The sequence below is a fragment of the Proteus sp. FME41 genome, assembly GCF_014897315.1.
Classification (GTDB): domain Bacteria; phylum Pseudomonadota; class Gammaproteobacteria; order Enterobacterales; family Enterobacteriaceae; genus Proteus.
This window is the reverse complement of the sequence record NZ_JABUYL010000003.1, coordinates 173014-272351: the sequence shown is the minus strand read 5'-3', so window position 1 is coordinate 272351 and position 99338 is coordinate 173014. Positions and strand designations below refer to the sequence as shown.

Genomic DNA, 99338 nt, shown 5'->3' with positions numbered 1-99338 from the left:
TAAAATTTAGTGTATCGCAGAAGATCCCTTTAAATAGAGACAGAAATATCACCCATAGAGTGATTGTCAGATAATTAAAAAATCTTTATCAACAAAAAAAAGATCCCCTAGGGGATCTTTTTTATTGCTAAATTCGTTATTACCAGTTTTTATTGAAAATACGATCTAAGCTCCATTTACCCGGGCCTGTCACAACCAGTAATAAATATCCACCTGCAATTGTCATGTTTTTCATAAACATTAATTGGTTCATACCCTCAGCAAAATTGCTGTGGAATAGCAACGCGGTTAAGAGAGTAAAGACGCTGGTAAATATAGCCGTTGTACGGGTTAAGAAGCCAAATAAGATAGCTAATCCACCGCCTAATTCTAATAAAATAGTTAGTGGTAATAAGAAACCAGGGACACCCATTGCTTGCATATATTGCTGTGTACCTTCGTAACCACCAATTTTTCCGTAGCCTGCACTGATAAATAAAATCGGCATTAAAATACGGGCAATTAATAACGCAATGTCTTCAAATTTTTTCATGATATTTATTCCTAATCTAACTCTATTATCTGCAATGTATATTGATTTATATTTGTATTTTCGTTGGATAATTCTCTATTTTTAGAATTAACAACCACGGCTACGCTGTGAGATATACAATAGAGGGAAATTAAAAAAGAGGATATTAAGAAGAATTAACATTCTTAGACAAAAAAATTGATGATTAATCTGAGGTTTTTTTGAAGGACTTCTGTATTGCTCGAATTAAGCCAATCGCACCTATAGCGCGTTGCCCTAATCGTATGATTTTTTTAGGGTGCTTAATACTATAAAGAGAAATAAAACTGGCACCGACCAAAAGAGCTGGTTTTAAGGAAACTAAAATTCGCCATGCTTTATCATAAGGCTCGGTAACATCAAGCCAAATTTGTGTGCTTTGCCCTAAATCAGAACGCTGTTGCTGAATTTTATTCAACAACAGCTTTTTACGTCTTGCGAGAATTGCTTGCTTATTTTGTTTGTTCATCATGATATTGCTCCAAAAGACGTTTATCTAATTCCAATTGCTGACGAGTTTCGCCTAACAAGGTGGAATTTCGCGCTTTTCTTAATGTCATGATGGCACCAATAAGTGCACAGAAAAGTAAAATAGCTGTTGTGGTCGCTAAAGCATAAATCCGATATTCAGGGGGAATAGCCCAAAAAATCAGTATAAGCAAGCTCATTAAGCCAAATGCAGTGAGCAACAAAGTAACTCCCGCCATAAGGATAAGCTGGATCAGAGTGGTTTTTTCTTCTTCTAGCTCAATGGCGATTAGGCGTAGGCGTGTTTCTACCATGCCTAAAACAATGGCACCGATTTTACTAAGAGAATTCAGAACCCCGGAAGCGGGGCCCTGTGGTCTTTGAGTATCACTCATAATCGATTATCGCTTGGCGAGTAGAACACCAAGAACAACACCGACAGCTGCGCCAATACCGATACCTGTCCATGGGTTTTCACGAACGTAGTTATCCGCTTTTCCTGCCATTTCTTTGGTGTTATCGACGATTTCTCGGCCTGCATCACTTAGTCTTGCGCGAGAGCCTTTTAATGCGGACTCTGCCTTTTCACGTAGACTTTGAATTTCTTCTTTGGATTTATCTGCAGAGGAGTTCAGTACTTCTTCTAGAGTATCAGCAAGAGATTTTAATTCACCGCGCAGATCTTCATTTGAACGTTGATGAGACATAAGTAACTCCTTTAGTAGAGATAGAATGTGATACTTATAACAATAGACTAATTTTACTGCTTTATGAAATTAAATAGCGACTTAATAGTAAAAAAAAGAGATAAATCTTAATTTGGTTTTTGATTTCAAGAGTATTAGAAGAGATTAAATAATCTGTATTTTGACATAAAAAAGACCTGCTCAATAAGATGAAACAGGCCTTTGCTTTTTATCTTACAATATAATCAGAGTAAGATAATCTTGATGTTATTTGATAGGTATTAAGCTTTTCTTTTCTTTTGAATAACAACCCAGACACTACCTACTAATCCTATTACCAACAGACAGAGAGGTAATAGCATAAGGAAATTCATTAAGTGGTGTTCATATTGACGAAATAGTGGGCTGTTACCTAATAAATAACCTAATGAGGTTAATATGCCAACCCATAAAAGACCACTTAACCAATTGAAAATTTGAAAGCGCGTATTATTCAATCCAGCAAGGCCAGCAATGGTAGGTAATAATGTTCTGACAAAGGCTAAAAAGCGGCCGATAAGTAATGCGGCTAAACCATGGCGATGAAAAAGACCATGGGCACGTTGGTGGTAGTGTTCGGGTAAATGCGATAGCCAACTACGTACTAATTTTGTATTTCCGAGCCATCGCCCTTGAAGATATCCCAACCAACATCCTAGGCTCGCGCCTGCGGTTAAAATAAGTAAGGTTAATGGAAAATCCATTGTATCTTTAGCAATTAACACACCCACTAAAATTAATAAGCTATCTCCTGGTAAGAAAGCCGCGGGTAATACTCCGTTTTCTAGGAATAGTATGGTGAATAATAAAATGTAGATAATCCATATTAATGAAGGATTAGCTAAGGTTTCGTAATCTTGATGCCATAGCGCCAAGAAGAGCTCTCTTACGATTTCCATATAAAAGGCTTCCTAAAACTGAGTCATTTGGGGATAAATATAAAATCAATCAGTGTTGTAATCTATTTACCCGTTTTCCACTTCATAGGGTCTATTTTTCATTGTTTAAAACAGCAACACTCTAACAAAATCAGTAAAAACTAGACAGAAAATTTTTCAACTCCATGACGATATAACTTATTCATTGGTAGTGGATCTTTAAAAATAGACATCTAATCTCTTTTTGAGTTCAGAGTAGGTGATTTTTAAAAAGGAAACCTTAAGAAAGTCATTAATATGAAAGCGATATTAAGTACTATTTTGAGAATGAAAAGAGAAATTTTTAATTCTAATGAAGAAAAAATAAAACGTTATCTTATTTATATTACTCATCTTTTTTTGTTTATTATTTATTCGAAACACGAATGAGTATAGTAATCAATTGTTAGTGATAATGTTAATAAAAAAGTCTATCAACGGATTAAAATAACAAAAAAGAAGAGATATAAAATAAAGGGTATACAATACGACTAAGTATAACTTACTGATAATAATAATTTCTTCTTGTTCTTGCTGGTATGTTAAAAAGAACAAAATCCCATTATGATCACAGATATGTTATTTATTTGTTAACAATAACGGTTAATGCTGTATATTTTGCATAATCAGCTTTTCAGCACGATTCAATTCCTTATACTGGCATTGCAAACACTCAAAAATGCCTTTTTTAAATATTATTTTAAGTAATGGAATAGCTATGGATAAACAACAATCCAGAGTCTTCAGCCTGTTCTTTAAGGGAAGTCTCGTCAAACAAATACTCGTTGGTTTAGTGGCAGGGATCTTACTGGCTTGGTTAGCTCCAGATGCAGCCAAGATGATGAGCTTATTAGGTACTCTGTTTATTAGTGCGTTGAAGGCCGTTGCACCTATACTTGTATGGGTACTGGTTATGGCGTCGATTGCTAATCACCGGCAAGGGCAAAAATCAAATATTCGTCCCGTATTAATTTTATATCTGTTAGCAACCTTCTTTGCAGCATTAACCGCGGTTGCTGCAAGCTTTATGTTCCCATCTGTTTTGACGCTCGTGGTAAACGAATCACAATTATCGCCACCTGAAAATATCGCTGAAGTGCTTAAAGGGGTATTAATTAATGTGGTTGCGAATCCTGTTGATGCGCTTATCAATGGTAACTACATGGGGATTTTAGCATGGTCTATTGGGTTAGGTTTAGCATTACGCCATGCAAGTGATACCACGAAAGCGTTAACGCAAGATTTAGCTGATGCTGTAACAAACTTAGTACGTGTTGTTATTCGTTTAGCCCCTATCGGTATTTTCGGTTTAGTGTCATCCACAATTGCAACCACGGGTTTTGAGGTTTTGGCCGGTTATCTGCAAGTTCTTGTTGTATTGATTGGTTGTATGTTGTTTGTGGCTTTAGTCGTCAATCCACTGATTGTATTTTGGAAAATCCGCAGTAATCCATATCCATTAGTATGGGCATGTTTACGTGAAAGTGGTGTAACTGCCTTCTTTACACGTAGCTCAGCAGCCAATATTCCTGTCAATATGGCCATGTGTCGTCGTATGAATTTGGATGAGGATACGTATTCTGTTTCCATTCCATTAGGTGCGACCATCAATATGGGGGGGGCGGCAATCACCATTACTATTTTGACATTAGCGGCAGTAAATACACTGGGTATGCCTGTTGATGTGCCTACTGCATTATTATTGAGCCTTGTTGCTGCAATTTGTGCATGTGGTGCATCCGGTGTTGCGGGGGGATCTCTACTGTTAATTCCACTGGCCTGTAGCATGTTTGGTATTAGCAATGATATCGCGATGCAAGTGGTTGCCGTGGGTGTGATGATTGGTGTGTTACAAGATTCAGCAGAAACAGCATTGAACTCATCAACAGATGTTCTCTTTACCGCAACAGTCTGTATTGCTGAAGATAACCGTATTTCAGATAATCCATTAACTGAAAAAAATAATGGGTAAAAAGGGTAAGTAGTCAGACAGGAAGAGCAGTAAAAATAATAATCAATAATAAAAATAGAACCCCACATTTATGTGGGGTTTCTTTTTTCATAAAGTAAGTATCGCTAAATATCGAGGGCTAATTCAGTTCCTTGCCTAATCGCGCGTTTTGCATCTAATGCACTAGCACCTTTAGCACCGCCAATAAGATGCACTTTTTTATTGTCACTTTCTAAAGATGCCAGTAATGGGTGGTAAGAGAGTTGTCCTGTACACAATATAATGTTATCAGCAGGTATAAATTGTTGTTTGCCATCCTGCTCAATATAAAGCCCTTCAGAGGTGATTTTTTGATAATGGCAATGAGTTAAGAATTTAACACCTTTATTCTCTAGCGTTAAACGATGTATCCAGCCCGTTGTTTTTCCTAAGCTTAAGCCTATTTTTCCAGCTTTACGTTGAGTCATAACAATTTGTTTATTATCATCTTTTAAGTGATTTTTAGGTTTTATACCGCCACGATATGAAAGCGTTGGATCAATGCCCCATTCTTTGTTAAAAGCACAGGGGCTTAGGCTACTGCATTGGCCTTTTTGCGTAAGATAGAGACCAGTATCAAAGCCAATACCTCCGCTACCAATAATCACTACGTTTTTACCTACAGGTTGATGGTGCTTTAAAACATCCAAATAAGTTTTAACAATCGTATTATCTCGGCCTTCTATATCAGGAAGGTGCGGTGTTACACCACTGGCTAAAACAATCTCATCAAAGTGTTTAAGATGATGAGGAGTGGCTTCAGTATTATTTTTAACAATCACACCAGTGAGTTCTAACTGTCGTTTAAAGTAACGCAAGGTTTCCTTAAATTCTTCTTTTCCTGGAATTTGACTGGCAATATTGAGTTGCCCACCAATGACATCCTCTTTTTCAAAAAGTGTGACATGGTGACCACGTTTAGCCGCTGTTATAGCAAAAGATAATCCCGCAGGCCCCGCGCCAACAACTGCCAGTTTTTTAGGTTGTTGGGTTGGAATAGCCAGAAGTTCGGTTTCTCGACAAGCCAAAGGATTGACTAAGCAAGAGGCCGTTTGACCTGAAAAGATTTCATCAAGACACGCTTGGTTGCAGGCAATACAGGTGTTGATCTCATCTTCACGTCCTTGTTGTGCTTTAAGAATAAACTCAGGATCAGCAAGAAAAGGGCGTGCCATGGAAACCATGTCTGCACAGCCTTCTGCTAAAATAGCTTCTGCAGTTTGTGGTGTGTTAATGCGGTTTGATGTAATAAGAGGAATATTTACTTTGCCCATTAATTCGCGTGTTACATTTGCAAATTGGCCTCTTGGTACCATCGTCGCTATCGTTGGAATTCGAGCTTCATGCCAGCCAATCCCTGTATTGATTATTGTGGCGCCCGCTTTTTCAACCGCTTTGGCAAGATAAACAACCTCTGAGGCATCTGAACCATTTTTAATTAAATCCAGCATAGAAAGGCGATAAATAATAATAAACTGCTCACCAACGGCTTTTTTTATGCCTTCAAGAATACGTAAAGCGAAGCGACAACGATTTTCAATATTTCCGCCCCATTGGTCGTCTCGTTGGTTGGTGTGCTTTACTAAAAATTGATTAATCAAATAGCCTTCAGAACCCATAATTTCCACACCATCATAGCCTGCCTGCTGGGCTAATTGGGCACAATGAATATAGTCATCAATTGTTTGTTCGATTTGCTCATGACTCATTGCTTTTGGCATAAAGGGGGTAATAGGCGATTGAATGGCAGAAGGTGCGACTAAATGAGGTTGATAACTATAACGGCCTGTATGCAATATCTGTAATGCAATTTTTCCTCCTTGCTGATGAACTGCATCAGTAACAAGTTGATGTGTTGTAAGCTGGCTTTCATTCATCAGTGTTGCCGCATGGGGTAATAACACACCTTGTTTATTGGGTGATATACCACCAGTGACAATGAGTGCAACACCTGCGGCGGCTCTTTGTGCATAAAACTGCGCAAGTTTTGGGGCATCTTTAGGATCTTCTTCAAGCCCTGTATGCATCGAGCCCATCAAAATACGATTTTTAAGTACAGTAAACCCTAAATCAAGAGGGGAGAATAGATGAGAATAATGTGCCATCAAATACCCTTTTTAGACTGGTCAGATGAGATATCTATAGCATAACGAGAAGTCAGTGATTAAGAGGTTATTATGTTAATAAGTTGTGATCTTAATCATGGAAAAGGTGAATAGGGCGTTACGAAACGATAATAATCTAAGTAATCCCTTAATGAGAACAAATAATGATAATAAAAATTACACTCATTCATAATTATTCATCATATAATGGTGGCTACCTATTAATACGTATTTAAAACACACATCATTATTTTGAATTTGGAGACGTTATGATTAATAAATTTAATCAACTTGTTGACTGTTCTGACTTGGGTAAGCTGATACTGCGTGTTTCTCTTGGTATTTTAATGTTATTGCATGGGCTTCATAAAATGGAACCCGGTGGATTAGCGGGTATTCAAGGTATGTTGGCTAATTTTAACCTACCTGCGTTTATCGCTTATGGCACTGTAGTAGGAGAAGTAATAGCACCTATCCTGCTGATTATTGGTTTATTTACACGTGCTTCAGCATTTGTGTTAGCAGGCACCATGTTTGTTGCTGTATTGATGGTTCATTCTGGTGATTTATTTGCATTAAATCCGAAAACAGGGGGATGGGCGCCAGAAAGTGCAGGTTTTTATTTATTTGCGGCGATAGCAGTGATGTTTTTAGGTAGCGGCCGTTTTGCAGTTAAAAAAGATTAATAAATTTTATAATCAATATTTTTGAATTACTTCATTGCCACTTGATTAAAATTGATGAACAAACGCCCAGTTTACTCTTTTAAACTGGGCGTTTTATTTTCAACACGTTAATGAGCTACTTTTGATTTGGCGGTGTTAATTTAAATACTTTCTCATTTTCACCTAACCATTGGCGTGCCACTTGGTTGATATCATTTACACTTAATACTTTAATGATGGATGGATCAGTAAGTAAACGCTGATATTGTTTATCATCAGTTGCAACTTGCGCAAGTGCTTCAGTCCAATAGCTTGCACTGTCATTGACTTGTAAGTTCTCCGTTAGCCAAATATTTTTTGCTTCTTGTAACTCTTTTTCTGTAATACCTGATTGCTTAACATCGTTGACGACTTTACGTGCCAGAGTGATAAGCTCATCGGCACGTTCTGGTGACGCGGTGAAATTTAAACGACCGGTATAGTAGCTGGTAGGTACTTTAGTGATCATTTCAGAGAAACCGAGGGAATAAATTCCTCCAGCACGCTCACGTAGATTAAGTCTTAAGCGTTGGCTAATGACTGTATCCAGTAAGTTTAGTGCTAATACGTGTTGCTGTGACCATTGAGCGGGTGCTGCATATTGAATGCTTATCATACTTTTATCGCTACTTGCGATAGGGTATGTTTTGCTAAATGAGGTCAGTTTTGGATTAATGGCAGGATCGGCCCAGAATAGACGCTGTTCTGAACGTGTTGGAAGGCTTGCAATCCAGCGCTCTATAAGGGGTTTGACTTGGTTAAGATTGACTGGGCCACTGATAACCAATGTCATATCAGCGGGTTGTCCCAAAATCATTTGATTTGTTTGTTGTAATTGTTGAGCGGTAAATTGATTCCAAGCACCTTGAGAGGAAACCACGAGGCGTTCACCATTTTGGTAGCTTTCTTTATTGATATTATCTAAAAAAGTCCGCTCAACTGGGTTTTTTGAAATACCTAATGCCATGGCTTGCTTTTGTTGCTCTAATTTTTCACCATTAAACTGTGGAGACGTGATTTTTAAGTGCATCAGTGTTAGCAAGGTTTCGAGTTCATCAATCGGTGCTTCACCCCGAAAACCATGAAATAACAGTTCACTGTAAGGACGTAAACTTACTTGGTGTTGCTTGGTAAATAACGCTAATTCGCGTGCATTGTAATGACCATATCCACTTACCTCGGGTAATTTTAATGCCCATTGCACCATACCTAAGCTTTGATTCGTTTCAAGTGATGATCCTCCCGGAATACGTAGTGAAACTTGAATATTATCTTTAAGATAATTGTCATTTTTCACAATCACTTTTACGTTATTGCTCAGTGTCCACTCTTGTGTTTTTTCAATTGGAAGAGATTGGGTTGACACAATAGAGCCTGTAAGTTCAGGCTTGATATCTAACACAACAGCTTGCGTTTTAAGGTTAAATACACCTGGGTTTGACTGCCTAATTTCTTGCCAACGTTGTACCGCTTTGGCTGCATTAAACGAATTAATATCACTATCAGGGCCAACAACAGCAACTCTAGGCGAGGACTGTTTTAGATATTGAGCGAAATAAGCGGACAATGCTTCAGGGGTCACTTTATTGATTAATTGATAGCTTAAATTTAGCGCCTGTTTTTTCGTTTGAATTGGCATTTCCAATTCAATTGCAGTCGTGATTTGGTTTGCTAAATAATCATGCTCATAACGTTCTTCACCCGCGGCTTGTTGGCTTAGACGTTTTAGCATCGCATTACGCGCATTATCTAGCTCTTCTTGGGTTACCGGCACCGTCGCTAAACGTTGAACTTCTGTAAATAAAATATCTAATGCACCTTGGTAGTCATTACCTTTAGGATGCGCAATCATCAGTTGCTGTGAACGACGAGCATCTAGCATGGCACCTTGTGCATTGGCGCTAATAGAGGCCATTAAGCCATTATCAACAATAGTGGAGAAGCGTTGATTTAAAATCGAGAGCCATAATGAATCCATTAAGTCTTCATATTGGCCTTGGCGACTGTTTAAAGGTGCTGGCAAAGTCCGTTGTAAGGTGAATTGTAAAATACGTGAACCTTGCTCTTTGTCGAAAATTGTTTTAACCAGTAGATCGTTATGATCGATAAAATTGTGCCAAGATGGGTCATCAATTCCTTTGTTTTCGCTATTTTTAGCGTTAAACAGTTGTTTGATATCGGCAATAGCGTCGCCTTGATTAAAGTTACCTACCAGCACTAATGCCATTCTTTCTGGTTGATACCAAGTATCGTAATAGCGTTTTGCATCTTTGACATCGCCATGTTTTACGATTTCCAGATCACCAATAGGATCACGATCCAGATAACGGCTACCGTAATAACGTAATTCTTCTAGCTGACGATTAATACGAAAACCAATGCCTTGGCGTAAACGCCACTCTTCGACAATAACAGGGCGCTCTTTATCAAACTCAAGAGGGTCAAATGTCATTTCAAACGCCCAGTCTGATAGAATTTTTAACCCTGTTTTAATTTGGATTGGGTTCGCATTTGGTAATGACAATTTATAGGTGGTTGCATTTAGGCTAGTTGCCGCATTGACATGGCTACCTAATTTCATCCCTAAGCTTTCAAGTTGCTTAAAGCCGGTTGTACCGGGGAAATGGGTTGTCCCTTTAAATGCCATATGTTCAGTAAAGTGTGAAAAACCGAGCTGTTTTTCATCTTCTTGAACAGAACCACTTTTTACCAAAAGACGCATTTCAACACCCGTTTGTGAGCGTTGCAGTAAGTAGACGTCTAAACCATTATCGAGCGTAAAATGGCGAACATCAGAACGCAGTAATAGCGTACTTTTGTCATTTTGATTAGGAGTGCTTGCCGCACACCCTAAAAGTGAAAGACTGACTGAAATAATCAGTAATTTACGATACATATTCGGTAATTCCAGCAGGTTGAGAGGAGGACACGGTAGGGGCTTTGAGTGAAATCACATTATCTGCAATCACATGTGTAAAGCGCTGGTGGCTCACTAAGGCAATACCTGCAGTTGGCAGATGTTGTTTTAGTAACTGCAACATGTTTAAGGCATTTTGTTCATCAAGGGCAGAGGTGGTTTCATCTAATAAAATAAGTTCAGGTTGATTCAGTAATAATCGGGCAAAAATAAGGCGTTGTTGCTCACCGCCAGAGAGACGAGTTGTCCAATCCGTTTCAAGTAAAAGCTGATTTTTGATTTTGTCTAAGCCAACTAAGTGAAGCACTTTTTCGTACTCTTTAGCGGAAAATTGAGTTGGTTGGCAAGGATAAGCAAGCAAACTGTCTAAACGAGCAAAAGGCAGATACATACGCTGTGGGATCCAACTCGTATTTGGTGAGCGCTGAATTTCCCCTTTGAAATAAGGCCAATGCCCACTTAATGCTCTAAGCAGTGTTGATTTACCTAAACCTGAGCAGCCTTCAATAACGGTTAACTCACCTGCTTTTACAGAGAAGTTAATATCTTGAATTAATAGGCTGTCATCTTGCATAAACAGAGACAGATTGGCTTTTAATTTAGTTTGTTTGTCATTTAAATCTGCGACTTCTGGCTCATGATCGTGCTCTAACAGGACTACAAAATTATAAAGACGAGTCACCGTTGCTTGCCAAGCTGCAATTTCTTTATAAGAGAAAATAAACCAGCTTAATGCACCTGCAACACTAGAGAAGGCTTGTCTTAATTGCATTAATCCCCCTAGCATTAATTCGCCAGCAAGGAATTTAGGTAAGGCAAAAATAATCGGCGCCATTGCGGTGGCTTGTTGATAGCCGACAGTGAAGAATGCCAGATTTCTTTCATAACGAATAAGGCTATTCCAGTTACGAATAACGCCTAAAAAACGCCCCATTAATTCATTGCGATCACTCATTTCACCCCGTTGACCCGCAATGGCATCACCGTGTTGTTTACGTGTAATAAGCGCAGTACGGTAATCGGCCTCTTTACGCTGCTTATCCATATTAATTTTACGTAAAGGTGAACCAATAAACTGCGTAATAGTGATCCCGATAATGGTATAGATAATACAAGCCCAGAACATATACCCTGGAATTGTCCACTCGCTACCTCCTAATGTGAAAGAGATAGCGCCAGACAGTGACCAAAGAATGGTGGCAAAAGAGATAAGCGTAAGTAACGAGTGTAAGAATGTCACAGTTAAACGCATTGTTGATTCGATCAGTAAACGAATATCTTCTGCAATACGCTGATCCGGGTTATCAGGCTCTTGAGAAGTTAGTCTTAACATGTAGTGCTTACTGTTTTTTGATAACCAGCGATCAAGCACTTGTTCTGTCATACCTTCGCGCCAGCGAATAACCATTTTTTGACGTAAGAAATCGCCCATTACCACAACAGTAATTAATCCCGCAATGATAATGACAAATTGTTGAAGAAGCTTGTAGAGCGCTTGCCCATCAAGTTGTTGTAATGCGTTATAAAAACCGCCATTCCATTCATTCATTTTGACGTTAAACCAGACGGATGACAGGGTTAAGGTCAAAGAGACAATCAATAGAAACCAGCAGTAAAGGGCGGCACGCCGCCCCCAAAAAGGTGAAACTAAATAGAAAAATTGTTTTATTGTTTTCATTGCTTATTGGTCATATTTTTATTGTGTATCGACTTGGTTGCTCACATTAACTTCGTCAATTTATTAATAGTCGTAGCTAACTTGTAACCAGAACTGACGACCTGGTTCATACGACTTGTAATCTTTATCTTGATAAGTGAAGTAGTCAGTTACATTTTTAGTGTTAAGGACGTTATTCACTTCAACGGAGATACCTACGCCATAAGCAAATTCAGGTTTCCAACCCAGTTTGGTATCCCAAGAAAAACGACTACTGTAATTACGTTTTTTGTATTCAAATAATGGGCCGTAATCACTTGGTCTTGGTGCACCATTATTGGCTTTCTCTGCTTGTGAACGAGCACCATTCCATTGAAGGCGGTTATACCAAGTCAAATCCAAATCATCCCAAACACTGGTGAGTTCAGCGGTGACTTTTAATGGTGAGTTAAAATTGCCAGAAGGTAAGTCTTTGGCATTGATGATTTTTCCGTCATACCATACTTTGTCATAGTTCATTCCTTGTGTACTTGGGTCAAAGTTGGCATAACCAGTGTCTTTAGGGGTATTTGTTTTACTTTTTTGCCAGCTAATAGAAGCATTAAAAACATGATCGGCTTGGGCTAATTCCCAAGGCTGACTGTTTCTTACAGAAAGCGTTAAGGTGTCGTGAGTACTGCGTCCATTATTATTAAAATGGCGAATTCTTATTTTATCTTTGTCATTGGGGTATTTGGTATCACTACGAACTTCATCACGACCTTCACGATGAACATATTGTAAACGCCAAGTGGTTGATGCAATTTCTTGTTGCAAGCCGAGTGTGAGCTCATCGTTATAAGGTGTTTTCAGTGAATCAACACCTTCAAAGTCGGTGTGGTTTTCCCAATCGTTTGGATTATTGTTATCACAAGAGAAGTAGCAGTGCTGTAAGCCTGCATTTTGTGCACCATAAAGCGCATAAGTCAGCATAGAGCGACCATAGTAACGGTTTACGCCACCAATAATTAAGGTATTACCAGTGCCCCAAATATCATAAGTTCCACTTAAACGTGGAGAGATATTATTTTCTTGAACAAAATCATCACGATCTAAACGAATACCTGGACGTAATGTCAGGCGTTTATATTGAATATTATCATCAACATAAATCGCATAGTTGGTATATGAAGCATCATGTGTACCGGCTAAGAAACGGGTTGTTTGTTGTAATGAACCCATCCACTCATCACCCCATGTAGAGCCAGTATAGGTGTGGTTGTAATAGGTTTTGTCTCGAACATAAGAGCCTTTAGTACGGCTAATTTCAAACCCAGTTGTTGGCTGATGGCTGACTGAGCCCCATTCAACAGGGTTAAATCGCATAATACTTTTGGCGTTATAGGTTTCTTGTTTGCTCTTCAAATCACCTTGACCACCACTGCTTATCTGCTGTGGATTTTGCCAATCGGTGTAGTCTTTAATGGTAACGAAGTAGTCTTGATCATTAGAACGTTTATCTTCAAGGTTTTGATAACCTGCTGTTAATTCTAATGAACCAAGATCAAGTTGGTGCTTATAAAGTGCAGTAAAACTTAAGCCATTATGTTCATTGTCATAGCCGGAGTTATAGACCGAACCGGAGAATAAATAACTTTTGTATCTGGCGATATTTGTTGATAAATCAAAGGTTTGTTTTTCTGAAATATCCCAAGAGTATTTAATAAAATAGTTATCGGAGGTACGGGTTTGATCACGATAATGGGGTGTTTGCTCAATTTGTTCTAGTTCACCATTTGGATTAAGGATAATTCCACCCTCTGCACTAATCATCATCGGAATGGTTGATTCACGACGTGATGCAGAGAAAATTAGCCCCGTATTGTCAGTTAGACTCGTTTCAAACCAACCACCAAAGTTTTGTTTGTCATATTTTTTCTGAAAACGGGCGGGGTTACTAAAATCATTGTTAGCGGTATCAAAATTCAGTTTTGGATCAGTAAAAATATTATTCCAACTTGAGCGAGTGGTGCGGTAGTAAGCATTAGCATGAGTTTCACCTGACCAGCGACGACTTTGTACTTCAACGGTGCCTCCTGTAAAACCACCAAATTCAACAGGAATATTGTTATCGTAAACGGCGACGCTATCAATTAAACGGCTGTCAAGGTACATACCTTGTTCATCACTAGTAACACGTGTATTGGTTTCACCTAAATCTGATTTTGCTGGATCAAGATCATTGTTAAAACTGACACCATCAAGTTTATAAGCGTTTTGATAACTACTAGAACCATGAATAGAAATTCGTGAAGGTTTAATTTCACCCTGATTCATTGATGTGCTGTCATTATTGGAAAATTGAACAGCGGGGTTACTTTTTAGTAAGTCAGTGATGTTGCCATCACCCGTATTACGCTGTTTTATCTCTTCTGACGTAATGTATTGCGGTGCTGAAATAACATCGGTAGCTGGGTGATAAGTGCTACCTATGCCCGTGACTTTTACTTCAGGAATAACAATCGCGTTCGTGGTTGCAAGAGGACGAATAACAAATCCACTTCCTTGTGGAATAATTTCTAGGCCACTGCCAATTAAGACTTTTTGTAATGCTGTTTGGGTTTCAAATTGACCTGAAAGTGCGGGAGCACGTAGGTTTTTGACTGAATTTGCATCAAATAAAATTTGCACTTGCCCTTGTTTTGCAATAGTGCTCAATGAATCAGCCAAAGACTGTTCTGGTAAAGTTACGGAAACTGTAGATGCATAAGCGCAAGGTGCGGCAATAGTCGTACTTATTAGCAACGTTAGCAGAGACCTCTTAAGGGTCCCTTTTTTGTTATTCATTCTCATTTCACCAATCCCATTCACTAACTTAATAATTGTTGTTACTAGGGAAGAGGGTGGAATGAGAATTATCCTCACCTGTAAAAAAGAATATTTTTCATATTTATTTTTACTTGTTGATAATTAACGCATTATTTTTATCAGTAAAAACAACATTAACCGGCAATATAAGTGGAATTGCGGTAATAAAGTCTTTGGCGTCATTTATATTGGCCACGCCAGAGACTTTCATTTTGGCAATTTCAGGTGAGGTAATTTGAATATTGATATCCAGATAAGGTTTGAGTTTGGTTATCACTTCATTCAGTGGGCGTTCAAAGAAATGCAGTTGACCAAAACGCCAACTCCCTACGGAATCAATATTGACTGAAGAGATAATAAAACGATCATTTGTGAGTTTACTGGTGGCTTGAGAACCTGCATACAAATAAGCTGGAGGAGATTTTTCGGTTACTTTAACTTCAACAATCCCTTGATGTACAGCAACGTTAATTTGATTGTTATCATAACGACTCACTTCAAACTCAGTACCGACAACTTTGATTAACCGTGTATCAGCATGCACATAAAAAGGGCGATAAGGATTTGATTTTACCTTGAAATAAGCTTGCCCTTTATCCAACCATAAACGCCTTTCTTTTTGTATATAAGCGACTCTTACCTGCGTATTTCTATCTAAATAGACTTTAGAACCATCCGCTAAGGTCATTTCTTTGGGTAAGTCACTGGTTGCAAGCGTCATATTATCCATCAGTAATGCAGGTAAATGACTATAAGGGAGGTATAAAACGGTGAGTAAACAAAAAGTGGCAGTAGTATGAATAACAGGACGCCAAAGTGTGCGTTTTCTCTTTTCAATAGGGGGAATTGTTGGTCGTGATAATGAATCACAATGACGCCAAATACCGGCAATATCTTGATATGCTTGCCGGTTTATGTCGCTAGCTATCCAATCTTTAAACATTTGGCGTTGTTGCGGTGTCATCCTTTGGCTGTGTTGTCGAGTAAACCAAAGGGCGGCTTGCTCATCAATAGATTCATTGAGTAATTCATCATCAGACATCCTAAAAAGAGAGTCTGAGTCCTCATCTGTGTGAGGTTTATTTCCCGGTATGCTCTTTTCCGGCTTACTCGTCATTCGTGCATTTCTCCTGTCCTGCATCGACGTATCTTTTGCAATGTAATAATGCGGCGGCAATGTGCTTTTCCACCATGCTAATCGAGATCTCCATTTGTTCTGCAATTTCGCTTTGTGATAAACCATCAAAACGATAAAGAACAAAAGCCTCTCGACGGCGTGGTGGCAATGCAGCGATTGCGTCACTCAGTCTATCTAAACGTTGTTGATGTTCCAGAACATACCCTGGATCGAGCTCCGTGGTGTAATGCTGAGCTGCCTCATCGACTTCGTAATCATCCTGATAGATATCTTTTTGCTTTTGATTTTTTCTCCAATGGTCAATCAAAACGTGGTTCGCTATTTTAAACAGAAAAGCACGCTGTTCTTGCACAGGTGTTTGTTCTTTTCTATTTAGCCATAGTGTAAACACATCTTGAGACAAATCATCTGCATCATGGTAATTACCCGTACGTTTGTGGAAAAAACGCACAAGTTGTCCATAGGTTGATTGATAGGCACAACTAATTTTTTGTACCACTGATTTATCGCTAGCCATAATCTCTGGTGTCTAAAAAAGAGTGAAATAATAAGCTCTTACTGCTTCTCATACGTACAAGTCATGATAATTATCAAGCTAATTTTTTATTGTATTATTAATAATAAGCAATATCATTTGTGTTTGTATTATGCCTATAATTCATCAGAAAGAAAATCAGGGGCAAGAATTATGAGTAGTATATCGGCGACTTTTTCACGCCGTTGGTCATTTTCTATTGGTGGATTAACTGCCAGTATTTTATTTCATGCAACATTAGTCGTTGTCGCTATTGGCTGGATAACGTCTAAAGATGAGCGTTATGGTATTTTACCTCCCGCAATGACAATGGATCTTGGCATCTATCAATTAGCACAGGCTGAAACAAAAGAAGTCCCCGTTGGGCCTGAAAAAGTGATGTCCGTACCTGAACCGGCAGAGGCAGAGCCTGAACCTATCAAAGAAGTATTGGATTTGCCTAAAATGCCAGTAGTGGCACAGGGTACTTATGAGCGCATTCCAGAAAAACCGAAAGTAAAGCCAGTGGTTAAACCAAAGCCGGTTGCAGTAAAAGTTCCTGATGATCTTCCTGTCTCAGAAGCGCCATCAGATGTAACAAGCGCACCTGTTTCTGGCTCTAATACAAGCAGTAGTGCTCAGTTTAATAGTTTATCTTCCTCTTCTGTGAGTGGACAGATGGGATGGGAAAGCTTGATTCATAGTCATATTAATACGTATAAACGCTATCCTCGAACAGCATTGCGCTTTAAAGCAACGGGCGTGACACAAGTTTCTATTGTGTTAAATGCAAAAGGGGAATTATTAGATGCAAAAGTGGAAACCTCATCAGGTAATCGCATTCTTGATAGAGAAGCCTTAAATACCATTAAACGCGCCTCACCGTTTCCGGCACCTGAAAGCTATCGTTTAGTGAATGGGAATATTTCATTTACTGCGGCTTTAACGTTTGATTATAGCCAAGAAAGTTAATAAATATATTTATTAACGTTAAACTCATTAAATATAAAAAGGCAGAGAATAATCTCTGCCTTTTTGTTATCGAATAGAGTAAATAAATTCGATTATTTACTCATGCGTTTATATTTCATGCGGCGAGGCTGAATAGCGTCGTTACCTAATGTCCGTTTTTTGTATTCTTCATATTCGGTAAAGTTACCTTCGAAGAATTCCACTTTACCTTCATCTTGGTAATCGATGATATGGGTGGCAATACGGTCAAGGAACCAACGGTCATGGGAAATAACCATGGCACAACCAGGGAACTCTAACAGGGCATTTTCTAATGCACGTAAAGTTTCAATATCAAGGTCGTTGGTTGGTTCATCCAGTAGTAGCATGTTACCGCCAACTTGTAGCAGTTTAGCAAGGTGTAAACGACCACGCTCACCACCAGAAAGTTCACCAACACGCTTACCTTGATCAATACCTTTAAAGTTAAAGCGACCAACGTAAGCACGGCTTGGTATTTCAAAGTTACCAATACGCATAATATCTTGGCCGCCGGAGACTTCTTCCCAAACCGTTTTACTGTTATCCATGTTGTCGCGGAACTGATCAACAGACGCCAGCTTAACAGTATCACCTAATGTTAAGGTGCCTGAGTCGGGTTGTTCTTGACCTGAAATCATGCGAAATAGGGTTGATTTACCCGCACCATTCGGGCCGATAATGCCGACAATAGCGCCTTTAGGAATGGAGAAGCTTAAATCATCAATAAGAACACGATCACCATAAGATTTTGTTAGATTATTAATCTCTAACACTTTATCCCCTAAACGTGGTCCAGGTGGAATAAAGAGTTCGCTGGTTTCATTACGTTTTTGATAATCAACGTTGTTAAGTTCTTCAAAACGAGCAAGACGCGCCTTGCCTTTTGCTTGACGGCCTTTAGGATTTTGACGGATCCACTCAAGTTCTTTTTGGATTGATTTATGGCGAGCGGCTTCGGTTGCGGCTTCTTGTTCAAGGCGTGCATCTTTTTGTTCTAACCATGAAGAATAGTTACCTTCCCATGGAATACCTTCACCACGGTCAAGTTCTAAGATCCAACCCGCTACGTTATCAAGGAAGTAACGGTCATGGGTAATTGCCACAACGGTGCCTTCATAATCGTGTAAGAAGCGTTCTAACCAAGCCACAGATTCTGCATCTAAGTGGTTCGTTGGTTCATCTAATAACAACATATCTGGTTTTTCTAACAGAAGACGACAGATAGCGACACGGCGGCGCTCTCCTCCTGAAAGTTTCTCAATTTTTGCGTCCCATTCAGGTAAGCGCAGTGCTTCAGCCGCACGTTCTAATTGATTTTCAAGATTATGACCATCATACGATTGGATAATCGCTTCTAATTGGCCCTGTTCTTTTGCTAATTTATCGAAATCAGCATCAGGGTCAGCATAGGCAGCGTAAACTTCATCAAGGCGGTTTAATGCATTTTTCAGTTCGCTGACGGCTTCTTCAACGGCTTCACGCACAGTGTGTTCAGGATTTAATTTTGGTTCTTGTGATAAGTAACCAATTTTAATCCCTGGTTGTGGACGTGCTTCACCTTCGATATCGGTGTCGATACCTGCCATGATGCGAAGTAATGTTGATTTACCGGCACCATTAAGACCAAGTACACCAATTTTTGCGCCCGGAAAGAAGCTGAGTGAAATGTTTTTAAGGATATGTCGTTTTGGTGGGACAATTTTCCCGACACGCAACATACTATAAACGTATTGAGCCACTATAATTATCCTTTGATTATAAAAGAGATTTTATATGAGGTGCCGATTTTTGCGCTAAAAACAAATTTTTTGTGATCAAGCCGCGAATTTATGACACCTAAATGAACAATAGCAGAGCCAATGGCGGTGTTTTGCCAAAGACCCGAAAATGATGAAAGTCGCCAGTATACCCGATTTATAAAAGAAAACCTTAGTCAAAAGAGAGGATTTTATCTACCTTACGTACTTCCTCTAAAAGTAATGAAAATTTCTCTTAAAGAGGGAAACTTACATTGTTAATGATTATCATATTAGCTAATGTATTCAGTCTTTGGTGGTTCTATTTGAAGTGGGAGAAATGACGTGGTTAAGCAAAAATGGTCATTAGTAGTTGCAATAGGGGCTTTGTGTTTTTCAACATGGGCACAGGCAGACTCATTAAGCGAACAACGTGTTCGCTATCAAGAAATTAAGGCCGCATGGGATCTTAAAAAAATAGATGAAGTAGAAAAATTACTCCCTACATTACAAAACTACCCACTTTATCCTTATCTGGAATATCGTCAAATTACCGATAATCTGGATGTTATTGCCCCCGCAGTGGTTACCGAGTTTGTAAAAAAACACCCCACATTACCGCCCGCAAAAGCGCTCCCATCTCTGTTTGTGAATGAACTCGCTAAGCGTCAAGAATGGCAAAATTTACTGACTTTCAGCCCCAATCCCCCCAACCCTAAAGCGGCAAGATGTAATTATTATTATGCTAAATGGGCGACTGGTGATATTCAAACAGCATGGGTAGGGGCTAAAGAAGCATGGTTAAATGGCACATCTATGCCATCAAGTTGTGATCCACTTTTTGAGGAGTGGCAAAAAGCCAACCAGTTAACATCAGAATTGGTGTTAGAAAGAATTAATTTAGCAATTAAGAATGGAAATACAGGGCTTGCCGCTTATTTAGCAAGACGTCTTCCTGAGAATTATCAAACGATTAGTGATGCTTTGGTTGAATTACAAGATAATCCTAATTTAGTGGCGCGTTATGCAGCAACACTTACCCCCACTGATTTTACACGCTCAATCGTACAATCTGCATTTTCACGTTGGGCTAGAAAAGAGGCTGATGAGGCAAGGACGCAACTGGATAGTATTGCACATGCTCAAAAAATGACAGCGAGTGAGCGCCAATTAATGCAAGACAGCGTTGCATGGCAATATATGCCTTATGCCACGCCAGAACAGGTGAAATGGCGTGATAGTGTGATACAAGACACAGCATCAGATACATTGCGTGAGCGCCGTGTTCGCTTAGCATTAAGCCAAAACCAGCCTGCTGAATTGGCATTGTGGTTAGAAAGACTTTCACCAGAAAGTAAAAATAAAGAAGAGTGGCGTTATTGGCAAGCGATGGTGTTGCAATCTCAAGGCAAGAACAGTGAGGCACAAGCTATCTTGCAAGCGTTAACTCAAAGTCGTGGTTTTTATCCAATGGTTGCGGCTTCTAAGTTAGGCAAGCCTTATGTCATGGTGATAGATAAAGCACCAAGTGTTTCAGCGAGTATTCCTAACCAACCTGAAGTACAACGTGTTCGTGAATTGATGTATTGGCAAATGGATAATTTAGCGCGTTCGGAGTGGGCAAATTATGTGGCTTCACAACCTGCGCAAGTGCAATCTGAATTAGCACGTTATGCATTTGAACAAAAATGGGCTGATTTAGCAGTGCAAGCCACGATTACGGGCAAAATGTGGGATCACTTAGAAGAACGTTTTCCACTTGCTTGGAAAAGTGAGTTTGAGCAATACACAAAAGATAAAGCAATTGATCGCAATTATGCGATGGCCATTGCACGTCAAGAAAGTGCATGGAACCCACAAGCACGCTCTTCAGCAGGTGCAACGGGTTTAATGCAGGTGATGCCAAAAACGGCTGAATTTACGGTAAAACAAGCAGGTATCACAGGGTATGTCAGTAGTGCGCAGTTAACGGATCCTGTGAAGAATATTGAGATTGGTACGGCTTATCTTGATTCAGTATATCAACGTTTTAATCAAAACCGTATTTTGGCAAGTGCTGCGTATAATGCAGGCCCAGCGCGTGTTGATCGTTGGTTATCGGATGCCAATGGCCAATTAGATGCTATTGCGTTTGTTGAAAGTATTCCTTTTGCAGAAACTCGTGGTTATGTCAAAAATGTGCTCTCGTTTGCCGTTTTTTATAGTTATTTCGCAGGCGAACAGCAACCAGTATTAACCGAGAATGAATGGAATAGTCGTTATTAAGGGATAAAAAAGCGATTTGTTGTTAGAGCCTCTTTGTACATTGGCAAAATATGATATAGTTTGTACTAGTTAATGAGTGTGGCAAAAAGAGGTTCCAACGATGCAAGATCCTGCGTTATCACCTGAAGACAACGAGCACTGGCTAAGATTTGTTGAATTATTACAACATGCATTTGAGCAGGAAGTGCAATTTCCTGTTTTACAGCTTTTAATGACACCTGATGAGCGTAGCGCTTTAGCAACCCGAGTACGTATTGTACAAGAGTTAATGCGAGGAGAGTTAAGTCAGCGTGAGTTAAAAGAAGCATTAGGTGTTGGTATTGCCACCATAACAAGAGGCTCTAATAGCTTAAAAACAGCACCACATGAAGTGAAGTTATGGCTTGAGAAAGAGCTAATGACAAAAAAATAATGTCGTTAGAAACGCCATTGTAATAATGTGGATTGGAATAATAAAAAGCCATTTAATCAATTAATTAAATGGCTTTTTGCTTTCTTATTACTTTTTTATTTATCTAAAAAACACAGATCAGATTAATTATTAATCTTCTTTTTGATTGAGTTCTTTATAGATATCATGAGTCACTGGCACTAATGCCAAGACTAATGCTTGTTGATAAACAGAAGTACGGCTCAGCAGGCCATCAGTGAAGTAGCCAATCGCACCACCGCGCTGTTTAATATTGTCAATTTTGGTCAAAAATGCCATTTCATCACCAAGCTCTCTGCCTTCACGGATCCCTTTTAAGATCTGTTGGGGTAGCATAAGACTGGCTGAGCGTGATTCTCCACGGATTTGCCCATGTTCGACAACAATCCAAGCAAAGGTCATATCATCTTCAATACCGGCTTCAACCCCGACCCAAAAATCTGCTTCAGGGCGAACTTGACGTGCCGCCATGACGCGTTGACGTGCGCCAGTTCTCGTTTCTGTATTTCCGATAGGTTGCTGTGGAACACGGCTATCGACATTAATATCTTCAATATCAAAGGTATCTTTACCGAACACTTGCTCAAATGCGAGTTTTATCGCGTTGATTTTTGCTGGATTCGTAGTGGCTGCAATGACATGATACATAATGAATTAATCATCCTTTGAAAAATTAGAGCAGTATAACGGAAAAAATGTATGTTACAGGTCTATCTTGTTCGCCACGGTGAAACTGAATGGAACGTGGCGAGACGTATTCAAGGGCAATCTGATAGCCCACTGACAGCAAATGGTGTGCGTCAAGCACAGCAAGTTGCTGAGAAAGTAAAATCAGCAGGCATTACCCACATTATCTCAAGCGATCTTGGACGCACTCGTCAAACGGCAGAAATCATTGCACAAGCTTGTGGCTGTGAAGTGATAACTGACCCACGTTTACGTGAACTCAATATGGGCGTTCTTGAACAACGAGAGATCGCAACATTAAAGACACAAGAAGAGGCTTGGCGCAAGAGTTTGATTGATGGTACACCTGATGGGCGAATTCCCCAAGGAGAATCAATGGCAGAATTAGCAAGTCGTATGCAGGATGCGCTAAACCAATGTCTTGATTTACCCGAAAATAGTCGTCCACTCTTAGTCAGCCACGGTATTGCGCTAGGGTGTTTATTGAGCACAGTTCTTGGATTACCTGCTTATGCGGAACGACGTTTAAGATTACGTAATTGCTCTATTTCACGTGTTGATTATCAACATAGTCCTTGGTTGGCTAATGGTTGGGTAATTGAAACGGCAGGTGATGTTAGCCATCTGACTGATGCGGCATTAGATGAAGTTCAACGTTAAAAAATAAAGCTCTCTTTTCAATATGATGATAAAGAGAGCTTTTTATTATGCCGTTACATTTTCACGTTTTATTGGAATGTAATATTCAAAACGTTCGATGTGATCTTGTGGCTCAGTCACCATCTCATTGCTGTAACGTACATTTTTCAGATAATATTTTTCAACATCATGACCTTTACGGCGTGTTAATCCCATATTAGGTAAGCAAACACCATAAATTAGGAATAAAAACTCCTGCATTGCGCCTCTTTTTGCCTCACCTTCAAAATCAAAGCGAATATAATCACCTCCCGTTAAGGCGACTTCATGTGCTGCATCGTCATCGATAAACGTAGCATAATCAGGCTCAACGGCGGTGGTATAAAGCACACGTTGCTCATCTTCATGATCATCACTATGTTGCACATGATGTAAACCATAAACTTGGTGAGGTACTGCATTTATTTTGCTCATATAGTAACGCCAAAATGTTTGACGCATGTCAGAGCACGCTTCAGCCCACTGCTCAAGGGTATGGCTACAGGTTTGCTCAATACCAATTAGCTTTTTCTCAGGTAACTGCACAAATTCCCATTTTGGTAAATTTTGAGGATCTACCGTGATAGGGGGGCAGATCCCTACAGCACACCATTCATCTGTACGACGATAAAGTGCCGGTGTTCTATCAAATTGTTTTTTAAAGGCTCGGGTAAAGGTCTGTTGAGAATCAAAACGATATTGCAAAGCAATGTCTAAAATAGGGCGGCTCGTTAAACGTAATGCAACGGCAGCTCGGGATAGACGCCTTGAACGAATATAAGAACCAATCGCTTGTCCTGTAACTTCTTTAAACATGCGTTGTAGATGCCACTTGGAGTAACCTGCTTTGGTTGCGACATTATCGAGGGATAATGGCTTATCGAGGTTATTATCAAGCCAAGCGAGCAAATCACGTATGATGTTGGTTTGATCCATACATCTCCCTTAGTCATATTCGTTTATTTATTGCTGTAGATGGTAAATAGCTTGAATGTCTATAACAAGTTATATTGTTAGACAACCGTAAAATATAGTCTTTTTCATTGGCTAATGTACACAAATTCTTCTATCAGTTAGTAAAAGATTGATTTATTCTAGACTAAATTATTCTCTCATCTTTTCAATGGAACAAGGTAAATATGTTAAATTTCAAAAAGATGCTAGTAGTGGCTATCTTACTCCCTTTTTCTTTTATGGCAAAAGCGGAAGAAATTGGTTATGTCGATACTGTTTTTAAATTTTTTGGTGCTAACCATAAAATTGTGATTGAAGCGTTTGATGATCCTGAAGTTAAAAATGTCACGTGCTATTTAAGCCGTGCAAAAACAGGCGGAATTTCAGGAAGCTTAGGGCTTGCAGAGGATACCGCGGATGCGGCGATTTCTTGTCAACAAGTTGGGCCTATTGAGCTCAGTGAAAAGGTTATTAAAGGGAAAAATCGGGGAGATGTCGTTTTCCAAAAAAGAACCTCTTTAGTTTTTAAAAAGCTTCAAGTTGTACGCTTTTATGATAAAGAGCGTCATGCGTTGGTTTACCTCACCTATTCCGATAAAGTGATTGATGGTTCTCCAAAAAATGCAATTAGTGCAGTGCCTATTATGCCGTGGAAAGAGTGATTTCTATTTATTAAACAATTTAATGGTTAATAAAATTAATACAAAATAGGATTGAAAATTTTTTTAAAAAGTATTCATATTTTTTTTAGAAATAGTCGCTGAGATCAATTTTCACTTTTTGTTATTTTATTAATACTGTTTTATATAAAAGAAAAACCCCGAATTGCTATTCGGGGTTTTTTTATTGGTTAAGTGCTTGAGATAAAAATCAAATCACTCGTCTAAATCACCACAGAAGCGATAACCTTCACCATGAATAGTAGCAATGATTTCAGGTGTATCTGGTGTTGATTCAAAATGCTTACGAATACGACGGATAGTGACATCAACAGTACGGTCATGAGGTTTTAATTCACGGCCAGTCATTTTCTTGAGTAAATCCGCACGAGTTTGGATTTTACCTGGGTTCTCGCAGAAATGTAGCATCGCACGAAATTCACTGCGTGGTAACTTGTATTGTTCACCAGCAGGGCTGATCAGTGAGCGACTATTAATATCGAGCTCCCAACCATTGAATTTATAGCTTTCAACTAAACGACGTTCTTCTGTGCCATTAACTAAATTCATGGTACGCGACAGTAAGTTACGTGCACGAATCGTTAATTCACGAGGGTTAAATGGTTTAGTAATGTAATCATCAGCACCAATTTCGAGGCCTAAGATTTTATCAACTTCATTATCACGGCCTGTTAGGAACATTAATGCAACACTTGCCTGTTCACGTAATTCACGCGCTAGTAATAGCCCATTTTTACCAGGAAGGTTGATGTCCATAATGACCAGATTGATATCGTGATCAGATAGAACATTGTGCATTTCGTTGCCATCAGTGGCTTCGTGTACGATATACCCTTCAGCTTCGAATATGCTTTTCAGGGTATTACGAGTAACAACTTCGTCTTCAACAATCAGAATGTGCGGGGTTTGCATATTTGCTACCTAAAATTACCAAAAATAGAAAAAGGAAATCTGTGTTTAACTTCTGTGTGTGCACTTGTGTGGTTATTCATTTTTGTTATTAGCACGCAAAAACTAGACCCAGATTGAAATTCGATAAATAACCATCACGTTATTACAAAAAAATACGATTTTAATCAACAATGGAACGTTAAAATCAGAATGCAAAACGCCCATAGTCTATTAACAGCAATATAACACCAGTTGTATTAAATACCATCTAAAAAGCTAACTTTTGTTGACACATATCAAAATCAAGATAACAGCTTAACCTTGATTTCAATAGTTAACTATATAATTTGATTTATGTAATGTAAAAGAAAAATATATGTTAAATATAGTGGGGTTTATTTTTTTTACCAGTTTTGTTACACAAATTAAAGTAGAATAAAATACCTTATTCTTTATAAAAGTACAAATCCCCAAATAACCCTAAAATGGTAGCTTTATTTTCTTTGTTTATCCCTTTGTGATAGTAATATCTATACTACAATAGGGGTAAATATCGAATATATTTTATTTAAATCAAAAAATTTTTAATGTAAATAAAAGAAAAAATTTGACATCTCTCTCGCTTTGCTTTAACCAGTATAGGGTCAAACAAAATTTGAGACAGACAGGATAGTTATGCGTATTAACAGCCAAGCTAAAATGACAATTATTACCACGACCACCACCGAGATCTTATATCGCGGGGCGGGCTGGCGCATATAAAAAACGAAAATCGAAAAAGCCCGCATTGAGAAATGCGGGTTTTTTTTTGGGTAAAAAATCAGGAGAGCGGTATGCGAGTGTTAAAATTTGGAGGAACTTCAGTTGCTAATGCAGAGCGAGTGCTGAATGTTGCTGATATTGCTGAGAAAAAAAGAGAGCAGGGACAAGTTGCGCTTGTATTATCAGCACCCGCCAAGATAACTAACTACTTGGTGGCAATGATTGAAAAAACGGCAGAAGGCGAAGATCCTCTCACTCAAGTACGGGAAGCCGAACAAATCTTTGCTAACTTATTGCAAGGCTTAAGAGAAAAACAACCCGGTTTTGACTATGAACGCTTAAAAGATAAAGTTGAGCGTGAATTTGCTGAAATTAAACACATTCTTCATGGCATTTCTTTATTGGGTCAATGCCCTGATAGCATCAATGCAGCAATGATTTGTCGTGGAGAGAAGCTTTCTATTGCCATTATGGAATCCGTTTTACAGGCTCGTGGCTATAATGTCACCGTGATTGATCCTGTAAAAAGCTTACTTGCCCAAGGTCACTATTTAGAATCTACCGTTGATATTCCAGAATCAACCCGTCGCATATTAGCGCTCAATATTGCTAAAGACGATATGATTTTGATGGCCGGTTTTACCGCAGGTAATGAAAAAGATGAGCTTGTAGTATTAGGCCGTAACGGTTCAGACTATTCCGCGGCTGTGTTAGCAGCTTGTCTTCGTGCCAAATGTTGTGAAATTTGGACAGATGTTGACGGTGTTTATACGTGTGACCCTCGCTTAGTCCCTGATGCACGCTTATTAAAAGGAATGTCATACCAAGAGGCGATGGAGCTGTCTTACTTTGGAGCTAAAGTCCTCCATCCTCGTACCATTGCGCCTATTGCACAATTTCAAATACCTTGTTTGATTAAGAATACAGGTAATCCTGATGCGCCAGGTACATTAATTGGTGACGGTCAAAAAGATGACAGCACACCAGTTAAAGGGATCACTAACCTTAATAACATGGCAATGATCAACGTATCTGGCCCTGGCATGAAAGGCATGGTGGGAATGGCCGCTCGCGTATTCTCGGTGATGTCGAGAGCAGGTATCTCTGTTGTTCTTATTACGCAGTCTTCTTCTGAATACAGTATCAGTTTTTGTGTGCCTCAAAGAGAACTGGTTAGAGCACAAAGAGCGTTATCAGATGAATTTTATCTTGAATTAAAAGATGGTGTGCTTGACCCGTTAGATATTATGAATAATGTCGCTATCATTTCAGTTGTCGGTGATGGTATGCGGACTCTAAAAGGGATTTCGGCGCGTTTCTTCTCTGCATTAACTCGAGGCAATATCAATATTGTAGCTATTGCGCAGGGATCTTCTGAGCGCTCTATTTCAGCGGTTATCGCCAATGATTCAGCGACTAATGCGGTGCGTTTATGCCATCAAATGCTATTTAACACTAATCAAATTGTTGAAGTTTTTGTGATTGGTGTGGGGGGGGTGGGCAATGCATTAATTGAACAAATCCATCGCCAACAAACATGGTTGAAAAATAAGCACATTGATCTTCGTGTATGCGGTATTGCGAATTCAAAAGCCATGCTTACCGATATGCAAGGGATTGATTTAGATAATTGGCAGCACGCGTTAAAAGAGGCCAAAGAACCTTTCAGCTTTAGTCAACTTATTCGTTTAGAAAAAGAGTACCACTTCTTAAATCCAGTGATTGTTGATTGCACATCAAACGAAGAAATTGCGCAGCAATACGCAAACTTCTTACAAAATGGTTTTAATGTGGTTACACCAAACAAAAAAGCGAATACGCTGTCAATGGATTATTACTATCAAATCCGACAAGCTGCTGAGGCTTCACGTCGTAAATTCTTGTATGACACGAACGTAGGTGCAGGTTTACCGGTTATTGAAAACTTGCAGAATTTACTGAATGCTGGTGATGAGCTGGTTCAATTCAATGGTATTCTTTCGGGTTCATTATCTTACATATTTGGTCAGTTAGATGAAGGTAAAAGCTTGTCAGAAGCAACGCTTTTAGCGAAAGAAAAAGGTTTTACAGAACCTGATCCTCGTGATGATCTTTCTGGTATGGATGTTGCGCGTAAATTACTTATTTTAGCGCGTGAGGCGGGCTATCAATTAGAATTAGATGATATCGATGTAGAATCTGTGTTACCTGCTTCATTTGATAGTACAGGAGATGTGGCCAATTTCTTAAGTCGTTTACCTCAAGTTGATGTTGATTTTGATGCTAAAGTCGAAGACGCACAAAAAGCAGGTAAAGTATTGCGCTATGTAGGTGTTATCAATGAAGGTCGATGCCAAGTTAAAATGATGGCTGTTGATGCAAATGACCCTCTGTTTAAAGTAAAAAATGGTGAAAATGCTTTAGCCTTTTACACTCGCTACTACCAGCCTATCCCATTAGTCTTACGTGGATATGGTGCGGGTAATGATGTTACTGCTGCTGGGGTGTTTGCAGATGTATTACGGACCTTATCATGGAAATTGGGAGTTTAAGCGTGGTTAAAGTTTATGCACCGGCATCAATAGGTAACGTGAGTGTCGGATTTGATGTTCTTGGCGCCGCTGTTTCGCCTATTGATGGACAATTACTGGGAGATTGTGTCACGGTTGAAGCCGCTGATACATTTACACTTGAAAGCAAAGGCGCTTTTGTGAGCAAATTGCCTTCTGATCCTAAGCAAAATATTGTGTACCAATGTTGGCAATTGTTTTGCGAGAAATTAGGAACAGAACTTCCTGTGGCGATGGTGTTAGAAAAAAATATGCCCATTGGTTCTGGCCTAGGATCAAGCGCTTGTTCCGTGGTTGCTGCACTTGTTGCACTTAATGAGTTCGCTAAAAAACCCTTCAATGAAAGACAATTATTATTAATGATGGGGGAATTAGAAGGGCGTATTTCGGGGAGTGTGCATTTTGATAATGTAGCACCTTGCTATTTAGGCGGCCTACAACTCATTCTTGAGCAAAATGATATTATTTGCCAATCTGTACCTGCATTTGAAGACTGGTACTGGGTAATGGCTTATCCTGGAATTAAAGTCTCTACTGCACAAGCCAGAGCCATATTACCAAAAGAATATGCTAAGGCAGATATCATTAATCACGGTCGCTATTTATCAGGTTTTATTCATGCTTGTCATACTCAGCAACCTGAGCTTGCGGTGGGTTTAATGAAAGACGTGATAGCGGAGCCTTACCGCACTCAGTTGCTTCCAGGATTTGAGAAAGCCAGAGAAGCGTCGCAAATGAAAGGTGCATTAGCCTGTGGTATTTCAGGTTCAGGCCCTACACTTTTTACCATTACTGATTCATTAGAAATCGCTCAAGATATAGCCGAATGGTTAAAACAACATTATGTACAAAACAGTGAAGGTTTTGTGCATATCTGCCGTTTAGATACGCGTGGCGCAAGACAGATAGGGTAAGTCATGAAATTATATAATTTGAAAGATAATCAAGAGCAAGTCAGCTTTGCTCAAGCTGTAAAACAAGGTTTAGGCAAACAACAGGGCCTCTTTTTTCCACAGGATCTCCCGTCGTTTTCTAAAGCAGAAATTGATGAATTATTAGCGCTTGATTTTGCAACACGCAGTAGCCGTATTTTAACCGCATTTATTGGTGATGAAATTCCTGCTGATATATTAGCAAAGCGTATTAGTACCGCATTTGCATTCCCTGCACCCGTGACTCAAGTTGAAGATGATATCAGTTGTTTAGAGCTCTTTCATGGCCCAACACTGGCATTTAAAGACTTTGGCGGTCGCTTTATGGCACAAATGCTGTCAGAAGTTGCGGGCAACCAACCCGTTACTATTTTAACGGCAACATCAGGTGATACAGGCGCTGCTGTCGCTCATGCTTTCTATAAATTAGAAAATGTACAAGTGGTTATTCTTTACCCTGAAGGCAAAATTAGCCCGTTGCAGGAAAAACTGTTTTGTACATTAGGTGAAAATATTCACACCGTTGCAATTAAAGATGATTTTGATGCTTGCCAATCATTAGTAAAACAAGCTTTTGATGATGAGTTCTTAAAGAAAACAATGTACTTAAACTCAGCTAACTCCATCAATATCAGTCGTTTATTGGCGCAAATTTGTTATTACTTTGAAGCGGTTGCCCAAATTCCTGCTGAAAAACATGAACAACTCGTGATCTCTGTACCAAGTGGTAACTTTGGTGATTTAACTGCGGGTCTATTGGCGAAATCTTTAGGATTACCTGTTAAACGTTTTATTGCAGCAACAAACGTAAATGATACAGTTCCTCGCTATTTAGATAATGGTAAATGGGAACCTCACCGCACTGTTGCAACACTGTCTAATGCAATGGATGTTAGCCAACCCAATAACTGGCCACGTATTGAAGAGTTGTATCGTCGTAAAGGCTGGGATCTGTCTGATCTTGCTCATGGTGCTGTCAGCGATGAAATAACCGAAGACACAGTACGTGAACTTGCACAAAAAGGATATATTTCAGAACCACATGCTGCCATTGCATATCGTTTATTACGCGATGAGCTACAAGAAGGCGAATACGGTTTATTCTTAGGAACTGCGCATCCGGCGAAGTTTAAAGAGAGTGTAGAGCGTATTTTAGGTGGGGAATTACCTTTACCTAAAGAGCTCGCAGAGCGTGCGGATAAACCGTTGTTATCCCATTTCTTGCCTGCAGATTTTGCTCAAATGCGTGAATTCTTATTAGAACGTGCACCTAAATAGTTGATAAGATGTTGATTAGTTAAATAAAAAGGCTCAATATATTATTGAGCCTTTTTATTGATATTTAATTGTTTGTTTTAAAAGATAAATTTATTTAGTCATAGACTCAGTTCGTTTAAATACTAAGGTATTACCTTGCGATTCTGCTGAATTAAACTGGTAACCTTCAAGATCAAACTCTTTAAGTTGTGCTTTATCAGTCAGTTTTTCTTGAATAATAAAGCGACTCATTAAACCTCTCGCTTTTTTTGCGTAAAAGCTAATCACTTTATATTTGCCATTTTTTTCATCCAAGAAGATAGGTTTAATAATATCTGCATTCAGTTTTTTGGGGTTAACTGATTTAAAATATTCATCGGAAGCTAAATTAACCAAAATATGATCATCTTGTTCCTCAAGTGCTTTGTTTAACGCTTCTGTTATGGTATTTCCCCAAAATTGGTATAAATCACTGCCTTTTTTATTTTTTAGTTTTATGCCCATTTCAAGACGATAAGGCTGCATTAAATCAAGGGGGCGTAATACACCGTATAAACCTGAAAGCATCCGTAAATGCTGTTGAGCAAATTGAAAATCATCGTCTGAAAAATGTTCAGCTTGCATACCTGTATAAACATCGCCTTTAAATGCCAAAATAGCTTGGCGTGCATTCTCTGGTGTAAAATGAGGTTGCCATTCACCAAAACGTGCCGCATTTAATCCCGCGAGCTTATCACTTATTTTCATTAAACTTGCGATATCACTGGATGATAATTTTCGACACTCTTCAATAAGTTGTTGGGAATATTCTAGCAATTCAGGTTGAGTGAAATGCGTTGTTGCTAAAGGCGATTCAAAATCCAGTGTTTTAGCAGGTGAAATAGTGATTAGCATAATTCCCTCGATACGTTATTTTAATGTTGGTCAAATATAGCAAATTCTTTCGATAATAGGCTAAATTAGAGTAATAGGAAAAAACAATGGTTTTCTCTAGTTGACGTAAATATCGATAATTTAAACGATTCAGCTTGTGATTTTCTTCTGTTTTTTTCCGCTTTTGTTTTGCGAAAACGTTTGGCATTCAAATAATTGCTTTGTATGAATCTAAGCGTCTTGTAGTGTGAGCAGTCCATGTTATTATCAATAGATATCCGCAGGTGACTGCAAACAGATTTACCTAGTAGATGAGATAAACAAAATGACCAACAAATTGACTTCTTTGCGTAAACTGACAACAGTTGTTGCTGACACTGGCGACATCGCAGCAATGAAACTGTATCAGCCACAAGACGCAACTACCAACCCCTCTTTAATTTTAAATGCAGCTCAAATTCCTGAATATCGTAAATTAATTGATGAAGCGATTGAATGGGCTCGTTCACAAAGTGATTCTCGTGAACAACAAGTCGTTGATGCTTGTGACAAACTGGCCGTAAATATCGGTTTAGAAATTTTAAAACTGATCCCTGGCCGTATCTCAACAGAAGTTGATGCGCGTCTGTCTTATGACACTCAAGCATGTATCGAAAAAGCACGTCATTTAATGAAGCTTTATAACGATGCAGGTATCAGCAACGAGCGTATTCTTATTAAATTAGCTTCAACTTGGCAGGGTATTCGTGCTGCTGAGCAATTAGAAAAAGAAGGGATCAACTGTAACCTAACTTTACTGTTCTCTTTTGCTCAAGCGCGTGCATGTGCTGAAGCAGGTGTTTACCTGATTTCTCCATTTGTTGGTCGTATCATGGATTGGTATAAAGCCAATACAGATAAAAAAGAATTCACACCAGCAGAAGATCCAGGTGTTATTTCTGTTACTGAAATCTACAACTATTACAAACAACACGGTTATAACACTGTGGTTATGGGCGCAAGCTTCCGTAATATGGGTGAGATTTTAGAATTAGCCGGTTGTGATCGTTTAACTATCGCTCCAGCACTGTTAAAAGAATTATCAGAAACTGAAGGCGAAGTTGAACATAAATTATCTTACAAAGGCGAAGTGAAAGCACGTCCTGAGGCTATCACAGAAGCTCAGTTCTATTGGGATCACAATGCTGACCCAATGGCGGTAGATAAATTATCTGACGGTATTCGTAAATTTGCTGTCGATCAGGAAAAATTAGAGAAAATGATTGCGGATTTATTATAATTCGTCGTTAAATTCTTATAAAAATCTTAAATACCCATCTTATACAGGTGGGTATTTTCATTTTTTCCCTCTCAAAATAACATTTAAGCAAATTTTAAGATTAAATTGATTGGAATATATTATTTATCCAGTAATAATTATAAAAATATATTATTAAAATACTCTATTTATTATTGGTGAATTATGAAAAAGATTGTCTTGGCAACGGTACTTGCATCGTTATTTTTTAGTGGCGCTGCAATGGCAGAGAGTAAAACGGCTTTCTCTTTACCTGCAATTGAGAAAAGTGCTGAAGGTGGAAATTCAGCATCTCAATATCAGCTTGGGGTAAAATATGAGAATGGTGAAGGTGTTGAGCAAGATGCACAAAAAGCGCTGGAATGGTATACCAAAGCAGCAGAGCAAGGTCATGCTGAAGCACAATTAAATTTAGCACTGATGTATGACATGAGTGATGAAATTGATCGTGATGCAGAAAAAGCCGTTTATTGGTATAACAAATCAGCGCTTCAAGGCGTTTCTTTAGCGCAGTATAACCTTGCTGTCTCTTATGACGATGGCGACGGTGTAGAACAAGACCATGAAAAAGCCGTGTATTGGTACACCAAAGCCGGTGAGCAAGGTGATAGCGATGCACAATATAACCTCGGTATCTCTTATGACGAAGGTATTGGTGTCGCGCAAGATCATGAAAAAGCAGTTGTTTGGTATACAAAAGCAGCAGAACAAGGTCACTCTGATGCGCAATATAATCTCGCTGTCTCTTATGATGATGGTGAAGGTGTAGAGCGTAATGGAACTAAAGCCGTGTTCTGGTACACCAAAGCCGCCAACCAAGGTAATCGTGATGCACAAAATAACTTAGGTGTGATGTACGATGAAGGTGATGGTGTGGCGAAAGATGCACGTAAAGCCGTCGAGTGGTACAGAAAATCTGCTATTCAAGGTAATGGTCTGGCACAAAATAACCTTGCACTAAACTATTATTACGGTAAAGGCGTTAAACGTGACCTGAAAGAAGCCTATGCATGGTTCACTATTGCTGTTGAAAATGGCGATGGTGATGAAGCGATGTTAAAACGTACGGCTCGTGCATTAAATGCTGCACAATTAGCCGAAGCGAAAAAATTAGCCGCTTCTTATATGGTTAAATATATTGATGAGTAATATTAATTAATATTGTTCAAGATTAAAGAGAGGGAGCTTATGCTCCCTTTTTACTATTTTGTTTAAAGGAAATAAAAATAGATTGTTATCATTTTTTTATTATCTATTCTCAATAATCAAATATTAAATATCAGTAATATAGTGAGATTATTTTTAATTCTCTTGTGTTCTCATGGTAATATCTGCGCGCAAGTTAGATGGTTATTGATTAATTGAGGTTTGATATGAATGAATTACGTATAGGATTAGTATCTGTTTCTGATCGCGCATCAAGTGGGGTTTATGAAGATAAAGGTTTACCCGCTTTAGAGGCTTGGCTAAACGCTGCGCTAACTACACCTTTTCATATCGAATCACGTTTAATCCCTGATGAGCAATTAATGATTGAACAAACACTGTGTGAGCTTGTCGATGAAACAGGTTGCCACTTAGTGCTAACAACTGGGGGAACAGGCCCCGCTCGTCGTGATGTTACCCCTGATGCAACATTGGCTATTGCGGATAGAGAAATGCCTGGTTTTGGTGAACAGATGCGTCAAATTAGTCTGAAATTTGTTCCAACAGCGATTTTGTCTCGCCAAGTTGGCGTTATTCGTAACCAAGCCTTAATTTTAAATTTACCTGGTCAGCCGAAGGCAATTGCAGAAACACTGGAAGGCTTAAAAGACAGCGAAGGGAAAGTGATTGTGAGTGGTATTTTTGCCAGCGTTCCTTATTGCATTCAACTGTTAGATGGCCCTTATATTGAAACCAATGAAGATATTGTTGCGGCATTTAGACCTAAATCGGCTCGTCGTCCTCTTTCTGAGTAAACTATTTAAGAGGTTATTTTTGTTATTAATCAACAACATTGATTGAAAAAAAAGTTATTCAATAAGTGCGAAAAATAACCTCATTTCTGTTTGATCTCTTTTACCGTAATATTGAATAGATATTTTATTTCACTTTTTTATTTTTTATAAAAATAAAGTTTTTCAATGGGTTACGTGCCTATTTTAAGGCTAATCTTAAAAGTGTTTTTATTAGTAAGTAAAAATACATTTATTTGTTTTGTTAATTCATTGAATTTTAAGTGTTTTTTATTTTTTATTTTTAAGTGCACTCAAGTTTTTCGCATTTTTTGCATTTTTTTTCATTATTCCCCTTGATGAATGTATTTATGACCCCATCTTCTTTTCAACTGCAATTACCACTATTGAGTGGCGTTGATTTTATATCCGCTTTGAGATGATGTTGTTAAGTCTATTAATTTTTGACTTGAAAAATGAATATTCATCCTCATATAGATTGGTAGTCAAATTGATAAAGAATTCTCTTTGGAGGCGTTTAAATGGGTAAAATTATTGGTATTGACCTGGGTACAACTAACTCTTGTGTTGCTGTAATGGATGGCAAAACTGCCCGGGTTATTGAAAACAGTGAGGGCGATCGTACTACTCCTTCAATCGTTGCTTATGCACAAGATGGTGAGATTTTAGTTGGTCAGCCAGCAAAACGTCAGGCGGTGACTAACCCACAAAATACTTTATTTGCCATCAAACGTTTGATTGGTCGTCGTTTTGAAGAGGAAGAAGTTCAACGTGACGTTTCTATCATGCCTTATAAAATTGTTAAGGCTGATAATGGCGACGCTTGGATTGAAGCACGTAATGATAAAATGGCGCCACCACAAGTTTCTGCTGAAGTACTGAAAAAAATGAAAAAAACAGCAGAAGACTATTTAGGTGAAACAATTACAGAAGCAGTTATTACTGTGCCTGCTTACTTTAATGATGCGCAACGCCAAGCAACTAAAGATGCAGGCCGTATCGCAGGCTTAGAAGTTAAACGTATTATTAACGAACCAACTGCGGCAGCACTGGCTTACGGTTTAGACCGTGAAGTGGGTAACCGTACTATCGCCGTTTATGACTTAGGTGGTGGTACATTCGATATCTCTATCATCGAAATTGATGAAGTTGATGGCGAAAAAACATATGAAGTTTTATCAACAAATGGTGATACTCACTTAGGTGGTGAAGACTTCGATAGCCGTTTAATTAACTATTTAGTTGATGAATTTAAGAAAGAACAAGGCATTGACCTGCGTAATGATCCATTAGCAATGCAACGTCTGAAAGAAGCGGCTGAAAAAGCAAAAATTGAATTATCTTCAGCACAACAAACGGATGTTAACTTGCCTTATGTGACAGCTGATGCAACAGGCCCTAAACATTTAAATATCAAAGTAACTCGTGCAAAATTAGAATCGTTAGTTGAAGATTTAGTTAAGCGTTCAATGGAACCTGTTCGTGTTGCTTTAGAAGATGCCGGTCTGAAAGTTAGCGAAGTTAACGATGTTATTCTAGTTGGTGGTCAAACACGTATGCCAATGGTTCAAAAAACCGTTGCTGACTTCTTTGGTAAAGAACCACGTAAAGACGTTAACCCTGATGAAGCAGTTGCAATGGGTGCGGCTGTTCAAGGTGGTGTATTAGCGGGTGATGTTAAAGACGTTCTGTTACTTGACGTAACACCACTGTCTTTAGGTATTGAAACAATGGGCGGTGTTATGACTTCCCTGATTGCGAAAAATACCACAATCCCAACTAAACATAGCCAAGTGTTCTCTACCGCAGAAGATAACCAATCTGCAGTAACAATTCACGTATTACAAGGTGAGCGTAAACGTGCAAATGACAATAAATCACTGGGTCAGTTTAACTTAGACGGTATTCAATCAGCACCTCGTGGTATGCCACAAATCGAAGTAACTTTTGATATCGATGCTGATGGTATCTTGCATGTTTCTGCTAAAGATAAAAACAGCGGTCGTGAGCAAAATATCACGATTAAAGCGTCTTCTGGCTTAAATGAAGAAGAGATCCAAAAAATGGTACGTGATGCAGAAGCTAATGCAGAAGCGGACCGTAAGTTTGAAGAATTAGTGCAAACTCGTAACCAAGCAGACCAATTAGTTCACGGTACTCGTAAACAAATTGAAGAAGCCGGTGATAAATTACCAGCGAACGATAAAGAAGCTATCGAAAAAGCGGTAAGTGAGTTAGAAATTGCGTCTAAAGGCGAAGATAAAGACGCTATCGAAGCAAAAATTAAAGCATTAGTTGAAGCTTCTGAAAAACTGCTAGAGATCGCACAACAACAAGCACAAGCAGGTGCCGCAGGTAATGCTGCGGGCGCAGATGCCAGTGCGAAGAAAGATGACGATGTTGTTGATGCAGAATTTGAAGAAGTTGACGGCAAAGACAAAAAATAATGCCCTTAACGGGCCGCGGTAACTCACCTGTGAATAGTTACTGATACCGAGCACGGGCGTCGAGGAAACTCAACGCCCGTGTGCTTATGTCAAGGGTAATCAAGAATGGCAAAAAGAGATTTTTATGAAGTACTCGGTTTAAGCAAAACAGCCGACGAAAAAGAAATTAAACGCGCATATAAACGCTTAGCAATGAAATATCACCCAGACCGTAATCAGGGTGATAAAGAATCAGAAGCTAAGTTTAAAGAAATTAAAGAAGCTTACGAAATCTTAAATGATGCTCAAAAACGCGCGGCTTATGACCAGTATGGCCATGCTGCATTTGAGCAAGGTGGATTTGGTGGACAAGGTGGCGGCGGCGCTGACTTTGGTGATATCTTTGGTGATGTTTTTGGCGATATTTTTGGTGGTGGTCGTCGTCAACAGCGTGCAGCGCGCGGTTCTGACTTACAGTACAACATGGAATTAACGCTTGAGGAAGCTGTCCGTGGTGTGACGAAAGAAATTCGTATACCAACACTTGAAGCATGTGATAAATGCCACGGTAGTGGCGCTAAAGAAGGCACATCGGCAGAAACATGTTCTACCTGTCATGGTGCTGGTCAGGTTCATTTACGCCAAGGTTTCTTCACCGTACAACAAGCATGCCCAACGTGTCATGGTCGCGGTAAAGTGATTAAAGAGCCTTGCTCTAAATGTCATGGTGACGGTCGTGTCGAGCGTGCTAAAACCTTGTCTGTCAAAATCCCAGCCGGCGTTGATACGGGCGACCGTATTCGCTTAAGTGGTGAAGGTGAGGCGGGTGAACAGGGTGCACCTGCGGGCGATTTATATGTACAGGTACATGTTCGTCAACATCACATATTTGAGCGTGATGGCAATAATCTTTATTGTGAAGTACCAATTAACTTTGCTGTTGCTGCGTTAGGTGGGGAGATTGAAGTCCCAACACTGGATGGTCGTGTGAACCTTAAAATTCCAGCGGAAACACAAACGGGCAAAATGTTCCGCATGAAAGGCAAAGGTGTTAAATCAGTACGTAGTAGCAGTATTGGTGACTTAATGTGCCGCGTTGTGGTTGAAACGCCAGTTAAACTGAATGAGAAACAAAAAGAGTTAATGCAACAACTCGGTGAATCATTTGGTGGTAAAAGCGGTGAAAAAAATACGCCACGCTCGAAAAGCTTCTTAGATGGTGTAAAAAAATTCTTTGATGATTTAACCAAATAATTTTTTACTACTAGAGTCAAAAAGGTCTGATGATAAGTGTTGTCATCAGGGCTTTTTATTTGAAAGATATTTACTGTTATCCCATTTTAATCGCAATAATACCGGATAAAATGACGAAACACGCTAATAGTTGTTTACGGTTAAATTGCTCTTTTAGTAAATAAACAGATAAGACCATGGCAAATAGCACACTGGTTTCTCTGAGTGCTGCTACCAACACAATAGAAGCATGGCTCATCGCCCATATCACAATGCCGTAGCTCACCAATTGCATCACTCCGCCTAAAAGTGCGGGCTTCCAATAATCTTTTATTTTGGCTGTTAAATATTGGCGATAACGCAACAATGCCAACAAATACATTGTGATGCCATTTAAAAAGAATAACCACAAAATGTAAGCAAAAGGTGTTTCACCTACACGAGAGCCATTACCGTCAGATAAGGTATAACTTGCGGTAAATAATGCGGTCAGTAACGCAAAAAAGAGCGCATCTTTACGTAAATTAAATGCGGCTATTTTCCTGCTACGCGAAATAATAATAATCCCTAAAATGATCAATAAAATACCAATTAAGCCCGTCGCAGGTAGCGTTTCATGAAATAAAAAAAAGGCAAGAATGGCCGTCATTAATGGTGCACTACCTCGAGAAATCGGGTAGACCTGATTAAAATCAGCCAAGGTATAACAACGGCTTAAAGAGAGTGTATAACCAATATGAAATAGGACAGAAAGAATAAGCCATTTCCATGCACCAACCTCGGGAAATCCAACCCAAAATAAGGCGGGAATTGTTACAATACCTGAAAAGAAAGTGAGTAACGAGATCCCTAAAAATCGATCACTGCCTACTTTAACCAGTGCATTCCAACAGGCATGAAAGATAGCAGCAAATAATACGGCAATAAAAACAGTAATCGACATATTAATAGAAACCTTAATACTAGAATGGGTATTGTTTTAATATAACAATAACACAGTGGTTAAGTGGCAAAATATGTAGCGTTTTCTTTTTCTTTATAATCTTAACATCTTTGAAAGATAAAGAATAAAAACGATGTTATTTTTGATAATAAAAAATAGGTTACCTTGAAAAAATATCAATTGGAGTTGTTTGGAGGTTAAGGTGTCTATTTTTATTAATTAGTGATAATAATTTATATTAATCAAATGATTATGTTTCTTGTTTTTAATTATAAATTATTATTTTTTATAATAAACTAATATAGATTAGTTATTACTATTCTTCTTGTTTCTCTTGATATTTTCCATTTGGCTCGGATAAACCGATATATTATCCATAAATAATCTGTTTTTTACGAATCCATGATTAGCATATTATTAACAAAATTAGTGATTTTGAGGTTAATATTATGACGGCAATTATTAGACAATTTTTAAGATTAGAGGCATCAGGTGGTATTCTTCTGATTATTGCTGCAATTATCGCATTAATTATGGCGAATACACCTCTAAGTGCTTTGTATAATGAGTTTTTATCTATTCCTATCATGATCAAGTTTGGTGCATTTGAACTTGATAAGCCTCTTTTGCTTTGGGTTAATGATGCCTTGATGGCTATCTTTTTCTTAGTGGTAGGGTTAGAAGTTAAACGTGAATTAAAAGAAGGTTCCTTAGCTCAACGTGATAGAGCTATTTTCCCTGCCATTGCTGCTGTGGGGGGGATGTTAGCTCCAGCATTGATTTACTTGATGTTTAATCATGCTGATACAGTAGGGCAACAAGGTTGGGCAATTCCAGCAGCAACGGATATTGCGTTTGCATTGGGCGTCATGGCGTTATTAGGTAAGCGTGTTCCGGTTGAGTTAAAAGTGTTCTTATTGGCATTAGCAATTATTGATGATTTAGGCGTGATTGTGATTATTGCGCTCTTTTATTCAAAGAGCATTGCATTAATGCCATTAGCCCTAGCGGGTTTGATTATACTTGCGCTGTTTATTATGAATTGGCGCAAAGTGGGTAATACAGCAGCTTACTTAATCCTTGGTTTTATCTTATGGATCTGTATTTTAAAATCAGGTATTCATGCCACTATTGCAGGTGTCATTGTTGGATTTCTTATCCCATTAAGAGATAAAGAAGGAGCATCACCTTCTGAAGAGTTAGAGCATGTTTTATATCCTTGGGTTGCCTATTTAATACTGCCTTTATTTGCTTTTAGTAATGCAGGCGTGTCTTTAAATGGTGTGACGGTAGAGGGCATGTTATCAACATTACCTGTAGGGATCGCATTAGGGCTTTTCTTAGGTAAGCCGATTGGCATTTTCCTTTTTAGTTGGGTTTCGGTAAAACTAGGCATTGCAAAATTACCAGATGCGATTAATCTTAAACAAATCTTTGCTGTTTCTGTGCTTTGTGGTATCGGTTTTACTATGTCTATCTTTATCGCAGGATTGGCATTTGAAGGGGCGGGTGAGGCTTATAGTACCTACTCTAAGCTTGGTATTTTAATTGGTTCAACAGCGGCAGCAATTGTGGGATATTTCCTACTTCGCTCTGTTTTACCGAAATTAAAGAAGCAGTAAAATTAGAGAAAAACATAACGGAATTAAGTTTCTCGACACTATAAATACCGAGCTATATTTCTAAATCGACGGTGCAATACTCTGTATTGTGCCGTAGGTGTTTTTATGAGGATTGGAAGCAAGGAAAGCCAATCACACACTAATGCGTTATTACATAGCCTGTGCTTAGAACACAGAAGTTGAAAGGAAGAAACTATGCGGGTGTCACATCTCAATTTTAACCATCTTTATTATTTTTGGCATGTATGTAAAGAAGGATCTGTTGTAGGTGCAGCAGAAGCGCTGTATCTGACACCTCAGACAATTACAGGGCAAATTAAAGCATTAGAAGAAAGATTGGGTGGCAAACTGTTTAAACGCCAAGGCAGGGGTTTAGTCCCGTCAGAATTAGGGCAGCTTATTTTTCGCTATGCGGATAAAATGTTTATGCTTAGTCAAGAGATGCTCGATATCGTTAACTATAGTCGTGAATCGAACTTATTATTTGATGTAGGTGTTGCGGATGCATTATCAAAACAGTTGGTGAGCCGAGTGCTCGAAACTGCGGTTATTGATCACGAGCAAATTCACTTACGCTGTTTTGAATCAACGCATGAATTATTATTAGAGCAATTAAGTCAACATAAGCTCGACATGATTTTATCCGATTGCCCCGTGGATTCGTCTCAGCAAGAAGGCCTATTTTCTGTAAAACTCGGTGAATGTAATATGAGTTTTTTCTGTAGCCATCCTCTTCCTGAAAAACCATTTCCAGAATGTTTAGAAGAAAGAAAACTGTTAATTCCAGGGCGCCGTTCTATGTTAGGCCGCCATTTATTAACGTGGATACGTAATAAGAATCTTCAAGTAGAAATATTGGGTGAGTTTGATGATGCAGCACTAATGAAAGCATTTGGATTAAACCATAATGCTATTTTTGTGGCGCCGTCGCTGTATACCAATGAAACGTTTGCTAAGAGTAATATCGAAGAAATTGGCACTCTTGATTCTGTAAAAGAAGAGTACTACGTCATTTTTGCCGAGCGGATGATACAACACCCCGCTGTTCAGCGAGTTTGTAATACCGATTTTTCTGCCCTTTTTAATGACGACAAGAAAAGTGCGATAAATTAATCATTATTTTATGAGAAGCGTAGAAAACAAAAAACCGGCATAAGCCGGTTTTTTATAACACAAGAAAGCAATATTACATTGCTTTGATTTGTGCTTGCAGATTAGCTTTATGACGTGCAGCTTTATTCTTATGAATTAAGCCTTTAGTTGCCTGACGGTCAACAAGCGGTTGCATGTCATTAAATGCTTTTTGTGCTGCTTCTTTATCACCTGAAGCAACTGCTGCGTATACTTTTTTAATGAAAGTACGCATCATAGAACGACGGCTTGCGTTGTGCTGACGACGCTTTTCAGACTGAACCGCACGTTTCTTAGCTGATTTGATATTAGCCAAGTTCCAACTCCCAAATATATTCTAGCGAGGACAAATACAAAGGTGAAGGAATATGCCTTTTCAACCTAAGTTTGTCAATGGATTTATACAAAATTAGCGTCGTTGTACGCGACACTTGTTTCGTTGTGATGGCGCAAGATTTTATCAGTTAAGGCGGGTAGAATACAGTCTTTTGAGTGAAAAAATCGTCAAAATCGTGTATATGAGTAATAAATAATAGATTCTAATAGGATCTATGCTCTATTTTATGCGATTTTATAACCAAGAAGTGAGTGATCGTCTATTTTTGTTTGATGTGAGCAGTTAAATTTAAAAATAACAGAGAATCGACGTGTCGAGATATTACTCACCAATAAACATTGATATATTGGGTTACTCTCAAGCCTTTGACAAGGTATAATCCAATAATTTCCACGGTATTGAGCCAGTTATGGAGCTAATTCGCGGTATACAAAATATTAGGGCGCTACACCACGGTTGCGTACTAACGATTGGGAATTTTGATGGTGTCCATCGAGGCCATCAGGCATTATTAAAACACTTGAAGCAAGAAGCATCACAACGAGGATTACCCACAGTTGTGATGACATTTGAACCTCAACCACTTGAGTTCTTTTTGCCAGAAAAGGCACCAGCACGTCTGACTCGTTTACGAGACAAGATAAAATATTTAGCTGAATGTGGTATTGATTACCTTCTGTGTGTCAAATTTGATAAACAATTTGCAGCGCAAACGCCAGAAGAATTTGTTTCATCCCTGTTAGTCAAAAAATTGGGGGTGAAGTTTTTGGCGATTGGTGATGATTTCCGCTTTGGTAAAAATCGTGAAGGTGATTTTCACTTTTTACAACAAGCGGGGATTAGATATGAATTTGATGTCGCGAATACAGAAAGTTATTGCGATAAAGGATTACGTATCAGCAGTACCGCCGTACGTGAAGCGTTACTTAATGATGATTTAGCCCTCGCTGAATCACTATTAGGGCACCCTTATAGTGTCTGTGGGCGAGTCGTTCATGGTAATGAATTGGGTAGAACTATTGGCTTTCCGACAGCCAATATTCCTATGAAACGCTTAGTTGCTCCCGTTAAAGGCGTTTATGCCGTTGATGTCTATTTATCAGATAATCAATCACCTTTACCGGGTGTCGCAAATATCGGAAGTCGTCCTACTGTAAAAGGGAAGGGCGTACAATTAGAAGTTCATTTAATCGACGTTAATATGGATTTATATGGACGTTGTATTGATGTTGTGTTACGAAAGAAATTACGTAATGAACAGCGATTTGCATCATTGGATGCATTGAAGCAGCAAATCGCAGATGATGTGGCTACTGCTAGGGATTTTTTATCGCAGCGGTCGGAGTCATAAACTAGCGGAAACTTGGAACTGAGAATCGAATGAGTGACTATAAAAATACCCTGAACTTACCAGAAACAGGGTTCCCTATGCGCGGGGATTTAGCAAAGCGCGAGCCAGAGATGTTATCACGTTGGTACAAAGAAGGTTTGTATCAAGCTATTCGTCAGGCTAAAAGTGGTAAGAAAACATTTATTTTGCACGATGGCCCTCCATACGCCAACGGCAATATTCATATTGGTCACTCAGTAAACAAAATTCTCAAAGACATTATTATTAAGTCCAAAGGGCTGTCAGGTTTTGATTCTCCGTACATTCCAGGATGGGACTGTCACGGATTACCTATTGAACTAAAAGTTGAACAAATTGTAGGTAAGCCAGGAGAGAAAATCTCTGCAGCGCAATTCCGCGAGGAATGTCGTAAGTACGCTTACGAGCAAATTGAAGCACAGAAAAAAGATTTTATTCGTTTAGGCGTTCTTGGTGATTGGGAAAAACCGTATCTCACCATGGACTATAAAACGGAAGCGAATACTATCCGTGCATTAGCGCGTATTATTGCAAATGGGCACCTGTTAAAAGGGGCAAAACCTGTTCATTGGTGTACGGCTTGCGGTTCATCGCTGGCTGAAGCAGAAGTCGAATATTACGACAAAACATCACCTTCTATTGATGTCCGTTTCACTGCCATTGATCCAAGTGCTGTTGCAGCCAAATTCCAGACAACAACAGACAAACCTATCTCTTTAGTGATTTGGACAACCACACCATGGACGCTACCTGCTAACCGCGCTATCGCGTTAAATGCAGAATTTAATTATGCTTTAGTCTCTTTTAACGATGAATGCGTGATTTTAGCCGCTGATCTTGTTGAAGGTGTAATGAAGCGTATTGGCGTAACAGGTTGGGCTATATTAGGTGAATGTAAAGGTACAGACTTAGAACTGCTGCGCTTTAACCACCCATTTATGGGGTTTGATGTTCCAGCTATTTTAGGCGATCACGTTACTTTAGAAGCCGGTACAGGCGCGGTGCATACTGCACCTGGTCATGGTCCTGACGACTTTGTAGTGGGTCAAAAATACGGCTTAGAAGTTGCTAATCCAGTTGGGCCGAATGGTTGTTATTTAGCAGGTACTTACCCAACATTAGATGGCGTTTTTGTTTTTAAAGCGAATGACGTCATTGTTGAATTGCTAAAAGAAAAAGGCGCTCTGCTGCATCATGAAGCATTACAGCATAGCTATCCTTGCTGTTGGAGACATAAAACACCGGTTATCTTCCGTGCGACACCTCAATGGTTTATCGGCATGGATAAAAACGGGTTACGTCAGCAATCATTAAAAGAGATCAAAGGTGTTAAATGGATCCCTGATTGGGGTCAAGCACGTATTGAATCGATGGTTGAAAACCGTCCTGACTGGTGTATTTCGCGTCAACGTACTTGGGGTACACCAATGTCTCTGTTTGTTCATAAAGAGACACAAGAGCCACATCCACGTACTTTAGAGTTGATGGAAGAAGTAGCAAAACGTGTTGAAGTCAGTGGTATCCAAGCATGGTGGGATTTAGATATCCGCGATGTATTGGGTGATGAAGCTGATGATTACATGAAGACACCAGATACATTAGACGTATGGTTTGACTCAGGATCAACACACTCAACTGTGGTTGACGATCGCCCTGAATTCCATGGCAATTCAGCTGACATGTATTTAGAAGGCTCTGACCAACATCGTGGTTGGTTTATGTCTTCACTAATGATTTCAACAGCAATTAAAGGTAAAGCCCCTTACCGTGAAGTCTTAACACATGGTTTTACCGTTGATGGACAAGGCCGTAAAATGTCTAAATCCATCGGTAATACAGTGAGTCCACAAGATGTAATGGATAAACTGGGTGCTGATATCTTACGTTTATGGGTTGCATCAACTGATTACACGGGTGAAATTGCTGTTTCGGATGAAATCTTAAAACGCTCGGCTGATACTTATCGTCGTATTCGTAATACAGCTCGTTTCTTCTTGGCAAACTTAAATGGTTTTGATCCTGCAAAACATCAAGTTAAGCCAGAAGAGATGGTTACATTAGATCGCTGGGCAGTAGGCCGTGCACAAGCAGCCCAAGCCGATATCTTAAAACATTATGAAAACTATGATTTCCATAATGTTGTTCAACGTTTAATGCAGTTCTGCTCTGTCGAAATGGGATCTTTCTATTTAGATATCATTAAAGACAGACAATACACTGCGAAAAGCGACAGTGTGGCTCGCCGTAGTTGTCAAACAGCATTATTCCATATCAGTGAAGCATTAGTACGTTGGATGGCCCCAGTTATGTCATTCACTGCTGATGAAATCTGGAATGAATTACCTGGTGAACGTGCAAAATATGTCTTAACTGAAGAATGGTACACCGATTTATTTGGCTTAGCGGCATCAGAAACCTTGAATGATGACTATTGGGCTGAATTATTGGCTGTTCGTGGTGAAGTTAATAAGGTGTTAGAACAAGCACGTGCCGATAAACAACTGCGTGGTTCTTTAGAAGCAGCGGTAACACTGTATGCAGATAAAGCATTAGCAGATAAGTTAAATGCATTAGGTAACGAACTGCGTTTTGTTTTATTAACATCTCAGGCGAAAGTCGCTGATATTAATGATGCACCAGAAACCGCATTAGCCTCTGATATGGCGGGTTTAAAAATCGCCTTTAATAAAGCTGATGGTGAAAAATGTCCTCGTTGCTGGCATTACACAACGGATATTGGTCAAGTAGCGGAACACGCTGAATTATGCGGACGCTGTGTTACTAACGTAGCCGGTAACGGTGAAGAACGTAAGTTTGCTTAATTAATGAAGAAAACACTTTGCTCTACAGGTTTGCGCTGGTTGTGGCTAGCTATCGCTGTAGTGGTGTTGGATTTAGGCACTAAACAGTATTTCATGCAGACGTTCCGTCTGTATGAATCGGTTGCTGTAATGCCTTTTTTCAACTTCACTTATGCACATAACTATGGTGCTGCCTTTAGCTTTTTAGCAGATAAAGGGGGATGGCAACGCTGGTTTTTTGCACTGATTGCATTAGCGATCTGTATTACCTTATTGGTAATGATGTATAAAAATAAAGCAAGCGCCAAACTCAGTAATATTGCTTATGCGCTTATTATTGGCGGAGCATTGGGTAATCTTTCTGATCGTCTGATCCATGGGTTTGTTATCGATTTCCTTGATGTGTATGTTGGAGATTGGCATTGGCCTACATTTAATATTGCTGATATGGGTATTTGTATTGGTGCAGGACTTATTATTATTGAAAGTTTTTTTCCTGATAAAAATGTCAGCCCACAAGATACGAAAAAGCAAAAATAATCAGACAATAAGTTAACTAAAATAACCCCTGCCTTATGGCGGGGGTTACGCTTAATAGAAGGTATTAGTATGGTTATGCAGGTACTCAACACCAGCGCAGTGTTGCTGAATTTCACTTTAAAATTAGCCGATGGTTCTGTTGCTGAATCTACACAAGCGCATGGTAAACCCGCTCTTTTTCGTTTAGGTGATGAAAGTTTATCGCCAGCATTAGAAGCTGAGTTAATAGGATTAGCTGAAGGTGATAAAAAAACCTTTACGCTTGCGGGTGAACATATTTTTGGTAAATATAACCCTGATTTGATTCAATACTTTATGCCTTCTGATTTTGCAGAGTCTGGTGTACCTGAAGCGGGAACGATCATGTTGTTTACGGCAATGAATGGCAGTGAAATGCCGGGTATTGTGCGTGATGTAACTGAAGATTCTGTGACGGTTGATTTTAATCATCCATTAGCGTCAGAAGAAGTGACATTTGATATTGACGTTGTCACCATCGATCCTGAGGAGGAAACAACACATGCAAATATTGCTGGCTAACCCACGAGGCTTTTGTGCGGGTGTTGACCGGGCTATCAGCATTGTTGATCGCGCTTTGGAAATTTATGGGGCCCCTATTTATGTACGTCATGAAGTGGTTCATAACCGTTATGTAGTGAATGATTTACGTGAGCGTGGCGCTATTTTTATTGAAGAAATTTCAGAAGTGCCTGATAACGCGATTTTAATTTTTTCGGCTCATGGTGTTTCTCAAGCGATTCGTCAAGAGGCGCGTTCTCGTAATCTAACAATGCTCTATGATGCGACTTGCCCATTAGTGACTAAAGTCCATATGGAAGTGGCCAGAGCGAGCCGTAAAGGCAAAGAAGCGATTTTAATCGGTCATGCAGGGCATCCTGAAGTTGAAGGCACAATGGGACAATACAATAACCCTGAAGGGGGAATGTATTTAGTTGAGTCACCGGCAGATGTCTGGAAGTTAGATGTCAAAGATGAAGACAATCTTTGTTTTATGACGCAAACAACGCTTTCTGTTGATGATACATCTGAAGTCATTGACGCTTTAAATACACGTTTTCCCAAAATTATTGGGCCTCGTAAAGATGATATTTGCTATGCAACCACCAACCGTCAAGAAGCGGCAAGAGAGCTTGCAGAAAAAGCAGATGTCGTTTTTGTTGTAGGTTCAAAAAACTCGTCCAATTCAAATCGATTAGCAGAGCTTGCACAGCGTGCTGGGAAACCTTCTTATCTTATTGATAGTGATGAAGATATTAATGAAGCTTGGGTTGCTAATGTCAATGTCATCGGTGTAACAGCAGGAGCTTCTGCTCCAGATATTTTAGTGCAACAAGTATTAGCGCGTTTAAAAAGCTTTGGTGCAGATGAAGTGATTGAATTATCAGGGCGTGAAGAAAATATCGTATTTGAAGTGCCTAAAGAGTTACGCTTAGACTATAAAGTTATCGAATAACTTATTTAATATAATGAATTTTAAAAGCAGAGCTTAATTCTCTGCTTTTTTTGTGCTTAACGTAAAGTTAAATGAATAAGCATGCGGATCATCTCTTTTACTGATAATTATCTTAGTTTGGTGTGTTTTTCTTATCTTGTATGTTAAATGCTGGCATCAAGTGAGTGACACCGCTAATCTGTAAACAATAAATAGAGAGAATAAGTATTGTTAAGGAGAAATTCAGTTATGTCTGTAAAAGAACTTCGTCTTGCTGTTGTAGGTGCGGGTGGACGCATGGGACGCCAATTAATTCAGGCAATTTCTCAACAGGAAGGAACTGTTTTAGGGGCTGCTTTTGAGCGTACAAACTCTTCACTGATTGGTTCAGATGCAGGTGAGTTGGCAGGTATTGGGCACATTGGTGTTACAGTCACAGATAATTTGTTAGCCCAAGCAGATCAATTTGATGTGTTAATTGATTTTACTCGCCCTGAGGGTACGCTTTCCCATATTGAATTTTGTGTCGAACAGCAAAAAGGGATGATTATTGGTACAACAGGCTTTGATGATGAAGGTAAAAAAGCCATCGATACAGCTGCCAGCATGATCCCAATTGTATTTGCTGCTAACTTTAGTGTTGGTGTTAATCTTGTGCTTAAATTACTCGAAAAAGCCGCTAAAGTGATGGGATCTTATAGCGATATTGAAATTGTAGAAGCACACCATCGCCATAAAGTGGATGCACCATCAGGAACAGCTTTGGCAATGGGGGAATCTATTGCGGGTGCATTAGGTCGTGATCTTAAAGCATGCGCGGTTTACGAGCGAGTAGGGTACACCGGAGAACGTGATCCGCAAAGTATTGGTTTTGCCACTATTCGTGCGGGCGATATTGTCGGTGAGCACACTGCAATTTTTGCTGATATTGGTGAGCGTGTAGAGATAAGTCACAAGGCCTCTAGTCGAATGACATTTGCAAATGGCGCTGTAAAGGCGGCAACTTGGTTGAGTGATAAAAAAACAGGTCTTTATAATATGAAAGACGTGCTTTCATTAGAAGATTTGTAATTTAATAAATTTATAATTAATTGAAAACTCATTATTATTTTTATAATTTTGAGTTTTTTTTTGTTTTTATTATAATTTATTGTTGTTACTGTTATTTCTGTTTGTTATCTCTATTTTTTCTTCATTTTTACACCTCAAAACTCAATGCTCTCTCTGTTTTTTATATTTAAATGCCTTTTTTAAATTATCTTGGTAAGCAAACGGTTAAATTCGTAAGATTTATTATGTTAATTGTCACTTGGTTGATTAAATTGCTAATGATGGATGTTTTTTTAATTAAAAAGGTGTTTTTTATAGACATATCGCCATTGGATCTTTAGAATGCGCCCAATTTGCCAAAAATTTGCCCAATTTTATATTTTTGGCATTGATTTAGAGGCTTAAATCTGAATTAATATGCATGAAATGTGATTTATTATTCTCTGGAGGGCGTTTTGATTAAATCAGCTATATTGGTTCTAGAAGATGGGACCAAATTCCACGGCAAGTCGATTGGCGCAGAAGGCGCCGCTATCGGTGAAGTGGTTTTTAATACTTCAATGACCGGTTACCAAGAAATACTAACCGACCCGTCTTACTCCCAACAAATTGTTACTCTCACCTATCCCCATATTGGCAACACTGGCGTTAATCATTCAGACGAAGAATCAGAAACAATCCATGCTCAAGGCTTAATTATCCGTGATTTACCATTAGTGATGAGCAACTATCGTGCACAAGAAAGCTTATCCGATTATCTTAAACGCCATAATATCGTGGCGATTGCAGATATTGATACACGTAAGCTAACGCGTTTATTGAGAGAAAAAGGGGCTCAGAACGGTTGTATTATTACGGGGGATCACCTTGATTCTTCATTTGCACAAGAAAAAGCAAAAGCTTTTCCTGGCTTAAAAGGGATGGATTTAGCCAAAACAGTCACCGTCAAACAACCTTATCAATGGACTCAAGGAAGTTGGACGCTACAAAATGAATTGCCTAAAGCAAAATCAGCAGATGAATTGCCATTGCATATTGTGGCATATGATTTTGGTGTGAAACGTAATATTTTACGTATGCTGGTCGATAGAGGATGCAGAGTCACCGTTGTACCGGCACAAACGCCCGCACAAGATGTTTTAGCTCTTTCGCCTGATGGTATTTTTCTTTCAAATGGTCCAGGCGATCCAGAGCCCTGCGACTACGCCATTAACGCTATTCAAACATTCTTAACGACGGATATTCCTGTTTTTGGTATCTGTTTAGGGCATCAACTCTTAGCGTTAGCCAGTGGCGCCAAAACCATCAAAATGAAATTTGGGCATCATGGTGGTAATCATCCGGTTAAAGATTTAGATAAAGATACTGTGATGATCACAGCACAGAATCATGGGTTTGCTGTTGATGAAACATCACTTCCTACTAATTTACGTGTGACGCACAAATCTTTATTTGATGGTTCTTTACAAGGTATTCATCGTACAGATAAACCTGCATTCAGTTTCCAAGGCCACCCAGAAGCGAGCCCAGGACCACATGATGCCGCACCTCTTTTTGATCACTTTATCGAGCTTATCGCGCAATATCGTCAAAACCTGCAATCAATGACAACAAAATAAATCGGGAGCGAAGAAAATGGCTAAAAGAACAGATATCAAAACAATCCTGATTTTAGGTGCTGGGCCGATTGTTATCGGACAGGCGTGTGAATTTGACTATTCTGGCGCTCAAGCATGTAAAGCCCTTCGTGAAGAGGGATATCGTGTTGTTTTGGTGAATTCAAATCCTGCTACCATTATGACCGATCCTGAAATGGCAGATGCAACGTACATCGAGCCTATTCACTGGCAAGTTGTGAGAAAAATCATTGAAAAAGAGCGCCCTGATGCAGTGTTACCGACAATGGGCGGGCAAACAGCACTAAACTGTGCTTTAGAATTAGAACGCCAAGGTGTATTAGCGGAATTTGGTGTCACCATGATTGGTGCAACAGCTGATGCAATTGATAAAGCAGAAGATAGACAACGCTTTGATAAAGCGATGAAAAAAATTGGTTTAGACACTGCTCGCTCAGGTATTGCACATAATCTGGATGACGCTTTTGCGGTTGCGCAGCAAGTTGGTTTCCCTTGTATTATTCGTCCCTCATTCACGATGGGCGGAACCGGGGGGGGGATCGCCTATAATCGTGAAGAATTTGAAGAAATTTGTACTCGTGGCTTAGATTTATCACCCACTAATGAACTCTTAATTGATGAATCATTAATTGGCTGGAAAGAGTATGAAATGGAAGTCGTGCGCGATAAAAACGACAACTGCATTATCGTCTGCTCTATCGAAAACATTGATGCAATGGGAATTCACACGGGGGATTCCATTACTGTCGCGCCAGCACAAACACTCACCGACAAAGAATACCAAATTATGCGTAATGCCTCGATGGCAGTATTACGTGAGATAGGTGTTGAAACAGGCGGTTCTAATGTGCAGTTTGCCGTTGATCCTAAAACAGGGCGTTTAATCGTCATTGAAATGAATCCTCGTGTGTCACGCTCATCAGCTTTAGCATCAAAAGCTACGGGGTTTCCTATTGCAAAAGTGGCTGCAAAATTAGCAGTAGGTTATACCCTTGATGAACTGATGAATGATATTACTGGCGGGAGAACGCCAGCCTCTTTCGAACCATCTATTGATTATGTTGTGACAAAAATTCCTCGCTTTAACTTTGAAAAATTTGCAGGAACCAATGACAGATTAACAACGCAAATGAAATCTGTCGGTGAAGTGATGGCAATTGGTAGAACACAACAAGAGTCTATGCAAAAAGCATTACGTGGTCTCGAAGTTGGGGCAACGGGTTTTGATCCTAAAGTTGATTTAGACGACCCAGAAGCATTAACGAAAATTCGTCGTGAGCTAAAAGAAGCGGGCTCAGACCGTATTTGGTATATCGCGGATGCTTTCCGCGCAGGACTATCCATTGATGGTGTATTTAACCTCACCAACATTGACCGCTGGTTCTTAGTTCAAATTGAAGAAATTGTTCGTCTTGAAGAAAAAGTCAGTGAAGTCGGTATCAAAGGATTAAGTGCTGATTTCTTACGTCAATTAAAACGCAAAGGTTTTGCCGATGCGCGTTTAGCTAAAATACTTAACGTAAAAGAACATACTATTCGCCAATTACGTGAGCAATATCAACTACATCCTGTCTATAAGCGTGTTGATACGTGTGCGGCAGAATTCGCTACTGATACGGCTTATATGTACTCGACTTATGAAGAAGAGTGCGAGGCAAATCCACATCAAGATAAACCGAAAGTGATGATCTTGGGGGGTGGGCCAAACCGTATAGGTCAAGGGATTGAATTTGATTATTGCTGTGTTCATGCAGCGCTTGCATTACGTGAAGACGGTTACGAAACCATCATGGTGAACTGTAATCCTGAAACGGTTTCAACGGATTATGACACTTCTGACAGACTCTATTTTGAACCTGTCACATTAGAAGATGTGCTTGAAATCGTGCGTATCGAAAAACCGAAAGGGGTGATCGTGCAATATGGTGGGCAAACACCCTTAAAATTAGCGAGAGCGCTAGAAGCTGAAGGTGTGCCCGTCATTGGGACAACGCCAGATGCTATCGATAAAGCTGAAGATCGTGAACGTTTCCAAAAAGCGGTTGATAAATTAGGGCTTAAACAGCCTGAAAATGCCACGGTAACGGCTTTAGAAGAGGCGGTAGAAAAAGCGCAATTGATTGGTTATCCGCTGGTGGTTCGCCCTTCTTATGTACTTGGTGGGCGCGCAATGGAAATTGTTTATGATGAAGTTGATTTACGTCGTTATTTCCAAACCGCAGTCAGTGTGTCAAACGATGCCCCTGTCTTATTAGACCGTTTTCTTGATGATGCGATTGAAGTGGATATTGATGCAATCTGTGACGGTAAACAGGTCGTCATTGGTGGCATTATGGAGCATATCGAACAAGCAGGTGTTCACTCTGGTGACTCAGCTTGCTCATTGCCGGCTTATACCTTAAGCAAAGAAATTCAAGATGTGATGCGTAAACAAGTTCGTGAGCTTGCTTTTGAATTAGGTGTAAAAGGGTTGATGAATGCCCAATTTGCGGTGAAAGGTGATGATGTTTATCTTATTGAAGTCAATCCTCGAGCTGCTCGTACGGTGCCTTTTGTGTCAAAAGCCACAGGTGTGCCATTAGCCAAAGTTGCCGCGCGTGTCATGATTGGTCAAAGCCTTGAAGAACAAGGTGTGACAAAAGAAGTTATTCCCCCTTATTATTCGGTAAAAGAAGTGGTTTTACCTTTTAATAAATTCGCAGGCGTTGACCCGATTTTAGGGCCTGAAATGCGATCAACGGGTGAGGTGATGGGCGTTGGTGCAACCTTTGCACAAGCTTTTGCTAAGGCGATGCTCGGTAGTAGCTCTACCATGAAGAAAAAAGGTAGAGCCCTCCTTTCTGTGCGTGAAGGTGATAAAAAACGTGTTGTTGATTTAGCCACTAAACTGCTAAAAAATGGGTTTGAGTTAGATGCAACACACGGCACAGCCATTGTGCTAGGTGAAGCGGGAATAAATCCACGTTTAGTCAATAAAGTGCATGAAGGGCGACCGCATATTGAAGATAGAATTAAAAATGGTGAATATGACTATATCGTTAATACCACCTCTGGTCGTCAAGCCATTGAAGATTCTAAAATTATTCGTCGCAGTGCATTAAGATATAAAGTCCATTATGACACGACGTTAAATGGCGGATTTGCAACAACACTGTCATTAACGGCAGATCCGACGGCGAGTGTTATTTCAGTTCAAGAAATGCATGTAAAGATAAATAAATTTTAAGTTTATTTGTTCTTGTCATAATGATCCCGAATATGAGGAAACTTATGTTCGGGATTTTTTGTTTTTTTATCGCTATTTAAAAAAAGAAAATTTTACGGAAAAAAGAAAGCCCCAAATAAATTTATTTGGGGCGATTGCAAAACAAAGGGATGGGTGCGGATCTTTTTTTCAAGTAAGGAGTCAAGAAAATAAAATAAGTTAATTTCTTTGTTTTAGCGAATTTATTTTGTCTTTTCTTGGCGTTTGAGTCAATAGTGAATCATTTTACGCAATCAAGTAACGCGTTGTTTTAACTCGATTAAATTTTTAATTTACCACTGATAAGGTATAGGGGATAGAGAAATTTCTGTTACTATATTGGTGGGTGCTTGGATCATTTTGGTTCAAGCATTTTGCAAGAGCCAGAAAGAGAAAAGCCCCGAATTTTATTCTCATAAAATCCGGGGACAGACTCAAACCTGAACAACTTGATTCTGTCTCCTTTTCACAAAGGAGTCAATAAAATTGACTAAAATAACCTTATTTGGCATTACTGTTATTTGTGCGACTGTGATTTGTTTTACTGTGATTGTTAGCGAACGATTATGTTCGCTTAACATTAGTGATGGAAGCACTGTAGTTCAAGCTATTTTGATGTGCAATAAATAGTTTGGTGGGGGAGGTTTTCTCCCCCCAATTTTTCTTCAAGTTGTTAGATTTGTGGTACAAGCACCCTGTCTTTAAAATAGATTATTAAGTATAAATGATAATGATTGCTATTTCGTTGAATGTTTGACAATATAGCTGACAACATAGGTGATTATTTACTCTGCTGATATCTTTTTATTATGTCTCAACACTCTTCATTCTATTCATATATTGGTTATCAACCTAAGCATCAGCAGGTTGAAGAATATCGCTTTCAAGACCAAATTCTATTGCGCCAAGGTGTATTAGAAACCACAGAAGATCTGCAAATTGAAGAGACTTATCAAGCCGGCTTTAATTTAGTGGCTGTTCATAGTGGAAGTGTGATTAGTGAAAGTGTTAATGGGCAGAAAATAGAGATAGCGACACCGAGTATTTTTATTGCCAATAGTGTTGAACGCTATTCTTTATTGAATCAATTTAAATCTGGTGATCCCCTAAGATACACATTATTGCAATTATCATCTCAGTGGCTTGAGCAACAACATATTTTATTGCCCCCTATCCTGCAACAAAACCAATCACTCATGTTGCATCATCTGACTATGGATAACACTTTTTTGGCGTTAACCATGCAGTTATTCCAAAATCCGGTTCACGATTCTTTAAAACCACTTTACTACTCTGGTAAAGCCTGCGAATTTGCTTCATTAAGTTTGCAATATTTATGTCATGCTCAGGATCCGGTTAATCGGCCATTAAGTCAGCGTGAAAAAAACAGTTTAAAGCAAGCCAAAGAAATTTTAGTTGCTGAAATGGAAACTCCACCAAAGCTTGAAATATTAGCGACTCGTGTGGGATTAAATACACGAAAACTCACTCAAGGTTTCCGTCAATTATTTGGCAATTCTGTTTATGGTTGGCTACAAGAATATCGCTTACAAACCGCATATAACATGTTGCTAAATGAAGGGGAATCCATCTCAAGTGTTGCCTATTATGTTGGTTATACACCGGCTCATTTTTCCGTCGCATTTCGTAAACGTTTTGGTATATTGCCGGGAGATGTACGCAAAGGGCATTTTACACCTTGATTGATTTTATTAGGTTTATCGGTATATTTATTATCTTCTTCGCTTGATTTACCCTCTATTAAACACTTCATTAATTCTATTGTTTCTATCTTGCTTAATAAATAAGCAAAATGCGTCTAAATCGAAAGTAATAGTCACGCAATCTAACGTCTTGTTGCTAGAGGGGAAATGCCCTTTTCGCTATAGTGCCACAAGATGTTGTGGAGATTATTATGCATAATGAATTATGGGTGTTGTTGCGACCTTATCGCACTTTATTAATAAGTGCGCTGTTACTACAAGCTGTTGCTGGTTTTAGTTCTTTAGTACCTTGGCTGGCACTCTATCAACTTATTATTTCTTTCCCTTCAGCTAATACGTTTTGGTTAACCATTACGGTTATTGGTGGCGTTGTATGGCTTATTTCACAGACTCTTGCTTTTCATTTAACGCATTTAATGGATGCCAAATTAACTTATCAATTACGGTTAGCATTATCAGAAAAAATGCAAAAATTACCGTTGAATTGGTTCGTTAATCAAGGGAAAAATGGTATTAATCAATATGTTCAGCGCGATATCAAAGCATTACATCAATTAATTGCTCATGCACCCGCTGATATCGTGCAATTAATTATTGTGCCTGTTATTGCCATTATCGTGTTATCAACAGTAAATCTTTTTTTACTGGCTTTCTCTCTCATTCCTTTAATCATTGCTTACTTTTGTTTTAAACAAACACAATCATCTCGTTATCAAATGTATTGTGAACAACGTGATGAGGCAATGAAAACACTCTTTGAAGATTATCAACTTCTTGCTGAAAACCCACTTGTAGCACGTCAATTTCCGCATAAAGGTATTGTTGATAAAACAGAGAAAGCACTATTTAATTTTGTTTTTCATTTTCAAAATTGGGTTAAACGAGTCGGATTATTAGGATCGCTTACCCAGTTATTATTGAGTGCAACATTATTAACGGGATGGCTATTACTGGGTGCTACTGTTTTTGAACAAGCGTTACCATTGGCCGATTTATTACTGTTTATTTTATTATTAAGACGTATTGCAGAGCCTGTTATGGCGATGGGGCATGGCGGTGACGCTTTACGTGCAGCAAAAAAATCAGCGCAGCGGATACAGCAATTATTAAATCAGCCTGAAATGCAATATGGTGATTTATCGACAGAGACGATATCTCATGCTGTCGCGTTAACAGCACACTCTGTTCGCCTTTCATATGGTAATAAAGTGATCCTTAATAATATTAATTTTGAAATTAAAAAAGGAGAATTTATTGCCATTGTTGGGCCTTCTGGTGCGGGTAAAAGTTCTTTATTGCAACTGATTGCTCGTTTTATGGATGCAACATCAGGTGAGATCTTAATTGAGAATAAGTGCTTACAAGCATATTCACGTCATGCATTAAACCAAATCACCACTGTGGTGATGCAAAACAGCCAACCATTGCCTTATTCCATTAAAGATAACCTATTGTTATTTAATCCAGATTGTAGCGAAACCCAATTACAGTCTGCGATGGATGAAACACATTTTTCTGACGTAGTTGCTCACTTACCTCAAGGTTTATCTACGGTTATCAATGATGAAACGCCACTTTCGGGCGGTGAGGCTCAACGTTTGGCAATTGCTCGAGCCTTTATTGCCAACAGTCCCTTGTTATTGGCGGATGAGCCATCTTCAGCACTTGATCCTGACAATACACAATACATCTTTAATGCGTTGAAAAATAAAACAATGACGAGAATTATTGTCACGCATTCGCTCGCTTTAGCACAGCAAGCAAATAGAGTGATATTTATGGTTGGTGGGAAATTAGTTGCAATGGGAAATCATGATGATTTGCTACTTGAGTGTGAACATTATCGTGATTTTGTTCAGAACCAAGGAGAGCAAAATGAAGGCTAATCCCTTTGTTTCATTACTGTTATCTTTAAAATTTCCCCTTGCTTTTATGGTGATTAGCGCCATTTTAGAAGGGCTATGCGGGCTATTGTTATTGCCCATTATTATTTATTGGGGACAAGATGTTAGCCAATACTTATGGTTATTAGCTGGGTTAACACTCATTACGCTTATTTTTCAATATATCGCGACGTTAAAAGGTTTTCTTGCAGGCACAACAGTCATGAAAATCTTAGTTCAAGCATTAATTTATCACTTACCCCGTAGTTTAACGCCACCCCCTCAAGCGCAAACACTCTGCTCAGGTGCCGCAATGAGTGCGATGAGTATTCCAGCTCATTTACTTGCGCCTGCCATTAGTGTGATTGTCACACCCTTAACGGTGATTATTGGGCTTTTATTTTATAATTTAACCTTTGCTTTTATTTTTATCACGGCGGCACTATCGCTTGTTGTAGTGATGCGAATAAGTGCCAAAGGATTGTATAAACAAGAGGCAACACTTCAAACGGCAGAGAACGTTGCAGCAAAAACATTGGCTGATTTTGCACAGCATCAGGCGTTATTACGAAAAAGTGGACGGAATACGTTGTTCTCACAGCAACTGCAGCAAGATTTATTAGCACAACATCACCAACAAGTGCAGTTATTACAACGAAGTTTGCCCTATCATTTGATTTTTTCTCTTTGTATTCAGGTCATTTTTATTGCTGTTTTAGTTATTGGAGCCATGAATGTTGATGCGAATACTCTTTCCTTAACGCAGTGGCTGGCAGTCGTCGTTTTAATTGCTCGGTTTATTGAACCCTTGTTCCAACTTTCACATATTGATCAAGCATTAAGGCAAAGTAAACAATCAATTACTTCAATAAAAAATGCACTTGATACCCTCATATTACAAAGTCCAACACAAAGTGATACACCTAAAAGTGATGAAGTTTATTGTGAACAATTGGATGTAAACAAGGCGATAGGAACGCCGATCCTTTCTAATATTACGGTTCAATGTCCAGATAAAAAAATGACGGCAATAGTAGGCAGTTCTGGTGCAGGTAAAACAACATTATTACGTACTCTAGCCCGTTTAATTGATGCTGATAAAGGGGCTGTTTATTACGGTGATAAAAACGTTAACCAATTATCAGAAGATGTTTTAGCAGACACGAGGCAAATCGTTTTTCAACATAATCAATTAATTAGAGGCACCTTGCGTTGGTCGTTATTACAAAATGAGCAATCAACAGTCAGTGATAATGATATTCTGAAGTTGCTTAGCGCATTAAATTTACCTTTAACATTCATTGATTTAGATGAAGACATAGGCGATCAGGGCGATCGTTATTCTGGTGGGCAAAAACAGCGGCTATGTTTAGCGCGTTCATTATTAGCCAATCCCAAAATCTTATTTTTAGATGAGCCGACGGCGAGCCTTGATACAGTGAGTCGTGAAAAAGTGATATGTTATCTTGAAAAGCTCACCTCCACACGTGTAGTGATCACGCATGATCCTGATATTGCTAAGCGTGCTGATCACGTAATTGTGCTTGATAATGGTAACGTCATCGCTGAAGGTTCACCTAATACACTGCTATTGTCTTCAATATGGTTTTCGCATTTTTGTGGCAAATATTGAGTTTTTAAATCTTTATTGATTGCCAATCAATATCGATTGGCAATCGAAAGAGATAATCTGGCAATCTAAAATACTATAATCCCAAAGTTGATAGAGTGATAACCATTATCATTTGAATATTTTGGGATAGGTATGGCCTACATTTCGACTTTAGCTAAATTAGATAAAACAGAGAAATTATCACCTGTATTAAATCAACGTATACACAATAAACTGGCATTAACACAATGCGCTATTTTGTGTTCTACCGCTCTATTTTCACTGTCGGCTATCGCAAATACAGCAACAGAAAATAATAAAGAAGTCGATGTTTTGGTGGTGACGGAAAGTGCAGCACAACACCGCGATAACCTTGCTCCAGGCGTTAGTACATTAAGTAAAATGGCACTTAAGCCTAGAGAGATCCCTCAAACCGTTTCTGTGATAGACAGAGAGCAGATAGAAAAGCAGAACCTGACAACCTTAGATGATGTGATGACCCGTGTAAATGGTGTCACCAGTGCGCCTTTTGTTTTATTAACAACAGCTTATTATGCTCGTGGTTTTCAAATTAACTCTTTTGAGCTTGATGGTGTTCCCGCTTTAATGGGGAATATGGCTAGTTCGCCACAAGATATGGCGGTATATGAACGTGTTGAAATCTTAAAAGGTTCTAACGGATTAATGCATGGAATGGGAAATCCTGCGGCAACCGTCAATATGGTACGTAAACACGCACCTTTAGACGATCAATTAAAAGCAACATTTACGGCTGGAAGTTGGAACCGTTATCGCGGTGAAGTCGATGTGGGTGGACGTTTAAATCAAGAAGGGAGTGTACGTGGCCGAGTCGTAATGGCGTGGGAAGATAAAGATTTTTTCTATGATATTTCAGATCAAAAGACTCGCTTAATTTATGCCACAGTGGATGCGGACTTAACGGCTAACACACTATTACGTACAGGTATTCAATATCAAACAATAGACTCCATCACCAATATGGCTGGTGTGCCAATGGGAAAAGATGGTAGCGATTTACACCTTTCTCGTAAAACCTATTTAGATGCTGATTGGGATAAATTCAAATGGGATACCACTCGTTTATTTACCGGAATTGAACATCAAATTAATGATGATTGGTTATTTAAAGTGAATGCTGATTATCAATATGCCAAAGCGCGTCTGTTATATGCGGGGGCATGGGGAAATATCGATCCTGAAACGGGTGACGGTGCCATGCTGATGGGGGGAGCATATAAGTTTCATAACTATCAAACCAGTCTTGACACCAACGTCACAGGTAAACTTAATGGCTGGGGCTTACAGCATGATGTGATTGTGGGAATGAGCTACTCGAAAGCCAGTGAAGAACAGCATACTGGGCAATTTAAAGATCCTCTCAACGTATCCGTGAATATCTATCGCTGGGACCCACATAGTGTACCCAAACCACAGATAACGGGTTATTCCTCTTCGGGTGCAACAAAAACAGAACAAACAGGCCTTTATGGAATGAGTCGGATCAAGCTTATTGAGCCAGTTACATTAGTTGCAGGGGCGAGAGCGAGCTGGTGGGAGGTAACAAAGCCTCAAGATAAGTTTACTGAAAATGGAAAAATTACCCCTTATGGTGGTTTGATTTGGGACTTTGCACCTCAATGGTCGTGGTATGGCAGTTATTCCACGGTTTACCAACCACAAACAGGAAAAACCTGGGATGGTGAGATGTTAAAACCGGTAGAAGGTCAAACTGTTGAAAGTGGTATTAAAGGGGCGTTGATGAATGGCGGACTTAATGTATCCGCGGCAGTTTTCCGTATTGAGATGAAAAATAATCCTCAAGAAGATCCTGCACACCCTGGTGGTGGTTTTAATACCTATTTGATTAGTGGCGGGAAAGTCGTAAGCCAAGGTGTTGATATTGAAGGTACAGGCTATTTATCACCGTTTTGGGATCTCTCTGTCGGTTATACCTATACCGATACAGAATATAAAGAAGACACGGTTAATCAAGGCAATAGTTTTAACTCATTAGTGCCTCGCCATATGGTCAGAGCGTGGACAAATTATCAGTTACCTTGGGATGCACGTAAATGGAGTGTGGGTGGGGGTATTCAAGCGCAAAGTGAATATAGCAAAACTAATGGGGACATTACGTTACGCCAAGGGGGCTATGTGGTATTTAATTCGCGGTTAGGATATCAAATTAATGAAAACTGGTCTGCGGCATTAAATGTAAATAACGTCTTTGATAAACGTTATTACTCAAGCCTTTTCTCACCTCAATGGAATAACCGTTATGGCGAACCACGTAACGTTATGTTGAATATCAAGGCTGATTTCTAATGCAAAAAGCACTGCTGATCAGTTGTGCTGTTTTAGGCAGCGTAATAGGAAGTATTACGCTGTCATTACTGATAGCAACCTTTTATCCCAGTGTAGATCCACTTGATCGCCTATATGCAGCCGTTTTTTTACCTGTTTTATTTTTATGTGGAATACTCTGTTTTAGCTTGCTTTCTGTAAATGGAAAGCAGGTTTTTTGGCGAGCATGGAGCTGGTGGTCGTTACCGTTAATCTTGCTGGAGTTTACTTTATGAAAGCAACATTAAAACGCCAGTTTTCACTACTTCATCGCCAAACTGGAAGCTTATTCGGTATTTTATTATTTATTATTTTATTTACAGGCACATGGTCATTAGCACATGAAAATTTAAATTTATGGGCTCAATTTAAACCGTTAAATAGAGAATTATTGCCGTTAGATCAGTTATTAGTAAAAGGTGAATATCTTTTAGGTGAAAATGGTTTTAATAGTGTGAAATTAGCATCTATTGATCACCCTATTATTACTTTTTGCCAAGGAATGGGGGATTGTTCGCTACAATTAAATGCACAAACGGGTGAAGAAATTACAGTCAGAGAAATTATCTCTCCTATTGTTAATCTACATAAAAATCTATTTATGGGGTTCTCTGGTCGGTTATTTATTAGCTTATTTGGTTTTATTTTTGCGCTATTACTAATAACGGGCATTGTTATTCATCACCGTAAAATCTATCAACTCTTTCGACTCCGTTTTAATCAAGGGGGGAGGCTATTTTTCTTTGATTTACATAATGTGATTGGATTATGGAGTTATCCATGGCTTGTTATGTTTGCGTTAACGGGGGCATTATCAGGATTAGGGGCTTTCGGTACATTAATGCTGGCAAAATATGTTGAGCCAGAAGCACCAGCACAAGTCATGATGCAACTAATGGGGCAATCCACAAGCGTTTCATCTGAGTTAATTGCATCTTCTCCTCGTTCATTGTTAATTCAACTTTCTCAAGAAAAGCCAGAATTTATTCCTGAAATTATTAATTGGAAAAATAAAGGTCACGCTAAACAGCAAATGACAGTGAGTGGTATTCATTTATATTTACCCAGTACGGCAAATTTTGAACAACTCTCTTTTTCAGGTTTAAATAATCATTGGATAGCCGAAAAAAGTGCTGCATCTCAGCAATTTTGGACGCGTGCTTTTATTGCTGTCCAGCCTTTGCATTATGGGCAATATTCATGGTCGGGTTCAGCTAATTTTAGCTTAACAGCACTTCATTGTTTAATGGGAATGATGGCCTGTGTATTAACGTTTAGTGGATTAATTATTTGGGTTTTAAAAAAGCCCATCAATATCAATTCCCGTTTAGTGTTAGGAAGTTGCATGGGCTTAATTTTTGCCAGTACATGTTTAATTCCTTTCGCTATTTTCTCTGCGTTATCACCGATATTGCCTTTTTTTAGTATTTGGTTGATAACGCTTCTTTTTTATTCTTTTTATCCGCAAGTGATCCAACTTACTTTTCTTATTTTAACCATAAGTAGCGTGGTTTTATTTATCAGTGTCTTTAGTCACTTATTGATAACTCATGCTGCTTTGTGGTGGATAAGTTGTGCCCTACTGATAAGTGCCGTTTTCTATTTTTTGATGGGTTATTTTCTACTGAAAAGACAGTGATTGGAGTCTGTTATGCAAGAACTATTAAGACATCGTCAATTGGTTATCACGTTAGGTTTACTTTATTTAGCGCAAGGTATTCCGATGGGAATTGCGATGGATGCATTGCCTACATTATTACGCCAAGAAGGTTCAGCGTTAAGTGCAATCGCATTTATTCCATTAGTCGGATTGCCATGGGTATTAAAATTTTTATGGGCTCCTGTGGTTGATAATTATTGGTTTAGTGCATTGGGACGTCGCCGTAGTTGGATCATTCCCATGCAAATCATTGTGACACTTTGTTTATTATTATTAGCGTTCATTGGTATTTCTGTTGAAACAGCAAAATGGGGCGTTGCTTTATTAGCACTCGCGTCATTAGCCAGTGCTACACAGGATATCGCAACAGATGGTATGGCGGCAGAACACGCCAGTGGCACGTTATTATCAAAAATTAATGCTGTTCAAATTGCGGGCGTGATGGGAGGCTTTTTCTTAGGAGGGGCAGGCATGATGATCCTCAGTGATAAACTAGGTCAGCATACGGCATTACTCTTTTTTGCCTCGGTTCCTGCTGTTAGTTTATTTTTTATTACGTTATTTCGTCAAAAAGCCAAATATGATGAAGGTGAATATAGTGACTCTCCTAATGCAAGCCTATTAAAAACGGTGCGAAGAAAAGGGGCTGTAAGACTATTAACACTGACATTACTTTCAGCAGTCACGGCGGTTTCGGGGTTTGGTCTAGCTAAACTGTTTTTAACAGACAGTGGGTGGTCTTTAGCGGATGTCGGGAAAATGGGTATGATGGGCGGTATGGTGACCCTTTTCTTTGGTTGCGGTGGCGGTGCTTGGTTAATTAATAAGATTGGTGTATGGCGTGCTTTTTCTGCCGGATTACTGTGTGCTTTAGCGTCATCATTATTATGGCTTTCGCAATCAACTGGCACAATTAGCCTTTCGATCGTTGCAGTGTGTATTGTACTGGGATCGCTATCATCAGGGATCACTTCTGTGGCGATTATGACAGCCGGTATGCGTTTTGCCTCAACGGATAATCAAGCAGGTACCGATATGACTGCGGTACAAAGCATGCGCGATGTAGGGGAAATGGCGTGCGCAATGATGTTAGTGAGTTTAACTGCACTCATTGGATATAGCGGAGGCTTTGGGCTAGCCGCAGCGATTGCACTCTTTGCTTTATTGGTAACACTGGTAAACGTAAGATATCAAGAGCGATATAAATTAACGGAATAGAGTGACAGGAAGAAAATCATGCTTTTTTAGGATGGATCAGTGAATAAATAAAGAGCCCTTGATGGGCTCTTTTCACTATTTTATAAAGCGGATTATTGGTGAAGTATTTTTTCCACACTATTCGCGGATGGATTACGGTCTCCCTCCCCATTCCATTTCACGGGTTGGGTAAAGACTTTCTCTATACCATTTATCGTCATATGAGTTATTAGGTTCGCACCTCCTGAATGAGGAGCGCCTGTCATTGCTGCCCAGCACTGTTCCTTCATTGCATTGGTGTGGCTGGTTGTTGAATGTCGTGCATTCTCAATAGAAACCAACTCAATGGTACTATCATGATAATCTACAGAGCTTCGACTAGAATCTCCTGTAATATCGATTAAATTATGACTGACAGTGACAGGGAATAGAAACGGTTTATTGGCGTAACCCAATGTATAGATAGGTTCAGCAATAACGTGGATTGTCGGATCTGATATTGTTTCCTGACATCCTCCCTTTGTGGCGCCGTTATTCGTATTAATAAATATAATGCGTCCATCTAATCTAAAATCCATATATTCAGGAGTAATAGGTTTTATATTTATCGGATAATAAACAGCATATTGTCTACCTGTATTGGTATGAGAATCTTGATCAAAAAGATCAAATACAATGACTTTGATTTTAAGCTGAGTGCTTTTAAATAAATTTTTATCAATCGTAAATGCGGTTGTGATTGCTTGTCCACCGAGAAGCTTAGCTTGATTGTATTCAAAGATTTGGCTGGTTTTTTGATTACCATCCCACAATTCAAGGTTGACCTCATAATCAGTTACTGATGTATCAGGTGGTAACCAAGAAAATGTTAATTGATCGCCTTCATAAACAGGCGTCCAATATATTGATGTATTTGTATTAGGGATAACGTGTGCCGTTTTATTATTATCAACTCTCCGTGTTACCGAATTGATAGTGATGTGAGGGACTTTTCTTACCTCAACAGAATAAGTTCCTTTTGATTCATAGAAATAGTCATTTTCTTTTGATGTTAAAATGATGTCCGTTGTGCCTGGGGTAACTTTAACAATGGTTCCATTTTCTTTTATTGCCACAACATTAGGATTTGTTGCGGACCAGATACCTTGTGCTTCTTTAGGCAAAGGAGATGTTGGCTGTTGTACATCAATATTCTTATCAGTTTCAGAGTAAGTAATATTATGTGTTGCAAACGTAATTTGAAGTGTCCCTTTATCTTGTTCATAGTCAACCACTACAGCATCCGCTAAAAATTGATCGGTAGCATCACTTTTTATATGAATTTTAGTTTTACCTGGTTTGACTTCAGCAATAGTGCCCAGTGTATCAATCATCGCTATATGCTGATCATCACTGGCATAATATAAAGGAAGACTTTTTACGTCTGTATTACCAAAATTGACGTTAACGGTATGCGTTACCCCATCATTCCATACAGATTTAATCGTACTTAACGAAGTTAATTGTAAAATAGGCGCCGCTTTTTCAATGACTAAAGGATAGCTACTTTGAGCAGGTTGATATTGATCATTACCTGATGTTTGTAGTGTGATAATGACTGTGCCCGCTTTTTTCATCGAAATTTTACCGTTAAGCGTATCAATAGTGGCAATTGTCGGATCAGAACTAGACCACATCACGTTAATATTATTAGGCAACCCTTTGTAATTTAGGGAATTGATTAGCGTAGAGGTATAGGTTTCTTGCTGAATTTGCTTGTCAAAAATAATATCAGGTTTAGGGATCGTGACTTTAATAGTCAGTGGTTGTGCTATTGTTATTCCGTCTGCTTCAGCCGTTAAGATAATATCTGTTTTAACATTTGATGTTAGGTTAGTTTGATATTCCCCATTACCCAATGCGTTGAGTGGGTTATCACTGAAGTTAGGGGTACCACTGGTTGTTTTAATTGAAACTATTTTACCATCAACAGTATTACTGTATTTATCCATTAAATTTACAGTGAGTAGGGCGCTATCTTTATTATCACCACCGATTGATTGGCGATTGCTACTAAAAGTTGATTTATTGGCATCAATATCAGCAGGGGTTACGGTTACGTCTTGAATTTGCTTATGATTATTTAAATCAAGGTAAGCACTCATTTTCAATATACCCGCAACAGTGCTGGTGACTTTGGTTCTGGCGATACCATTAGTATCTGTATAGGTACTAAAGTCATAGTCATCAGCTAAACCTTGTAACTTCCATGACACAATAACGTTAGGCAATATATTGTCATTAGCATCCACAATGGTTGCTTGATAATTAACGCCCTTATCGCCCGCAATCATGGTTGTTCTATCCACATTAACCGATTTTACTTGCCAGGTAGTGGCATCTGCACGAAGTTGTAAGGTTTTTTGTTTTTTGAAATCAATACTATTAACTTTAACACTTAATTGCGCTGTGCCCGATTTAGTGCCCGTTGCTTCAATTTCATAATGCCCTGGAGAGACTTGTTTCGCTGAGCTAAACTGAATCGTTGGGTTATTGGCGATCCCTTCAACATGCTGATCAGGTAGAATATTACCGCCTTTATCTTTAATCGTTAACGTGAGCAAGGCTTTATCTGTACCATTTGCAATAATCGTTGCAGGTATTAAGTTGATTTCTGAACTATTTTCATCAACATTATCGGCAATAAAATTGACATCGGGAGCGGGATAACGACCTGAAATTAATACTGCATTCATTTTCGCTATACCCGCTGGATTTCGCGTTAAATCAATGTGGGCAATGCCTTTGTTATCAGTAAATGTTAATGGTTTGGCAAGTAAGCTATCCCTATCAGTCGTCCATGTCACACTGACACCACTATCAACAGGATTATTATTTTTATCACTGATATACGCGCTATAAGTGATGGTATCGCCTGCATGAGGGTGTGTATCACTAATCACAAATCTATCTACTTTTGCTGTCTGACTATTAGGCAAAACAGTGAGTAAAGCGGTTTGGGTTAGCGTGACGGGATCTACTTTGGCGCTGATGGTGGTTTGGCCTGCTTTTAATGCACTAATGTGAGCTTGATAAACCCCCCTTGAGATTTCATTAAATGCCGTTGTGGTTGCAGTTAAATCAGTACTGTAGTTAACGCTGATTTTGCGCTCTAACCCAGTTAATAAATTATCGTACTTATCTTTTAACGTTAATGTGATTTGAGAACGGCCTGTTTCAGAAATAATGGTGTTAGGGCTCAGTGATAGTTGAGATTTATCAGCAGAAATCACATCTGTATTAAAGGTAATGACATGGTCAGCATCGAGAGATTGTTGGCTATCTAACATCGCTGTTACTTGAGCTGAACCAGCTTGTGTACTGGTTAAGGTGATTTCTGCAATCCCATTTTTATTGGTTTTACTAATCGGTTGTGAGAGCTTGCCTAACGAGGTTATCCAACCCACCGCAATGCCTTCCATGCTGGGATTACCTTGTTTATCGACAATCTTCGCGCGAATAACGACTTTATCAGTACCATTTGCGGTGACATCAAAAGGAGCAATGACATTTACTGCATTAATAGTGGCATTTTGCTTATCAGCAATAAAACCAAGAGGTTGAGTTAAATCAAAGGTATTACCTGCATTAGCATATTGAGCACGAATAAGACTAATACCTTCTTGTTTACCATTAATGGTTGTTTGATAAATACCAGTATCGATCTCTTTGATAGCACTAAATTTGACGGTGGCGCCACCGGAGAGGGTAATAAATTTATCTTGTTTCGGAACTAGGTTACCAAATTTATCTTTTAGAGTGATTGTCCCTGTTGCGAATGAACTGCCGTTTGCCACGATAGATTGGGGTTCAATCGAAAATGTACTTTGTGATGCAGTAGCTTGACCAGCAATAAAGCGAAGATTTTGTATGCTACTTTGGTTATTTTCCAGTGTTGCTGTGACGGTTGTTGGTTGTGCCTCTGTCCCTTTTATCACAACTTGCACATTACCATTATCATCGGTTTTCACCATATTCTCACTCAACATATTATGGGTTGAATTCCAGAATACAGATTGTTTTATTAATGGATTATTTTCAGCATCCGTAACATGCGCCTTTAAGGTAATCGTATCGTTATTGTCTGCAACCGCTTCTATTTTGTTATTTACAGTGGTTAAGACAATATTGGCGCTATTAGGATCAGCCATTGCGGTTAGTGTCACTCGCGCTTTTTCTTTATTTGCAAGAGTAGCAATAATCTCTGTCGCACCTGCTTTTTTGGTTCGAATTTGATTGGTCGTCTGTCCTTGATTGTCGGTAATACTTTTTTGTTTATCGAGCGTGGTTGAGGCACCAGATAACCATTCAACCGTGACATTAGGTAATTTATTCCCAAATTTATCTTTTACCACAGCAGTGAGTATTGCTTGTTCTTTATCATCTGCAATTAATTCGGTTTTATTGGTGGTTAAGGTCATTAAACCTTGCTGGTTATTGGCAATAAAAGTAACGGGTAGTGCATCTAATGATTCATTACTGATACTTGCGGTGACAATAACATCAAAGGCTTGTGTGCTAGTTACGGTTGTCTGAGCAATACCTTGGCTATTGGTTGTGGAAATTTCATCAAGATTAACAATATTTTGATCACGATTAGTAGACCAAATTACTTTTGCATTCGGTAATACATTGTGATTTTTATCTTCAACGACAGCGGTAAACATCACCGCAGTTTTACCATCAGCAATATAAGGTGGCGCTGATGGGATCACTGAAATAATCTTACCGTTAGATAAATCAGCAATAAATTGCGTTGTTTTTTGAGCCGTTACTTTATTAACCCGCGCTATTACTGTGACGGTTCCCGATATTTTACTGGTCATCGTAGTTGATGCATTACCTTGATTATCGGTCAGTAACTCAATCTCTTTGAGCTGAGCCTGATTATCAGCAGATAAGTGAATTTTGGCATTGGGAACAGGATTGTTATTTTTATCAACAATATTTAAAGCAATTATCTTTTCATCCGATCCATTGGCAAATGAGCTGTTTGGATTAATCGTAAATGTATTAATTTTTGCCGAGTGAATATCAGACGTAAAATCAACATGAGTTGAATAGGTAATATTGTTAACACTTACCCCAATTTCACTTTTACCAATATGAGTATTGGTAATCGGTACTATAATTTTACCCTGTGGATCTGTCTTGCTTTGTCCAATAATCGTCGCACCATTATCAGCAGTAAAGAAAACAGGGTAGTTCGAAATTCGATTAGTATTAATATCTGTCACAATGACTTGGATTTTATTTTGGCTTTTGCCGTCAGCAGGAGCATTTTTTTTGATTACGGCTAATCCGCCTTTAGCAATAATGGCAGAATGCGTATCAGCAATAAACGTGACTTGTGCCTGATTAAAGGTGTTATCTCTGAACTTTGGCGTTAATGTCACTGTTTCAGGAGTACTTCCTGCAGTCATGGTGACTTGATATTTTCCTGCATCAATTCGATTAAAATTGGATACTCGACTGTTCCCGATAGGCGTATCAGATTGAACCTGTAATGACAGTTCTTTTATATCGATATCAACAGGAAGATTGTCGTTATCGAAAATAGATAAAGTCAGGTTTTGTGCAGAATGATTGTTTGCAGGCAGTTGTGTTGTTTTCGGCGTAAATTGACTGTTTTGTGTATTGATCGCGGATTGATCAACGATAATGTGACTTTGTACGGGATCAGAACGATGACCTTGTTTATCAATAGCGACAGCGCTTATTGTGTAGCTGTTTTTTTCAGTCGAACCTGAAATATGGCGGGGTAGGATTATCGAGTAGTTAAGATTATTATTATGGTTAATCTTACCACCGTTAGCAATTAAGCGACTTGCCGACCATTCTATCTGTTCAACGGGATATTTAGAGCGAACTTGTACGCCTAAATCTTTTTCTTCTTTTGCATAACCATTAATGGTAGGTGTTATAGAAAGAAAAACTAAGGTTTTCTTTTGATACTCTAAAACAATATCATTATTTCTATTTACAAAATCATAGCGATTTCCTGACATTAAACGTGTCGCTCGGACATTATCAGGGTTGAGTTGTGAAGAGAGTGATTCACCTAGACGATACTGAATATTTACATCAAATTTATTATCGTTATTATCATTTAAACCAAAGCGACGTTCGGCACCCAATGTCAGCAAAGGAACAGGGCTGTACGTTAATCCTGCAGTATAAGCGTGGGGATTTTCTTGACGATTATCTTTACCAAATAAGCCGACCTCTTTCCCATAATATTGCTCAAAAATAAGCTTAGCGCCTAATTGTGGATAAGCAGGCAGATAGCCTTCTGTTCTAATATCCCAACCATTAGCTGGACGTTCGTTATAATCCATTACATCATCCGAAGTACGCCAATTGGATAAACGGTGATAATGATTTATGCTTAATTTAAAATAATCTCGCCATACTTCCGCACCCACACCAAAACGGCTGTGATAGCGACTTAAATCGTAGTCATAAAAAGCATTAAGGCCTACCATAAATTTATCCGTAAAATACCGATAACCAATTCCTTGATTTAATTGGCTACGCGAATCTTTACGGTGATAACTGGTCTGAGTGAAAATTAAGTTCTTCTCTTGATCGTACAATGGAATAAGAAGATCAGCAGAACTTCCTTCTAACGTAAAGTGTTTATCAGTTGAAAGTGATACTCGGGCATGACCAAATTGATTGAGCCATTGTTCTATTTGTTGATTGGCCTTGCTTGAGACTCGGCTTATTGCATATTGTGTGGTATCAGTCTCTTTATTTAATAAAGATGAATTATCGACAATAATTTGAGCAAGTTCTTGTCCATTTGTTGATGGAATTGGATCATGTTGATTATGATTATTTAACCATTTTGTGGATGATAAAGAGGTATTAGGAATATTAAGTTTCATTCCTGTTTTTATCTTTAATTTACCGACTAAAGAGACATTATCAGGGTTTGCTTCGATAAGCTTAAAGAGTTTTATATTCAATTGTTCTGCAATAGATTCTGGTGTATCGCCTTCTTTAACCTGATAAATATTGTCTTTATAGAGTGTTTGATTTTCTTGGATATTTTCTTTTGCAAATACATTGGCAGGTATTGCTGCCGAGAGAGGAAATGCAAACTGAATAAAGATATTAAACCAAGCAACTGTCTTCGTAATAGAAGCGAGTTGAGGCGTTAGTCCACGTTTAGATTTTGTCATTTTTAAACTCACCGTAACAAATAATGATGAGATTCTCGTACTTATATATGTTTTCGATATCAGAAACTGAACTTGAATTAATAAATTTCTTAATATCTAAAAATGAATGTTCAAAAAGATAAAATAAATAGAAAAATAAACAGAAAAAAGAAGGATTATTTTAGTGATAAAATAACCAATAGAAAAACACCCCAAAGTTGGTGTCCACTTTTGGGGTGTAATTAAAATAATGCTACTGATTTTTTTGATATTGAATTAACAGTTAGATATCAACAAAAATATCAGGATCAGGGCCTAAGCGTTTTTTCTGATCAAGGGTTGTGATTTCAGCGACTTCTTCTTTTTCTAATTTAAAATCAAAAATATGGAAGTTTTCTTCAATGCGAGAAGGGGTAACTGATTTTGGAATAACGACTAAACCGCTATCTAAATGCCAACGTAACACAATTTGTGCAGGTGTTTTATGGTATTTTTCAGCCAGTTTTTGAATAAGAGTTTGGTCAAAAACGCCTTCACCACCTTGGGCTAATGGGCTCCAAGATTCGGTCACAATATTATGAGTTGTGTTCCATGCTCTTAGTGGTGCTTGTTGCAATAAAGGATGAATTTCAATCTGATTAATGACAGGCGTAACACCCGTTTCTGTAATGATACGTTCAAGATGTTCTTCTTTAAAATTACAGACGCCAATGCTTTTTACTAAACCCTCTTTTTGCAAAATAATCATTTGCTTCCATGCTTCAACATAAAGCTCGCGCGATGGTACTGGCCAATGCATTAAATAGAGATCGATATAATCAAGTTGTAAACGCTGGAGGCTTTCTAATACAGCACCACGAGCATGTGTTTGATCGTTGTTCCATAGTTTTGTGGTGATAAAGAGTTCATCACGAGGAACGGTGGTCTGTTTCAGCGCTTTACCAACCCCTTCTTCATTGTGGTAAATTGCTGCAGTATCAAAAAGACGATAGCCTGTATCAAGTGCGTGATGAATAGCGTTAATAACTTGATTATTATTTGCTTGCCAAACACCAAGCCCAAGTTGTGGGATAACATTTCCATCAGATAGCTTGATCAGTTTAGGTTTATCCATTTCTCTCTCCAAAGTCGCATACAGTACTTAGAGTGCCGCTGTATAAATACGTTGACTCACTTCTAACGTGATATCTTGATGCTCGCCTAGTGCGGTTTGTCCATGCGCTTCCAATTTTCGCACTAATGCGGGAATATCTTCTTCCGTGATTTTGAAATCAGCCAGTCGAGTTCTAAGTCCCATTAATTCAAAGAATTTTCGAGTTTCATTAATCGCAGTTTCAATTTTAAACGCATCAGAACCTTGGTTTATACCCCAAACTTTTTGTGCATATTGGATTAACTTCTCATATTTAGCCTGCCGTTTTTCATTTAATAAAGCAGGTAAAACAATGGCGAGAGTTTGTGCATGATCAAGTCCGTGTAAAGCCGTGAGTTCATGACCTAATGCATGCGTTGCCCAATCTTGAGGAACACCAACACCAAGGATGCCATTAAGCGCTTGTGATGCTGTCCACATTATATTAGCACGGATATCATAGTCTGTAGGTGATGTCAGCGCTTTTGGCCCTTGATCAATCAAAATACGTAAAAGGCCTTCCGCATATTCATCTTGTACACGAGCCTTCACAGGATAAGTGAGATATTGCTCTAATATATGAATAAAAGCATCAACAACCCCGTTTGCGGTTTGTCTTGGAGGTAAAGAATAGGTTGTTGTAGGATCTAAAATAGCACAATGGGGGTAAACATAAGGGCTGGAAAAACTTTGTTTATCCATGGTCTGCTTTTTACTGATAACCGAGAAACTGTTAGTTTCGGTACCTGTTGCGGGTAGTGTTAATACGCAACTTAGCGGTATTGCTTTTTCAATTACGTTACCGCGACTGGTGACAATTTCCCAAGGTTCACCTTGATAAGGTATGGCAGCAGCAATAAATTTTGTGCCATCAATGACAGAACCACCGCCTACCGCTAATAAATGGGTAATACCGTGATATCTTGCATAAGAAACCGCTTTCATCAATGTCTCATAAGATGGATTCGGCTCAATACCACCAAATTCGTGAATTTGATGTCCTGGCAGTGCGGTATAAATTTGGTCTAATACACCATTGCGTTTAATACTACCGCCACCATAAGTTAATAAAATACGCTCATTTTTTCCTATTTCAGAACGTAGTTTTTCTATTTGACCTTGACCAAAATGAAGGCGAGTAGGTGAGTAATAGGTAAAGTTTTGCATTTTGTTTCCACCATAATCTAATGTTCTGCAATATGACAATTAAGCAGGAAAAAAATTTTCGTTATATCTAGACGAAATAGCATGACACAACTATAACAGTAACGTTGTGGAGATAAGAGGTAAGTTATTTCTCTTAATGACCTCAACAATTCATATTGTCATTAATTTATAAGGAGTCATATGGAAAGTCATTATTTAACATTAAACCAAGAGCACTGGGATAAACAAGCGGCAATGGAAAATCAGTGGTCTAAGCCTGTGAGCGATGAAGAAATTCTCGCTGCAAAGCAGGGTAACTGGAAAGTCCATTTAACCCCTAGTCCTGTTAAGAGCGAATGGTTAGCGAATATTAAAGGTAAAAAAATACTCTGTTTAGCGTCTGCAGGTGGGCAACAAGCGCCTATTTTAGCAGCAGCAGGAGGTATTGTTACGGTGTTTGATTTATCAGAGGGCCAATTAAGTAAAGATCGTGAATTGGCACAAAAACATCAGTTAGATTTGGTAACAGCCCAAGGTGATATGGCGGATTTAACTGCGTTTGCTAATGAAAGCTTTGATCTTATTTTTCATCCTATTTCAAACTTATATGTGCCCGATGTTAATCCCGTTTGGCAAGAGTGCTACCGTGTTTTGAATAAAGGCGGTGTGCTGATGGCAAGTTTTTATAACCCAGTTGTATTTGTTGATGATAGAGATCCGCAATTACGTTCTCAAGGGTTAATAAGACCTACTTATCGCTTACCTTATAGTGATCAAGGCTCGCTACCTTCAGATATTCTGCAAGAAAAAGTGGCAAGAGGTGATGGGCTTGTATTTGGTCACTCTTTAACAGACCTTATTGGCGGTCAATTAGCTGCGGGCTTTTTATTGCAAGATTTTGTTGAAGATTTTGCTCCTCATGCACGTTTTTTAGTGGACAGTTATATTCCAACATTTCTTGCTTCAAAAGCCATTAAGCTTTAAAAAATAGAGTAGGAAGAATATGATTGTGATTAATATAAACGGATTTTTAGTCAGATATTAATTGATGTGGAGATAAGACAATGAACAACTGAATGCTTGAAGTATTAGACGATTAAAACACGCCATTATGATGATTAAAATAATGGCGTGTTTTTTTATTATTTATTGCTAGTACTATTTTTGCGATGGCGAATATACATTACGATAGAGCCGATTAAACCTGCGCTTAAGAGCAATACAGGTAATGTCATCAGAATATTCATCACTAATGTTTCATGTTTTTGAATAAAGGGAATTAAATTCAATACATAACCTAGTGACACAATAATGCCCACCCACAAAAAGCCACTTAACCAGTTAAATATTTGAAAGCGACGTTGTTGTAATTCGGATAAGCCAGCTAACGTTGGTAATAATGTTCGTACAAAACCGATAAAGCGACCCAGTAATAGCGCATACAAACCTTGGCGATGGAAAAGGTCATTTGCCCTATGGTGATATTGTTCAGGTAATTGAGCCATCCAACGTTTAACGATTTTTGTATCACTTAGCCAGCGACCTTGTAAAAACCCAAGCCAACTCCCAATACTGGCGGCAGTACCTAATATAATGATTGTCGGAAAGAAGTGTAAAACATCTTTGGCAATTAAGGCACCGCAAAGAATAAGCAGTGTATCTCCAGGTAAAAATGCGGCGGGTAATACCCCGTTTTCCAGCATAATAATAACAAAAAGAACAATATAGATAACCCACAGCACGTTTGGATTAGCCAACACCATATAGTTGTGTTGCATTAGTGCGTGAATTATCTCTTTTAATGTACCCATTAGCGAACTCGCATTAAAAAAGGACTTTATGGTCGCTATTCTAACGCAAAATAAAGAGAACAGTTTGATTTAATCCCTGCGTAACCACAGGGATAGATTATTTTTAATAAAAAATTCAGTATTTATTAAGAAATACGTAAAAATGCCAGTTCGAGATCTTCAATCAGATCGTCTACATTCTCTAGCCCTATGTGAATGCGGAACAATGTCCCCGTAAATTGCGGTTGTGTTTCATACTGACGCATCGCTTTAATATCATTAGGGTGATAGCCTAAAATTAAAGATTCAAACCCTCCCCATGAAAAAGCCATTTTAAAGAGTGAAAAATTATCTAAAAATTCAGCAAATTCTTCAGTAGTGAGGATTTTGTTTAAACTAAAAGAAAATAAGCCATTACTGCCAGTGAAATCACGTTGAAAATAGTCGTGACCTAGACAAGAAGATAGTGCGGGGTGATAGACATTATCGACTAAAGGGTGCTGCTTTAGCCAACGAGCGACTTCAAGCCCACTTTGTTCATGTTGCTTCATTCTTACGGGTAAGGTTCTTAATCCTCTGGCCGTCATATAAGCTGTATCGGGATCAACACATTGGCCTAATAAATAAGCATTTTCTCGTAATTGTGGCCAACAACGTTCATTAGCCACCGCAAAACCGAGCATACCATCAGAGTGACCAATAATGTATTTTGTGGCGGACTGAATAGAAATATCGACACCAAAAGTAAGTGGTTTAAGCAATAGCCCAGCGGCCCAAGTATTATCAAGCATAATAATGATATCAGGATTATATTGGCGAACTGAATTGACAATGCCTTGTAGATCTTGAACTTCCATGGTGATAGATCCTGGCGATTCAAGAAAAACAATTTTTGTTTCAGGCTGCAGTAATTGGCTGATATCAGCGCCGATTAGGGGATCAAAATAAGTCGTTGTTACCGCGAACTTACGTAAAATTTGATCACAAAAGTTTTGGGTAGGATCGTAAGCTGAACCCGTGACAAGAATATGGTCACCTTGTTTAATAAAGGCGAGCATAGACTGCGTGATCGCGGCAGCACCTGAAGGAAATAATGCACAACCCACACCTTGTTCTAATTCGGTTAGGGCTTCTTGTAAGGCAAAATGCGTGGTTGTGCCTCTACGACCATAAAAAAGGGTTCCCTCAGCACGTTTTTTTGTCGCTTCACGTTTTTGTGCAACAGAATCAAAAATAACGGATGAAGTTCGTTGTATAATTGGATTTACCGCGCCTTGTGAATATTTTTTTGCTCGCCCAGAAAGGAGGAGTGAGGTTTCTTGTTTTTTTAGCGTCATCCTTAATACCTTCTTTTAATTGATGGTGTGTTTACTTCACGTTAATTCATTTTTTAGATAAGTACAAAAGGCTTACAGGGTAGTTGATAAAATTTCATGTTACTTAAAATGACGATAATTTGTCTTAAAAATGGACAAATGAAAAAAAAATAGCCAAATAGTAATGATAATTACTATCAAAATGCTTCATGTTTGATATCATTTGAGCGTTTTCTCTTCCTGATGGCAAACAGGATGATGGTAAGCGAACGATTTTGGGTAAGTAGTGACGTAAATATCGTCATTACTGAATAAATAAATAGATAAAAAAGAGAGTAAAAGGCCAACTGATGCGTAATTTGACAGCTTCTATTCTATTGGCAATCGGTCTGACAGGCTCTGCTTTTGCGGATACGACACCTGCCACACCAACTGAACAGCCAACTACTGCTGCCGTTTCTTCAACAGCTTCTACACAGGGAACCGCTACAACAGATCCATCTGTAGCAAAAACAACAGAAACTTCGGTAAATACTGGCAATGAAGTTAATGCGCCAAATTCTGAAGCCACTAAGCCAGAAGGTGAAATTGCACCTGCAATAACGGCTGAAAATACCTCACCCGTAACAGAAAATACGACATCAGAAATACAGCCAGAAATGGTTGTTGGTGGCGGATTTGCTGAAGATTTATCTGTAATGGGTATGTATCGTAATGCTGATTTAGTCGTTAAAAGTGTCATGATTGGCTTACTATTAGCATCTATTGTGACTTGGGCACTGTTTTTTGCCAAAGGAAGCTATCTGATCTCACTGCGTCGTCGCCTAAGAAATGAATCTGCTCAATTAGTTGAAGCAAGATCACTTAACGATGCATTAGCTATTAGCCAAAAATTTGGTAATAAGAGCGCCACTGCGGATTTCTTTAATGATGCAGAATTAGAACGAACTTACTCTCAAGAAAGTAAAGTGGCATCCGGTATTAAAGAACGTGTTGAAATGCGAATGGAACGTCGAGTTGCAGCTATTGCTCGTGAATTAGGGCGTGGTAATGGTTATCTTGCGACTATCGGTGCAATTTCTCCTTTTATCGGTCTTTTTGGGACGGTTTGGGGAATTATGAACAGTTTTATTGGTATTGCGCATTCTCAAACGACAAACCTCGCTGTTGTTGCTCCAGGTATTGCAGAAGCATTATTAGCAACCGCTATTGGGCTGATTGCCGCCATTCCAGCCGTTATCATTTATAATATTTTTGCCCGAATGATCGCAGGTTATCGTGGTGAAATTGGTGATATCGCAACGGGAGTGGTGACGCTAGTGAGCCGTGACTTAGATATCGAAAACAGCAAAGCAAGGTAATGAATTATGGCAATGCGTCTTGGTGATGATTCAGGTGATGATAATGAATTACATGATATCAATGTGACGCCTTTTATTGATGTCATGTTGGTTCTGCTCATTATCTTTATGGTAGCGGCACCTTTAGCTACTGTTGATATAAAAGTGAATTTACCCGCTTCAAGTGCAAAACCACAGCCTCGCCCGGAAAAACCTGTTTATTTGACGATTAAATCGGATAAACAAATTTTCATTGGTGAAGAGATGGTTACGCATGAAACGATGGCAAATGTGTTAGATACGATGACACAAGCAAATAAAGAGACAACAATCTTTTTCCAAGCTGATAAAACCGTTGATTATGAAACGTTGATGGCAGCAATGGACTCGTTAAGAAAAGCAGGTTATCTCAAAGTTGGGTTAGTGGGGATGGAAACCGTCTCTACTGGTGGCTAATATTTGGTTAAAAAATTACTAAACTAAGTATTATTACGCTATTATAAAAGCACTTTATTTGTCGTTGTGAGATGATAAATAAAGTGCTTTTTTATTATGCTAAAGGAAATAGTCTATATTTTTACTCTTTTAGTAATGGATGAGGTAATTACTAAAATTGAGTTAGAATAAAATTTAGCTTTAGTATTAAACGTTATTAATAATAAGTAGATTAAATTTTCAATAAAATAATTAATTAAGGTTAATGAGTAATAATGTGCTGAATCAATTAATACTAAGTAGATGTTATTATTTCAACTTACATGACATTAATATTCATTAACTCTTCATCTTTTCTCACTTTTTAATTTGTTTAGATTTTCTTTTTTAAGTTAAATTTAATTATAACCTTATGATTAGTAGTGTTTTTATGTGAATTTGATTTAAGTGTAAAAAAACTTGCGCAAAAAATCTTATTGGATATAATGCATCCACGTTACAAATTGAAATATCCTGTAACGTGTTAAAACGCCTAATTTGTTTATTATCTAAGTTATCCGTATTTGGAGACTTATTTTTTTTATTGCACCAGGTAGACCGTTGTTTTCAGTCATTCAAATTTCTGGTAAGTAGATTTTATTTACTTATTAAAACCACTTCTTATCTTTGATTTGAAGTGAGTAAAATAAAACGTGAAAGGCAGAGAACTACACATAGCATTTTATTATTTTAATAAATTTAAAGGCCATAACATTTCGGTGTTATGGCTTTTTATTTTGTTTACGGTATCTATTCCTATCATTCCTATCATTCCTATCATTCCTATCATTCCTATTGCTCCTATTGCTCCTATTGCTTCTAAGTAACACGAAGAGCCAGTATTTCGATGTGTAGCTCTTCTATACCGCTTACGGCTTACCTCTTTGCTTTTCGAAGGCTACAAATAATTAACAACGCTCTTTTCAATTTTTAGATTTATGACCACTTTTTTTATCTATTCTCACAAAAAAAAGAAATACGCTTTATTTGGCGATAAAATGTGTTTTTTTTATCCACAATAACAACAAGGATTTAACATGAAATTTTATTTACGTTAATTTCGTTATAAATTCGATATGTTATAAAATAACCAAATGAAACTATTACCTTGGTTTACTGATTAGTAATTATGAATGTTCTACTGTTTTTATCATTATCGCATATCAATATGTATTTAATTTTATAGCGATTTTGAATAGAGCACTCTCTTATTCCAAAAATGAATATGCTTATAACTATATGAAAAATGATAAGAAAAATAGACATTTTTAAGATTGTAAAATAAACATTTTCACTCTGACTAAAAACTAATAACAAAAGAAGATGAGTGAAATGAGTAACAAGAATGTGCTGAAATTAAATATATTAATGTAATCATTTCTTGTTTATGAAATGCAATTTTTAACTTTATTTATGATGTAATATAAAGGTTGATAATATGAAAACAAGAGTCATTATTATAATTAAAAAATATATTAAAACTTATTATTAATAAATTTCATTGTAAAATTGAAATTATTAATTATTAATTTTGTATTATTTTAAATATATTGTCTTATAATTTGCTTATTTTTTGTGTTTTATCTATCCCATTGATTGCAAAGGTATTAAAAAATACAAATTCATTATTTTTAAGGTAATGATAATTATTTCTATTTACTTTATCATTATTAAATAGCGTTTTAATAAATTTAAAATGACGAAATATATAAAAAATACATATTGAACTTTATATTGCTGAAACGTTTTTACTCACATAAAAGAATAATTTATTTTTTAATGAATTATCGATTGATAATGATCAAGTCATTATTATGTCGGAGTGTTAAAAAGGCGGTGTTTTAAAATTATTCCAATTAAAAATCATCATATCAGGAGAGATATATGGCCTTGGGGAATAATGTTTTTTCCCATCATGGTATTAACCGACGCGATTTTATGAAATTGTGTGCTGCGTTGTCAGCTACCATGGGATTAAGCGGCAAAGCTGCCGCAGAAATGTCAGAAGCAATGGCATCATCTGAACGCCCACCTGTTATTTGGATCGGTGCTCAGGAATGTACAGGGTGTACGGAGTCTTTATTACGTGCAACTCACCCGACTCTGGAAAACCTCGTTCTTGATGTTATCGCACTTGAATACCACGAAGTGCTTTCTGCCGCTTTTGGTGATCAAGCTGAAGAAAATAAACACAATGCGATGGAGAAATATAAAGGTAAGTACGTTCTCGTTGTCGATGGGTCAATCCCTGACAAGGACGGCGGTGTTTACTGTATGGTTGCAGGAAAACCCATTCTTGAGCATATCAAAGAAGCCGCTGAAGGGGCTGCTGCGATTATTGCAATTGGTTCATGTTCTGCATGGGGTGGTGTACCTGCAACAGGGGGTAACCCAACAGGTGCTAAATCACTGGAAGCTATTTTACCGGGTAAAACCGTTATTAATATTCCAGGATGTCCGCCAAATCCACATAACTTCTTAGCGACTGTTGCACATATTATTACCTTCAATAAATTGCCTAAGTTAGATAGCAAAAACAGACCGCTTTTTGCTTATGAGCGTTTAATTCACGAAAACTGTGAACGTCGCCCTCATTTTGATGCGGGGCGTTTTGCTAAAGAATTTGGTGATGAAGGTCATCGTCAAGGTTGGTGTCTATACCATTTAGGTTGTAAAGGGCCTGAAACCTATGGTAACTGCCCAACATTAGAATTCTGCGATGTCGGTGGTGGAATTTGGCCTGTTGGTATTGGTCACCCTTGTTACGGTTGTAATGAAGAAGGTATCGGTTTTACAAAAGGTATTTTCCAATTAGCGAATGTTTATCAGCCAACACCAAAAGCACAAGTCCCTGATGTTAATGCGAAAGAAGGTGGCGGCGTATCTTATGGTGCTGCAGGATTACTGGGTGCTGTCGTGGGTGCTGTCGCGGGTGTTAGTGTGATGGCTGTGCGTCAATTAGGCCGTGACAAGAATGCCACAGGAGCCTCACAGGAGGATAAACGGTGAATAGGCGTCATTTCTTTAAGCTGGCATCAGGTGGGGTTCTCCTTGCGGGAATGGCACCCACTGTGGGTCATGCTGCGGCGCAGAACCGTCCCCCAATTCCTGGGTCTCTCGGTATGCTCTACGACTCTACACTGTGTGTAGGCTGTCAAGCATGTGTCACAAAATGTCAGGAAATTAATCACCCGGAGCCAATGGAGCGTGGTGATACTTACGCTAATGGCGATCCGATTTGGTCAAACAATGACAAATTAAGTCCTTACACAAATAATATTATTCAAATTTGGCGTGATGGTACGGGCGAAAATAAAGACCAACTGGAAAACGGTTATGCCTTTATTAAGAAACAATGTATGCATTGTGTTGATGCAAACTGTGTTTCTGTTTGTCCTGTTTCTGCGTTAACCAAAGATCCAAAAACCGGTATTGTTCATTATCATGCAGATATCTGTACAGGTTGTCGTTACTGTATGGTGGGATGCCCTTATAACATTCCTAAATACGATTACGATGATCCCTTTGGTAAGCTTTATAAATGTGAGCTTTGTAACCAAAAAGGGGTTGAGCGTTTAGACAAAGGCTTATTACCCGGTTGTGTTGAAGTGTGCCCAACAGGTGCGGTTATTTTCGGTACCCGAGAAGAATTGCTTGAAGAAGCCAAACGTCGTTTAGCGAAAAAAGTGGGTGAGGAATACCATTATCCACGCCAAACCATTAGTGCTGGCGATACTTATCTGCATAAAATTCCTGAATATCAAGATCATATTTATGGTGAACTTGAAGGCGGTGGTACGCAGGTGATGGTTCTGTCTGCAGTACCTTTCGACAAATTAGGTATGCCAGAAGTGGCGCCATTATCAACAGGCGCGCGATCTGAACATATTCAACATTCGCTTTATAAAGGCATGGTATTACCAATAGCAGCCCTTGCAGGGATCACCTATTTGGTTAACCGTAATAGTAAAAAACAAGAGCAGGAACACCACAAGGAGGATAACGATGTCGAGTCATGATCCTCGCCCACTTGGCGGTAAGTTATTTACTCTGGCTGTAAGAGTATTTTTACCGCTTGCTGTGCTCGGTTTTATTCTTATTGGTAAGCGTTTGGTATTAGGTTTGGGTGATGTCTCTGACCTGAATGGGGGATACCCTTGGGGTATTTGGATTGCCTTTGACTTATTGATAGGAACAGGCTTTGCATGTGGCGGTTGGGCACTTGCATGGGCAGTTTATGTCTTTAATAAAGGAGAATTTCACCCATTAGTGCGTCCGGCATTATTAGCGAGTTTATTCGGCTATTCATTAGGCGGTTTATCCATCGCTATTGATATCGGTCGCTATTGGAACATGCCTCACTTCTTTATGCCTCAGTACTTTAACGTTAACTCTGTTTTGTTTGAAACAGCGACCTGTATGACCATCTACATTATGGTGATGGCATTAGAATTCTTACCTGCATTACTAGAACGCATTGGTTGGAAAGTGTCGTTGAAACGTCTTAACAAAGCGATGTTCTTTATTATTGGTCTTGGTGCTTTACTGCCAACCATGCACCAATCTTCAATGGGATCATTAATGATTTCAGCGGGTTGGAAAGTACATCCACTGTGGCAATCTTATGAGATGTTACCTGTTTTCTCTCTGTTAACTGCCTTTCTCCTCGGTTTCACTATCGTTATTTTTGAAGGTTCTTTGCTAAAAGCAAGTCGTACCATGAATGATGATGAGACACCGCTATTTACCAAGTTAACCCGAGTGATCGAAGTGTTATTGATTGCTTTCTTGGTCTGTCGCTGGGGCGAAATTATTTGGAACGGTAAACTGAGTTATATCGGAAATGGGGATATGTTCTCGTGGTTATTTATTGCTGAGAGTGCACTGTTGTTACTTCCTCTTATTTTAATGCATTTAAATAATAATCGCCGTAGTCCAAAAATGTTGTTTGTCTGTGCTGTCTTTATCTTAATCGGTGCAGCAATGTGGCGTATGAACTACTCTTTAGTTGCTTACAATCCAGGCAATGGTTACCACTATTTCCCAACAGCAAGTGAATTGCTGATTTCTATTGGTTTCGTTGCATTTGAAGTAACAGCTTACATTCTTATTATCCGTTTACTGCCGGTTTTACCTGCACAAACAGACTCAAATATACAATTAAAAAAGGCTGAGGTTAAATCATGAGCCAACGCATTACTATTGATCCTATTACCCGTATTGAAGGGCATTTACGCGTCGATTGTGAAATTGATAACGGAAAAGTTGTTAAGGCTTGGTCTTCCGGTACCATGTGGCGCGGAATGGAGGAGATCCTAAAAGGAAGCGATCCTCGTGATGCATGGATTATCGTGCAACGTATCTGTGGTGTTTGTACAACCGTTCATGCGATTGCCTCAGTACGTGCTGTAGAAGATGCTTTAGGGATGGATATTCCTGTTAATGCGCAGTATATCCGTAACTTGATTTTAGGTTCGCATATCATCCATGACCATATCGTCCATTTCTATCAGCTTTCTGCGATGGACTGGGTTGATATCACGTCTGCATTACAAGCTGACCCTGAAAAAGCATCTGCAATGCTAAAAGGGGTTTCTAGCTGGAATCTAAACTCTGCTGAAGAGTTTAAAAAAGTACAGAAAAAAATCCAAGGTCTGGTGGATAGTGGTCAGTTAGGTATTTTTGCTAACGGTTACTGGGGTCACTCTGCCATGAAATTACCACCAGAAGTTAACCTGATTGCGGTTGCTCACTACCTACAAGCACTTGAGTGCCAGCGTGATGCAAACCGTATCGTGGCTATTCTGGGCGGAAAAACACCGCATATTCAAAATTTAGCGGTGGGCGGTGTTGCTAACCCAATTAACCTTGATGCACCAAATGTTCTTAACTTAGAACGCTTAATGTACGTGAAAAGCTTTATCGACAAACTGGGTGATTTTGTTAACCAAGTTTATAAAGTGGATACGGCTATTTTTGCCGCTTATTACCCTGAATGGTTAAAAATCGGTAAAGGTGCTAACTATTATCTGTCTGTACCTGAATTACCAATTAATGGTAATAACACGGAATTCTTACTGTCTGGTGGTTATATGGAAGGGGTTGATTTCTCGACCTACCGTCCAATTAAAGACTGGAAAGATCAGAACCTGAAAGACGGTATTGAAGAAAGTGGTAAACACGCATGGTATGAAGATGATGAACCTTTAAAACCATGGGAAGGCTTAACTCGTCCTAAATACACCGGTTGGGATGAGAACAATAAATACTCATGGGTTAAATCCCCTACATTCTACGGCAAGCCTGTAGAAGTCGGTACGTTAGCATGGTTAGTGTGTGGTTTAGCCGGTAAGCACGAAGGAACTGTTAGAAACTACAACGACATCAACAAGATCTATACGCAATTAACCAATGAAACACTGGTTACAGAGCAGTTAGAGTCTACGTGGGGTCGTATTATTGGACGTACTGTCCATGCATGCGTGTTACAAGAATCTCTGGCCTCTTTATGGCAATCACTGGTTGATAATATTGGTCGTGGCGATACTACTGCCTTTATTAAACCTGAGTTTGAGCCTGGTAAAGAGTATCGTGGTGTGGGTTTTGAAGAAGCCTCTCGCGGTATGTTATCTCACTGGATCGTGTTTAAAGACGGTAAAATCACTAATTATCAGGCCGTTGTTCCATCAACATGGAATGCGGGTCCTCGTAACTTTAATGATGAACCGGGTCCTTATGAGTTATCACTGGTGGGTACACCTGTTGCAGATCCGAAAAAACCATTAGAAGTGGTCAGAACGATCCACTCCTTTGACCCATGTATGGCATGTGCTGTACATATGGTTGATTTAACAGGCAAAGAATTGAGTAAGGTGAAGGTATTATAATGCGAACTCTCGTCTTAGGTATTGGTAATTTATTACTAAGCGATGAAGGCATTGGTGTTCGTATAGTAGAGGCGCTCGAAGAGCGCTTCTCTTTACCAGAGAACGTCGATGTTATTGATGGCGGCACATCAGGTATGGAAATTTTGCAAGATATCGCCGCAAGAGACCTCCTGATTGTTGCTGATGCGGTAAGAAGTAATCATGAACCGGGTAGTATTTTTATCTTACATGATGATGATGTTCCCGCACTTTTTACACAGAAGATCTCGCCTCATCAACTGGGCTTATCTGATGTGCTAATGGCTTTACGAATGACAGATGAATTTCCACGTAAACTTATTTTAGTGGGTATTGAACCTGCATCATTAGAGCCAAGTATGTCGCTGTCTGACATTGGTGAGAAATCAATGGAAGTTGCACTAGAGCATGTGGTGAATATTTTGCGTGAATACGGTATTCAAGTCACACCTAAAGAGGTAACAGCATGAGTGAATTAAGCTGGGATATCCTAGGATATGACAAACCACCGGTTGAGCAACTTGAAGCCCGTTTTAGCGAGATCGCTGAAAAAGAGATGAAAGGACTGCCTTTTTATCGAGAAGGTATTCCTGTTAAAGCGGGGGGCTTTACTTTATTTGAAAATCAGTGGATCGGTTCTGTTTTAACGCCTTGGATGTTAGAGCTGGTTGTCTTTCCTGGGCCTTCACAAGAGTGGCCACATCGTAAAGTAGGTGATCGCATTGGATTAGAGTTACCGTGTGGTCAGATTAAGTTTGTTGTGGGCGAGCTTACAGGGGGGATGCAATATCTTGCTTGTTCATTAATGTCACCACTTGATAGACATCTAACAGGTGAACATGCTGTCGAGTTAGTTGAAAATAGTGTAAAAATGGCACTTTCTCTTCCTGTTCAGACACAATCCGTAGCAGAAGTTGATTTAAGTCGTCGTTCTCTCTTCCGTGGTCAGTTAAGATCATAGAGTAGAAATTTTACGCGACACAGAGTCACATTCTTCTTATTGAATCGTACAGGAGTCAGAATATGTGTAGCACTTGCGGTTGTGGCGAAGGCAATGTCAGAATTGAAGGCGTAGAGCCTCATTCACATGAGCACCCCCATCATCACTCTCATGACCATGATCATCACGACCACGGTCATCATCATGATCACGACCATCATCATGGGCATGATCACCATCATGAACACAAGGCTACTCCAGCGAATACTGTTCATAAATATATTGATAAGTCTGAACAAAAGCATAAACATAACTACGAAACACAGGGTCAGCCTATCATTGTTCATCACCACTATTATCATAACAGTGGTGATGTTCATCTTCATTTTCATAGCGATGCACAGCTAAACGACGTACAAGAGATCCATGAACATCACCATGATCATGGTTCTGACAATCATCATGAGCACGACCACGCTCATGCACATGATCATTCACATAGCCACGATCATGAACATGCTCACGATCATAGTCATGAGCATTCCCATAGCCATTCGCACGATCACAATCATGATCATTCACATAACCACGATCATGAAGAACAATTTAGCCCTGTGATTGATAATCAAAATATGCATTATGGCCAAGGTGAAGCAGGAACACATGCTCCTGGTATTAGCCAAAAGCGTATGCTGAAAATTGAAATGGATGTGCTGGATAAAAATAATCGCATTGCTGTTCATAACCGTGAACATTTTGAACAACAAAATGTATTAGCATTAAATTTAGTTTCAAGCCCAGGCTCAGGTAAAACCACGTTATTAACACAAACATTAAAACAGTTAGCGCAACGCGTGCCTTGTGCTGTGATCGAAGGTGATCAGCAAACGACCAATGATGCTGATCGTATTCGTGAAACGGGTGTTCCTGCTATTCAAGTCAATACAGGCAAAGGGTGTCACCTTGATGCACAAATGGTACACGATGCAACACACCAATTAGGCTTACAAGATAATAGCGTCCTCTTTATTGAAAACGTAGGTAACTTAGTGTGCCCTGCCAGTTTCGATCTTGGTGAGAGACATAAAGTGGCGATCCTTTCTGTCACTGAAGGCGAAGATAAACCGCTGAAATATCCGCATATGTTTGCTGCGGCTGATTTAATGATTATTAATAAAATCGATTTAGTGCCCCATCTTAATATTGATGTTCAAGCCTGCATTGAATCTGCTCGCCGTGTTAATCCTAATATCGAAATTATTTCATTATCAGCAACAACGGGTGAAGGCATGGACGCGTGGCTAGCGTGGTTGGAGAGTCGTTTATGTGCTTAGGTGTTCCCGCTAAGATTATTGAGGTGGGCGAAGATGTCCACCAACTCGCTTATGCCGAAGTCAGTGGTGTGAAACGTGCTGTTAATATTTCAATGGTATGTGAAGGCGAGCCGAGTGAATTATTAGGCAAATGGGTCCTTATTCATGTGGGATTTGCCATGAGTATTCTTGATGAGCAAGAAGCACAAGATACGCTTGAGGCATTACAGCATGTTTATGGTGTCACCCTTGAAGAGGCTGATGATGCAGTACGTTGATGAATTTCGTGATCCCGAACTTGCTAAAGCCTTGTTAGCTCAAATTCGTGAAACTATTTCGCAATGGCCTCATCCGATTAAACGTCCATTACAAATAATGGAAGTGTGTGGTGGACATACACACGCTATTTTTAAATTTGGATTAGACCTTTTATTGCCTAAAGAAATTGAATTTGTTCATGGGCCGGGTTGTCCTGTTTGTGTATTACCGATGGGGCGAATTGATGCATGTTTAGAAATTGCTGCGCGACCTGACGTTATTTTTTGTACTTTTGGTGATGCAATGCGAGTGCCAGGGCGTAATGGCTCAATGCTGGATGCGCGTCGTCGTGGCAGTGATATTCGCATTGTTTATTCGCCGCTAGATTCGCTCAAAATTGCACAAGATAACCCAGATAAACAAGTCGTTTTCTTTGGTTTAGGTTTTGAAACCACCATGCCAAGTACGGCAATGACGCTACAACAAGCAAAATTGCGCGGGCTTAAAAACTTTTCTCTGTTTTGTCAGCACATTACTATCGTGCCGACGTTACGTTGTTTATTAGAGCAAGATGATGTCCGCATTGACGGCTTTATTGCTCCGGGGCATGTGAGTATGGTGATTGGCTGTACGCCTTATCAACCATTATGTGATGAATTTGAAAAGCCTTTTGTGGTGACGGGATTTGAGCCATTAGATTTATTGCAAGCTATACTGATGGTCATTAAACAACTTAAAGCAAAAGCAGAAAATGCAGATTATGTTTTAAGTATTGAAAATCAATATAGCCGCATTGTACCCAATGAAGGTAATAAGCTGGCTCAAAAAGCACTGAAAGATGTGTTTATGTTAAAAGAAACCAGTGAATGGCGTGGATTGGGTGAGATCCCAATGTCAGGCATTCAATTAGCACCTGCTTATTCTGAGTTTGATGCTGAACTGCGTTTTTCACCGGCACCGCAAAAAGTGGCTGATAATCCACAATCTCGCTGTGGCGATGTATTAACGGGACGATGCAAGCCTTCGGATTGCCCGCTCTTTGGCAAAAGTTGTACACCAGAAACGGCATTAGGTGCTTTAATGGTGTCATCAGAAGGGGCGTGTGCGGCTTATTATCAGTATCGCCGTGAAGGTAATATATGAAACAACCTGATGAAATCACCTTAGCCCAAGGAAATGGTGGGCAAGGTATGCAACAGCTTATCGAAGGTCTATTTTTAAAAGCATTCGATAATCCGTTATTAAATGAAAAAGAAGATCAAGCACGGATCGCCTTAAATGAATTAACCACTCTTGGGGACCGTCTTGCATTTAGTACAGACAGCTATGTGATTGATCCGATCATTTTCCCTGGTGGAAATATCGGTAAATTATCTGTTTGCGGCACGGCTAATGATCTTTCAGTTGGTGGCGCAGTGCCTCGTTATCTTTCATGTGGTTTTATTCTTGAAGAAGGACTTCCATTTGAAACCCTAGAAATTCTTGTACTGGCTATGGCAAAAGCAGCCACACAAGCAGGAATACAAATTGTCACGGGGGATACGAAAGTGGTTCCTCGTGGTGCAGCAGATAAGATCTTTATTAATACTGCAGGTATTGGGGTTATCCCAACCAAAATTAATTGGGCCGCGAGTAATATTAACGCAGGCGATAAGATCTTAATCAGTGGCACAATTGGCGATCATGGCGCGACTATCCTTAATCTTCGTGAAAATTTAGGGCTTGAGGCCGATTTGCAAAGCGACTGCGCTGTACTTGAACCCATGATTGCCCCTTTACGCCAAATTGACGGTATTCGTGCATTACGTGATGCAACTCGTGGTGGTGTGACTGCCATTTTACATGAATTTGCTCAAGCCAGCGGTTGTGGTATGAACGTGCATGAAAGCAAATTACCGATGAAACAAGCCGTTCGTGGTGTGTGCGAATTATTGGGTCTTGAAGCACTTAATTTTGCGAACGAAGGTAAAATTGTTTTAGTGGTATCGCCTGACGCTGAAGCCCAAGTTCTTGACGCTTTACATCAGCATGCTTTAGGGAAAGATGCTTGTACTATTGGTGAAGTCACAACGGATAACTCTATTCGTTTAACAGGGATTTTCGGCACTAGCCGTATGCTTGACTTACCTTATAATGAGCCTTTACCTCGTATTTGCTAAGCACTTACTCTCCCACTTATAAATTAAAACGATGGCTAGATTTATAGGTGGGATAAGTTACCTTTCTGTTACAAAAAGTTTGTTATAACGCAAATTTCCCTCATTTATCTGAATACTGACTCTTTGATAAAAAAATTATTAGAGTAACATGTTCGCCTCATCCTACTGCGTGGAGAGGGTCTCTCGTAGAGGTAAGCTCTAGGAAAAAACATGTCTTGGTCAGAATTTAAATCTCAATACCTGATCCGTTTTTGGAAGCCTCTTCCAGCTGTTATTGCGGCAGGTATCTTATCAACGTACTACTTTGGTTTAACCGGTACTTTCTGGGCCGTTACGGGTGAATTTACTCGTTGGGGCGGTCACGTTATGCAATGGTTTGGTGCTCATCCTGAAGAATGGGGTTATTTTAAAATTATCGGTCTTGAAGGTACGCCATTAACGCGTATTGATGGCGTGATGATCATTGGGATGTTTGGGGGTTGTATTATGGCTGCACTTTGGGCTAATAACGTCAAGCTTCGCCATCCTCAACATAAAATTCGTATTCTTCAGGCTGTTCTTGGCGGTATTATTGCTGGGTTTGGTGCCCGTTTAGCGATGGGATGTAACCTTGCAGCATTCTTTACGGGGATCCCTCAATTCTCTTTACACGCCTGGTTTTTTGCTGTTGCAACGGCGATAGGCTCTTATTTTGGTGCCAAACTTTCGTTAATGCCTCTGTTCCGTATTCCCGTTAAATTACAAAAAGTGAGCCAAGCTTCACCACTTACGCAAGATAAACAACGCGCAAAACGTCGTTTTAGATTGGGTATGATCATCTTTTTTGCCATGATTGCGTGGTCTTTCATTATTCTTTTTGATTCACCAAAGCTGGGTTTTGCCATGTTAGGAGGTATTGGTTTTGGTATTTTAATCGAACGTGCACAAATCTGTTTTACTTCAGCTTTCCGTGATTTATGGATAACAGGTAGAACGCATATGGCGAAAGCCATTATCATCGGCATGGCGGTCAGTGCAATTGGGATCTTCAGCTATGTCCAATTAGGTGCTGCGCCTAAAATTATGTGGGCAGGCCCTAATGCTGTTATTGGAGGATTACTTTTTGGTTTTGGTATTGTCCTTGCGGGGGGGTGTGAAACTGGCTGGATGTATCGTGCAGTGGAAGGTCAAATTCACTTTTGGTGGGTAGGGCTAGGTAACGTTATTGGTTCTACATTGTTGGCTTACTACTGGGATGATTTTGCCTCTGTAATTGCAACGGATTATGACAAGATTAATTTACTTGAGACCTTTGGGCCTGTCGGTGGATTAGGTGTGACATATCTGATGCTTGGCATATCATTTGTATTATTACTTTGGTGGGAAAAACATTTTTTCCGCAAAAAAGCACAACAAGCGAACGCTGTTTCAACACAAATTAATAAGGAAATCGCATGAACCAGAAAGAAGTAATTGTTCCTGATTATCGCCTAGATATGGTGGGTGAACCTTGTCCTTATCCTGCGGTGGCAACGCTTGAAGCCATGCCATCACTGAAAAAAGGCGAAATATTAGAAGTGGTGAGTGATTGTCCTCAATCCATTAATAATATTCCACTTGATGCGAAAAACTACGGTTATACTGTGTTAGATATTCAACAAGATGGTCCGACTATTCGGTATTTAATTCAAAAATAATGTCAGATTATTTTGTTGAAAGGCTAGCAATAGAAGCAGCAAGTACATCAATAAAAAGTGGCTTGCTGTTTTTATTTTTAAGGTTTTAACACCGGTGTAATTAGTTGTATCGCTTGCTGAATTCGTAGATCAAAATTTGATTTTGGTGTCGGTGGAACGATCCCTAATGCAATTTGGCGTAAAGGCTCTGCGATCACCATGGCTAATAAAAGATCACTTAATGTAGCATAGTCATAAGATCTAATTATTCCGTTTTTTTCTTGTTGTTGTAACCACCGCGTGAGTAGACTGCGTCCTCTTAATATCCCACTGCGTTGATATTTTTCCATAAGCACTTCACGGCTAGGAAAGTTCTCTTGTAATAACTTATATAAACCGATTGCGTTATCATTAAGTACCGTTTGAACCATGCTGTTTAAATGTTGTGATAACAACAGGGTAAACTCATCAAAATCAGTGGCCTTATCATGAAAAATAGCGACGAAACTGTCTGTCCATGACAACACAATTTGTTCCACTAAATCTTCTTTATCTTTGGTAAAACGATAAATTGTTTTTTTTGCAATGCTTGCCTTTTTTGCAATTGCATCAATGGTTGTTGCGTTGTAACCCTGCTCTAAAAGCAAATGCATGGTCGCTTCATATATTTCTTGGCGGATCTCTTCTTCAGGGCGGGCAGGGCGTCCTCGTTTTTGATTAATCTTGCTATCTGTCATTTTTTAGCCTCTCTTTTAGTTGATTTTATCACTCTTTAGAGATAAAACAATTAGGAAACGATTTTGGTTTCCTAATTTATCGGAGTTGAGAAAATGAAAAAACAAGCATTGCATTTACCCTGGGCTTTAAATGACATTAATGAACTTTTATCACCCGCGCCATTACGCTTAGAAATGGGAATTGAAAGGGATGACGCTGGGCATTTAACAGTTGCAGTACGTACCGATTTGCATGGTTGTAAAGGCAAGATGCTAGAGTGGTGGTTTACCTTTTTTGAAACATCACAACATATTCGCTGGTGGCATCCCCATGATCATGTTGCTCACAATGGTTGGGATGATAAATGGATAAAAGGAAAGAGTTATATCGGTGCATCAATTAAGGCGGTTGAATCCTTGGGAGATATTCCACCTGTTGGCGCACAACTTAAATTCCATGATGCGAAAGATTTTTTTGATAACGCATTATTAAAAGATGCCTATAAAACAGGCGCACTTTCTGGTGCTGTATGTGCCACTATTGGTTTTGGCGCTGATGTGAAAACAGATGAAAATGGTGATCCTACCGACGGTAAAATGGTGCATTTAACGCGAGATACGGATTGGGGATGTGTATTAAGAAGCCGTTTTTATTTGGGTCATTCATTAGAAAACCCAGTAGTGGAATTATCGGATGAGATAGCTTTTGGGTTATTGCAGCACTGTTATAACGAGTTTACTTATCTTTCTCGCTTTTTACCGTCACTTTATTACGGTGAGCATGCGAATGGGGAGAAGGGGGCGTTACCTTGGTAATAACAATACTCGTCACACAATACTCGTCATACTTCAAGCTGTAGCGTTGTTGACGGTATTCTCTCGCACTAGTCACAAACAATACTCGTCATACTTCAAGTTGTAGCGTTGTTGACGGCATTCACTCGCACTAGTCAGCTCCTAGCGACTCGTTCATTTGTCGCCTAGATACAGCTTGAATTATTTAGAGTATTTATACTCGTCATATTTCAAGTTGTAGCGTTGTTGACGGCATTCACTCGCACTAGTCACATACTATTGTATGCTCCTAGCGACTCGTTCATTTGTCGCCTAGCTACATCTTGAATTATTTAGAGTATTCAATAGGATATAAAGAGTAAAATAGTCAATGAATGAGTAGAAGAGTATTGTGGGCAGATCAGCGGGATGGCTGATCTGCTTGTTGCGTTTTATTCGCAGATTACTCTGCTTCGCCACCTAAAACTTCAGTGACTCGTTCAATTAAGGCGCTTAATTCACCCGTCATTAAAATAAAGTCAGCATCAAAACGTTGGGCAAAATCGGCTTTATCAATGTCATCATTTTGCTCACGTAAGGTTTCACTGAATTTAATGCGTTTGATAGAGCCATCATCACATAGCATAAATTGAAGGCGATCTTCCCAATCTACAGAAAGTTTGGTGACAAATTTGCCTGCTTCAATATGTGTCGCAATTTCATCAGAGACTAATTCTTGTTTCTTACAACGAATAACACCGCCTTCTTCTAGTACGGCTTTTAGTTCAGCTTCATCCATTAAGGTAAAACCGGCTGGAAGTTCTCCAGAGCGTACCCACTCTGTCATTTTTAATTCAACGGATTCATTAAAGTTCAATGGAACAACCGGTAGTGAACCTAAGGTTTTACGCAGCAAGGCTAAGTTATCTTCAGCACGTTTTGCACTGCCTGAATCAACAATGACTAGTTGTTTTTCTAAATCTAGCCAAATAAAAGTTTGTGAGAATTTACTAAATGCGCGAGGAAGTAGAGTATGCACAACTTCATCTTTTAAGGTGGCTTTCTCTGTCTTTTTCAGTTTACGGCCTTGCTCACCTTCAAGTTTTTCAACTTTGTCTTGTAAGGCGTTTTTAATCACTGTTGCAGGTAAGATTTTGTCTTCTTTTCGTGCACATATCATCACTTGCTTACCAGCAACATGAATAAGTGCTTCACCACGATCGCCCATAGGCGAAACCCAACCTGTTCTGGTCATATCTTGGCTACTGCAAGGTGTGAATGCCAATGAAGCAAGCTGTTGTTCTAACTCATCCATTGACAGTGCTATCTCTTTATTTAAGCGATAGACCAAAATATTTTTAAACCACAGCATCTGACATTCCCCTTAATCGTTATTTACCACAATATGATACTGAATGTTTAGGGTATCTAAAAGGTAATATCCCCTAAAAGAAAATATCTATCGTGTTATTTAATAAATAGAAGGAAAATGCTGAAACGAATAATTAGTAAATCTACTCTATGATAATGAGTGTTATTCTTATTTGTATTGAATAGATTAAGAATATTAATGATGAAATGGGATGATTTCTAGCATAAGTCTTTATGTGACAATAATCACAATATTTCAGTTCTATGCTATTTTTTATTCACAATCTGAAATCACTTTCAGATTTATCCCTGCATTAATTTACAAAACAAAAATCTTCTTGACGATGTGGTGTGATGATTGTCACAAAATAAGGAAAACATAAAGAGTGATTTTTCATAATTTACAAAGTGATCAAGATCGCAAAATAGAATATTGTTTTTTTAAATATAGCTAAAAGAGCACGATTAGGCTTTTTATATTAACCATGGTTATAGTTTAGATTTTGTAATGTTTAATTGGGTTTTGTTGTTACTTATACGTATTGATTAGATATTGTGATTGAATGGAGTGCTTATGCTCCTCTTTTTAATATTTATAGTTAATTATTCTTTTTGCGAGCAGGTGTTACTCGTTACCACCAGTTAAATTGTATTTAAATGTGATTTTGCTTTTAATTAAATAAGAAATAAATATAAAGATAAAAAATTATTAATTTGTAATAACAGTATTCAAACCTTTAGGGTTATTTATTTAGTGGTTAAAATTAATACTTCCTTTTAAATATATTAAATAAGCGGATAAATTTTTTATTAGCAAAAAAAATAGTGTTATAAGGAAATGAAATATAAAAGAAAAATCTAAAAATGCTATTTTTAAAAAGTTGATTAAGTTCAAAAAACACGTATCTTTACCCTTTATTGTGATACCTATCACTTAGGCATGTAACCGTGAAAGTGCATGTTGATGTAATTGTGGGCTGTATCACGAAAGTAGGGCTTTTTTTTGAGTAATATGCCATCGAAAACTCAACAACCTATTTCTTTTCCTAACAGAAATAAAAGCAATGCCCTTATTTAAATATAATGAGGATATTATTTTTGTGTCTTATTGGTGATTACGTCTGTGTCAAGGAAATTAAAACCTTTAAGAAAATTTTGTAGAGTCATAATTAGTAGCGATAAAAATTATCAATTGTGAGAGCGATTTTCTTTTTCGAAATTCGTGGCAGAGATCTTTTGTCTGAATATCAGGTCAACTATATACGGCGGTATTATTTTTGGCCTTAAAGAAAATCATAAAACTATAGAAAATAGATGGGTATTTTAATCATGAAAAGCTTGAAGCCTCTAGCAGCACTGGTTGGTTTGTTGGTTCTTTCTGGATCTGCAAACGCAGTAAACGTGTATAACGATAAGGGAACACGTTTTGATGTAAACGGTCAGTTCCGTTTAAAAACACAAGTGACTAGCCAAAATCATGAAATGAAAATGAATGATGACGGTAGCCGTATCGGTTTCTTCGGTTCACACGAACTGACTAACGATATCAAAGTATTTGGTAAATTAGAGTGGGGTTCAGACACTCAAAAAACAAACAGTGATAACCCTAAATCAAACTTTGAAATGTACAACCGTGTGGGTTATGTCGGTTTCTCTCACCGTGATTATGGACAAATTCAGTTTGGTCGTACTTATATTCCGATCGACTGGGTGAAAAAATCAAGCTACGGCTACGGTAACACTGGTGTATTCTACTTTAGCGATGTATTAGGTCGTTCAGTCGGTTATCACAATGGTTATGCTGATGGGAAAGGTGTTGGTAAAAACAACTTTATGACCCGTTTACCACAAACTATTTTCTTAGAAACTAACCGTTATGAAGGTTTTAAATTAGCGGGTACAGTGACGGGTAAAACAGGTGAAGATGGTCGCCGTGTAGCGGGGGATATTACTCGTGCTTACTCATTAGTTGGTTTCTATAAGTCAACCTTTGGCTTAGAGTTTGATGCGGGTTACTCTTCAGCTACAGGTGAAGCAACTACCTCTAAAAATAGTCCAAATAAAGGTAAAAACCCAGAGAACAGTATTTTAGCTTTTGGTGCGGAATACTTCTTCCCAGGCCGTGAATTCTCTATCGGTTTAGACTATGGTCAATCTCGCGGTAAAAATAACGGTTTTGCTTTAGATAAAAATCAAGCTCCAACTAGTTGGAGTTCAGTTAAAGGCGACTGGAAAGCAGATTTATATGGTGTTGGTGTGAAATGGCACTGGGATCGTATCGAAAGTGGTATGTATGCAGGTTACTACCTGCGTGATGGTGATGCAAACACGTTCAACTACAAAAAAGAAACCTATACTGTAGGTGTAGATAAACGTTTTGCAGTATCTAAATATAACAACTTACGTTTATTCGCTGAAATGGCATACGATGATGCTCGTAGTGATAACGTGAAGTATGAAGATAAAAAACAATATATCTTCGAAACTGGTATGCGTCTGTACTTCTAGTCCTAGTAAAGGCACTACCGTTTGACAGAAGTAACGAAAGGAGAGCCATTTTGCTCTCCTGTTAACCAATATATAAGGGGTGTGTAATGGTTAAGAATGTGTTGAAAATTTCAACATTAGCATTGTTTGTCGCATTCAACGTGAATGCAGCAACAGTGGATCTCCGTATTATGGAGACCTCGGATGTTCACAGTAATTTAATCGACTTTGACTACTTCAAAGACAAACCAACAGAACAGTTTGGTTATGTCCGTACTGCTAATTTAATTAAAGCAGCAAAGGCGGAAGCAACCAATGCGGTTTTAGTGGATAACGGTGACTTGATCCAAGGTAGTCCACTGGCTGACTATCAAGCGGCTAAAGGGATTGAAAAAGGCGAATCTCATCCAGCGCATCAGTTGATGAATACCATGGGTTACACAGTGGGTAACTTTGGTAACCATGAGTTTAACTATGGTTTAGATTACCTGAAAAAAGCGATTGCGGGTGCGAAGTTCCCTTACATCAATGCTAACGTGATGGATGCGAAAACAGGCGAAAACTATTTCACACCTTATATCATTGTGGATACACCTGTAAAAGATCGTGATGGTAAAGAACACACTATCAAGATTGGTTATATCGGTTTTGTACCAC

Annotated in this window: 76 protein-coding genes (1 of these 76 running past the window's edge); 51 read left to right on the top strand and 25 right to left on the bottom strand. The window is 38.9% G+C overall.

From position 1 onward, the window contains the following. Window positions 1-139: 139 nt before the first annotated feature. From INT04_RS04990 to INT04_RS04970, 5 genes are all read right to left on the bottom strand, one after another. Window positions 140-532 carry a DoxX family protein gene (locus tag INT04_RS04990; RefSeq protein WP_193015048.1) on the bottom strand — a complete coding sequence of 131 codons (393 nt, stop codon included), beginning with the start codon at window positions 530-532 and terminating at the stop codon, window positions 140-142. A gap of 184 nt (window positions 533-716) precedes the next feature. Next, window positions 717-1022, bottom strand: a complete 306-nt coding sequence (locus INT04_RS04985) for a YqjK-like family protein (protein ID WP_226893975.1) — start codon at window positions 1020-1022, stop codon at window positions 717-719. Continuing rightward, window positions 1003-1413 (bottom strand): phage holin family protein, encoded by a 411-nt coding sequence (locus INT04_RS04980; protein WP_193015047.1) that lies wholly within the window; start codon window positions 1411-1413, stop codon window positions 1003-1005. Before INT04_RS04980 ends, INT04_RS04985 begins: the two co-directional genes overlap by 20 nt. Window positions 1414-1419: 6 nt before the next feature. After that, window positions 1420-1725: a DUF883 family protein gene (locus INT04_RS04975; RefSeq protein ID WP_193015045.1), complete on the bottom strand. Its 306-nt coding sequence runs from the start codon at window positions 1723-1725 to the stop codon at window positions 1420-1422. 260 nt (window positions 1726-1985) lie between these two features. Beyond that, on the bottom strand, window positions 1986-2642 hold the full coding sequence (locus INT04_RS04970) for a DedA family protein (protein ID WP_193015044.1): 657 nt from the start codon (window positions 2640-2642) through the stop codon (window positions 1986-1988). Window positions 2643-3378: 736 nt separating this feature from the next. Between INT04_RS04970 and sstT the strand changes: the two genes are divergently transcribed. Further along, window positions 3379-4632, top strand: a complete 1254-nt coding sequence (gene sstT / locus INT04_RS04965; RefSeq protein ID WP_193015043.1) for a serine/threonine transporter SstT — start codon at window positions 3379-3381, stop codon at window positions 4630-4632. A gap of 104 nt (window positions 4633-4736) precedes the next feature. Here sstT and INT04_RS04960 read toward each other — a convergent pair whose 3' ends face one another. After that, window positions 4737-6755 (bottom strand): NADPH-dependent 2,4-dienoyl-CoA reductase, encoded by a 2019-nt coding sequence (locus INT04_RS04960; RefSeq protein ID WP_193015042.1) that lies wholly within the window; start codon window positions 6753-6755, stop codon window positions 4737-4739. 269 nt (window positions 6756-7024) lie between these two features. Between INT04_RS04960 and INT04_RS04955 the strand changes: the two genes are divergently transcribed. Further along, a complete protein-coding gene (locus tag INT04_RS04955) occupies window positions 7025-7441 on the top strand; it encodes a DoxX family protein (protein WP_193015041.1) in 417 nt (138 codons plus the stop codon). Between the two features lie 115 nt (window positions 7442-7556). On the opposite strand, the gene INT04_RS04950 is transcribed toward INT04_RS04955, so the two are convergent. The 5 genes from INT04_RS04950 to INT04_RS04930 all read right to left on the bottom strand — a co-directional run bounded on the left by INT04_RS04950 (window position 7557) and on the right by INT04_RS04930 (window position 16535). After that, on the bottom strand, window positions 7557-10355 hold the full coding sequence (locus INT04_RS04950) for a M16 family metallopeptidase (RefSeq protein WP_193015039.1): 2799 nt from the start codon (window positions 10353-10355) through the stop codon (window positions 7557-7559). Then, window positions 10345-12054, bottom strand: a complete 1710-nt coding sequence (locus INT04_RS04945; protein WP_193015038.1) for an ABC transporter ATP-binding protein/permease — start codon at window positions 12052-12054, stop codon at window positions 10345-10347. Before INT04_RS04945 ends, INT04_RS04950 begins: the two co-directional genes overlap by 11 nt. A 63-nt stretch (window positions 12055-12117) precedes the next feature. Then, a complete protein-coding gene (locus INT04_RS04940; protein ID WP_193015036.1) occupies window positions 12118-14865 on the bottom strand; it encodes a TonB-dependent receptor in 2748 nt (915 codons plus the stop codon). A 103-nt stretch (window positions 14866-14968) separates the two neighbouring features. Next, window positions 14969-15997, bottom strand: a complete 1029-nt coding sequence (locus INT04_RS04935) for a FecR family protein (protein ID WP_193015034.1) — start codon at window positions 15995-15997, stop codon at window positions 14969-14971. After that, entirely contained in the window at window positions 15987-16535 is a 549-nt protein-coding gene (locus tag INT04_RS04930; RefSeq protein ID WP_193015032.1) for an RNA polymerase sigma factor, read from the bottom strand. The genes INT04_RS04935 and INT04_RS04930 overlap by 11 nt, the downstream gene beginning before the upstream one ends. 171 nt (window positions 16536-16706) lie before the next feature. Between INT04_RS04930 and INT04_RS04925 the strand changes: the two genes are divergently transcribed. Next, a complete protein-coding gene (locus INT04_RS04925) occupies window positions 16707-17504 on the top strand; it encodes an energy transducer TonB (protein ID WP_193015030.1) in 798 nt (265 codons plus the stop codon). Between the two features lie 92 nt (window positions 17505-17596). Here INT04_RS04925 and ettA read toward each other — a convergent pair whose 3' ends face one another. Beyond that, a complete protein-coding gene (ettA, locus tag INT04_RS04920) occupies window positions 17597-19264 on the bottom strand; it encodes an energy-dependent translational throttle protein EttA (RefSeq protein ID WP_193015028.1) in 1668 nt (555 codons plus the stop codon). A 342-nt stretch (window positions 19265-19606) separates the two neighbouring features. Between ettA and sltY the strand changes: the two genes are divergently transcribed. Together sltY and trpR are read left to right on the top strand one after the other, a co-directional pair. Then, window positions 19607-21526: a murein transglycosylase gene (gene sltY, locus INT04_RS04915; protein WP_193015027.1), complete on the top strand. Its 1920-nt coding sequence runs from the start codon at window positions 19607-19609 to the stop codon at window positions 21524-21526. A gap of 100 nt (window positions 21527-21626) precedes the next feature. After that, complete coding sequence (gene trpR / locus INT04_RS04910) at window positions 21627-21938, top strand: trp operon repressor (protein WP_193015025.1); 312 nt, start codon at window positions 21627-21629, stop codon at window positions 21936-21938. A 129-nt stretch (window positions 21939-22067) separates the two neighbouring features. Here the strand turns inward: trpR and yjjX are convergent, their stop codons facing one another. Then, window positions 22068-22604: an inosine/xanthosine triphosphatase gene (yjjX, locus tag INT04_RS04905; protein ID WP_193015023.1), complete on the bottom strand. Its 537-nt coding sequence runs from the start codon at window positions 22602-22604 to the stop codon at window positions 22068-22070. Between the two features lie 51 nt (window positions 22605-22655). Between yjjX and gpmB the strand changes: the two genes are divergently transcribed. Beyond that, window positions 22656-23303, top strand: a complete 648-nt coding sequence (gene gpmB / locus INT04_RS04900) for a 2,3-diphosphoglycerate-dependent phosphoglycerate mutase GpmB (RefSeq protein ID WP_193015021.1) — start codon at window positions 22656-22658, stop codon at window positions 23301-23303. A gap of 45 nt (window positions 23304-23348) precedes the next feature. Here the strand turns inward: gpmB and robA are convergent, their stop codons facing one another. Beyond that, entirely contained in the window at window positions 23349-24257 is a 909-nt protein-coding gene (robA, locus tag INT04_RS04895) for an MDR efflux pump AcrAB transcriptional activator RobA (protein ID WP_193015019.1), read from the bottom strand. Between the two features lie 221 nt (window positions 24258-24478). On the opposite strand from robA, the gene creA reads away from it, so the two are divergent. Then, window positions 24479-24937 (top strand): protein CreA, encoded by a 459-nt coding sequence (creA, locus tag INT04_RS04890; protein WP_413465699.1) that lies wholly within the window; start codon window positions 24479-24481, stop codon window positions 24935-24937. A 213-nt stretch (window positions 24938-25150) separates the two neighbouring features. On the opposite strand, the gene arcA is transcribed toward creA, so the two are convergent. Further along, window positions 25151-25867, bottom strand: coding sequence for a two-component system response regulator ArcA (gene arcA / locus INT04_RS04885; protein ID WP_193015016.1), 717 nt, complete (start codon window positions 25865-25867; stop codon window positions 25151-25153). An 812-nt stretch (window positions 25868-26679) separates the two neighbouring features. Here arcA and thrA point away from each other — a divergent pair. The 3 genes from thrA to thrC are packed head-to-tail and all read left to right on the top strand — an operon-like array spanning window position 26680 to window position 31367. Continuing rightward, on the top strand, window positions 26680-29139 hold the full coding sequence (gene thrA / locus INT04_RS04880) for a bifunctional aspartate kinase/homoserine dehydrogenase I (protein ID WP_193015014.1): 2460 nt from the start codon (window positions 26680-26682) through the stop codon (window positions 29137-29139). Further along, window positions 29121-30071: a homoserine kinase gene (thrB, locus tag INT04_RS04875; RefSeq protein ID WP_193015013.1), complete on the top strand. Its 951-nt coding sequence runs from the start codon at window positions 29121-29123 to the stop codon at window positions 30069-30071. Before thrA ends, thrB begins: the two co-directional genes overlap by 19 nt. Window positions 30072-30074: 3 nt before the next feature. Beyond that, a complete protein-coding gene (thrC, locus tag INT04_RS04870) occupies window positions 30075-31367 on the top strand; it encodes a threonine synthase (protein WP_193015012.1) in 1293 nt (430 codons plus the stop codon). Between the two features lie 90 nt (window positions 31368-31457). On the opposite strand, the gene yaaA is transcribed toward thrC, so the two are convergent. Further along, entirely contained in the window at window positions 31458-32240 is a 783-nt protein-coding gene (gene yaaA / locus INT04_RS04865) for a peroxide stress protein YaaA (RefSeq protein ID WP_193015011.1), read from the bottom strand. A 304-nt stretch (window positions 32241-32544) separates the two neighbouring features. On the opposite strand from yaaA, the gene tal reads away from it, so the two are divergent. From tal to dnaJ, 5 genes are all read left to right on the top strand, one after another. Further along, the gene (tal, locus tag INT04_RS04860; protein ID WP_193015010.1) at window positions 32545-33498 is read left to right on the top strand and encodes a transaldolase; all 954 of its coding nucleotides are present in this window, start codon (window positions 32545-32547) and stop codon (window positions 33496-33498) included. A 183-nt stretch (window positions 33499-33681) separates the two neighbouring features. After that, complete coding sequence (locus INT04_RS04855; protein ID WP_193015009.1) at window positions 33682-34665, top strand: tetratricopeptide repeat protein; 984 nt, start codon at window positions 33682-33684, stop codon at window positions 34663-34665. Window positions 34666-34889: 224 nt separating this feature from the next. Beyond that, window positions 34890-35477: a molybdopterin adenylyltransferase gene (gene mog / locus INT04_RS04850; RefSeq protein WP_193015008.1), complete on the top strand. Its 588-nt coding sequence runs from the start codon at window positions 34890-34892 to the stop codon at window positions 35475-35477. Window positions 35478-35995: 518 nt separating this feature from the next. Next, on the top strand, window positions 35996-37921 hold the full coding sequence (gene dnaK / locus INT04_RS04845) for a molecular chaperone DnaK (RefSeq protein ID WP_193015007.1): 1926 nt from the start codon (window positions 35996-35998) through the stop codon (window positions 37919-37921). 105 nt (window positions 37922-38026) lie between these two features. Then, the gene (gene dnaJ, locus INT04_RS04840; protein ID WP_193015006.1) at window positions 38027-39154 is read left to right on the top strand and encodes a molecular chaperone DnaJ; all 1128 of its coding nucleotides are present in this window, start codon (window positions 38027-38029) and stop codon (window positions 39152-39154) included. A 76-nt stretch (window positions 39155-39230) separates the two neighbouring features. On the opposite strand, the gene INT04_RS04835 is transcribed toward dnaJ, so the two are convergent. After that, complete coding sequence (locus INT04_RS04835; RefSeq protein ID WP_193015005.1) at window positions 39231-40076, bottom strand: DMT family transporter; 846 nt, start codon at window positions 40074-40076, stop codon at window positions 39231-39233. Window positions 40077-40525: 449 nt separating this feature from the next. Between INT04_RS04835 and nhaA the strand changes: the two genes are divergently transcribed. Together nhaA and nhaR are read left to right on the top strand one after the other, a co-directional pair. Further along, complete coding sequence (gene nhaA / locus INT04_RS04830) at window positions 40526-41698, top strand: Na+/H+ antiporter NhaA (protein ID WP_193015004.1); 1173 nt, start codon at window positions 40526-40528, stop codon at window positions 41696-41698. Window positions 41699-41893: 195 nt separating this feature from the next. After that, window positions 41894-42811 carry a transcriptional activator NhaR gene (gene nhaR, locus INT04_RS04825; protein WP_193015003.1) on the top strand — a complete coding sequence of 306 codons (918 nt, stop codon included), beginning with the start codon at window positions 41894-41896 and terminating at the stop codon, window positions 42809-42811. A gap of 73 nt (window positions 42812-42884) precedes the next feature. On the opposite strand, the gene rpsT is transcribed toward nhaR, so the two are convergent. Continuing rightward, window positions 42885-43145, bottom strand: coding sequence for a 30S ribosomal protein S20 (gene rpsT, locus INT04_RS04820; RefSeq protein WP_193015002.1), 261 nt, complete (start codon window positions 43143-43145; stop codon window positions 42885-42887). 430 nt (window positions 43146-43575) lie between these two features. Here rpsT and ribF point away from each other — a divergent pair, with 430 nt between their 5' ends. The 16 genes from ribF to INT04_RS04740 all read left to right on the top strand — a co-directional run bounded on the left by ribF (window position 43576) and on the right by INT04_RS04740 (window position 65721). Next, a complete protein-coding gene (ribF, locus tag INT04_RS04815) occupies window positions 43576-44517 on the top strand; it encodes a bifunctional riboflavin kinase/FAD synthetase (protein ID WP_193015001.1) in 942 nt (313 codons plus the stop codon). A 29-nt stretch (window positions 44518-44546) separates the two neighbouring features. Further along, complete coding sequence (ileS, locus tag INT04_RS04810) at window positions 44547-47357, top strand: isoleucine--tRNA ligase (protein ID WP_193015000.1); 2811 nt, start codon at window positions 44547-44549, stop codon at window positions 47355-47357. Between the two features lie 3 nt (window positions 47358-47360). After that, window positions 47361-47876 (top strand): signal peptidase II, encoded by a 516-nt coding sequence (lspA, locus tag INT04_RS04805; RefSeq protein WP_193014999.1) that lies wholly within the window; start codon window positions 47361-47363, stop codon window positions 47874-47876. A gap of 69 nt (window positions 47877-47945) precedes the next feature. Next, on the top strand, window positions 47946-48416 hold the full coding sequence (fkpB, locus tag INT04_RS04800; protein WP_193014998.1) for an FKBP-type peptidyl-prolyl cis-trans isomerase: 471 nt from the start codon (window positions 47946-47948) through the stop codon (window positions 48414-48416). Next, window positions 48397-49350 (top strand): 4-hydroxy-3-methylbut-2-enyl diphosphate reductase, encoded by a 954-nt coding sequence (gene ispH / locus INT04_RS04795; protein ID WP_193014997.1) that lies wholly within the window; start codon window positions 48397-48399, stop codon window positions 49348-49350. The genes fkpB and ispH overlap by 20 nt, the downstream gene beginning before the upstream one ends. A 228-nt stretch (window positions 49351-49578) precedes the next feature. After that, window positions 49579-50400 (top strand): 4-hydroxy-tetrahydrodipicolinate reductase, encoded by an 822-nt coding sequence (gene dapB, locus INT04_RS04790; protein WP_193014996.1) that lies wholly within the window; start codon window positions 49579-49581, stop codon window positions 50398-50400. Window positions 50401-50834: 434 nt separating this feature from the next. Then, entirely contained in the window at window positions 50835-51998 is a 1164-nt protein-coding gene (gene carA, locus INT04_RS04785; RefSeq protein ID WP_193014995.1) for a glutamine-hydrolyzing carbamoyl-phosphate synthase small subunit, read from the top strand. 16 nt (window positions 51999-52014) lie between these two features. Further along, window positions 52015-55242 (top strand): carbamoyl-phosphate synthase large subunit, encoded by a 3228-nt coding sequence (carB, locus tag INT04_RS04780; protein WP_193014994.1) that lies wholly within the window; start codon window positions 52015-52017, stop codon window positions 55240-55242. A 504-nt stretch (window positions 55243-55746) separates the two neighbouring features. Continuing rightward, complete coding sequence (locus INT04_RS04775; RefSeq protein ID WP_193014993.1) at window positions 55747-55890, top strand: Hok/Gef family protein; 144 nt, start codon at window positions 55747-55749, stop codon at window positions 55888-55890. 179 nt (window positions 55891-56069) lie between these two features. Next, a complete protein-coding gene (locus tag INT04_RS04770; RefSeq protein ID WP_193014992.1) occupies window positions 56070-56963 on the top strand; it encodes an AraC family transcriptional regulator in 894 nt (297 codons plus the stop codon). 212 nt (window positions 56964-57175) lie between these two features. Next, on the top strand, window positions 57176-58870 hold the full coding sequence (locus INT04_RS04765; RefSeq protein ID WP_193014991.1) for an ABC transporter ATP-binding protein: 1695 nt from the start codon (window positions 57176-57178) through the stop codon (window positions 58868-58870). Beyond that, on the top strand, window positions 58860-60500 hold the full coding sequence (locus tag INT04_RS04760; RefSeq protein WP_193014990.1) for an ATP-binding cassette domain-containing protein: 1641 nt from the start codon (window positions 58860-58862) through the stop codon (window positions 60498-60500). The genes INT04_RS04765 and INT04_RS04760 overlap by 11 nt, the downstream gene beginning before the upstream one ends. Before the next feature lie 132 nt (window positions 60501-60632). After that, window positions 60633-62825 carry a TonB-dependent siderophore receptor gene (locus INT04_RS04755; protein ID WP_193014989.1) on the top strand — a complete coding sequence of 731 codons (2193 nt, stop codon included), beginning with the start codon at window positions 60633-60635 and terminating at the stop codon, window positions 62823-62825. Beyond that, on the top strand, window positions 62825-63079 hold the full coding sequence (locus INT04_RS04750) for a hypothetical protein (protein WP_193014988.1): 255 nt from the start codon (window positions 62825-62827) through the stop codon (window positions 63077-63079). Before INT04_RS04755 ends, INT04_RS04750 begins: the two co-directional genes overlap by 1 nt. Then, complete coding sequence (locus INT04_RS04745; protein ID WP_193014987.1) at window positions 63076-64482, top strand: PepSY-associated TM helix domain-containing protein; 1407 nt, start codon at window positions 63076-63078, stop codon at window positions 64480-64482. Before INT04_RS04750 ends, INT04_RS04745 begins: the two co-directional genes overlap by 4 nt. Window positions 64483-64494: 12 nt before the next feature. Further along, window positions 64495-65721, top strand: coding sequence for a RhtX/FptX family siderophore transporter (locus INT04_RS04740; RefSeq protein ID WP_193014986.1), 1227 nt, complete (start codon window positions 64495-64497; stop codon window positions 65719-65721). 92 nt (window positions 65722-65813) lie between these two features. On the opposite strand, the gene INT04_RS04735 is transcribed toward INT04_RS04740, so the two are convergent. The 3 genes from INT04_RS04735 to INT04_RS04725 all read right to left on the bottom strand — a co-directional run bounded on the left by INT04_RS04735 (window position 65814) and on the right by INT04_RS04725 (window position 75204). Then, complete coding sequence (locus INT04_RS04735; protein ID WP_193014985.1) at window positions 65814-72926, bottom strand: Ig-like domain-containing protein; 7113 nt, start codon at window positions 72924-72926, stop codon at window positions 65814-65816. 262 nt (window positions 72927-73188) lie between these two features. Continuing rightward, on the bottom strand, window positions 73189-74019 hold the full coding sequence (dkgA, locus tag INT04_RS04730) for a 2,5-didehydrogluconate reductase DkgA (RefSeq protein WP_193014984.1): 831 nt from the start codon (window positions 74017-74019) through the stop codon (window positions 73189-73191). Between the two features lie 27 nt (window positions 74020-74046). After that, window positions 74047-75204 carry an iron-containing alcohol dehydrogenase gene (locus INT04_RS04725; RefSeq protein ID WP_193014983.1) on the bottom strand — a complete coding sequence of 386 codons (1158 nt, stop codon included), beginning with the start codon at window positions 75202-75204 and terminating at the stop codon, window positions 74047-74049. A gap of 180 nt (window positions 75205-75384) precedes the next feature. Here INT04_RS04725 and INT04_RS04720 point away from each other — a divergent pair, with 180 nt between their 5' ends. Next, window positions 75385-76167, top strand: a complete 783-nt coding sequence (locus INT04_RS04720; RefSeq protein WP_193014982.1) for a class I SAM-dependent methyltransferase — start codon at window positions 75385-75387, stop codon at window positions 76165-76167. A 158-nt stretch (window positions 76168-76325) separates the two neighbouring features. On the opposite strand, the gene INT04_RS04715 is transcribed toward INT04_RS04720, so the two are convergent. Then, window positions 76326-76994: a DedA family protein gene (locus tag INT04_RS04715; RefSeq protein WP_193014981.1), complete on the bottom strand. Its 669-nt coding sequence runs from the start codon at window positions 76992-76994 to the stop codon at window positions 76326-76328. A 125-nt stretch (window positions 76995-77119) separates the two neighbouring features. Then, window positions 77120-78310 carry a cystathionine beta-lyase gene (gene metC, locus INT04_RS04710; protein ID WP_193014980.1) on the bottom strand — a complete coding sequence of 397 codons (1191 nt, stop codon included), beginning with the start codon at window positions 78308-78310 and terminating at the stop codon, window positions 77120-77122. A 329-nt stretch (window positions 78311-78639) separates the two neighbouring features. On the opposite strand from metC, the gene exbB reads away from it, so the two are divergent. From exbB to yedF, 14 genes are all read left to right on the top strand, one after another. Then, window positions 78640-79650, top strand: a complete 1011-nt coding sequence (gene exbB / locus INT04_RS04705) for a tonB-system energizer ExbB (protein ID WP_193014979.1) — start codon at window positions 78640-78642, stop codon at window positions 79648-79650. 6 nt (window positions 79651-79656) lie between these two features. Continuing rightward, window positions 79657-80085, top strand: a complete 429-nt coding sequence (gene exbD / locus INT04_RS04700; RefSeq protein ID WP_006535192.1) for a TonB system transport protein ExbD — start codon at window positions 79657-79659, stop codon at window positions 80083-80085. A gap of 1902 nt (window positions 80086-81987) precedes the next feature. After that, the gene (gene hybO / locus INT04_RS04695; protein WP_193014978.1) at window positions 81988-83112 is read left to right on the top strand and encodes a hydrogenase 2 small subunit; all 1125 of its coding nucleotides are present in this window, start codon (window positions 81988-81990) and stop codon (window positions 83110-83112) included. Next, entirely contained in the window at window positions 83109-84122 is a 1014-nt protein-coding gene (hybA, locus tag INT04_RS04690) for a hydrogenase 2 operon protein HybA (protein WP_193014977.1), read from the top strand. The genes hybO and hybA overlap by 4 nt, the downstream gene beginning before the upstream one ends. After that, complete coding sequence (hybB, locus tag INT04_RS04685) at window positions 84109-85290, top strand: Ni/Fe-hydrogenase cytochrome b subunit (protein ID WP_193014976.1); 1182 nt, start codon at window positions 84109-84111, stop codon at window positions 85288-85290. The genes hybA and hybB overlap by 14 nt, the downstream gene beginning before the upstream one ends. Further along, window positions 85287-86990, top strand: a complete 1704-nt coding sequence (gene hybC, locus INT04_RS04680) for a hydrogenase 2 large subunit (RefSeq protein WP_193014975.1) — start codon at window positions 85287-85289, stop codon at window positions 86988-86990. The genes hybB and hybC overlap by 4 nt, the downstream gene beginning before the upstream one ends. Next, on the top strand, window positions 86990-87478 hold the full coding sequence (locus INT04_RS04675; RefSeq protein WP_193014974.1) for a HyaD/HybD family hydrogenase maturation endopeptidase: 489 nt from the start codon (window positions 86990-86992) through the stop codon (window positions 87476-87478). Before hybC ends, INT04_RS04675 begins: the two co-directional genes overlap by 1 nt. Further along, window positions 87475-87969, top strand: coding sequence for a hydrogenase-2 assembly chaperone (gene hybE, locus INT04_RS04670; RefSeq protein ID WP_193014973.1), 495 nt, complete (start codon window positions 87475-87477; stop codon window positions 87967-87969). Before INT04_RS04675 ends, hybE begins: the two co-directional genes overlap by 4 nt. 62 nt (window positions 87970-88031) lie before the next feature. Next, the gene (hypB, locus tag INT04_RS04665) at window positions 88032-89282 is read left to right on the top strand and encodes a hydrogenase nickel incorporation protein HypB (RefSeq protein ID WP_193014972.1); all 1251 of its coding nucleotides are present in this window, start codon (window positions 88032-88034) and stop codon (window positions 89280-89282) included. Then, window positions 89273-89539, top strand: a complete 267-nt coding sequence (gene hybG / locus INT04_RS04660; protein ID WP_193014971.1) for a hydrogenase maturation factor HybG — start codon at window positions 89273-89275, stop codon at window positions 89537-89539. The genes hypB and hybG overlap by 10 nt, the downstream gene beginning before the upstream one ends. Next, window positions 89526-90662 (top strand): hydrogenase formation protein HypD, encoded by a 1137-nt coding sequence (hypD, locus tag INT04_RS04655; RefSeq protein ID WP_193015054.1) that lies wholly within the window; start codon window positions 89526-89528, stop codon window positions 90660-90662. The genes hybG and hypD overlap by 14 nt, the downstream gene beginning before the upstream one ends. Continuing rightward, window positions 90659-91678, top strand: coding sequence for a hydrogenase expression/formation protein HypE (gene hypE, locus INT04_RS04650; RefSeq protein ID WP_193014970.1), 1020 nt, complete (start codon window positions 90659-90661; stop codon window positions 91676-91678). Before hypD ends, hypE begins: the two co-directional genes overlap by 4 nt. Window positions 91679-91888: 210 nt before the next feature. Next, entirely contained in the window at window positions 91889-93115 is a 1227-nt protein-coding gene (yedE, locus tag INT04_RS04645) for a selenium metabolism membrane protein YedE/FdhT (RefSeq protein WP_193014969.1), read from the top strand. Next, complete coding sequence (yedF, locus tag INT04_RS04640) at window positions 93112-93354, top strand: sulfurtransferase-like selenium metabolism protein YedF (protein ID WP_193014968.1); 243 nt, start codon at window positions 93112-93114, stop codon at window positions 93352-93354. Before yedE ends, yedF begins: the two co-directional genes overlap by 4 nt. Window positions 93355-93431: 77 nt before the next feature. Here the strand turns inward: yedF and INT04_RS04635 are convergent, their stop codons facing one another. After that, window positions 93432-94070 (bottom strand): TetR/AcrR family transcriptional regulator, encoded by a 639-nt coding sequence (locus tag INT04_RS04635; protein ID WP_193014967.1) that lies wholly within the window; start codon window positions 94068-94070, stop codon window positions 93432-93434. 93 nt (window positions 94071-94163) lie between these two features. Here INT04_RS04635 and INT04_RS04630 point away from each other — a divergent pair, with 93 nt between their 5' ends. After that, the gene (locus tag INT04_RS04630) at window positions 94164-94865 is read left to right on the top strand and encodes a DAPG hydrolase family protein (protein ID WP_193014966.1); all 702 of its coding nucleotides are present in this window, start codon (window positions 94164-94166) and stop codon (window positions 94863-94865) included. Between the two features lie 421 nt (window positions 94866-95286). Here the strand turns inward: INT04_RS04630 and rdgC are convergent, their stop codons facing one another. Next, the gene (rdgC, locus tag INT04_RS04625) at window positions 95287-96195 is read right to left on the bottom strand and encodes a recombination-associated protein RdgC (protein WP_193014965.1); all 909 of its coding nucleotides are present in this window, start codon (window positions 96193-96195) and stop codon (window positions 95287-95289) included. A 1328-nt stretch (window positions 96196-97523) separates the two neighbouring features. Here rdgC and INT04_RS04620 point away from each other — a divergent pair. Both INT04_RS04620 and INT04_RS04615 read left to right on the top strand, forming a co-directional pair. Beyond that, window positions 97524-98702 carry a porin gene (locus tag INT04_RS04620; protein ID WP_226893974.1) on the top strand — a complete coding sequence of 393 codons (1179 nt, stop codon included), beginning with the start codon at window positions 97524-97526 and terminating at the stop codon, window positions 98700-98702. A gap of 86 nt (window positions 98703-98788) precedes the next feature. After that, window positions 98789-99338, top strand: partial view of a bifunctional 2',3'-cyclic-nucleotide 2'-phosphodiesterase/3'-nucleotidase gene (locus INT04_RS04615; RefSeq protein WP_193014963.1) — the beginning only. The gene runs 1406 nt beyond the window's last position; only the first 550 of its 1956 coding nucleotides appear in the window; the start codon lies at window positions 98789-98791; the stop codon falls past the right edge of the window.

Bases quoted from the DNA above. Each gene is read 5' to 3' on its own strand.
- INT04_RS04990 (WP_193015048.1), bottom strand. From the start codon at position 532: ATGAAAAAATTTGAAGACATTGCGTTATTAATTGCCCGTATTTTAATG.
- INT04_RS04985 (WP_226893975.1), bottom strand. From the start codon at position 1,022: ATGATGAACAAACAAAATAAGCAAGCAATTCTCGCAAGACGTAAAAAG.
- INT04_RS04980 (WP_193015047.1), bottom strand. From the start codon at position 1,413: ATGAGTGATACTCAAAGACCACAGGGCCCCGCTTCCGGGGTTCTGAAT.
- INT04_RS04975 (WP_193015045.1), bottom strand. From the start codon at position 1,725: ATGTCTCATCAACGTTCAAATGAAGATCTGCGCGGTGAATTAAAATCT.
- INT04_RS04970 (WP_193015044.1), bottom strand. From the start codon at position 2,642: ATGGAAATCGTAAGAGAGCTCTTCTTGGCGCTATGGCATCAAGATTAC.
- sstT (WP_193015043.1), top strand. From the start codon at position 3,379: ATGGATAAACAACAATCCAGAGTCTTCAGCCTGTTCTTTAAGGGAAGT.
- INT04_RS04960 (WP_193015042.1), bottom strand. From the start codon at position 6,755: ATGGCACATTATTCTCATCTATTCTCCCCTCTTGATTTAGGGTTTACT.
- INT04_RS04955 (WP_193015041.1), top strand. From the start codon at position 7,025: ATGATTAATAAATTTAATCAACTTGTTGACTGTTCTGACTTGGGTAAG.
- INT04_RS04950 (WP_193015039.1), bottom strand. From the start codon at position 10,355: ATGTATCGTAAATTACTGATTATTTCAGTCAGTCTTTCACTTTTAGGG.
- INT04_RS04945 (WP_193015038.1), bottom strand. From the start codon at position 12,054: ATGAAAACAATAAAACAATTTTTCTATTTAGTTTCACCTTTTTGGGGG.
- INT04_RS04940 (WP_193015036.1), bottom strand. From the start codon at position 14,865: ATGAGAATGAATAACAAAAAAGGGACCCTTAAGAGGTCTCTGCTAACG.
- INT04_RS04935 (WP_193015034.1), bottom strand. From the start codon at position 15,997: ATGACGAGTAAGCCGGAAAAGAGCATACCGGGAAATAAACCTCACACA.
- INT04_RS04930 (WP_193015032.1), bottom strand. From the start codon at position 16,535: ATGGCTAGCGATAAATCAGTGGTACAAAAAATTAGTTGTGCCTATCAA.
- INT04_RS04925 (WP_193015030.1), top strand. From the start codon at position 16,707: ATGAGTAGTATATCGGCGACTTTTTCACGCCGTTGGTCATTTTCTATT.
- trpR (WP_193015025.1), top strand. From the start codon at position 21,627: ATGCAAGATCCTGCGTTATCACCTGAAGACAACGAGCACTGGCTAAGA.
- yjjX (WP_193015023.1), bottom strand. From the start codon at position 22,604: ATGTATCATGTCATTGCAGCCACTACGAATCCAGCAAAAATCAACGCG.
- gpmB (WP_193015021.1), top strand. From the start codon at position 22,656: ATGTTACAGGTCTATCTTGTTCGCCACGGTGAAACTGAATGGAACGTG.
- robA (WP_193015019.1), bottom strand. From the start codon at position 24,257: ATGGATCAAACCAACATCATACGTGATTTGCTCGCTTGGCTTGATAAT.
- creA (WP_413465699.1), top strand. From the start codon at position 24,479: ATGCTAGTAGTGGCTATCTTACTCCCTTTTTCTTTTATGGCAAAAGCG.
- arcA (WP_193015016.1), bottom strand. From the start codon at position 25,867: ATGCAAACCCCGCACATTCTGATTGTTGAAGACGAAGTTGTTACTCGT.
- thrA (WP_193015014.1), top strand. From the start codon at position 26,680: ATGCGAGTGTTAAAATTTGGAGGAACTTCAGTTGCTAATGCAGAGCGA.
- thrB (WP_193015013.1), top strand. From the start codon at position 29,121: ATGGAAATTGGGAGTTTAAGCGTGGTTAAAGTTTATGCACCGGCATCA.
- thrC (WP_193015012.1), top strand. From the start codon at position 30,075: ATGAAATTATATAATTTGAAAGATAATCAAGAGCAAGTCAGCTTTGCT.
- yaaA (WP_193015011.1), bottom strand. From the start codon at position 32,240: ATGCTAATCACTATTTCACCTGCTAAAACACTGGATTTTGAATCGCCT.
- tal (WP_193015010.1), top strand. From the start codon at position 32,545: ATGACCAACAAATTGACTTCTTTGCGTAAACTGACAACAGTTGTTGCT.
- INT04_RS04855 (WP_193015009.1), top strand. From the start codon at position 33,682: ATGAAAAAGATTGTCTTGGCAACGGTACTTGCATCGTTATTTTTTAGT.
- mog (WP_193015008.1), top strand. From the start codon at position 34,890: ATGAATGAATTACGTATAGGATTAGTATCTGTTTCTGATCGCGCATCA.
- dnaK (WP_193015007.1), top strand. From the start codon at position 35,996: ATGGGTAAAATTATTGGTATTGACCTGGGTACAACTAACTCTTGTGTT.
- dnaJ (WP_193015006.1), top strand. From the start codon at position 38,027: ATGGCAAAAAGAGATTTTTATGAAGTACTCGGTTTAAGCAAAACAGCC.
- INT04_RS04835 (WP_193015005.1), bottom strand. From the start codon at position 40,076: ATGTCGATTACTGTTTTTATTGCCGTATTATTTGCTGCTATCTTTCAT.
- nhaA (WP_193015004.1), top strand. From the start codon at position 40,526: ATGACGGCAATTATTAGACAATTTTTAAGATTAGAGGCATCAGGTGGT.
- nhaR (WP_193015003.1), top strand. From the start codon at position 41,894: ATGCGGGTGTCACATCTCAATTTTAACCATCTTTATTATTTTTGGCAT.
- ribF (WP_193015001.1), top strand. From the start codon at position 43,576: ATGGAGCTAATTCGCGGTATACAAAATATTAGGGCGCTACACCACGGT.
- ileS (WP_193015000.1), top strand. From the start codon at position 44,547: ATGAGTGACTATAAAAATACCCTGAACTTACCAGAAACAGGGTTCCCT.
- lspA (WP_193014999.1), top strand. From the start codon at position 47,361: ATGAAGAAAACACTTTGCTCTACAGGTTTGCGCTGGTTGTGGCTAGCT.
- fkpB (WP_193014998.1), top strand. From the start codon at position 47,946: ATGGTTATGCAGGTACTCAACACCAGCGCAGTGTTGCTGAATTTCACT.
- ispH (WP_193014997.1), top strand. From the start codon at position 48,397: ATGCAAATATTGCTGGCTAACCCACGAGGCTTTTGTGCGGGTGTTGAC.
- dapB (WP_193014996.1), top strand. From the start codon at position 49,579: ATGTCTGTAAAAGAACTTCGTCTTGCTGTTGTAGGTGCGGGTGGACGC.
- carB (WP_193014994.1), top strand. From the start codon at position 52,015: ATGGCTAAAAGAACAGATATCAAAACAATCCTGATTTTAGGTGCTGGG.
- INT04_RS04770 (WP_193014992.1), top strand. From the start codon at position 56,070: ATGTCTCAACACTCTTCATTCTATTCATATATTGGTTATCAACCTAAG.
- INT04_RS04765 (WP_193014991.1), top strand. From the start codon at position 57,176: ATGCATAATGAATTATGGGTGTTGTTGCGACCTTATCGCACTTTATTA.
- INT04_RS04760 (WP_193014990.1), top strand. From the start codon at position 58,860: ATGAAGGCTAATCCCTTTGTTTCATTACTGTTATCTTTAAAATTTCCC.
- INT04_RS04755 (WP_193014989.1), top strand. From the start codon at position 60,633: ATGGCCTACATTTCGACTTTAGCTAAATTAGATAAAACAGAGAAATTA.
- INT04_RS04750 (WP_193014988.1), top strand. From the start codon at position 62,825: ATGCAAAAAGCACTGCTGATCAGTTGTGCTGTTTTAGGCAGCGTAATA.
- INT04_RS04745 (WP_193014987.1), top strand. From the start codon at position 63,076: ATGAAAGCAACATTAAAACGCCAGTTTTCACTACTTCATCGCCAAACT.
- INT04_RS04740 (WP_193014986.1), top strand. From the start codon at position 64,495: ATGCAAGAACTATTAAGACATCGTCAATTGGTTATCACGTTAGGTTTA.
- INT04_RS04735 (WP_193014985.1), bottom strand. From the start codon at position 72,926: ATGACAAAATCTAAACGTGGACTAACGCCTCAACTCGCTTCTATTACG.
- dkgA (WP_193014984.1), bottom strand. From the start codon at position 74,019: ATGGATAAACCTAAACTGATCAAGCTATCTGATGGAAATGTTATCCCA.
- INT04_RS04725 (WP_193014983.1), bottom strand. From the start codon at position 75,204: ATGCAAAACTTTACCTATTACTCACCTACTCGCCTTCATTTTGGTCAA.
- INT04_RS04720 (WP_193014982.1), top strand. From the start codon at position 75,385: ATGGAAAGTCATTATTTAACATTAAACCAAGAGCACTGGGATAAACAA.
- INT04_RS04715 (WP_193014981.1), bottom strand. From the start codon at position 76,994: ATGGGTACATTAAAAGAGATAATTCACGCACTAATGCAACACAACTAT.
- metC (WP_193014980.1), bottom strand. From the start codon at position 78,310: ATGACGCTAAAAAAACAAGAAACCTCACTCCTCCTTTCTGGGCGAGCA.
- exbB (WP_193014979.1), top strand. From the start codon at position 78,640: ATGCGTAATTTGACAGCTTCTATTCTATTGGCAATCGGTCTGACAGGC.
- exbD (WP_006535192.1), top strand. From the start codon at position 79,657: ATGGCAATGCGTCTTGGTGATGATTCAGGTGATGATAATGAATTACAT.
- hybO (WP_193014978.1), top strand. From the start codon at position 81,988: ATGGCCTTGGGGAATAATGTTTTTTCCCATCATGGTATTAACCGACGC.
- hybB (WP_193014976.1), top strand. From the start codon at position 84,109: ATGTCGAGTCATGATCCTCGCCCACTTGGCGGTAAGTTATTTACTCTG.
- hybC (WP_193014975.1), top strand. From the start codon at position 85,287: ATGAGCCAACGCATTACTATTGATCCTATTACCCGTATTGAAGGGCAT.
- INT04_RS04675 (WP_193014974.1), top strand. From the start codon at position 86,990: ATGCGAACTCTCGTCTTAGGTATTGGTAATTTATTACTAAGCGATGAA.
- hybE (WP_193014973.1), top strand. From the start codon at position 87,475: ATGAGTGAATTAAGCTGGGATATCCTAGGATATGACAAACCACCGGTT.
- hypB (WP_193014972.1), top strand. From the start codon at position 88,032: ATGTGTAGCACTTGCGGTTGTGGCGAAGGCAATGTCAGAATTGAAGGC.
- hybG (WP_193014971.1), top strand. From the start codon at position 89,273: ATGTGCTTAGGTGTTCCCGCTAAGATTATTGAGGTGGGCGAAGATGTC.
- hypD (WP_193015054.1), top strand. From the start codon at position 89,526: ATGCAGTACGTTGATGAATTTCGTGATCCCGAACTTGCTAAAGCCTTG.
- hypE (WP_193014970.1), top strand. From the start codon at position 90,659: ATGAAACAACCTGATGAAATCACCTTAGCCCAAGGAAATGGTGGGCAA.
- yedE (WP_193014969.1), top strand. From the start codon at position 91,889: ATGTCTTGGTCAGAATTTAAATCTCAATACCTGATCCGTTTTTGGAAG.
- yedF (WP_193014968.1), top strand. From the start codon at position 93,112: ATGAACCAGAAAGAAGTAATTGTTCCTGATTATCGCCTAGATATGGTG.
- INT04_RS04635 (WP_193014967.1), bottom strand. From the start codon at position 94,070: ATGACAGATAGCAAGATTAATCAAAAACGAGGACGCCCTGCCCGCCCT.
- INT04_RS04630 (WP_193014966.1), top strand. From the start codon at position 94,164: ATGAAAAAACAAGCATTGCATTTACCCTGGGCTTTAAATGACATTAAT.
- rdgC (WP_193014965.1), bottom strand. From the start codon at position 96,195: ATGCTGTGGTTTAAAAATATTTTGGTCTATCGCTTAAATAAAGAGATA.
- INT04_RS04620 (WP_226893974.1), top strand. From the start codon at position 97,524: ATGAAAAGCTTGAAGCCTCTAGCAGCACTGGTTGGTTTGTTGGTTCTT.